The following is a 94,689-nucleotide window of genomic DNA, read 5'->3' on the forward strand; positions in this document are numbered from 1 at the left end:
GCTGATAGCTGATAGCTGATAGCTGATAGCTGATAGCTGATAGCTGATAGCTAAAACGCCTACTTTTCATTCGCTATGCTTGCTTAATCCGCTATCTGACCAAATAATTGCCCCCTAGACTCGACTATCATAAATATTAGGTTATAATGCCGCGTCTATTGTTTAACATAGTGCCCGAAGGGCAGAGCAGCATTGGTATCTTATAGTGAAGATGGGGTTGATAAGTCGCTTAAATGACTTTAAACGTGCCAAAACGCATAGTGATTACCGTGTTTGTAAGGAAGGCGAACAGTCGCCAAAATTGAAGATTGAGGTATATCATGCAAGTTTCTGTTGAGACGACTCAAGGCCTTGAGCGCCGTCTGACCATCACCGTTCCTGCAGAGAACGTTGAGACCGAAGTAAAAAAACGCTTACAACAACTGTCTAAAACCCAGCGTATTGATGGTTTCCGTCCTGGTAAAGTACCAACGTCTGTAATCAACAAACGTTACGGTGGCGCAGTTCGTCAGGAAGTTGCTGGTGAATTAATGCAACGTAATTACATCGAAGCAATCGTTTCTGAAAAAATTAACCCAGCTGGCGCACCAACATTTGCTCCTAAAGCACTTGAAGCGGGTAAAGATTTAGAGTTCTCAGCAACATTTGAAGTTTACCCTGAAGTTGAAGTTCAAGGTTTAGATAAAATTACTGTAGAAAAACCAGCTGTATCAGTTACTGATGAAGATTTAGCAAACATGCTAGAAACACTTCGTAAGCAACATGCATCATGGGCTGAAGTTGATGTGGCTGCTGGCGAAAAAGACCGTGTAACGGTTGATTTCGTAGGTACTATCGACGGTGAAGTATTCGAAGGCGGAAAAGCTGAAGACTTCCCATTAGAACTTGGTCAAGGTCGTATGATCCCAGGTTTTGAAGATAACATCGTAGGTAAAAAAGCAGGCGAGGAAGTTGTTTCTGACGTAACTTTCCCTGAAGATTACCATGCTGAAAATCTTAAAGGCAAAGCAGCTCAATTCACTATCACAGTGAAGAAAGTTGAAGCGCAAGAGCTACCTGAACTTAGCGAAGAATTCGCAACCAAGTTTGGTGTAACTGAAGGCGGTGTTGACGCTCTTAAAGAAGAAGTTAAAAAGAACATGACACGTGAACTTGACCAAGCGGTTAAAGCTAACGTGAAAGACCAAGCAATTAAAGGTCTTTTAGCTAACAACGAAATCGAAGTGCCTAAAGCCCTAGTAGATCAAGAAATTGATGCACTACGTCAACAAGCTGCACAACGTTTTGGTGGCGACGCTAAAAACATGCCTGAGCTTCCAGCAGAATTGTTCCATGAACAAGCAGTAACACGCGTTAAGACTGGCCTATTATTAGGTGAAGTAATTAAAGCGAACGAGATCAAAGTTGATGATTCAAAAGTTGAAGCATTAATTGCAACAGTGGCTTCTGCATACGAAGATCCAACTGAAGTTGTAGAATACTACAAAGCAAATGATCAACTTATGCAACAAATGCGTAATGTAGCAATGGAAGAGCAAGCTGTTGAAGCTATTTTAGCTAAAGCAAATGTGACTGACGTTGAAAAAGCATTTGATGACATCATGAATCCACAGCAAGGTGCTTAATAAGTCATTGACTTAAGCCCTCGCTAACGATTAAATGGCTCGTGTTACTCTGTATTATGCAGTGTGCCCGAGCCATTTTAGTTTGTGGCCTTCAATTTCGCCAAAAAATAACTATGCTTCCTTATAATAAGGATAAGTATAAGCGCATAAGGAATTAGATAAATATGAACACTGGTATTACAGATCCACTCAATGCATTAGTACCTATGGTTGTTGAACAAACAGCGAAAGGCGAGCGCTCGTATGATATTTATTCGAGACTATTAAAAGAGCGAATCATTTTTTTAACAGGTCAAGTTGAAGACAACATGGCTAATCTGATCTTAGCGCAAATGCTATTTTTAGAATCAGAAAACCCAGAAAAAGATATCTTTTTATATATTAATTCGCCGGGCGGTTCAGTGACTGCGGGTATGGCGATTTATGACACTATGAATTTCATTAAACCAGATGTAAGCACTATTTGTGTTGGCCAAGCGGCGAGCATGGGAGCATTTTTATTGACTGCTGGTGCAAAAGGTAAACGTTATTGTTTACCTAATTCACGCGTGATGATCCACCAACCATTAGGCGGTTTCCAAGGTCAAGCATCTGATTTTGAAATACACGCCAAAGAAATTTTGTCTATTAAAGATAAACTAAACCGTTTAATGGCAGAGCATACCGGCCAACCATTAGATGTGATTTCAAAAGATACAGACCGTGATAACTTCATGAGCGCCAGCCAAGCTGTTGATTATGGTTTAGTTGATGCGGTATTTACTAGTCGCGACAGCAAGTAACAAATACAAGCTGGTAACTAACGGTGCTAGCTTGAGCTGTTTACACTGTGAAAACCAATATTTTTTGGTATAGTTAAGCGTATTAAAATAGCTGCTAAGTAGTTTGGCAGCCAACGAATAAGATGAGGTAGCTGAATGTCTGACACTCCTACAGACGGCGACAAAAGTAATAAATTGTTATACTGCTCTTTTTGTGGCAAAAGCCAGCATGAAGTTCGTAAGTTAATTGCTGGCCCTTCAGTATACATTTGTGATGAATGTGTTGAGCTATGCAACGACATTATCAGGGAAGAGATCAAAGACATTGCGCCAAAGCACAATACCTCTGATAAACTGCCTGCACCAAAAGAAATTCGTAATCATTTAGATGATTATGTTATTGGTCAAGATCACGCCAAAAAAGTACTGTCAGTAGCGGTTTACAATCACTACAAACGTTTGCGTAATCAAACCGGTAAAACGGATATTGAGTTAGGCAAAAGTAATATCTTACTTATTGGCCCAACCGGCAGTGGTAAAACATTATTAGCTGAAACGTTAGCGCGTTTATTAGATGTGCCGTTTACAATGGCCGATGCAACCACACTAACTGAAGCTGGTTATGTGGGCGAAGATGTTGAAAACATCATTCAAAAGTTGCTACAAAAATGTGATTACGATGTAGAAAAAGCGCAACGTGGTATTGTTTATATTGATGAGATTGACAAAATTTCACGTAAATCTGATAACCCGTCGATCACTCGTGATGTATCTGGTGAGGGCGTGCAACAAGCACTGCTCAAACTAATTGAAGGTACTGTGGCATCTGTGCCACCACAAGGCGGACGTAAACACCCACAGCAAGAGTTTTTACAGGTAGACACCTCTAAAATCTTATTCATCTGTGGTGGCGCATTCTCTGGTCTTGATAAAGTGATCGAGCAGCGTAGCCATAAAAATACCGGTATCGGTTTTGGGGTTAACGTAAAAGAATCTGCGGCGAGCCGTTCTTTAAGTGAAACATTTAAAGATGTTGAGCCAGAAGATTTAGTGAAATATGGTTTGATCCCAGAATTCATCGGTCGTTTACCTGTTGTGGCAACGTTAACTGAACTCGATGAGTCGGCTTTAGTGCAAATATTAAATGAGCCTAAAAACGCCTTAACGAAACAGTACGGCGCATTATTTGGTATGGAAGACGTTGAACTTGAATTCCGTGATGACGCACTGCGTGCTATCGCTCATAAAGCGATGGAGCGTAAAACAGGTGCCCGTGGTCTTCGTTCAATCGTTGAAGCGGTGTTACTTGATACTATGTACGAACTTCCTTCAATGGAAAACGTCAGCAAAGTCGTGATTGACGAAACCGTGATCAAAGGTGAATCAGATCCTATTTTGATTTATCAAAGCGCTAGCCAAGATAAAGCAGCGTCTGAGTAAAATTTACTCATTTTGATAATAAAAAGGAGCCTAGTGCTCCTTTTTTTATAATTTATTTAATCCAGTTGCGTTAAATTGTTGAACTTTACTTAGGTTATCCCCATATACTTGAGTAATCTTTAAAATAAATGAAGAGCGAAGAGAAAAATAATGACGCTTGAGAGAACAGATCGAGTCGAAATCCCGGTGCTAGCACTGCGCGATGTCGTGGTATATCCGCACATGGTGATCCCGCTTTTTGTAGGCCGTGAAAAATCAATAAAATGCCTTGAAGCGGCAATGGATAAAGACAAACAAATTTTCCTTGTTGCGCAAAAAGACGCGACCGTGGATGAGCCTGAGCAAGATGATATTTACCGTGTTGGTACCATAGCCACGGTATTACAATTGCTTAAACTACCTGATGGCACAGTCAAAGTACTGGTTGAAGGCACACAGCGAGCAAAACTAGAAAGCTTTATTGATAATGAAGACTTTTTTGTTGCTAATGCGCAGTTTATTGGTTCAGAAGAAATCGATGAGCAAGAGCAAGATGTATTTATTCGCAGTGCCATCAGTCAGTTTGAAGGCTATGTAAAGCTAAATAAAAAAATACCACCAGAGGTGTTAACCTCGGTCAGTGGCATTGATGAAGCGCCGCGCCTTGCCGATACTATGGCAGCGCACATGCCGCTGAAAGTGCCTGAAAAGCAAAAAGTACTCGAAATCACCAATGTTACAGAACGTCTTGAATATTTAATGGCGTTGATGGAAGGTGAAATTGATTTACTGCAAGTTGAGAAAAAAATTCGTACCCGCGTTAAAAAGCAGATGGAAAAGTCGCAACGTGAGTATTATCTTAATGAGCAAATGAAAGCCATTCAAAAAGAATTAGGCGAGCTTGACGACGTACCAGATGAATTCGAAGCACTGAAAAAGCGCATTGAAGAATCAGGTATGAGCAATGACGCGCAAGAAAAAGCGAACTCTGAACTTGCTAAGCTTAAAATGATGTCGCCGATGTCGGCAGAAGCCACGGTTGTGCGTTCATACATAGACACATTAATTAATGTGCCATGGAAAAAACGTTCGAAAGTGAAAAAAGACTTAGCGGGCGCACAAAAGATTTTAGACAGCGACCATCACGGTCTTGATAAAGTCAAAGAACGAATCATTGAATATCTCGCTGTGCAACAGCGTACCAATAAACTCAAAGGGCCAATTTTGTGCCTTGTGGGTCCACCGGGTGTTGGTAAAACGTCATTAGGTCAATCGATTGCTCGCTCTACAGGGCGTAAGTATATTCGTATGGCACTAGGTGGTGTACGTGATGAAGCAGAAATTCGTGGCCACCGTCGTACTTACATAGGTTCAATGCCAGGTAAGTTGATTCAAAACATGAGTAAAGTGGGCGTTAAAAATCCATTATTCTTGTTAGATGAAATCGATAAAATGTCATCAGATATGCGTGGCGATCCTGCATCGGCACTGCTTGAAGTACTTGATCCAGAGCAAAATAGCCATTTTGCAGATCATTACTTAGAAGTTGATTATGACTTATCTGATGTAATGTTCGTGGCAACATCAAACAGCTTTAATATTCCAGGCCCGTTATTGGATCGTATGGAAGTCATCCGCCTATCGGGTTATACCGAAGACGAAAAGCTGAATATTGCCAAAGAGCATTTAATTGTTAAACAAGTTAAACGCAATGGCTTAAAAGATGGCGAATTAATCATCGAAGACAGTGCAATCATCGGCATTATTCGTTATTACACCCGTGAAGCGGGCGTACGTAACTTAGAACGCGAAATATCTAAGTTATGCCGTAAAGCGGTGAAGAATATCTTGCTTGAAAAAGGCACTAAAACAGTCACTATTAACGCTGACAACCTTGAAGATTTCTTAGGTGTGCAGCGCTATGATTATGGTAAAGCTGAAGACGGCGATCGCATTGGCCAAGTTACAGGTTTAGCGTGGACTGAAGTGGGCGGTGATTTGCTGACCATCGAATGTGCCGCAGTACCAGGCAAAGGTAAACTAAGCTACACCGGGTCACTAGGCGATGTAATGCAAGAGTCGATTCAAGCAGCTATGACAGTTGTACGTAATCGCGCTGATGCATTTCGTATTAACAGTGATTTTTACGAAAAACGTGATATTCATGTTCACGTACCTGAGGGGGCAACTCCAAAAGATGGACCAAGTGCTGGCGCCGCGATGGTAACAGGTTTGGTATCAAGTCTTACAGGTAACCCGGTACGTGCTGATGTGGCGATGACGGGTGAAATCACCTTACGTGGTGAAGTATTACCAATTGGTGGCTTAAAAGAGAAACTATTAGCCGCTCATCGCGGTGGAATTAAAACGGTCATTATTCCAAAAATTAACGAACGTGATTTAAAAGAGATCCCTGACAATGTATTGGCAGGACTTGATATTCACCCAGTTACGTGGATTGATGAGGTTTTAAAACTGGCTTTAGTACACCCAGTTGAGAGTTTTTCAGTCGAAACATCAAAAAACCAGTAAAAAAGCGAAAAAAAGTGCTTTAAAGGGCTTTTCAAATCTAGATGGTATGATAAGTTAAGCACTGGTTTTCAAGCCGAGGCCTTATGTGGCCTAGGCTGAAGAAAAATTACAATCGTATGAGCATGAAAAAGTTTGCTCTAAAATTTTCAAAATAGTGATGTTAGTTTAAAAAACAATCGCTCTTGATAATAACAATGAAAGAGGATGATATTGTGAATAAATCTCAATTAATCGATCAAATCGCAGCTGATGCTGACATTTCTAAAGCGGCTGCGGGTCGTGCACTTGATTCATTCATCGAGGCTGTTTCTGGCGCTCTTAAAGATGGCGATTCAGTAGCATTGGTTGGTTTCGGTACTTTCTCAGTACGTGAACGTGCTGCACGTTCAGGCCGTAACCCACAAACAGGCGAAACAATTCAAATCGCTGCAGCGACTATCCCTGCTTTTAAAGCAGGTAAAGCGCTTAAAGATGCATGTAACAGCTAATCACTGCTCTTTAGTGAGTTAGTTTGGTAGTGTAAGAAGTTAATCGCTTTTACAGCTTAATTAACGTTCTTTCTCGCCAACTGCTTCAAGTAAAAAAGCGTATCTGGTAAGATACGCTTTTTTTACATAAGCAAGGCGATTTCTGCCTCGAATAGAATAGAGATAAATAAATGCTTGAGAAAATCAGAGAAGGTTCACAAGGACCGGTAGCTAAAATTATTTTAGGCGCGGTGATTTTATCTTTTGCCTTAGCAGGGATCGGTGGTTACTTAGGTCAAACCACAGAGCAGCCCGTAGCTGAAGTAAATGGAGTTAAAATTAGCCAAACCGAGTTTAGCCGTGCGTTCCAAAATGAACGTGCACGTTTAGAGCAACAATTTGGCGAATACTTTGCACAAATTGCTGCTGATCCAAATTACATGGCACAAATTCGTCAAGGCGTCGTTGACCGTCTAGTACAACAAGAATTGCAAACTCAACTAGCGGCCGAACTTGGTTTACGTGTTAGTGACGACAGTGTTCGTAAAGCGATTTTAGAATTGCCATACTTCCAAATTGGTGGGCAATTTAACAACGATCGTTACTTACAAGTTATCCGTCAAATGAACTTCCAACCTGACGCATTTCGTGAATATTTACGTGAAGAAATGACCCGAAGCCAGCTAATTTCAGCGGTTGCAGGCACCGATTTCGCTCTAAATAGCGAATTGGCTAATGCCGTTGCGCTACAACAGCAAACGCGTAGTATTGACTATGTCGTGATCAGCAAAGAGTCTTTACAGCAAAACGTGACGGTAACAGAGCAAGAAATTGCCGATTACTATGACCTAAATATGTCGCAGTTTTTAGCGCCTGAGCAAGTATCAGTAAACTACATTGATTTAAATGCAGCTAACCTAACACTTGAAACTCATGTTAGCGAAGCTGACGTTAAAGCATATTATGATCAAAACAAAGCACAATACGCCGAACCTGAAAAACGCCGTGTGTCGCATATCTTAATTGATAACAGTGAAGACGATGATGCAGCAAAAGCCAAAGCAGAAGACTTGTTAGCACAATTACAACAAGGCGGTGACTTTGCAGCGTTAGCAGAATCATCATCTGATGATATCGTTAGTGCTGAAATGGGCGGTGATTTAGATTGGATCGAACGTGACATGATGGATCCTGCTTTTGAAGATGCGGCATTCGCATTGGCAAACAAAGGGGATTTTTCAGACGTTGTACAATCTGAGTTTGGTTACCATATTATTCAGTTAACTGATATTCAGAGCCAACAAGTAAAAGCGTATGACACTGTTAAAGCTGATTTACGTGCTGAGCTTGAGCGTACTGAAAAAGTAAATGCATTCTATGAAAAGCAAACAGAAATGGGCGCTATTGCATTTGAAATTTCAGATACCTTAGTTGATGCTGCAGAAGTTGCCGGTGTTGAAGTACAAACAACAGCATTAGTTGACCGTAATTCTCTACCTGCGCCGCTTAATACACCAGCGGTATTAGCTGCAATCTTCTCACCAGATGTGCTTGAAGATAAAATGAACTCTGAGGTTATCGAAGTGGGCGATGAGCATGTTGTGTTAGTGCGTGTTAAAGAGCATGTACCAGCTGCAACAAAAGCACTTGCTGATGTATCAGAGCAAATTAAAGCACGTTTAGTTAGTGAAAAAGCATCAGAGCTTGCGAAAGAAAAAGCAACAACGCTGTATGCTGAGATTGAAGCTGGCAAGAGCTTAAATGACCTAGTAACTGAGCAAAGCTTAGAACTTCGTCAAGAAGCGGCACTAACCCGTCAAGCTTACACTGTTTCGCCTGCAATCGTTCAACATGCCTTTAAAATGGCACACCCAACTGACACACCAGTAGTTGAAAAAGTTGACCTAAACAACGGTGACGCGGCAATCGTAGCACTTAAAACAGTTACTAACGCTACTGTTGAAGGCGAAATTGACGCACAGCTTAAGCAAAATATTACTATGGCCCAAGTTAACAAAAACTACATGGTATTCATTGAAGCTTTAAAAGCAAATGCAGAATTAAACTTACCTAAAGCGCAAGCCGCCACAGAGTAATGCTTAATTAAATAATGAAAAGGCGCCATTGGCGCCTTTTTTTATTTTTTAACAGGCAGATATCTGAGTTCAAGTATAAATAAATTCCCCCCCAATCTACCGAACCTATTTTGATTACTTTTTAGCAGACTTAGTATAAGCTCAATAGCATTACCTCTATATTATTAAGGGAACATCATGAAATTTGAGCAGTTATTAAATAACTTTGATATGGGTATCTGTGTTGAACAGTTACAAAAAGAATCACTGTTAGACCTTGCGTTATTATTTGTCGCTGTTGATGGCTCTATTGCACAAGAAGAGTTGAGAGTCGTCGAAACCTGGGCGCATAAAATTGAGTGGAATTCTGTCATTGCTCTTGATAACTATATAATTGATATGACAAGCAAATGTGTTTTGGCAGTGCAAAGTGGTGACATCGAGTCATTTATTCAGCATCGAATGACACATATTGTCGATCAATCCATGAGGGAGTTTGTATTAGAGCTGCTTAAACAAGTCATTGAAGCTGATGGTATTACCGATGAAAATGAAATTAAAGCGTTAAAAATTGTTGAATCATTAATTCAACCGGCTTAACGGGTATATTTCTGTTTCTGCGCGGGACATCTCGCGCTTATACCATTGAGTAACGGCATAAAAATATTTTATTGCTATATATCAAAACTTTGCATTGTCGGTTGTTTTAATTATTCACAAAGAGGTTAAGAAACGTTACGCTTAGAAGAAGATATTAAATACTCACAAAAGAGTTAGAGATTAGACATTTTTGTGCCATGAACGGGCATTAAAGTGACTTGTTATATGTTCGCTTTTAGCAGTTTGGGTTTCGTTGCTATCAAGCCAACCAACGCGATAAATTTAATGCCGAGCTACTCTGGCTTTTCCTAGAATCTAGCACCTATACAATTCTTTTCGCTAAAACTTACCGCTTAAAGTTCTACCTTCAGCAACTTAGCAACTTCTGAGTGACTTTTGATTGTGGCTTTTGGAATACATCCTCTGTTCTACCGTATTCAACAATTTCACCGTGATCGAGTACTACAAGTTGATCGCTGATGTGGCGTACTAAACTTAAGTGGTGAGTGATCAAGATATAACTGAGACCCGTGTCCTGTTGAAGCTTGAGTAGCAGGTTGACGGTTTGTGCGCGTACAGAAGGGTCCAGAGATGATAATGCTTCATCAAGTACTACAACCTTAGGGTCGAGTATTAATGCACGTGCTAGAGCGACACGTTGCAGCTGACCGCCACTAAACATATGTGGGTAGTAATACTGATGGTCGTTTAATAAACCTACTTTAGACAGTGTTGCGGTGATTTTTTCAGCGCGAGTTACTTTATCCAAAGAAGTATTATATTGCAGGCAATCGTCGAGCATATCGCCGATCGTTAAACCTGGGTTTAGCGAGGCTTCGGAGTCTTGAAAAATCATTCTAATATGGCGGCATTGCTGATCGCGAACGCCTTTGTTTTCGATGATGTTGCCATCGAGTAGGATTTGCCCAGCATCTGCGCTGTCTGCTCCAGCGAGTAATTTTGCTAGGGTACTTTTACCTGAGCCAGTTTCGCCAATAATAGCCAGTGTTTCACCTTGCTCTAAACAAAACGAGATGTTTTTTAATACCTCAAAACGCTTACGTGAAAATAACCCTGCACGCAGGTTAAAGCTTTTTGACAAGGCTTGCACTTTTAACAGAGGTTGCATTATTTCATCACCTTAATGAGAGGGAAATGACACGCATAACTATGACCATGTTGTTTAGTTAAAGGCGGTGTTACCACACAAGCTTTTTGTGCCTGCGGACAGCGAGGACCAAGGCGACAGCCTATAGGTAAATGCTGTAAGGTTGGGATTGTCCCTTTTAGTGCATAAAAAGGTTCTTTATGGGCAAGCCCTTGCTCATAATCCGGTAAGCTTTTTAATAATGCTTGTGTATAAGGGTGGCGAGGCTGGGCAAAAATACGCTGGGTTGGACCTGCTTCAACCATTTGCCCGCAGTAAAGTACATGCATGCAATGAGACCAATTAATGATTTCTTCAAGTTCATGGGAGATCATTAAAATTGACATGTTTTTAAGTTGATTTAAACTTTTTAATAACCGGAATACCTGTGCTCGTGTGGTACTTTCAAGAGCTGTAGTTGGCTCATCGGCAATCAGTAACTTAGGTGTACGAGCAATGGCCATAGCAATCATGACCTTTTGACAAACGCCTTCTGAGAGCTCGTGAGGATAGCTCGATAGTACTTTTTCGTGATCTTTAATGCCCACTTTGTGGATCAGCGCTTTTACTCGGTCCTTACGTTCACGGTTTCGCTTTAAGAAAAACCCGGAGCCTGTTATTTCTGGGAGCGTTTCGGCTATTTGCTCAAATATTTTTGCGGTAGGATCAAGACAACGACTAGGATCTTGATAAATCATTGCGATGTCACTGCCTACAATTTTACGCCGTTGTTCGCTTGATAAGCGCATTAGATCCACACCGCGCCAATGCATACGGTCGGCGGTGATGTGCCAGCGTTTATTTAATACACCCACAATGGCTTTAGCAATTAAGCTTTTACCTGAGCCAGATTCGCCCACTAATGCATGTACTTCACCTTCTTTGAGGCTCAAGTTCACTCTATCTACGGCGCGAATAACGGTATCAGAGGTGCGCAGCTCTATGGTCAGATTTCGTATATCAAGTAATTGCATTTAGTCAGCCTTACGTGCTTTGAGCACTTGGCGTAGCCCGTCGCCCACTAAGTTGGTCGACAGCACGGCTAAAAAGAGTAATACCCCAGGCAAGCCAACGGTCCAAGGTGCTAAATAAATTAAACCCAGATTTTCAGCTAAAATTGCACCCCACTCTGTGGTTGGTGGTTGTGCCCCTAGTTTTAAAAAGCCCAAAGCGGAAATATCTAAAATAGCGGTTGATAATGCCATAGTAAAAATAACCACAATATGCTCATAAATATTTGGAAAAATCCCTCTGGAGAGAATATGCCAGTTCGATGCGCCATCAAGTTTAAATGCAGTAATGTAATCTTTATTAAGCTCAGTGACGATGAGGTTGCGCACCGAGTGAATAAATTGCGGTAATAGCGCTAAAATAATTGCCCACACGGTATTCATCAGGCCTGGGCCTAATATCGCAATAATAATAATCGCTAATAATAAAGACGGTATTGATAAGGTTATATCAAGTAGATGATTTAAAAAGCTTGAGCGAATACCTCGGCTAATGCCGGCAAATGTGCCTACTAACACACCTATGATGGTGGTGATCAGCGCAGCAATGACTGATAAGCCAAAGGTATAAGTTGCGCCATTCATAAGCCGTGAGAGTACATCGCGACCTAAATCGTCAGTACCAAGTATAAAACGTACATCGCCCATTTCATGCCACGATGGAGGAATAAGTAACGCATCACTGTGTTGCTGGTTTACCCCATATGGAGCAATCAGTGGCGCAGCCGCAGCTAAAATAGCAAAGGCGATAAAAATCCATAACCCCACTAAGGCAGGATGATTGGATTTAAATTTGCGCCAAAATCGCGCTAATGGCGATTTGTTTGACTCTTCTGAAAATAAATTAAACTTTGCCATGCGCTTGATTCCGTGACAGCGGGTCGAACAAGGTATAGGTTAATTCTGCAATAATAGTCGCCAGAATTACAAACATCGATACCGCTAATAAGCCACCTTGAATAGCAGGGTAGTCTCGTTGATAAATACTATCAATTAACCAACGGCCAACACCTGGCCATGAAAAAATCACCTCGGTGATCATCGCCAGAGTGATCAAGGTACTAAACTGCAAACCAATTTGTTTTATAACCGGTAATAAGGCATTACGTAAGGCATGATGCATAATTAATTGGGCACGGTTTAAGCCTTTGGCTCGGGCGGTTTTAATAAAACTTTGCTCAAGCACATGCAACATAGACTCTCGTGTAAAGCGCACTAATACAGTGGTTGGGTACATTGCAAGTACAATGGTCGGCAGGGTTAAATGATGCAGAGCATCAAGCATTGCTAGACCAGAATAAGGAAAGTCTGCTAATACAATATCAATCAAAATAAAGCCAGTTTGGGAGGGGATCTCGTACAGTAAGCCCATTCGCCCTGACATCGGGAACCAACCTAGTTGTAATGAGAACACCATGATCAGCAGCAAAGCTAACCAAAATACCGGCATTGAGTAGCCCACTAATGTCGTGGAGTTAACTAGTTTATCTGGCCAGCGCCGATGATAGGCCGCCGCCAAGATACCTGCCGGAACGCCAACCACAACAGAAATAATCAACGCATAAATACTCAGCTCTAACGTGGCTGGGAATAGCTCGATAATATGAGTAAATACGCTGTCGCCCGAAGCGAACGACACGCCCCAGTCGCCTTGCACAATACGCGCAATAAAAGCAAAATATTGCATTAAATAATTATCGTTAAAGTGATATTTTTCTTGTAGTTCACTGGTTTGTGAAAAACTGGTATTACTGATACCACTTAAATTACTAAGCGGATCGCCGGGAAATAAATAACTGAGTGAAAATGTAAATACACTCAAGGTAAACATCATAAATAACAGTAAGCCTAAACGGCGTAAAATATAATTTAACACCATTATTTTTTCCTCGCGTTGGCTAAGGAAATTGCGCCAAATGGGCCAAGTGGAATACCTTCTACATCGGCACTACTTGCTTGAAAACGCATACCGTGGGCAAGTGGTAATAAAGGTAGTTCACGCACTATCATCGCTTGTGCTTGTTGATAATAGGCTTTTCGTTTGGCTAAATCGGTGGTATCAAGCGCTTGTGTCAAGAGTAAGTCAAACTCAGGATCACACCAATTCGCAGGGTTTTTACCACTAAATGCCGCTGTACAACTGAGTAGCGGGCTAAAAAAGTTATCTGGATCCGGTGTATCTGCAGCCCAACCTAATAACACGCTGTCATGGCGGTGTTCACCTATGCGTTGAATAAAGGTGTTCCACTCATACTCAACGATACTGACGTTTACACCAATTTTTCGTAAATCGCTTTGCATTAGCTCGGCCATTTTACGTGCGTTAGGATTATAAATTCGGCTCACTGGCATAGCCCAAATGGTCATATCAAAGCCATTAGGAAGGCCAGCCTCAATCAGCAGTTTTTTAGCTTGATCAGGGTTAAATCCGGGCAGTTTAGCTTGTGGTTGATATGCCCATGATGTTGGCGGTAATAACGATTGCGCACGAATACCGTTGCCGTAATAAACTGCTTGCATGATTTTTTCAACGTCAATGGCATGGGCCAGTGCTTGGCGTACTCTTAAATCGTCAAATGGTGGGCGCTCGGTATTAAACGCCCAATAACCTACATTAAGATTGGTTTCTTTTTGTACGTTAATGTCGTCGCGTTGGGCTAAAATACTTAACTGTGCGCTACTTGGGTGTGCGGTTACATCACACTCTTTAGTGAGCATTTTTGCAATTCGGGTGGTGCCATTTGGGGTGATGTCGTAAACCAACTGCTCCAGCACTACATGGTGTTTCCAATAGCCAGGATTACGATAATAGCGTACTAAGTGATCGCGCCGATACTCTTTATAAACATAGGGGCCAGTACCAACAGGGTATTGATCAAAAAGATTAACTTGGTCGCGCTGTTTTAATTGCATGGCATATTCGCGAGACAAAACCACTGCAAAATCAGTTGCCATATTGGCTAAAAAGCTGCTTTCGGCATTAAATAATTCAAAGCGCACTTGGTAGTCGGACACGCGAACAATTTGCCGAATTAGCTGGTCGATGCCGACACTTTGAAAATAAGGGTAATTGGCATCCCCAACAAAGTGATAAGGATTATACACATCGAATAAACGGCTAAAGGTAAAGATTACATCATCAGCGTTAAACTCTCTGCTTGGGGTAAAGTATGCAGTAGTATGAAACTTCACTCCTTTGCGCAAGGTAAAGGTAACTGACTTGCCGTCTTTACTTATTTTCCAGTCAGTGGCCAGTTCACTTTTAAATTCAGCGGTCACGGGATCGATACTGATCAAACGGTCATACAATTGATTTGCAATAATATCGATCGTCGAACCCGTGGTCGTCACTTGGGGATTGAACGACACAGGGTTAGCCTCAGCGCAATAAACTAAGCCCTGATTCTTTTCTTCTAGCGTTTTTTCTTTGGTATCTAAGCAACCTGTTAGGCATACCGTTAAGATACCAAGTAATAATTTATACACTCGTTTAGCCTCTGACTATTATTGTTGATCTAACAAGTTGTATTTTTTCAAATAGCCTCGTAGTTGATGATACGTTAAACCAAGTACTTCTGCAGTTTTCTTTTGATTAAATTGACTATATTCAAGCGCTTTTTTTATTAAATCAATTTCAAATTCATTTGAGAGGTCTTTTAAGCTACACGGAAACTGAAATTGCGGGGTGCTTGTTGCAACTATCGGTTCATTGGCGACAACTGCAACAGGAGCTGCTTCTACGGCTGTAGTGGGGAGTTTTTTAATTCGTTGCTTAGGTCTAAAGCGGCTTTCAAATGGGTCTAAAATAATCTGGTGAACGGGAATATGTTCACTGCCATGGCGATATAAGCTTCGTTCCACGACATTTTTAAGTTCACGTATATTACCTGGCCAATCATGCCCTTGCAGTATTTCCACTGCACTGCGGGTGAAACCACTGAATAGTTGCCAGTCCAAATCACGGGCCATATTCATCGCAAATTGCTCAGCGAGTAACATGATGTCTTCCTGACGTTCGCGCAGTGGCGGTAAAGTGATTACATCAAATGCGAGCCTGTCGAGTAAATCGCTTCTAAATTCACCTTGCTCGGCTAAATAAGGAAGGTCTTCATTGGTTGCGCAGACTAAGCGAGTATCGACCTTGACGGTTTGTTTACCACCGACTCGCTCAAATTCACCGTATTCAATTACCCGTAATAGTTTTTCTTGCACCATGGCAGAGGTATTTGCTAGTTCGTCTAAAAATAGCGTACCGGCATTGGCACGTTCAAAGCGTCCTTCGTGGCGTTTACTTGCGCCGGTAAAGGCACCACTTTCATGGCCAAACAATTCGCTTTCAAGCAAGTTTTCGTTAAGTGCCGCGCAGTTGAGCTTGATGTAGCTTTGCTCCCAGCGCTTTGATAAAAAGTGTAAACGGGCGGCGATCAGTTCTTTACCTGTGCCACGTTCACCAATAATCAGTACTGGTTTATCTAAACTTGCCAGCTGTGAAACTTGATCAAGTACCGCTAAAAAGCTGTCTGATTGGCCGAGTAAATTATCTTGTTGGCGAAATTGGCTCATATTCCCTAACTCTTAGTCATTTTTACTAACAGTTAGTGTATTTCATAATTAGGGAGAACTAAAGGAATTTGTATTTTTAGTTTAACATTATGAAAATATTACTGTATTTTATGTTTTATAAAGTTGGCAAGCATATTGTAACAGTAACAGCAGACCAATTAAGTTAAACACTACAGAGGTAAATGTTATGGGAATTTTTTCGCGTTTTGCAGATATTGTTAATTCTAATATCAATGCCATTTTAGATAAAGCAGAAGATCCTGAAAAAATGGTACGTCTGATCATCCAAGAGATGGAAGACACATTAGTTGAAGTACGTTCAACCTCTGCGAAAACATTAGCAGAGAAAAAAGAATTAGTACGTCGTGTCGATACATTAAAAGAGCAAGTCGCTCAATGGCAAGATAAAGCCGAGCTGGCATTGAGCAAAGACCGTGATGATCTAGCCCGTGCTGCATTGCTTGAAAAGCAAAAGTCAGCACAAGCGGTTGCTGCTGTTGAAGATGAACTCAGTCACATAGAATCTCACATTGATAAGCTGCAACAGGAAGTAAGTACGCTACAAGACAAGTTAGCGGATGCAAAAGCACGTCAAAAAGCGATTATTTTACGTCAACGCTCAGCTGAGTCACGCCTAGAGGTGAAAAAAGCATTAGACAGCTCTAAAGTTGAAGATGCATTAAATCGCTTTGAGCGCTACGAAACTAAGATTGATGGACTAGAATCACAAGTAGAATCGTACGACTTAGGCAAAAAGTCATTGGCTGATGAAATTGCTGAGTTACAGCAAAACGAAAAAATCGATGATGAATTAGCAGCACTTAAAAAGAAGCTTGCTGATAAATAAAGATAATAAATAAAGGGGGAGTCATCCCCCTATGCTTGATAAATTAATGGATGTGTAGGAGAGGGTTATGTTTGATGCAGAAGTGTTTGTTGCTCCAATTATCATTTTTATGGTTGTGGTAGCACCCCTTTGGTTAATTTTACATTACCGAAGTAAAAAGCAAGTAAGCCAAGGCTTGAGCGAACACGAACACCGCCAGTTACTTGAGCTTGCTCAAAAAGCAGATAAAATGGCTGACCGAGTAGAAACTTTAGAAGCACTACTTGATCAAGAGGCCCCACAGTGGAGGCGTAAGGTATGAGTGCTAAACGTGAACTGCTAAGAGATCCAGCACGTGGTAAAATAGCCGGTGTATGTGCAGGGCTCAGTGATTATTTCAATATGGAATTGTGGTTAGTACGTATTATCGTAGTAACGGCAGTGTTACTAGCTGGTGGCCCGTTGTTTGTTGTGGCTTACATCGCAGCGTGGTTTATTTTAGATAAAAAACCTGCCAATGCACAAAGCAAAACTGATGCGGCAAAACACGAAGATCCTCTTGAAGTAAAATTTAAAGTATGGCAAAAAGGTGAGCCACCACGTCGTGCTTTACAAGATTTAAAAGACCGTTTGGGACGTGTTGATATACGTTTACAAGATATGGAACGTTATGTTACTTCAACCGAGTTTACGGTTAGCCGTGAAATCAATAAGCTGTAAAGGACTTAATAGCACTTTAGCCACCTAATTTATAATGGCGCTGAAGTGCTAGCTCATTATGATAAACACTTCATCTGCAAAAAACGCCTTTAATAAACTCAAAGGTAAGGCTGAAAAAGCTGTTCACCGTAGTTTAGATCAACACGTAAAATTAGCGGTAACTGGCCTCAGTGGCAGTGGTAAAACCGCTTTTATTACCGCTTTAGTAAAGCATTTAACCAGCCAAGCAACAGACAAAAACTTACCGTTTTTTGATGTTATGCAGCAACAGCGCCATATCGCCACAAAAATAGTGCCACAACAAGCGCTGACCATTCCTACATTTGATTACCCTAAAGCCCTGAGTGCTTTATTGCCGCTTGAAGGGCAACCACACTGGCCTGCATCAACCGAGCGCATAAATACTTTACGTCTAGCAATTAAATACCGGAGTGACGCAGGCTTACGTGGTCACTTTGCACCGCAATCAACCTTGTATTTAGACATTATTGATTACCCCGGTGAGTGGCTGCTTGATTTACCCATGCTAGAGCAAAGCTATCAACAGTGGAGTGAGCAGCAATATGCATTACTACAACGCTCGCCTCGGGTTGAAAAGTCGCAGGCATTTTTAACTGCACTGAGCGAGCTTGATTTAACAGCACCAGTAGATGAAAGTGCGCTAAGCGCGATTGCTACGCACTATCAAACACTGTTAGTGAGTCTTAAAAAAGACACTAAATTGGCGATGCTACAACCTGGACGCATGCTGATGCCAGGTGAATTACAAGGTGCACCGTTATTACTGTTTTTCCCAGTTGCGCAGGCTAATGATGAGATGGTTGCAGGGTCTAACTTGGCGCACTTGCAAAAGCGCTTTAATGCTTATGTGAAAGAAGTGGTTAAGCCATTTTATACACAACACTTTCGCAACTTTGATCGGCAAATAGTGCTTGTTGATGTGCTCAGTGCGCTCAATGAAGGGCCTGAGACGCTGCAAGAGCAAGGAGATGTGATCAAACAATTACTTGCGCATTTTAACTATGGCGAAACTGGCTTTTTAAAACGCTTGTTTAAACCCAATATAGATAAACTATTGTTTGCTGCGAATAAGTCAGATCATATTAGTAGTGCACACCATAAAGATTTAGCGCTGTTGTTGGACTCATTAGTGCACGAGCAAAGTAATCACTTAAAATTTGATGGCGTTAAAATAGAAACTATGGCGATGTCATCTATTACGGCAACCATGCCAAAACAAGTGGTTGAGCAAGGTAAAACCCTCAATTGTATTTATGGTAAGCCGTTATCAGAGTCGCAATGGTTGACCTACTTACCACCGCAGCCACCAATACGCATGCTCAATAAAGATGAGTGGCCAAGCCATGGTTTTGAGTTTTTATCGTTTGCACCAATGCCAAGTCCAGACAAGCAACTAAAACACATTCGTTTAGATCATGTCATGCAGTACCTTTTAGGAGACAAACTAACATGAGCAAGACCGCTTCAGGCTTTCAAGCCGGCAGACGTATTGATACTAGTGAACAGCCAATAGACAATGAACTTACCTTGACCCCAGCTAAAGTGATCGATCAAGGGGATTATGAATATGAGCACGTTATCGATGAGCCCCAAGATGAAGAGATTGATTTAACCCCTGTTTATAAAAAGTCAAAATGGCAAACTCTGAAAGGGGTGTTTGCGATTAGCTTTATAACTTTAGTGTTAGCTGAATTTATATTTTCTATGGTTGTGACATTTCAGCAATCCATCATCTTAGGCAGCGTATATTTAATTGCAGTGCTCAGTGGCGTGTTGTTATTGGGGCGCTTGTTATGGCGCGAATATAGAATGTTGCGCAGCTTAAAGCGCAATCAATTACATCGTCATGAAGCGGATCGCTTGCTCAATAGCGAACAGGTTGGTGGGGCACTACCTTGGCTTGAAAAACTCAATAAACATCAGCAGTTAACCGGCTTTGATGAGTTTAAAGCAAGCATTGATAGCCATCATAGCGATAAAGAGATCATGACCTTGTACGCCGATAGTTTGTTAGTGAAACAAGATACTCAAGCTAAAAAGCTGATCAACCGTTTTGCCACTGAATCAGGCTTGTTAGTGGCATTAAGTCCATTAGCGCTGGTGGATATGATGGCAGTGCTTTGGCGGGGCACAAAACTGATTGAGCAAATAGGTAAGATTTACGGTATCGGATTTGGTTATGCTAGCCGGATCAAGCTCTATCGTATGTTGATCAAGCAAGTGATGTTTGTTGGCAGTGCTGAGTTAGTATCGGATTTAGCTGCTACAGCGCTCAGTGCTGAATTACTAGGTAAATTATCAGGACGTGCAGCACAAGGCTTAAGCGCGGGTATATTTACCGCACGCATTGGTTATAAAGCGATGGAACTAAGCCGTCCTTTACCACGACTTGAGCATAAGCGCAGCTTGCTTAAAGGTACTGCGCAATTGATTGCCAGCAAAATTATGAGCCGCAAAGCTTCGCCGTCAGGAGCTGGCACGAAAGAAACGAGCTGACAATAAATCTGTACAGTGGTGAACGGCCACTGTACTAACTACATCCAAATTTATAGCCATCTGAGCATCTGGCATGCTTGTGCTTTATCCTGCGATACGTTTTGATTATGGGATCAATAATAATCAAAAAAGATCAGACAATGAACAAACTCCACATCGACAGCCAATGTATCCATGGACCAGAAAAAGCCAATGATCCGCATGGTGCACTTACTGCTCCTTTATACCAAACTTCAACGTTTCATTTTAGCAGTGCCGCGCAAGGTGCAGCACGTTTTGCTGGTGAAGAACCGGGCTATATTTATACCCGTTTAGGTAACCCGACGACGACAGAGCTTGAACAAAAAGTCGCACAACTTGAAAGTTGCGAAGCCGCTGCAGCAACAGCCACAGGAATGGGCGCGGTTTCTGCATCGGTATTAAGTTTTTTATCGCAAGGCGATCATTTAGTCGCATCAAGCGCTTTGTATGGCTGTACGTTTGCTTTCTTCGCACATATGTTGCCGCGTTGGGGGATTGAAGTGACGTTTGTAGATATGACCGATGAGCAGCAATTACGCGATGCAATTAAACCAAATTCAAAAATGATTTTTGCCGAAACCCCAGTTAATCCAACTATGGCGGTAATTGATTTAGCGTTAATAGGACAAGTGGCAAAACAACACAATTTGATCAGTGTAATAGATAACACCTTTCTCACGCCGTTACTGCAAAAGCCAATTGATTATGGCATTGATTTAATTGTTCACAGTGCTACTAAATATTTAAATGGTCACGGTGATGTTGTGGCTGGTTTGGTGTGTGGCAGTCAAGAGCACATTACATTAATTAAAATGACCGTACTTAAAGATATTGGTGCAACAATCAGTCCACACGATGCATGGCTTATTAATCGTGGTTTAAAAACCTTAGCGATACGAATGCAGCGTCATTGTGAAAGTGCGCAAATTATTGCTGAATTTTTAGAGCAGCATCCCCAAGTTAATACCGTTTATTACCCCGGACTTGCATCTCACCCAGGGTTTAAGTTCATCGGTAAGCAAATGAAAGCGGCTGGTGGCGTTATTGCCTTTGAATTAAAAGGCAGCCTAAAAGATGGCGAGCAGTTTATTAATAATACCCAATTGTGCACACTCGCCGTGAGTTTAGGAGACGCCGAAACACTCATTCAACATCCGGCATCGATGACTCATTCACCGTATTCACCCGAAGAAAGAGCAGCTGCGGGTATTAGCGATGGTCTGATCAGACTATCTGTTGGCCTTGAAGATGTTAACGATATAATTAACGACCTTAACCGCGCTTTTACTTTTATTGTATAGGCTGTAAATTTAATCTTACAATTTACATTGCTTCTAGCCCTTTAAAAATAGCACTGTAAACTTTTTGATCTTAAAGTGTAATGTTTGGTGTACAAAAGGCGGTTTGGTGCTAATAGCTGATATTGTCTCAGCTATTAAACTTTGCCTTACATTTGCTTAGTATCTCCTTAACAGGTTGACACCGATATCGGTTTAACACTAAGAAGGTTATTATGGCTAAAGCAAGTAAATACACCTCCAAGACACCAGATGAAAATGGCGTTATCCATTGGAGCGAAGCAGAAAATAAAATATGGTCAGAACTAGTCGCACGCCAACTAAAATGTATTGCAGGCAAAGCTTGCAATGAATACATGGAAGGGCTTGAAAAAATAAACCTGCCTCATGACCGTATTCCGCAGTTAAGTGAGCTTAATGAAGTATTACTAGCGACTACCGGCTGGCAAGTTACGCCTGTGCCAGCTTTAATCGACTTTGATGAATTCTTTCGTTTATTAGCAAATAAGCAATTTCCAGTCGCAACCTTTATTCGTAGCCGTGAAGAGTTTGATTACCTGCAAGAACCTGATATTTTTCATGAAATATTTGGTCATTGTGCAATGCTTACTAATCCTGATTTTGCCAAGTTTACGCATAAATATGGCCAGTTAGGTTACGCTGCCGAGAAAAAAGATCGGGTTTACCTTGCCCGTATGTATTGGTTTACGGTTGAGTTTGGCCTAATGCAAACAGATGATGGCCTGCGTATTTATGGTGGCGGTATTTTATCAAGTCCAGGTGAAACACAATACGTGTATTCAGATAAGCCCGAGATCAACCCGATGAATGTATTGGATGTATTACGCACGCCGTACCGAATTGATATTATGCAGCCTTTGTACTACACCATTAATTCTATCCATGATTTATTTGATATTTCACAGCTGGATATTATGGCGTTAGTTGCGCAAGCAAAAGAATTAGGGTTACATGACCCAAAATTTCCTCCTAAAGAAAAATTAGCAAGTTAAGGATTTAAGATGTCATCATTAAGCGCACAAAAATGTGAAGCCTGTCACGTAGACGCTCCACAAGTATCAGATATCGAGTTAGCTGAATTAATTAAAATGATCCCAGATTGGGTGCCTGAAGTACGCGACGGTATTATGCAATTAGAGCGTGTTTATAAATTTAAAAACTTTAAACAAGCCATCGCTTTTACTAATAAAGTAGGTGATATGGCTGAAGATGAAGGCCATCACCCGGGCTTGCTAACAGAGTGGGGCAAAGTAACGGTAACGTGGTGGAGCCATTCAATTAAAGGCTTACACAAAAATGATTTTATTTGCGCTGCCAAAACAGATGAAGTTTTCGCTGCTCTATAAATAAAACACAGCAATTGTTCTGCCCAAAGAACATGAAAGGCGCTTAATTAGCGCCTTTTTTATTGTTTTAAGCTTTGGTTATTACATTTTATATCGCAGCAAAGTTAACCCCTGCGGCGAAGTTTGCTACAATCGCTCGTCTTTACTCAAATTTTATAAGGTAGTCGCGGGTGGTTAACCTAGGTCAATTGTTTGGTGAACTAAAAACGTGTTTAAGAAAAGATCAATTCATCTTTAAAAAACGCCTTCACGGCATAAAAAAAATAACCGATGAAACAAAACAAGCAGCCGTGATTGAAAAAATCACTGCAGATATAGCACGTAGCCAACAATTGCGAGAGGTGCGCTTAGCTCAGTTACCTAAAGTAACTTACCCTGAGCAGCTCCCCGTCAGTCAGAAAAAAGACGACATTAAAGAGGCTATCGCCAATAACCAAGTGGTTATTATCGCGGGTGAAACCGGCTCAGGTAAAACCACGCAAATTCCTAAAATGTGTTTAGAACTTGGCCGTGGCGTTGATGGTTATATCGGTCACACCCAACCAAGACGTTTGGCTGCGCGCAGTGTCGCGGATCGGATTGCTCATGAAATGCAATGTGAACTTGGCCAGCAAGTGGGTTTTAAAATTCGTTTTAGCGATCAAGTATCAAATAACAGCTATATAAAGTTGATGACTGACGGTATTTTACTGGCGGAAATTCAACAAGACCGATTTTTAAACCAGTATGACACCATTATTATTGATGAAGCTCATGAACGTAGTTTAAACATTGATTTTATTTTAGGTTATTTGAAAAACCTATTACCAAAGCGTCCTGATTTAAAAATAATTATTACCTCTGCGACCATTGATCCAGAGCGATTCTCAAAGCATTTTAATGATGCACCGATTATTGAAGTGTCAGGACGAACATTTCCGGTGGATGTGCGTTATCGTCCTTTGGTTGAAATTGATAAAAATGATATGGAGGCTGAAGGCGACCAGCTGCAAGGTATTTTTGATGCCGTTGATGAGCTGTGCCAAGAAGGCCCAGGCGATATTTTAATCTTCTTAAATGGTGAACGGGAAATACGCGATACTGCTGATGCCCTTAGTAAACGTAATTTAAAAGGAGCGGATGTTTTACCTTTGTATTCGCGCCTTTCTAACGCAGAACAAAACCGTATTTTTGCTCCCCATAGTCGTCGTCATATTATTTTATCGACCAACGTTGCTGAAACCTCACTTACTGTGCCGGGTATTCGATACGTTATTGATCCTGGTACCGCGCGCATTAGCCGTTATAGTTATCGTACTAAAGTGCAGCGTTTACCGATTGAGCCAATATCACAAGCCAGTGCCAATCAGCGAAAAGGCCGCTGTGGCCGTGTGGAAGCGGGTATTTGTATTCGTTTATATGCTGAAGATGATTTTAATTCGCGCCCAGAGTTTACTGATCCAGAAATACTACGTACTAACTTAGCCTCCGTTATTTTAAAAATGCTTGGCTTAGGGTTGGGCGATATGGCCGAGTTCCCATTTGTACAAGCACCAGATAGCCGTAATATCAACGATGGCTTAACGTTACTAGAGGAACTTGAAGCGGTTAAACCCACTCGTCATAATAGCAATACACAGCTTACTAAATCGGGTATTGAACTGAGCCGCTTACCGGTTGACCCGCGTTTAGCTAAAATGGTACTAACAGCACAAAAGCTGGGTGCGCTGCGTGAAGTGATTATTATTGTGGCGGCGTTATCGATTCAAGATCCACGCGAGCGCCCGCAAGAAAAACGCGCTGCTGCAAACGAAAAGCATGGCCGTTTTGACGATCCTGATTCAGATTTCATCGCCTTTTTAAATTTATGGAATTACTTAGAAGAGCAGCAAAGTGAGCTAAGTAACAGCCAATTCAGAAAGCTGTGCCAAAAGGATATGCTCGCTTATATGCGTATTCGTGAGTGGCAAGATATCGTTTATCAGCTCAGTACTGTGTGCAATGAAATGGGCATGAAAGCGACCAGCAATGTTGCCGATGGCGATAAAATCCATCAAGCGCTATTGAGTGGCATGCTCAGTCACATTGGTTTTAAAGATGAAAAGCAAGTATATAAAGGCGCTCGCAACAGTCAGTTTCATGTATTCCCAGGCTCTGGATTATTTAAGAAAAGCCCAAAATGGTTGATGTCGGCAGAGCTGGTTGAAACCAGTAAATTATATGCACGTATTAATGCCAAAATTAACATCGATTGGGTTGAACCATTAGCACAACACTTAGTAAAACGCAGTTACAGTGAGCCGCATTGGGAGAAAAAGCCCGGCGCAGTGATCGCTTTCGAACAGCAGGTATTATACGGGCTGATCATAGTGTCAAAGCGTCGCTGTGTGTACAGTAACATTGACCCGAAAGTTAGCCGCCAGTTGTTTATTCGCAGTGCCTTAGTAGAGCAAGATTTAGGTCAAAATGAAGGGTTTTTGCAGTTTAATCGCGAACTGATTGAAGATATTCAAACTCTAGAAAATAAAAGCCGCCGTCGTGATATTTTAGTTGATGAGCAAACCTTATATGAGTTTTACGATAAGAAAATTCCTGCTCAAATAAACAGTCGTGCAGCATTTAATAAATGGTATAAAACGCAAAAGCAGCAGGATAAACATTACTTGCAAATGACACGTGATGATTTAATGCAACACGGTGCTGATAGTGTTACTGAGTTTGATTACCCCGATGTATGGCAACAAGGCAATTTAATGTTGCCGTTGAGCTATCATTTTGATCCAGGCCAAGCGGTCGATGGGGTTGCAGTGCATATTCCGGTGGCCTTACTAAACCAAGTAGAAGAAGCTGGCTTTGACTGGCATATTCCGGCATTTCGTCATGAGTTGATCACCGGTTTAATTAAATCTTTACCTAAATCACTACGTCGTAATTTTGTGCCTGCGCCAAATTACGCAGATGCGGTTCTTGCAGCAATCGAGCCTATGCAAGGTAACTTCATTGAGGCACTCAGTACGCGTTTATTACGTATGACAGGTGTAAAAGTTGATCCAGAGGCCTGGGATTTAACCACCCTTGCGACTCACTTAAGACTGCAGTTTGAAGTTCGTGATGAAAAAGATAATGTACTTGCCCGAGGTATGGATTTAGCGAAACTCAAAGCGCAATTGCAGGGTAAAGTGACGCAAACGCTGTCTAAAGTGGCAGATAAAGGCATTGAAAAAGCTGACCTATTGCAATGGGATTTTGGCAAGTTACCGGTATCCTATGTGAAAAAACAAGGCCAGTATGAAATCAAAGCGTACCCTGCGCTGGTAGATAAAAAATCATCGGCGGCAGTGGAGCTATTTGATAACGAAGTTAAAGCGCAAACTGCCCATCAGCAGGGGTTACGCCGTTTGGTATTACTGAATGTACCTTCGCCGATAAAATATTTGCAACAAAACTTACCCAATAAGGCTAAATTAGGTCTATATTTTAATCCGTTTGGTAAGGTTGCTGATTTAATTGATGACTGTATTGCCGCAGGCGTTGACAGTTTATTGGTAAAATTAGGCGATGTACGCACCGAACAAGCGTTTGAGCAAGTAAAAGAGCACGTGCGCGGTGAGCTCGGCGATGCGGTTGTTGCTATTGCAACCCAAGTTGAGCAAGTGTTGAGTATTGCGCATGCGTTACATAAAAAAATGAAAGGGCGAGTTGATTTAACCATGATCACTGCACATGGAGATATAAAAAGCCAACTGGGATCTTTGGTATTCAAAGGCTTTGTTTCAAATCATGGCGCAGACAAACTTAGTGATTTAATTCGTTACTTAAAAGCAATAGAAAAACGCTTAGAAAAGTTGCCAGTTGATCCAAATCGTGACAGATTATGTGTACTTGAGTTAGAAAAGGTTGCTCAAGAGTATCAAAAACAGCTGAAAAAAGTGCCGCCTGGAATGCCTGCTCCGCAACAATTGCAGGATATTTTTTGGATGCAACAAGAGCTTAGAGTATCCTTGTTTGCGCAAACGTTAGGGACACCGTATCCGATTTCAGCTAAGCGTGTATTGAATGCTCTGAAAGAAATTGATTGAGTTTGGTATTTAGTAAACATCGAATACCTTGGAAGGAAATATTTGTTAGATGAGAAGGAACTGATATTAACCATGCGCTCATCCGCTAATACACACCCGCGTTTACTAGTTGTAGATGACGAGTACTTTAATTTTGAAATGCTCAAAGTCGCTTTATCAGCGGATTTTGAGCTCAGTTATGCTGAATCAGGTAAGAGCTGTTTATCGTCGGCTATTGCAAATCCACCGGATGCGATTTTACTCGATGTATGTATGCCCGGCCTAGATGGTTACGACACATGTCGAATGTTGAAGAACACCCCTGAAACTCGTAATATTCCTGTTGTTATGGTGTCAGGCTTAGAATCCGTACAGGAACAACAAGCTGGTTTTGATGCCGGTTGCGATGCCTATGTGGTGAAGCCTTTTTCGGTCGTGGGGTTATTAGAAAAAATCAATACGGTTGTTTAGGAGTTATTATGCTAAATGAAGATAAACGTAATTTTAGACGTATGCAATTAAATGCACAGGCAAAATTAACCACACTTGAGCCAGTCGCTGATCAACATTTTGATGCTGTATGTGTCGATTTAAGTGCAACTGGGTTGTCACTGCAGTTGGATGAATTACTTGAACTGGGCACCATTGTGAAGGTGAATATTGATTCGACCAGCCCTGCCATTGCACCACTTGATGCAACAGCAAAAGTCGTTCGTGCCAGCAAAGAAAGTGATGGCACGGTAACCGCTGGGCTAGAAATAATGCAGTTTAATTAACCTGATGAACTCAGGTTAATTAGTTGCAGTCAGTTTAGTAAACTTTACAGATCAGGCCTTTTAGGTAAAAACCTTCAGGGTAACTGCCTGCGATTGGATGATCAGCAGCTTGGTTTAAACGCTCCATGATCAACAAATCCTTACCAGCATCAAGGGCTGCATCAGCAACCACTTTTTGAAATAAATTTTGCTCCATTAAACCTGAACATGAGAACGTAAGCAACGTACCACCTGGTTTAAGAATTTGCATGGCAATCATATTGATATCTTTATAGCCACGACACGCACCCGTTAGTTGTGCTTTGTTATCAGCAAATTTAGGTGGGTCCATAACGATAGTATCGAATAACACCCCATCTTCACGGTATTGGCGTAGTAATTTAAATACATCTTGTTTTATGAAGTCAACTTTATCTAAATCAAGATTATTGTGCTCGACATTACGTTTTGCGGTATCAAGCGCGGGTTGCGATACGTCAACGTTAGTAACATGCTCGCAGCCGCCACGCAGTGCATACAATGAAAAGGTACCTGTGTAGCTAAAACAGTTAAGTACTCTTTTATCTTTTGAAAAACGCTCTAATGCAGCACGGCTATCACGTTGATCAAGGTAGAAACCGGTTTTATGACCTTCGAGAATGTCTACTTCAATTTTAAAACCATTTTCTTCAATTAATACTGGCTGCTCAGGCTTATTACCCCATAACACGCCCATAGTCGGCTCTAAGCCTTCTTTGGTGCGCACATCGACATCAGAGCGCTCATACACGTTACAGCCTGGGAAAATAGCGATTAAAGCGCCAACTATTTCACCTTTATGGCGCTCAGCACCGGCACTTAATAACTGACACACTAAAAAGTTGTCAAATTTATCAATGGTTACACCTGGTAAAAAATCAGACTCGGCGGCACATAACCGAAATCCCGTTAAGCCACCTTCAGTAATTACTTGCTCGCGTGCCGCAAAGGCACGACGTAAGCGACGTTCAAAAAAAGCTTGGTCGATGATTTCTGTTTCATCAAAGCTCCAAACACGCGCGCGGATCTGTGAGTGCGGACTGTAAGCCGCTGTAGCTAAAAATTTACCATTACTATCGTGAATGGTCACTGTGTCACCTAAACCTGGCTTACCTTTTATTTTTTTGATGGCTTTTGAAAACAACCATGGGTGTTTTCTTTTTAGTGATTTTTCACGACCAGCTTCTAGGTATACGACAGATGACATTAGGCTTCTCATTACGGATAAATTAAGAGCGTATTTTAGTGAAGCAGGCTCGAACATACAATGAATGTTTTGCACAACAGCCTATAACCGCGGTAAAGTAACAGTAATTCAATGCATTAATTTGAAATTACAGGATTTATGGAACAACGTTTGCCCGTTTTAGTATTATCTGAGCCGTTGCAACAGCTAGAAAATCATTGCCGTGCTTTTATTTTGTCGTTAGTGAGTGCTGATGTCGCCCACGATATTACCCATATTGAACGAGTCGTGCGTGTTGCAAAACAGCTCTGCTTTGCTGAAGATGCTTCGATGGACGTGGTGTTACCCGCAGCATGGTTGCATGACTGTGTTGCAGTGGCTAAAAACCACCCGGATCGCGCTAAAGCTTCAACAATGGCCGCAGATAAAGCAATTTCATTTTTAGCGTCAATAGGGTATGACGCGCAATATTTTGATGCCATTCATCATGCTATTGTAGCCCATAGTTTTAGCGCTAACATTGCAATTGAAAGTGTGGAAGCACAAATCGTTCAAGATGCTGATCGTATGGATGCCTTAGGAGCAATTGGTGTCAGCCGCTGTATGAAAGTAGGGGGCTCAATCGGACGCAATTTATATCACCCTGACGATCCATTTTGCGCCCACCGCAGCCCGGATGACAGCTTGTATACATTAGATCACTTCTTCATCAAGCTATTACATATTGCACAGAGTATGAATACACCTTCAGCAAAAGCAGAAGCGGTGCGTCGTACTGAATATATGCAGGTATTTATTGAACAACTTAAGTCGGAGATTGGCTAATGGCAATGCCTACTTTATCTGGTGTCGATCATTGCCATTTAAATGTGACTAACCTTGCGCAAGCCGTCACGTGGTACAAAACAGTCCTTGGATTTAATATTGTGCCAGAGCTTGCTTTTTGGGATGAGGGTACTGGGCCTTTAACACTAGAAGATCCTGCGGCAACTATTCGCTTAGCGTTATTTGAGCGAGAGGGCAGTAGTAAAGGGATTGCATTTGGCGCATCTGGAGAGCAGTTTATCGCTTGGCTTAAGCATTTGGCTGACTTAAATATTAAAACCGTGGTTGCTGATCACAAAGTTACATACTCTGTTTATTTTCAGGATTTAAGTGGTAATAGTCATGAAATCACCTCTCATGACTATGCATATATCTCGGCCAACATCTAGCATATGGTTAGCCTTGGTAGGCAGAGTACACTGCTAAAACAGCATCTAGCTGGCCTTCAAATAGTGCGATAAGCTGAGGATCAAAGTGTTTACCAGCTTGCTCGCGCATATGACTTATGGCTTCATCAACGCTCCAAGCTTGCTTATAGGGACGTTTAGAGGTAAGTGCATCGAATACATCGGCGATTGCCACAATACGTCCTTCAATCGAAATTTCCTCACCTTTAAGACCGTTTGGATAACCTGATCCATCCCATTTTTCATGATGCTCCATCGCAAGTATATAGGCGAGCTGCAATAACGGCGATGACGAGTTTGCTAAAATTTTAGCGCCGATTTTGGCATGCTGTTTCATGTGTTCAAATTCTTCGGCTGTTAATTTCCCTGGTTTAAGCAAGATTGCATCGGGAATGCCGATTTTACCAATGTCATGCATCGGCGCTGCTTGTTTGAGAAGCTCAGCATGTTGTTCATTCATTCCATAGGCTAGTGCTAAAATTTTACTGTATTTACTCATGCGCACAATATGCTCGCCAGTATCGGTGTCTTTATACTCGGCAGCGCACCCTAAACGATGGACTAAATCAACGTGAGCCAACTTTAGCTGCTCAGCCTGAACTAGGGATAAATGAGTTTTAACACGCGCTCTTACGATTGCAGGACTAATAGGCTTGGTTATGTAATCTACCGCGCCAATTTCAAAACCTTTAAACTCATCACTTTCATCCGCAAGTGCAGTCACAAAAATGACTGGAATATGCTCAGTAGCAGGGTTTTGTTTAAGCAGCTGACATACTTCAAAACCACTCATATTTGGCATCATAATATCGAGTAGAATGAGTTTGGGTGGCTCTTTTTCAACTAACGCGAGCGCGGCATCACCCGATTTAGCAAAAGAGAGGCGATATTGATTCCCTAATACTTCGCGCATGACTTTAAGGTTGGCGGGTTCATCATCAACAATAAGAATTCGTGGGCGTTCGGTTATTAAGTCCATCAGTGTGTTTCCAAATTTGCTGCCTGATTGAGCAGCTCTATTAATGCAATAAGAGTACTCTGGGCATTGTCAAAGTCAAACTGGTCGAAATATTCGATTAATGCATCCACATCACTTTGATAAGTAGCGGGGGCATTGTCTGCTAATGTTGCTAACAACTCATCATTGAGCTCTGCATTTTCTGCGTCTTTACGCAGTTGTTCACACAGTATTTTAAATTCGCTGAGCGATAGTACTTGGGTATTTTTTTCGCTGCTTTGCACTGCTATACAGCTGCTGGTTTTTCTAGCTAACAACTCATTGACCGCATTAAACTCTATCTGCAATTGCTGAATTATTTGCGCCTGCTGCTCAGGGGCTTGGCTGTTTTCTAAGGTTGAAAGTAGGGCCATCATAGTCGGTAAACCTAAATTACCAGATAAGCCTTTAAGGGTATGTAATGTGCCATTAATATCTTTTAAGGCATTTAGTCCATCATTAAAGATAATGTCACATGTTGCCTGCTGCTCTTTAAAAAAACGGTGTATTTCGCTCAGCTGTTTACACTTACTGCCCCAAAGTTGCTGTCCTTTTTTAAAATCAATATGCTGTGCTGCGGGATCAATGTGAGCAATTTGCGTTTCTATATTTAAACCAAAGCCAAGCACTTGCGCAATCTCTTGATTCAATTGATTGATATCAACAGGCTTATTGGCGAAGCCATTCATACCCGCTTTTTTAGCCGTTAATTTATCTTGCTGTAAGACACTGGCGGTGAGCGCAATGATCGGAGTCTTTTTTAGCTGTCGTTGTTGCTCAATTTCACGAATTTTTTCGGTCGCGGCAATACCGTCACATTCAGGCATATGGATATCCATTAAAATGACATCAAAATCTTGTTTTTCAAAAATAGCGATCGCTTCTAAGCCGTTGCTTGCAGAGCTAATCGTATGCTGATCTCGCGACAATAATAACTGTAGTAGCTCAACATTTTGTGCTATGTCATCAACGACTAAAATGCGCAGCTTAGGTAATTGCGTATGCAACTTATCAAAGTAATTGACTTGGGTTTCATCACCGACCTCTAAAGGCAATGAAAAATAAAAGCAGCTGCCTTTATCTTCTTCACTGACTACGTTGATTATGCCACCCATCAGCTCAACGAGTTGCTTACTGATAGTAGTACCAAGTCCAGTGCCACCAAAACGACGTGTAGTAGTCCCGTCAGCTTGTTCAAAAGGCTGAAATACCGCTTTAAGACGATCTTTAGCAATACCAATACCGGTATCTTGTACTTCAAAAAATAAGTAATTATTTTGTGTCGTACTGACAGTGACATTCACTGAGCCCTGAGCTGTAAACTTAACTGCATTACCAATTAAATTTGTTAAAACTTGGCGAATTCGGTCTGGATCACCGTAATAAGTAGGGTGAACAGACTCTTTGATGGTAAGTGTTAGTTCTAGATCTTTCTTTTTTGCTTCTAACCAAAATGTAGAAATAATACTATCAAGCACCGCTTGAAGATTAAAATGCACTAATTCAATGGTCAGCTTACCTTTTTCAAGTTTTGCAGAATCCAATATTTCATTTAATAGCCGTAACAGCGAGCGAGCCGCATTATTTACGATAATTAAGTGCTTTTGTTGGTCTTGATCAAGTGGGGTATCCATCAATAAATCACTAAAGCCAATAATCGAATTCATCGGTGTGCGAATTTCGTGACTCATATTCGCCATAAATGACTGTTTGGCTTGAGCTGCATCTTCGGCGGCTATTTTCGCCAACTTTAATTTATCTTCGTATTCACGACGTTCACTAATATCGATAATAACGCCGTCGATCCAAATCGCTTCACCTTGCTTGTTGAACTCAAAGCTACCTTTCTCAAGCACCCAAATTAGCTTGCCACTTCGATGACGTAGTCGGTATTCAATTGAGTATTGCGATTTAGCAGCGATCGCTTGCTCGACCGATTTATTGATGCGTTTGTTATCATCTTTAAAAATCAAATCACTAAACTGAATATGCTGATTGATAAATTCCGATGGGACATAGCCAGTTACTTCATTAATGCTAGGGCTAATAAAAATCATGCTCCAGCTTTTATCCAACTGGCAGCGAAATACCACGCCAGGCATATTATTCATCAGCGAGCGGTATTGTTGTTCTTTCGCTATGAGGTTTTGTTGTAGTTTGCGTTGCTCAGTCAAGTCAGTAATAAAGCCAACAAATATTGACTCTTGTCCTGGCTGGTTTGCTTCACCAATACCTAAGCGAATAGGAAATAGGTGACCTTGTTTATGTTTAGCAAGAACATCACGATTGACGCCAATAACTTTACCTAAATCGATGTGATGTGCCTTTAATAGATATTCATCATGCTCGGCTGCGATATCATCTGCCATCAGCATTTTTATGTTTTTACCCTTTACATCAGTGCTATGCCAGCCGAAAATATTCTCTGCAGCGTTATTAAAGCTTAAGATAATACCGCGATTGTTAATTGTTACTATGCCATCTATAGCGGTCGATAAAATAGCCTCTAAGCGAGATTCATTCCCTGTTTTTTCTTCAAGTAACATGCGATAGCGTACCATACCGTTAATGATAGCAACTATCGCGGTTAGAATAATGGTGGCGAACACTACGCTAATAGCAACAAATGTAAGTTCTGAGCTGGCGCTGTCATTACCAATTAATGGCGAGGTTGCAACAAACCGTGTTGCCGCCATTCCCATGTAATGCATACCTGCAACAGCAAAACCCAAAATGATTGCGCTGATCAACCGCGTCTGCAAAGAATTTAGTGTTGGGAGGTGCTTTTTAATATTAAAGCGAGCATATAAAGATATAAACGCCAGTACAACGGCAACGATAATTGACAACCCAAACATCAATGGATCGTAGCGTAGCAGCGGGCTCAATTCCATTGCTGCCATACCACTGTAATGCATAGTGCCGATACCTGCGCCGAGTAGTACCGAGGGCAGTATTAAACTGAAAATAGTGGCGTTATTTTTTACTAATAATGACACGCCAGTTAGGCAGGCTAAAAATGCTGGAATGAAAGATAAAAAGGTGAGTGTTGGGTCGTAGCTGATATTTGTACACAGTGAAAATGCCAACATACCAATAAAATGCATACTCCAAATACCGCCAGAAAGTACCAAGGAAGCCGTTGAGTTGGCTAATTTTTGATAACTTTTGAAGCGTGTTTCTTTGGCCAGATCGATCATGTAAGTTGCAAAAAATGCAGAGAAAATAGCCGTTAAAACAGACAGAGCGACTAAAAATGGGTCATAAACACCATTAATAAGAAGGCTCGGATCGTGATCGGTAATAAAAAAAGCGGTAAGCATAACGGCTCAATACACTGTTATTTCAGTAATAACTAATATCACCTGAAATATATGTTAAGACAATTAATTAATTTTGCGCAAATGCCTGTTATTTGTTTACATATTTAGCTGCAAAATTTAACAAAATCAAAAATTTTTTAAAATCAATTCGCTAAGTTTCATTGTGCGTAATGATAGCATCATTTATAACCAGTTTTATAGCAGGTATTTAGCTGAACTATTTATTTTCGCAGATAAAGTAATCGGTAATTATCGGGTCATACGTTTGACAAATACGACTACGAATAGTGCCAGAGAGAAACTCCCGCAAAACGCTTCAACTGCAGCAACGAATCGGGAGAAACCAACCGGAGTAATATCGCCATATCCTAAGGTTGTAAAAGTAACCACGCTAAAATAGAAGCTATTAAGTAGGGCTAATAAATTATCACTTAATGTTGCCGCCGGATTGAACTGCATAATACGACCAGCATCCATCACCCCAAAAATAAAATAACACAGGGCGCAGCAGATGATCAGTGACAAACTAAAACGGATCACATTTTCAGGCTTTTCACCATACCCGCACAACATATCAATACAGCTCGAGGCTAATCGTTTTTTTGAACCCCGTGGATATTGTGCGTGACGCATCCGCAGTTCTTTGTACGTGAAATTACCCGCCAGTTCAAATAAGCCTTGTTGTTCTGATGCTTTACGTAAATTGCGAAATATTTCTTCTGATTGTTCAAATAAGTCAAGGGCTGCGCTTTTATCTGTATGTTTAAGCGCTGCTTTAGCTTGTTTTTCCTGTAATAGTTCAGCGCCTAGCTCAATGTTATCAATACGGGTGTTGTTTAGTTTTATACCCAATAAATTTGTATCTTGTAGGTTGCAGTAATGCAGGCTTGCTTCGTGCAAGTTGGCTTTCATCAGTGAACTGTGGGCTATTTTATTATTAAACAGGTGAGCGTTGGTGAGCGTTGCACGATAAAAATTACTGTAAGATAAATCAAAACCATCCTCATCATCTTGTTTTATCAAATTAAGCCCATTGAGGTTAGCGCGTTTTAATTGCAATCCCTGTAATAATCCTCCCTTTTTTGCATAGCGCTCTAATTTTTGGGTCAGATCTAAGCCTGACTTATCAAATTTGGCATCATGCCAAAAACAAAAACCTGAGCCCATGTCTGTTTCTTGACAATGATGGCCATCGGGAGAGGTATAACGACAACAAGGCTTATCAGGCATGTTTGATATCGCTTTATTTAATTCTACTTAGTTATAGATTAGCAGTTATTTTGCAAGGTATTATAGTGACCTGTTAATTAGTTCAATGACTGTCGGTCAATTACAAGAGTTAGGTTTGTTTGAATATACATTAAAACGTAGTCGCCGCCGCAAAACTGTCGCTATCAAAGTCCAGCAACAAAGTGTCACAGTTTATGCGCCTGTTGGGGTTGCTAAAAAGGAACTTGAAAGCTGGCTGCTAAGTAAAACTGACTGGATCAATGCGCAAATTAATAAGCAAAGTCAAATGCTTGATACTCGCCAATACCCATTACAAGATAATCGCGTACTGGTTTTTTCACAACCTATGATACTGACTTATGGTGTCAGCTCGCGCAGCGCATGGCAGCTAGTAAAAAATCAGCAGGGGAATGTGTTACAGCTAAATCTTTCTGGACGGGTTAAGCATCAGCAGCCAATGTACCAAACCTTGCTCGAAAGTTTTTTACATGAGCAATTAGAAAACTATATTGAAATGCGTGTACATGCTTATTGCCTAAAAATGGCAGAGGCTTTACCTAGCAGTATTCGCATTCATACTTATAAGCGTCGTTGGGGCAGTTGTAATCGACGACGAGAATTGACCTTTAATTTGTTATTAGCCAGTGCGCCGCAGAGTATTATTGATTATGTAATTGTGCATGAACTAGCTCACTTGAAATATTTAAATCACAGTGCCGCATTTTGGCAGCGCGTCAGTGAGTTTTATCCTGATTATAAGCAAGCAACAAAATGGTTAAGGCAACACGGTGCGAGTTTACAATGGGTAGTCGAATGAGTTAGCGAGGATAAAGTTAGCGAGGATAAAGTTAGCGAGAATAAAGTTCGAAGAATGAAGTTTTGCTGATAGATAAGAAAAGTGGTGGAGGGAGCTGGATTCGAACCAGCGAAGGCTGAGCCGTCAGATTTACAGTCTGATCCCTTTGGCCGCTCGGGAACCCCTCCACACTAATTTTGTCGCATTTGGCCCCACTTAACTTAGCGGTAAGAAAAGTGGTGGAGGGAGCTGGATTCGAACCAGCGAAGGCTGAGCCGTCAGATTTACAGTCTGATCCCTTTGGCCGCTCGGGAACCCCTCCAATGCAACGGCGCTGATAATAGCAAAGTGAGCATTTAAGTAAAGAAAAAAGCTAAAGAAATATTAAATAAAGCCGATAAATATCTATTACTAACTGCAATCGGCTAAAGTCTATGCAAATCGATGATTTGTTAATCACAGAGAGTCAACTTAACAATCGTCTTGCCAAAAGTGTCTCAGAACACCGTCGTGGCGAGTTTGCATTATTATTGGCAATGCTTTCTCATGACGTGTTAGATTTTAGTCAATTTCATCTCCCTAAAACCCCATTTGATGCACATGCTTCAACACCAACTGAAGCGCAATTACGTGAACAATTAGGGGCAGGGCCTGAGCAAGCATTGGCTCCAGATGAATTTGATATGCTCATTGGCCAACATAATGCACAGCTATTACAACAAGGCAGCATGGCAGATATTCGTTTACGCTCGTGCCTTGCGCCGGAACCATTAGTGATCAGAGATGATAAAAACCATATTCCACTAATGGTGATTGATAATTGCGAACTTGTCGTGCGAAAGCGTCATTTAGATAAAGAAACACAGCTGGATCATCCGCAAATGGATGCGGCTGCATTTTACGATAGCCTTAATAATGCTGAGCTTCATCAACCCTTACACCTTGCCCAAGCGTGATATTAAGCTGTAATAATTATCGGTAAAAATATTTTATTTATTTTAGTGAAAAAAAGCATCCACAAACTAAATGCAATTGCTATAATGACCCCAAATGGCATTTCCAATTTACTTGGTATTATTGCCATCATCATTAAATCAAGGTAATTAGGAACGTAATGAAGAAAACATTCACGCTGAATCACGAGAAAATCAAATACCCTCGCATGGTAGATGCTGCAAAGCATGAAGTAAAAAAGTATTTGAAAAGAGAGCGTAACAAAACGTTGCCAATTGATGCTGATTACTGGGCATTTGATTGTAAATTTGGTAACACTGCTGAAGATGCCCAAGTGGTGCACGTTGCTGAAATTAGCAACTCAATCAGCGAAATTGAAAAACAAGGCTTAGAGTCGTTTTATGTTGAAATCATTGCTAGAGCTGCACAACGTCAAGTGCAAGACTCTGATGATGAAATTTAAAAGTAATTGATTTAATGAAAGAATGGGCTAAGTAGCCCATTTTTTGTGCTTGCAAAAAAGTAAGTCCAGCACTTTATTTTGCACCTGGTTGGTGCGAAATAGATTTTTTATTTTATTTAAATAATACAACTAATTGATTTATAAGTTTTTGTAAAGTTGGTTCTGTAATTGCTATTACTTTTAATTATGCAGTTAGGAGCAAACACATGGCAAGAATGAGTTATATCAGTAGCGTCGAACGTTACCAAGAATACCAAACCGTGATCCACGACTTACTTGACTCAGTGCTAGCAAGCTTAGAAGACGGTGTTAAAAAACAACAAGATAATCGTTACTTAATCGCTCAATACCCATTTTTAGAATTACAATACTGTTTAGATAAAAATGGCGTGCAGCTAGGTAATAATGTCTGCTTTAAACGTCAGTATATGAAAACCTTAAATAATCGTGGCGATTCACAGGATTTGAGTGAACGGCCGTATTTTCAAGGTATCCAACAGCAGCAACATACTCGTTTTACGCCGCCCTATATTTCGATCGCTACCAATCACTTATGTATTTCAGCAATAAAATCGTTACATGCTTCATATGGCGAAAATCGCTATTTAGTGATTGATGTATGTCTAACGCAATTAATCGAATTTATTATGGGGGATCGTACTCGCGCCACGATGACGCCATTTTTTAAAGCGGGTTATGGCATTATTGTCAGTTGCTTATTTATCTTAGTGTTATTTTTACTTGGTAGGGTGTTTGGTGATATTTATAGCTTACTGTTTGTCCGCTCTATAGAAAATGATCCGCTCGAACCGTTTACGATCATCATTTTTATCACCCTCGCGTTAGCAATATTTGATTTAGGTAAAACGATTCTCGAAGAAGAAATTTTAATGCATAAAGATATCTTTAGGCACAGTTCAACGCGGCGCACTATCACACGGTTTATTTCAACTATTTTAATTGCAGTGTCTATTGAAGCGTTATTAACGATGTTTAAGGCAGCGCTGGGGCAGTCGCAGTATTTATTACCGGCAATTTATATGATGTTGGCGGTTGTAGGGCTATTGATTGCGTTGGCTATTTATGTGTATTTAGGGGCAAAAGCCGAAACCTTATTATTGAGCGCACAACGCAATAAGAAAGGGCATTAATAAAAATGGGGTAGGCGATGAATGCCTACCCCAACTCAACTTAATTTATTCTGCGCGGTCTTGGGCGCGACGAGTTTTAAAATCTGAATCTGCTTGCCATTTTGGCCAATCACCGTTGTTTGCCAGTTGTGATGCGATATCAACAATTAACTCGATGTCTTGTTTTACACCACCTAATGACCACTGAGCAGAGTAATCATCAGCTTCTTTATGGTATTTATGAGCAATATAATCTGGATCTGTATCACCTAAACTCATAAACAGTAAACCAGGTACGCCTTGTTTAGCTAGTGAGAAGTGATCTGATCGGAAGAATAGGCCGTTTTGTGGCACGGGATCCATTTTTACATGACGGCCTTGTTTGCTTGCGGCTTTGCTAAGGTAGTCTTCCATTTGTGATAAACCTTTACCGTATTGCAGTATGTAATCGGTGCCATCTAGCACATTCATACCATCAATATTTAACAGAGCGACCATCTGCTTGGTAGGGATAAGTTCGCCACTGGCAAATTGCTCTGAGCCAATTAACCCTGTTTCTTCGGCGGTAAAGTTTGCAAAAATAATCGAGCGCTTAAACGGTTTTTGTTTATGCATGTTACTTAATATACGAGCGATTTCAATTGTGGCAGCACTGCCTGAGGCATTATCAACTGCACCATTATAAATTTTTGGCCCGCTATCAGTTTGCTTAGTGCCAAAATGATCCCAATGTGCGCTGACCACAATATATTCATCAGGCGCTTCACTGCCCGTTAATTGCGCAACAACATTGTGTGATTTAGCGTGTGACACTTCGTTTTTAAATGCAAGGTTTGCTGTTAAATTAAGCGCAGTAGCTTTAAAGTCGTCGTTAAGTGCTTGTTGCTTTAATTGTTGATAGCTCAAGTTTGCTGATTTAAATAGCTGCTCGGTTGCATCGAGTGTTAGCCAACCCATTACCGGTAGTTCTGATGCGTTTAGGTTGTTATCCATCAAGGTATATTTTGTGCCTGTATTTGAGCTTTCAACTACGCCCCAAGGATATGCAGCTGGCGCTGTTTCGTGCACAATAAATACTGCGGCTGCGCCTTGGCGAGCGGCTTCTTCGTATTTGTAAGTCCAGCGACCGTAGTAGGTCATGGCGTTGCCGGTAAATAGCGCATCGTTTTGCGTAGCAAACCCAGGATCATTTACTAACACAACAACCGTTTTACCCGTTACATCAATATTTTTATAATCATTCCAATTATACTCGGGCGCATTAATGCCATAACCAACAAATACTACCTCTGAATTACGAACATCAATAAGTGGCTGTAATTGTTTCGTTCGCGCCGTAAAATCTTTTCCAGCGGTAAAGCTCAAGTCGCCAATTTTTAATTGCATGTTTTGATCAGCGGTTACCATCGCCATTTTTACCGGCTGTAAAAACTTATTATTATATGCGCCAGTTAATCCAAGCGCTTGGTATTGGTCACTTAAGTAACCCACAGTTTTTACTTCACCGCGCGTTAATGGACCGCGTCCTTCAAATTCGTCTGAGGCAAGGGTTTTAATATGTTGTTTAATATTGCTTAAATTTACACTGGTTGTATTGTCAAGCGTTGCCTGTTCTTGAGTAGGCTCTGAACAGCCAGTTAAGCCCAATAATAAAGTTATACTGAGTGATTTAAAAAGAGGAGACATAATTGCAGGTTTTTAAGGATACATACTGTGACTATATGGGGTGTCGGTTTTGCTGTCTAGTTTTTTGCCATGAAGCGCAGATATTTTTATAAAATACAATTAGTTGATTTTGGGTACTATGATTTAGTGATTGAATTAAATTTCGTTGGGTGAAAGGGACTGGCGCAGAAGTTGTGTGGGGAAAAGCTAAAAGCCAGCGAAGAGTGCTGGCCTTTTGCAACAAAATAACACGTTTAAGCGTCAGCTTTCTTTACGCGGATCTTGCTTTTATCAACAGTACTTTGATTCAATGCTTTTATTGCTACAGCAGCTTCTGCATCGTTTGGCATTTCTACAAAGGCAAAGCCTTTCGATTGGCCGGTTTCTTTATCTAGTACTAAATTACAATCGGCTACTTTACCGTGTTCAGTAAAAAGTACGCGGATCTCATGTTCAGTGATAGTACGTGATAAGTTTCTAACTAATAGTTTCATAAAGAACCATGTTTTAAAAATAACAGTGTGGATTGTCTCAAGGAAAAGCCGTTTGACCTAATGATTAATTGCAAACCGCAAAAATAGTTTTAAGCTGATAGCCAAAGAATAAAAAACAATTGAGAATCGCGTAATGAGAGCAGCGACGAATAGCGAAATTAAAACGGCACTGATTGTTTTAGGTGGGCCAAATAACAACGATGGTAGTTTATCAGTAATAGCAAAAAGCCGTTGTCAGCGAGCTTATCAAATATACCAAGCAAACCCCTCTGTTAAGGTATTGTGCACCGGCGGGTTTGGCGCACATTTTAATACCACTAACCACGCCCATGGTGAATATACTAAAAGTTACTTAATTGAACTTGGCATACCCGAATCTGCTTTTTTACCGGTGGCACTAAGCCGCTTTACCTTTGAGGATGCGTTACTCACTAAGCCAATACTTATAGCGGAACATATAACCGAAGCCATTTTAGTCAGTTCAGAATTTCATATTGCGCGAGTTCATTATGTATTTAGTCATGTGCAGCCTAATTTAGAGCTAACTCTGGTAAGTGCTAAAACGCCATTGTCAGAGATTAAATTAGCGCAGTTGTATGCCCATGAACGTCAGGCAATGCAGCGTGAGGAAGCGAATGTGCTTAAGCTGCTCAGCGCTTAAATAAGTCCGTTAGTTACTTGTAATCGATTGAAGAGCCTCTTTATTTGATGTTTATTCATAATCAACTATGAATTTGTCATGCAAGTTTCATTGAAAGTTCAAGTTAGTAATTATTAGGCATTAATTGCTGTCATTTTTACTGCTTACTATGACCACTCTAATTATAAAAAGTATAAATGGAGTTGTTGTGAAAAAATTTAAACTAAACCTATCGTTCGTTTTAGTAACAGTATTACTAGGCGCATGTAGTGATGGTAAAGACGGTGCTAATGGGACAGATGGCACGAATGGTAATGGCGGTATAGACGGTGCTGTTGGATTAAACAGCTTAGTTATGCAAACAGAGTTGAATATGGGCGATAGCAACTGTTGGATGGGCGGCATAAAAATTGATTCGGGTTTGGATGCCGACCGCAATGGTGCTTTAGCCACAACAGAGGTTACAAGTACGTCCTTTCTTTGTAACCCTGATAATTTTGGGACTACCGGTGAGCGTCTATCTTATACCGTAATGCGCAACGAACTAGAAAATTATTATTACCCAGGATCTACTTTTGAGGTACGCAATGGTGGTTACGGCTCTGATATGGATGGTCACCCGATGAATACGACACAATTTTATGCTTTAACTGATCGTGGTCCTAATTCTAATTATCGAACCTCTCAAGAGGGCGCACCTCACGGTAATGGTAAGAAGTTCCCAACACCTGACTACACGCCGCGTATTGGTTTATTTGCAGTTCAGTCAACGGGTGATATCGCTAAGATTAAAGATATTTTGCTCAAAGATCGTGATGGTAACAATATTAGTGGCCTACCAAATTCAGCTGCATTAGGTGGAACAGGTGAAGTACCGTATACGACTGATGGCGAAGTTATTCGCGCAGATATGACGCAGCCGTATGACGAAGTTACTAACCCTGCAGTTTATGATGATTATGGTTTGGATGCCGAAGGTTTAGCTGCTTTAAAAGATGGTACTTTCTGGGTTAGCGATGAGTATGGTCCACACATGGTGCATTATGATGCTAACGGTAAAGAAATTGGCCGTATTAATGCATTTACCGCAGACATACGTACAGATGCTATTAATACTGATTACGGTTTGAAGATTAACTTACCAGCAGAGTTTGCTAATCGATGGGCTAACCGTGGTATGGAGGGGTTAGCGATCACACCTGATCAGAAAACATTAGTCGGCATTATGCAATCAAGCTTGGATAATCCGAGTAAAAACCGTACAGATTTAACTCGTATTGTCACTGTTGATTTAGAAACTGGCAATATTTCGCAATATTTGTATCGACAGGTTAAAGGGTCGAATTCTAACTCAGCAATTAAAGCGCTGAGCAACACGAGCTTCTTAGTACTTGAACGTGACGGTGCTTTTTATAACAAAGGTGATGAGACAGCACAAAAGCATGTTTATAAGATTGATATCAGCGGTGCGACCGATTTAGAAGCAGTTGCAGCAATGGGGGATATTGAACAAAATAGCAATTTAGGTTTAATCATTGCAGGTAAAACAATAGAGCAAGTTATAAATGATGCAGTTGATTATGATGCAGGTTGGGCTGAACTAGCTGCAAAGAATATCTTACCAGTGACAAAAAGCACATCGCCAGTTGTTGATATGGTTAACGAAGTTTCTTACCCACATGACAAGATGGAAGGTTTATGGCTTATCGATAATACGCGTTTGGGGGTGATTAATGATGATGACTTTGCTACTTGGTCTGAAGCCACTATTGGAGGGCCGTTAGGGCAAAAGTATTTAGATACTAATAATACTGTCGTTGATGGTAATACCTTGTATATAGTTGATGGTCTGGATTTATCACCTATTCAATAATCATAATGAATTCAAGCCGATTCACGTCGGCTTTTTTTATTACAATTTATAAAGGTTAGTGATGAAACATAAAAGCGAATTTGTCAGTGGTTTGTCATTATTATTAATTTGTAGCGCTGTTAGTGCCGATAATCCTGATGTGATTTCTCGATAGTATAAGGGTTTACTCGAGCCTAGCAAACTCACTTATAGTAATGAGTCGGCTAACGTAGACAGTTATTTTAGTGCATTTAAAGCCATAGTAGAGGCGGCAATCTTACGATGTAAATGGCTCATTATCACTTGATAAGAACCGTACAGTTAAGTTTTTCGATACTCTAGGTAGCTGTCAGCTGCAAAATTTAGGTTATTCGTTTCGTGAACGAATCGAAAATGGTAATTCAGAAGTGACATTGAAATTTCGCAGTCGGGATCGCTATATCGCTAATTTCGAAGATTTATCATCAGCGACTAACGGCACCAAGACTAAGCTAGAGGCTGACTGAGGAATAACCAATTCTGATTACCAAGTAGTTTATAGTCATTCAACTAAAGCACCAAATACTCGTACAATCAATGACTTTAAAGATATAAATACGCATGACTCTGGCTTTGAATCAGAGTTTAGTTTTAATGATAATTTGATGCTGGCACAAGTCGGCAACTTAACTATTTACGAGCGTGTTTATAAAGGAGCACAAATTGACTTAGGCTCAATTGATGCACAAGTCAGTGTAACACTATGGTACAGCGGTATTCCCTCGGCTGGTCAACAGCTAATCATCGCGCAGCCATCGTTTAAATATGAAGACTTCATGGCTAATTATACGCAAAAAGTAGTGCAACGAGCTTTGATTGCGTTCGATGGTATGAATAGTTTAAGTAGTTGGAACCTCACAGGGGGGCTGACTAAATCACAAGCCGTTTATCAATATAATCCTAGCTTTAGTAATTAAAGACATGCGAGATGAGTGTCGGTATCGATATAAATTGCACGTGATTAAGAAAACAAAAAGCCGTTAGTGATTTAATCCATTACTAACGGCTTTTTCAATTCTGTAAAAATGATTACTTCACTTCTTTACCCGCAGCTTGTTGATCAGCATGGTAGCTTGAACGAACAAATGGACCTGATGCGGCATGAGTAAAGCCAATTTCATCAGCGTACTCTTTAAGCGCGTCAAACTCTGCTGGTGGCACGTAGCGTTTTACAGGTAAGTGATGCTTTGATGGCTGTAGGTATTGGCCAACCGTTAGCATATCGACATTATGCGCGCGTAAATCACGCAGTACTTCTTCGATTTCGCTAATTTCTTCGCCAAGACCAACCATTAGACCTGATTTAGTTTTCACTTCAGGGTGTGCTTCTTTAAAGCGACGCAGTAATTCTAATGACCATTTGTAGTCAGCACCTGGGCGCGCAAGTTTATATAAACGCGGTGCAGTTTCAAGGTTATGATTGAATACATCTGGTGGCGTTTCTATTAAGATTTCAAGCGCTCGGTCCATGCGACCACGAAAATCAGGCACTAAAATTTCGATGGTGATTTTTGGGTTATACTTACGAATTTCACGAATACAATCAGCAAAATGTTGTGCGCCGCCATCACGTAAATCATCTCGATCCACTGAGGTGATCACTACATAGCTTAATTTCATATCGCGAATAGTAAGAGCCAACTTTTCAGGCTCTGCGGCGTCTGGTGTTAACGGACGGCCATGGGCAACATCACAAAATGGGCAACGACGAGTACAAATTGCGCCTAAAATCATAAAAGTTGCTGTACCGTGATTAAAGCATTCTGATAAGTTAGGGCAAGAGGCTTCTTCACACACTGAATGCAGTCCGTGCTTACGCATGGCTTGTTTAATGCCGTCGATCCGCTCGGTTGATTTAGGTAAGCGAATTTTTAGCCACTCTGGCTTGCGTAACATTTCGTTTTTTTCAGTGGGTAATACTTTTACTGGGATCAACGCCATTTTTTCAGCGTCGCGTAGTTTTACCCCTGGTTCCATCTTGACTGGTTTATTCATTCGTTTTCAAACCCTTCAGTATACTTAACCTGTGTCGCATTAAGTTTTTTAATCATATGTTTTACGAGACCAGCACCTGCTTGCGCAAGGTTTTCTGGGCCGTTCAAGTCGGTTGTTTGCACCATGTTCATACCGGCGTAACCACATGGGTTGATACGTAAAAACGGACTCATGTCCATGTTTACATTCAATGCTAGACCATGAAAAGAGCAGCCACGGCGAACACGAAGTCCTAATGATGCTATTTTGCTATCGTTAACATAAACCCCTGGGGCATCTGCTTTTGCGTAGGCTTTAATACCGTAATCATTGAGTGTATCGATAATACACTCTTCAAGCCATGTGACCAATTCTCGTACGCCAATTTTCAAGCGACGTAAGTTAAATAATACGTACATCATTTGCTGGCCCGGTCCGTGATAGGTTACTTGACCACCTCGGTCAACCTTGATCACTTCTATGTCGCCAGGGGCAAGTAGGTGTTCATCTTTACCTGCTTGGCCTTGCGTGAATACTGGCTCATGTTCAACGAGCCATATTTCATCCGCATCATGCTCAGTTCGAACATCAGTATAGTTTTGCATTTGTTGCCAAATTGGCATGTAACGCTGTTTACCAAGTTGACGGACGATTAAGGTATTTTCGCTCACAGCTTACTCCGCTTAGCGTTTAAAGCATGTGTCGTACGTCATCAATCGCACTTATCACGTTATAAATTTCTTCAATATGAGTGCCGCTGGTCACGGTAACGACTAAGCTAACTGACTCATAATTACCTTTGCTGCTAGGTTTAACTTTTGGCGCGTAATCGCCAGGGGCAATAGGTTGTAACTTAGTTAGAATTTGGTCAGTTAAGTTGACGTTTGCCAACCCCATTACTCTAAATGTAAAAGGGCAAGGGTATTCTAAATATTCATCAAATTTAGTATTTTTTACCGGTGTAGCCACGACGTTGACTCCTCATACTTATGTGCGTTTAGTACTATTTTACTAAACAATAAACCGATTAGATAACCTGTTCTCGACCTTTATAGCAATTGAATTAATCGCTTACGTAAGACAATTGGTATTCTGGTTATTTGCGGGTTAGATATGGGGCGCATTCTACCATCTTTAAAGCAAAAAAAAACGCCTTGCTTTGCAAGGCGCTTATATTATTTGGTAGCGTTTTACATTATTTGTAAACGTAGGTAATCATAAATTTTACTAAAGAAGCTACCTTCTTCAACTTCTTCAAGCGTTACCAGAGGATACTGAGCAATTACTTCGCCTTCAAGTTGTAAAGATAAAGTACCTACGGTAGAGCCTTTCGCTAATGGCGCCTCTAAAACTTTATCAAGTTTAAAGTCGGCTTTTAAATTTTTACGTTGGCCACGCGGAATAGTGATCGGCGTATCAACTAAAATGCCTAACGATACATTTTCTTTGTTACCCATCCAAATACGTTGCTCGGCAAAACTGTCGCCGGCTTTGTAAGGTGTGATTGTTTCAAAAAAACGAAAACCATAGTTAAGTAATTTTTTACTTTCTACTTTACGTGCACGTTCACTCGAAGTACCCATAACCACGGCGATTAAACGCATATCATCTTTAGTCGCTGAACTTACTAAGCTGTAACCGGCTTCCGATGTATGACCGGTTTTTATACCATCAACGTTTAAGCTTTCATCCCATAACAGTGAGTTACGGTTGTATTGCTTAATGCCGTTAAAAGTAAATGATTTTTGTGCGTAAACTGCATACTCGTCAGGCACATCACGAATAAGTGCTGCACCTAAGGTGGCCATATCTCGAGGGGTTGTGAAGTGTTCGTTGGTATCTAAGCCATGGCTGTTAATGAAGTGGCTGTTACTCATACCTAATTTCTCAGCATGGGCATTCATTAAGTCTGCAAATGCGCTTTCGCTACCGGCAATATGTTCTGCCATAGCCACACAGGCATCATTACCTGATTGAATAATTATACCGTGGTTTAAATCATCGACAGTGACCTGCTTACCGACTTCGATAAACATTTTTGATGATTCAGGAAAGTTTTTAGCCCACGCTTTTTCGCTCACTGTGACCATATCGGTTGGGGCAATGTTACCCGCTTTGATTTCGGTACCAATGACATAGCTGGTCATCATTTTAGTTAAACTGGCAGGTGCTAGGCGAGTATCAGGTTCACCTTCAGCTATAATTTTACCTGTAGTAAAATCAACAAGAAAATAACCTTTTGCATTAACTTGAGGTGGGGCTGGGATGATTTGGGCGGTCGCAGAAAAAACGGCAGCAGAGCAAACAACGCTACACACACCGCTAATAATTTTGGATTTAATAGATTTCATCATACTCATTAATGGTTAAAGTTAAAGATTCGCGTTTACCTCATTCTAAAGGTGTTATTCACTATAAAGCAAGAACGCGTTTTGAAATTGATCCTGTTTTAATTTTTCAAGTACTTGCTGAGCTTGCTCAGCATTTTTAATTGGCCCTAAACGCAGCCTATAAATAGCATCTTTTTCCACAATATTAGTGGGTAATTGATATTGCTGGCGTAGGGTGTACGCTAATGCTTCAATATTTTCTAAGGTACTGCCTGCAGCGACTTGAATATAACTCAAACGCGCAGTCGAATCGGGCATTGTGATAGCCTCAAGCTTAACCTTGGCTGTACCATGATGATAGTAACCAAGTTTATACGCTGCTGCATAGGATAAATCGATTAAGCGGTCATCATGAAATGGGCCACGATCATTTACACGGACAATCACAGACTTGCCATTACTGGTGTTGGTTACTTTTACAAAGCTTGGTAAGGGTAACGTTTTATGAGCGGCAGTCATCGCGAACATATCATATATTTCGCCATTTGAGGTGTGGTAACCATGAAATTTGCGCCCATACCATGAGGCGATACCTTCTTCGCTATAGCCAGTTTCATCCAGCATCGGAGTATAGTTTTTGCCATTAACGGTGTAAGCGCGGCCAGCACTGGCACTTTTGGTAACTTTAGTGACTATGGCATCTTGCATTTCTAATTCAGTTGGCGCGCGAAGTGGTGCAGAATCATGGCGCATACTATACCGGTCACTGTGATTTATGCCTGAGGAACTACAAGCGCTTAAAACAATCATTAACCATGAACAACTGAACAACTTTAGACAGTAACGCATTACTTTAATAGCATCCTTTTATCAGTTGCGATAGACATAATAATGCCAAATCCAGCCATTAAGGTAACCATCGATGTACCGCCATAACTTATTAATGGCAATGGTACACCCACTACAGGCAGTAACCCTGATACCATGCCAATATTTACAAATACATAAACAAAAAAAGTCAGGGTCAGTGCACCTGCCAGTAATTTACCAAATGCATCTTGGGCATTAACCGCGATATATAAACCGCGACCAATGATGAATAGATACATGCATAATAAAACACATACACCAAAAAGACCAAACTCCTCACTAAGTACAGAGAAGATAAAATCAGTATGGCGTTCGGGTAAAAATTCTAATTGTGATTGGGTGCCTTGCAACCAACCTTTACCTTCAATACCACCGGAGCCAATTGCTATTTTTGATTGAATAATATGGTAACCAGAGCCAAGAGGATCGCTTTCTGGATTGAACAAAGTTAGTACCCGCTGTTTTTGATAGTCATGCATACCGTAATGCCAAAAAGGCCACGCAGCTAAAGCAACCAAAGCGCTCAAAAAGCCGATTAATCGCCAGCTTAGACCAGACAAAAATAATACAAATATCCCTGAACTGGCGATTAAGATAGATGTGCCTAAGTCGGGCTGCTCTTTGATCAGGAGTGTGGGAACCATAACAATGGTAAAACCAACAACTAAGTGTAGTGCTCTAGGCGGTAAATGATTACGGCCAATATACCAAGCCACCATCATAGGCACGGCTATTTTCATTAATTCAGCAGGTTGAAAACGGGTAATACCTAAATCTAACCAGCGCTGAGCGCCTTTGGAGCTGACGCCAAATAACAGCACCGCAACTAGCATCAGTAACCCAGCACAATATAAAGGAATAACTAAACGCTTTAAGGTCGCTGGTGAAAATTGCGCCAAAATAAGCATGCCTAAAATTGCGCCGCCCATCCTGGTAATATGGCGGATCATCATTGCCGGGTCTTGACCACTGGCGCTATAAACAACGGTTACACTGCCTGCCATCATTAATAGCAATGCCAGTAGTAGCGGCAAGTCAAGATGCATACGCACCCAGATTGAACGACCATCATGTAGAGTAGTCATGGTGTGTTATTCCTGGCAAGATTAACGGGATTTGCAGCAAAGTAGTAATCCATTAGTTGGCGAGCAATTTGCACACCGCCATGATTGTTTTCTAGAACAACAGAAACAACGATTCTGGGATCCTCATAAGGTGCAAAGCCTACATAGATAGTGTTATCACGTTGACGCTCTTTGAGGGATTTTGCATCGTAGCGTTCACCTTGAGCAATACTGACTATTTGTGCGGTGCCTGTTTTACCTGCTGAATCGTAATTTGTTCCTTTAAATGCTTTGTGAGCGGTACCAGAGGCTTTTTGTACTGTGTTATGCATAGCATCTAAAGCGATTTGCCAATGGTGAGGTTCTTTTAAAAAAATCGGGGGTTTTTCTTCATTATTGATTTGTGTAACTTCATCGTCTTTTTTCACAACTTGTACTAAGTGTGGTGGGTGGTTAATTCCACGGTTCACTAATATATTCATCGCGTTTGCGATTTGTAGGGGGGTTGCGGTCCAATAACCTTGGCCAATGCCAACTGAGATTGTATCGCCACGCCACCATGATTCTTTAAAACGGCCTTCTTTCCATTCTTTTGAGGGCAAAATAGCCGTGGTTTCTTCATGAATATCAATGCCGGTTAAATCACCGTAGCCAAACTGTGCCATAAAATCACTGATTTTTGTGATCCCTAATCGATAAGAGACATCATAAAAGTAGGTATCGCACGACTCTTCAATGGCTTTGTAAACATCAACATGACCATGGCCCCAACGTTTCCAATCTCGCCATTTATGATCAACATTCGGAATTTGAAAGAAGCCAGGATCCCACATTGACGTTTGCTCGGTAACGAGACCTTCTTCAAGAGCAAGAACTGCCATGTGAGGTTTTACCGTCGATGCTGGTGCATAACGTCCTTGTGTGGTTCTATTTATAAGAGGTCGGTCAGGGTTTAATAGGGCTTTATAGTTTTTACTGCTAATACCGTGAACAAATAAGTTCGGATCATAACTGGGATTAGAATACAGTGCTAACACGCCACCGTCTTTAGCGTCCATGACGACTACAGCGCCACGCATATCTTTAAGTGCATGTTGGGCAATCTGCTGCAAGCCAACATCAAGGGTGAGCACTAAATCATTACCTGGTTGCGGAGGAGTCATGCTTAAGGTACGAATGACACGACCACGATTATTGACTTCAACCCGCTGCGAGCCTACTTGGCCATGCAGCAGTTGTTCATAATATTTCTCAATACCGAGTTTACCAATATCATGGGTTGCACGGTAATTAGTACCTTGCTCTTGTGATTCGAGCTGAGCCAGTTCTTTTTTATTGAGTTTAGCGACGTAACCTAACGCATGAGTTAGGGTGTCTGCAAACGGGTAGTAGCGTGCCAAACGTGCTTCGATACTAAACCCAGGGAATTTATACTGATTAACTGAAAAACGCGCTACTTCTTGTTCGTTTAAACGTGCTTTTAATACTTGGCTCTTAAAGCGACGGTTATGCTTTATATCATCAAGAAAATCGTTTTTTTGTTGCTCTGAGATATCAATAAATTGTGTCAGTGCTGACAGTGATGCATCAAGATCGTCAACTTCTTCAGGAATGACTTCTAAATTATAAACCGGTTTATTTTCAGCAAGCAACACACCATTGCGGTCATAAATAAGGCCTCGGTTAGGAGCAATAGGAATAACTTTAATGCGATTGTCGTTAGAACGTGTTTGATAATCTTGGTGATCGTCAACTTGAATGGTATATAAATTGGAAAGTAAAACCGCGACTAAAATAGTAACAAATACAAACCCCACAAAGGCGCGACGAGCAAATAGGTTAGCTTCTGCTGAGTGGTCTCTAATTGTGGGTCTGTGTTTGCGCATGAGTAAATGTTACTCGCGATGATACGGGTGGTTATTGTTTAAGCTCCAGCCTCTATATAGACTTTCAGCAACAATAATACGCACCAATGGATGTGGTAGGGTCAAATTTGATAATGACCATTTTTGCTCTGAGGCAGCAATACATTCTGGTGCTAAGCCTTCAGGGCCGCCAATTAGCAAACTTACATCGCGGCCATCCAGTTGCCACTTCTCCATGTCTTTTGCTAATTGGTGAGTATCAAGCGCTTTGCCTGTTACCTCAAGCGTAACAATACGATTGCCTTTAGGGATAGCGGCTAAGGTTTTTTCGCCTTCAATATGCAAAATACGTTTAATATCTGCATTTTTACCACGTTTACCTGCGGGAATTTCAATTAACTCCAGCGCCATATCTTTTGGAAAGCGGCGCTGATATTGTGCAAAACCCGTTTCTACCCACGCTGGCATTTTGGTGCCAACGGCAATCATCTGTATTTTCACGTGTTACATCCAAGCTCTAGTAAAATTAGTGAGCAATTAGCTCCATAGTTTTTCGAGGTCGTAATAGCTACGTGCTTGATCTTGCATTACGTGTACGATTACATCGCCTAAATCAACCAGTGCCCATTCACCATCGCTTTGGCCTTCATAACCTAGAGGCTCTTGACCTGCGTGACGAGCTTCTTTTGCTAAATGATCAGCAATTGACAATACATGACGTTTCGAAGTACCAGAGCACACGACCATAAAATCGGTGATGTCTGAGCTTGCGCTTACATCAATATTAACCACATCACGTGCTTTCATATCGTCAATTTTGTCTATTGCAAAGGCGAGTAGTTGTTTCGTATCCAAGGTGTTATCTCATTTAAAAGTGAATAGCTGTTATTTTATCACGCAACTGGTATTTATTCATCACTTAGATAAAGTTGCTGTGATTGAATATACTGACTCACGCCAGTAGGAAGAAGTTCATTGTAATCTATGGCATTTTTAATCGCCTTGCGAATATCGCTTGAGGCAATAGCCATTTCTTCGCCAGCTAAAAAATATAATTTTCCACCAGCTTGCGTTGTAAGCTCTGCGCTATTACTACATTCTGCGGCTTGTTGGTATGCGAGTAACTCGCCATGGGCAGTGCATTTTAGGCCCGGGCGTTGAAATACCACAATATGACAAAGCTGAGTAATTGTTTGCCACTCAAACCATTTATCTAAGTTATTAAACGAATCCATGCCAATTAAAAATAATAATGGTTGATCTGGAAATTGTGTGCGGATCTCTTGCAGGCTTAATAATGAATATGACGGGCCACTGCGATTGAGTTCGCGTAAATCGAGTTGAAAATATGGGTAAGGTGCAATCGCTGCATTGAGCATTGCGATGCGATGCTGCGTACTTATCCCAGGTGCAGTCTTATGAGCTGGAATAGCACAAGGCATAAAGTATAAAGTCGCTAAATTAAAGTGTTTTACACAGTGCTTCGCCATATTTATATGGCCTAAGTGAACGGGGTCGAAGGTGCCACCAAACAGTGCAATCATTATAAACGCCTAATAATTAGTTAAGTGGGTGCGCAGGCAGTGGGATCACCAATGGCTGACAAAACACCAAACAAATATGTGCCAAAGCTTGATAAGGCTTGATTAAGTTACCTTGTTTATAGCTGGCATCAAATTGTGCGAGCAACTGGGTGATTTGCTCTAAAGTATGTATCGACAAACGATTAAGTGCTTGTTGAATCGGCCCTTGCTGATTTTTCCAGATGGCTTTTTGTTTAAATAGCGTTGCCAGTTGTTCACCTTGTTGTAAGCCTAATTGTAGGCTTAGTAAGGTATTTGCTTCTTTAGTAATGGTCCATAAGATACTCACAGCTTCAGTGTTATCGCCAGCGAGTTTATTTAATACTTTAATTGCTTGGCGACTATTACCTTGTAGCAGTGCATCACTTAAATCAAAAATATCAAACTTGGCTTGATTAAGTAGGCCTTGTAAAACCTGCTGTTGATCGATCATAGCAGTGCCATGCAATAACGACAGTTTTTCGAGCTCTTGAAAACACGCTAACAAATTACCTTCAGTAGCATCAATTAGGGTGCGTTTGGCATCTGCTTGCATATTGATTTTTAAGCGCTGGCACTGCTCATCAAGCCAACGGCTTAAATGATTGCCGGTCAGGGGGTAGCAGGGTACAAATACGCCCAGTTTATCTAACGACTTAAACCAAGCACTGCGCTGAATATCTTGACTGGCCTTGGCCCCTTTTACAATAAGTACGGTGTCGGGGTTATTTAGTGCTACGAGCTGTTTAAACGTTTGGCTACCAACAATACCTGGCTTTTGAAAATTAAGATCTAGCTCGATTAAAGTGCGAGCACTAAATAACGACATACTTTGATATTGCGCTATTAGCTCTTGCCAATCAAAACCGGGCATTAAGGTAAATTTAACAACCTCATCAAAACCTTGCTGTTTCGCAATCTGACGAATTTGTTGAGCGCATTGTGCTACTTGAAAGGGTTCTTCACCAAATACTAAATAAAAAGGCTGTAAGCCTTTTTTTAATTCATTGGGTAATTGATTCGCATAACAGCGCATTATAGTTGCGACAGCTCTCTAACAATACGACGACTAGCTTGCATGCGAATTTCATTCAGTAGCAACTCTAACTCTTTTGCTTTTGCTAAAGCGTTATCTGGGTCGTCTTGATAATTACGATAAAGCTCAAAACGTTGTTCAATTGCTTCTTTGCCTGGGCGCTTGAGTAAGTAGCGAACACTATAAGCTAACTCGTACTCGGCAACCTGACCATTTTTAAATAATGATAAGGTTTGGCGTTCAAGACGATCTTTATATAAATACAGCTGAGCGACGTTTTTCTTAGGCGTGTCGAGTAACTCAACTTTGCTCAATGTGAGTTCTTTGCCAAGCATCGCAAATAACGCTGATTTTTCATCATCACCGTTTAAAGTTAAGGTGGCCAAGTCATCAGGCAGACTTGAGGCTTTTTTAAGGTGAAAGCCGCAGCTAGATAACAAAAAACAGACTAGCGCTAAGGCTAGTCCGTTTTTAATGGCATGAATAGCAGCCATAATTAGTTAGCAACCACGTTAAGTAGTTTACCTGGTACGTAAATAACCTTACGGATTGTTACGCCATCAGTGAACTTAGATACGTTAGGTTCAGCAAATGCTAGTGCTTCTACTTGCTCTTTAGTAGCATCAGCTGGCACCGTTAATTTTGCGCGTAGTTTACCGTTAACTTGCACGATGATCAGTTTTTCATCTTCAACAAGGGCAGACTCATCAACTACGGGCCAAGACGCATCTAAAATATCGCCTTCTTTACCCAATTCTTGCCACAATTGATGTGACAAATGCGGCGTAATTGGTGCAAGCATAATTAGCAGCGCTTCAAGCGCTTCGTTGGCAATCGCTACATCTTGTTTGTCAGCTAAAGGTGCTTTTAACAATTTGTTTGAGATTTCCATGATTGCCGCAATGGCAGTGTTGAATGTTTGACGACGTTCAACATCATCAGTCACTTTTGCAATTGCTTTGTGCAGCTCACGACGAAGCACTTTTTGCTCGTTATTTAATGCTGATTTGTCTAATGCTTGGAAACCAACAGTGTTTACATCAACCGCATATTTCCATACACGTTTAATGAAACGATGTGCCCCTTCAACACCTGAATCAGACCATTCAAGCGTTTGCTCTGGCGGTGCGGTAAACATCATAAATAAACGTACCGTATCAGCGCCGTATTGAGCGATAACTTGTTGCGGGTCGATACCGTTATTTTTTGATTTAGACATTTTGCTCATGCCTGATGAGAATACTGGCTCGCCGTCAACTTTATGCCATGCTTTAGTCACGCGGCCTTTGTCGTCTGTTTCAGTATTTACATCACTAGGGGAAATCCAAATGTCGCCACCTTTTTCATCTTTACGATAAAATGTTTCGGCAAGTACCATGCCTTGGCATAATAAGCGGTCAAATGGCTCATCTGAATTAACTAAGCCAAAATCACGTAATAATTTATGGAAAAAGCGCGAATACAATAAATGTAAAATAGCGTGCTCAATACCACCAATGTATTGGTTTACTGGTAACCAGTAGTTTGCCGCAGCTGGATCTAGCATACCTTTGTCATGGCGTGGACTACAGTAACGTGCGTAGTACCAAGATGATTCCATAAACGTATCAAAAGTGTCAGTTTCATGAAACGCAGGTGCGCCATTAACTGTGGTTTTAGCCCATTGTGGATCTGCTTTGATTGGCGATGTTACACCGTTCATTACCACGTCTTCTGGTAAGCGCACCGGCAGCATATCTTCAGTCGCAGCAAGTTCGTTACCGTTTTCATCGCTTAACATTGGGATTGGTGAACCCCAATAACGCTGACGGCTAACACCCCAATCACGTAAACGGAAGTTTACTTTACGCTCACCAACACCCAGTGCTTCAAGTTTGTCAGCAATAGCCTTAAATGCGCCATCAAAATCAAGGCCATCAAATTCAGCTGAATTTACCAGCACACCTTTTTCAGTGAATGCCGCTTCATTTAGGTTTACTTCAAGATCTGAACCTGCGACAGGTGCAATGACTTGTTTGATGTCTAAACCGTAAGCGGTAGCAAATTCAAAGTCCCGTTGGTCGTGCGCGGGTACGGCCATTACAGCACCTGAGCCATAATGCATTAATACAAAGTTGGCAACCCAAATTGGTACTTGCTCACCGGTAAGTGGGTGAGTAGCAAAAAAGCCCGTTGCGATGCCTTTTTTCTCCATCGTCGCCATATCAGCTTCAGCTACTTTGGTGTTTTTGCATTCATCAACAAAGCGTGCCACAGCGTCGCTATTTTTAGCTGCTTCTTGTGCGATAGGGTGTCCGCCTGCAACAGCAACATAAGTCACACCCATAAAGGTATCAGGGCGAGTGGTATAAACGCTGAATGTTTCGTTGTTATCGGTGCGTTTAAACTCAATATCTACCCCTTCAGAGCGACCAATCCAGTTGCGCTGCATGGTTTTAACTTGCTCTGGCCAATCTTCTAACTTGTCTAAGTCGTCAAGTAGCTCTTGCGCGTAGTCAGTGATTTTAATAAACCACTGTGGAATTTCTTTTTGTTCAACTACAGCACCTGAACGCCAACCGCGACCATCAATAACTTGCTCGTTAGCAAGTACTGTTTGGTCTACTGGATCCCAGTTTACCGTTGACATTTTTTTGTACACTAGGCCTTTTTCGTAAAGCTTAGTGAAGAACCACTGTTCCCATTTGTAATATTCTGGATGGCAAGTTGCGATCTCACGATCCCAGTCATAACCAAAACCTAATTGCTTAAGTTGGGTACGCATGTAATCGATGTTCTCGTAGGTCCATTTTGCTGGCGCAGTTTTATTTTTAATTGCCGCATTTTCAGCCGGTAGACCAAACGCGTCCCAACCCATAGGTTGCATTACGTTTTTGCCTTGCAAGCGTTGGAAACGAGAAACAACATCACCAATCGTGTAGTTACGCACATGACCCATATGGAGTCGGCCGCTTGGGTAAGGGAACATAGAAAGGCAATAATACTTTTCTTTGCTCTCGTCTTCAGTGGCTTTAAATACTTGGTTTTCTTCCCAGTAGGCTTGGACTTTTGACTCTATGTCTTGCGGGTTATATTGCTCTTGCATCTACGGTTCCAGACTTCTTGCAAACTAATAAAAAATTGCCGTTAGGATACCCCAAAAAAAGCACTAATCACAGCGTCAAATCAGTGGATTTTATATGAAATTAGTTTTCAGGGCAGGTTAACCTATACTTGTGTAAGGTATAGGTTCGCTAAACACAGTTCTGAAGGAGTAAACAATGGCTGATTATAAGACGTGGTTAACAGATTTGAGCACATGGTTAAAAGACGTAAAAGATCATGAGCTAAAAGATGCGATGGATAAGTTTATTGAATCTGAACAAGCGCTAAAAGATTTAGGACAAGAAAAATTAACTTTATACAGTGAATATTTAAAGCGCGATATTGAACACATCCAAGAGCACGATCAACACTATGGTTCCCTTGCATGGCAAGAGCTTAAAGAGTCTTTGTGGTTTGAACTTTCACATATCGAAGACAAAACTCAACTTGAGTGGCAAGCATTAAATCAAGATTTTAAGCACAATGGGGTATATCACCAAGGCGAATGGATAGCCATGGGCACATTAGTATGTAAGAATTGCCAATATAGTTATGATATTTACCACGCTACGCAAATTACAGCGTGTTCGCAATGTGATGGTATCTACTTTAGCCGCAAGGCACTACAACCTTAAATAGTTAGTGAACAGTGCCTTTTAGTGCACTGATGCCACCTTACAAAATCAACGAATATGTTGGTATAAAAAGAAGTTAGAATGACGAAGAAACTGCTGCCTTTATCTGTGTCGGCCCTTGCGCCGACAATTTCACTTAATCATGTACAAACGTGCATGAACAATCCATATCCTGAAACCTTGACTTTCATCGGTCAACAGCGGGCGCAAAGTGCGCTTGATTTCTCGTTAGGGATGGAATTACCTGGTTACAATGTGTATGTAATGGGGGAGGCCGCGCATGGTCGGTTTACCTTAGTCAAAGATAAACTTCAAGCACACAGCAAAGGCCGGCCAACACCAAATGAGTGGTTATACGTTAATAATTATGACGACCACCGCGAGCCTATCGCAATGTTTTTACAAGCAGGTCAAAGTAAACAGTTAGCTGATGATATTGACTCATTTATTGATGAAGTACTCGACACCTTTCCTGCAGCGTTTGATAACCCAGCGTACCAGCGTAAAAAGAAAAAAATCGACCGTGAATTTAACGACGCTTACGATAGCGCAATTACTGCTGTGGAAATTGCCGCGCTTGAGCAAAGTGTTGCCTTAATTGAAGAAAAAAGTGTGGTTGGATTTGCCCCGCTGATTGATGGCAAACAACTAAGCGATGCTGAATTTGCTGAGCTTGATGATGAATTGCGTGAACAATTTTATGAAGTAATTGAAAAACTCGAAGATGCACTCATTGAGGCACTGATTGAGTTGCCTCGTTGGAAACGTGAATCATCTGAAAAACTCCGTAATTTAAAAAAATCCACCGCAGAGCTGGCTACTAAGCCATTACTAAAAGATCTTGAACATAAATATGCTGCGCACATTGGAGTATTACGCTATCTAAAAGACATCCGCGTGGAAATTATTGATGCGGTACTTGAGTGGCTCGATGATGAAGATGTTAGCGACGAAAACAAAGAAGATTTTGACCGTAAAGGGATGCTTACCGACTTTTTTGCACCTAATATTTTAGTTGAATTTAAAGAAGGTGATGCTGCCCCTGTGGTGTATGAGCCAAATCCTACCTTTGGTAATATTTTTGGCAAAATTGAATATGCTACTTCACAAGGCTCATTGATCACCAGTTATCGATCGATTCAGCCGGGGGCACTGCATCGCGCTAACGGTGGTTATTTGATTATGGACGCTGAAAAAGTGATGGCTAATCCACAAGTGTGGGATGGTTTAAAGCTGTCATTAAAAACTCATCAAATCAAAAATGATTTACCGTATCAAGATAGTGCTGTTGGCAGTAGCTTTACCTTGCGTCCACAGTTGATCCCGCTTGATGTAAAAATTATTTTACTCGGCTCGCGTGAGTTGTATTACACCATCGGTGAATATGACGAAGAGTTTGCTGAGCTGTTTAGAGTGTTAGCCGATTTTGATTATTACCTGCCAAGCAGTGATAAATTACAGTATCAATTTATCACTAAAGTGATTGAGTACTGTGAGCAGACGCTAAAGTGTAGTCTAACTGAGTCAGCGATGGCACGATTACTGAAATTTAGCTACCGCCAAGCAGAACATCACAATAAGCTTTCAGCTCGTTTTGCTGATGTGTTAGAGCTAGTGGCAGAAGCCAGCTTTTATACCAAGCAAGATAACTTAACTTTAATTGATGCCCATCATATTGATGAAGCGATTGAAGGCAAGCAATATCGTACTGGGCAAATTAGCGAAAATATGCTCAGCGATATCAAAGAAGGGCATACCTTAATTGCCACCGACGGTCATGCTGTAGGTAAAGTAAACGGTTTAACAGTATTACACATTGGCGATACTTCTTTTGGTACTCCGGCACGGATCACCGCCACGGTTTACGCTGGTGCGGATGGGGTAATTGACGTTGAGCGCGAAGCTGAGCTGGGTAAAGCCATTCACTCCAAAGGTGTCATGCTACTGACTGGCTATTTAGGTAATAAATATGCGCAGCAATTTAGTTTAACGCTCAGTGCTAATATCGCCATTGAACAAAGTTATGGCTACATTGATGGCGACAGTGCGTCATTAGCTGAGTTGTGTGCGCTTATTTCTGCAATTACTAGCTTACCTATTAGCCAGTCAATTGCACTGACTGGTTCAATTAACCAGCACGGTGACGTGCAAGCCATTGGCGGTGTAAACGAAAAAATTGAAGGGTTTTTTAAGCTTTGCAAAATGCGTGGTTTAACGTCTGCGCAAGGAGTAATAATTCCTAAATCAAATCAAGTAAACTTAGTGCTTGATGACGAGATCCTCAATGCAGTAGAGCTTGGCAAGTTTCATATTTATGCAGTTGAAACGGTTGACCAAGCGCTTAATTTACTGATGGATATTGCAGCAGGCGAGTTGAGCGACGGGCAATATCCTGAAAACTCAGTTAACGGCATTGCCTTAGCCCGTTTAAGTGAAATTGCAGATATCGTTAATGGCGATAACGACGAAAAAGAACACGAGAAAGAATAATCATGATCAACATTATTTTGGCGATTATCATCGCCATTTTATGCTTTTTGATTTTTCAAAATAGCAAAAAAGTAAAGCAACAAGCGGTCGCTAATGCGCAAATCGAAGCCGACTTTTTAGTGGCAAACAGCAAGGTTGAAGGGGTTATTGAGACCGCATCTGGTCTGCAATATAAAGTTGTTAGCAGCAGTGGTAGTGAGGCAAGACCAAGCCCAACTAGCATGGTGAATGTGCATTATCACGGTACTTTGCTAGATGGCAGTGTATTTGACAGTTCTGTTGAGCGTAATAGCCCAATCAGTTTTGGTTTAAATCAGGTAATAAAAGGCTGGACTGAAGGCTTGCAACTGATGAGTGAAGGCGATAAATACACCTTTTATATCCCTCACCAATTAGCTTACGGTGAAAAACGTGTTGGCAGTATTCCTCCAGCCTCTTTACTTATATTTGAAGTTGAATTACTTAAAGTAGAGTCTTAGTTGAAAAAAATGGCGAAATAAATACATTCGCCATTTTAAACAACTTTTACATGGCTTCTAGCTTGATACCACGTGTTTCTTTTATATATTTAACAATAAAAAATACGCTAATAAAGGCCGAAATAGCATAAAACCCATAGGCACCAGCTAAACCAATACTACCGAGCATAATCGGGAAGGTCATGGTAATTGTAAAGTTGGCAAGCCATTGCGCACTTGCTGCAACAGCTAAAGCAGCCCCTCGAATACGATTATTGAACATTTCGCCTAATAGTACCCATACAACAGGTCCCCAGCTTAAGCCAAAAAATACCACAAAGAGATTAGCCATGATAAGTGCAAACGTGCCCATACTGTCAGTTAATGCAAGTTTACCTGCCGCATCGAGGCCTGCGCTACCAAAGGTATAAGTTAATGCACTTAAACTAATAAACATACCAATACTACCTACTAGTAATAATGGTTTTCTGCCTACTTTATCGATAAGCGCAATTGCTATAAAAGTAGATAAAATATTGGTAGTACCCGCTAATACATTGATGAATAAAGATTGTGATTCATCAAAACCCGCTGCTTGCCAAAGCTCAGAGCCGTAATAAAAGACCACATTAATGCCTACAAATTGCTGAAAAACAGACAAAGCGATACCAACCCATACAATTGGGTGTATTTTCTTTTTACCGTCAATAAATAAGTCACGAATACTTGGTTTTTTATCGCCATGAAGTGACTGCTTAACATCGTTTATTTGTGATTGGGCATCATCATTAGATATTTTTTTAAATACAGCTTTGGCTTTTTCTAATTGGCCTTGGGCAACTAAATAACGCGGCGACTCTGGTATAAATAATACTCCCAACAGAAATAATCCTGCAGGTACAAGTTCTGCCCAAAACATCCAGCGCCAAGCCGCCAGCTCAAGAATAAAAATACCTTCAGCGCCGTTTGCCGCCGAAGCGATCAGGTAATTACTTAAAAAAGCAGCAAATAAGCCAAGTACAATCGCTAATTGTTGCAGTGTTGCTAATCGTCCACGCAAAGCCGCAGGTGCGACTTCAGCAATGTAAGCGGGTGCCAATACAGATGCAGCGCCAATACCGAGACCACCAAATAGACGATAAAAAATAAATTCAGCGGAGCTGTCTGCAATGCCTGAACCAAACGCGCTAATGGCAAATATTACTGCAGTGATGATCATAATTGAGCGGCGGCCAAATTTATCAGCAAGCGGGCCCGCAATCAGCGCACCAAGAGCACAACCCAGTAAAACCGACGCAACATTAAACCCTGTTGCGACGCTGCTTGAGTTAAATGTTTTGCCAAGCGCCGACACAGTTCCGTTGATAACCCCGGAGTCAAAGCCAAATAAAAAGCCACCAATTGCTGCAACGCCAGATATAAATATAACGTAAAGTAGAGAATGGGTGTTTGTTGATAAAGAGTGATTCGGGCTATTAATCTTGCCCGACGATAAAGGTGTTGTCATGGTGATATACCTGGTTATTGTTGTAACGAATTATATAGTAGTGTGAGGCGACGCATATTTTAACATGATTTTATCGGGGCTGACTCTTTCATAACTAATATTAAAGTTATTATTAAGCACTTCGAGTAGACCTTTAACGTCGCCAGTTTTGAACATGCCTGCAACGTGTACTTGCTTCAAACGTTCGTCATCAGCAAGCTCAAAGTTAATATTGGTATAGCGGCTAATTTCGGTCATTGCGTCGCTAAGTGATTCGCCTCTGAAAATGATACTCCCTTGACGCCAAGATAAGTTTGCTGCCACATCAATCGCGTCAATTTTTTCAACTTTTTTGGTAATTTCACCCTTAAAGTCTAAATTGAGTTTCTCACCCTTTGATACCGGCGTGGAATGCAGCGATACATCTTTTGCAACTCTAGAAGTGCCATTATTTGAGAGGTTAGGTACAGCGGTTGTATACTGCTGAGCAACTAATACTTTTCCATCGGTAACAATAAGTTCTATTTGTTTATTGTTTACCTCTACATTAAACGCAGTTCCAACGGCTTGGATTATTTTATTACCAGTGACGACACTCAAAGGCCGTGAGGTATCATGTGCGACATCAATATGGATCTCACCACGAAGAAGATTGATTACTCGGGCTGATGGAGTGTATTTAATATGGACAAAACTATTTGTATTGAGTGTTATTTTACTTTGGTCAGGCAAAATAATATCTTTACTTTCTCCAATCGCAGTTTGAAAGTTTAATTGTTTTGCTACTACCGCAGATTTATTCGCTTGGTTAAACAGCGAAAAATTAAATGTTTCTTGAAAAAAGCTAAGCGCAACAGCCAATAAAATGGATGCTGCTATTGCGCCTAACCACACAGGGAGTTTTTGTTGTTGTTTTGATGCTTGTGGAAATAAGTCTGATAAACGACTTAACTCACTCATTTTATCCCACAATTGTGCAACTTCTAGCAGAACCTCAACATTTTTGTAAGAATCTCCAAGCCAAGCTTTAAGTGCTTCTTTTTCATCGCTGCTAAGGTTTCGGTCAAGTTTGGCTAGCCACTCACTCGCTTGATCTAAGCGTTCATCTTCAACTTGATTACTATCTTGGGAAGATTGATGGATCTGATGAATGTTACTCATATTTGCCTCCTGCACTGAGGTTTGCTGAAGGGGCTGGCTCATTATAGGTGCTTTTATTTGATTGACGCATAAACAGCGTACATCTTTTCATGCCTGTTGCAATATGCTTTTCCACGGTACTTTCACTAAGCTCCAATTGTGCAGCTATTTCACGCTGCGAATAGCCATACACTTTTTTTAATACAAATACTTTTCGACACTGTATCGGAAGCAATCTTACTGCTTCACAAAAATTCGAAAATTCATTATCGGTAAGTGTGCTCTCATACATCTCATCTTTGTATTGTTCACACAGAAGTTGCTCAAGCGCTTCCATATTATCAATACCGTCGACCAAGCGTATATTGGCCTGTTTTTGATAATCTAATGCTAAATTACGCGCAGTTTTATAGATAAATGACTTGGGAGAGTTAATATTGTCGCTGTTTTCAATTTTGCATATACGCACATACGTTTCTTGCACAATATCTTCAATTTCATGAGGTGGCACAATTTTAGCCACAACTCGCGAAATGCTTTTTCTTGAGACTAAATAAGCCTTGTGAAGTAGTGTGTCTTTCGTCATTAACGTTTTCTCATCGGATTTAGCTCTGCTGTTATTATTTTTATGCCAATACTTAGTAAGACGATTGAGATAAAAAAATCCACTAGGCAAAAACCATTTAATCGCATTTTTTTAATATAACGTTACCCATTGCCCTTTACCGGTCCATTTCTCGTTTTGCTTAAAGCTTGTAATTACAGTGTTAATTGTACTACAGTTTTTAGCAATCAAGAGTTCGGGTCTAGGCGCTAAGCTACTTAGCATCGTATGGTGCTTCTTTGGTTGTTAAAAAAACAGCGTACAAATTATCTTAATTTACATCACTAAGTACTTAGATATTTACACCCAAATAGATACTTTAAATACGATTTAAACTTTTTAATTACTTGTTCTAATTGACGATATGCAGCAATTTTAGAAATGGGTTTAGCGGATAAAAACAGCAATTACTTTGCAAGCGAAACATTATTCAAAATTGAATATTTCGCCGTTGTATTTTAGTAATAATAAAAACAAAAAGGCTTAGCAATTTTCAGTATGACTAGTCAAAAATATATATTATTTGTAAATAATCGAAAATATTTATGGGGGAAAATAAAAACTCACTCGTCTTTGTTTTGTGTATGGCGAAAAACCATGCACATGAAATATCAAACATCTCAGCTTCATTTTTGTGTACTGGTTTTGGTTTTTACTTTGTTTAATACAGAGGCTCAAGCAAATACCAAAAATGGCAAGATTATGTTTGATATTCCAAGACAAAGGGCTGATCTATCGCTGATTAATTTTGCAGAGCAAGCTGATATTACCTTGTTGTTTCCGTTGGATAAAATCCAACAGTTGCAGACTAATAATATTACTGGTGAGTATTCAATAATAACTGCATTAAATAGTTTACTTGCAGGGACAGGCTTGCAATCACATGTCAGCGAAGATGGGCAAATATCTATTTCGATAGATCCACGCTTCGAGAGAAATGACAACATGACTAATTATAAAAAAAACGGGGTGGCGAGTGCCGTACTCGCAGTGCTTAGTAGCGTTACACTACCTGCAGTAGCCGATACCGCAGAACAAGGACCTGAAATAATTGAAGTAAGAGGAATAAGAGGATCACTTGGACGCGCAATGGATGCTAAACGTGAAGCGGGTGGAGTCGTCGATTCTATTTCAGCAGAAGATATTGGTAAATTCCCAGATACTAACTTAGCTGAGTCATTGCAACGTATCACCGGTGTTTCGATTGACCGTTCCGGCGGGGAAGGGCAATTAATCACGGTACGGGGATTCGGCCCGCAATTTAATACCGTGTTAGTCAATGGCCGCCAAATGGCATCTGAAAACCAAAGCCGAGCATTTAGTTTTGATACTATCGCGTCGGAGCTGGTAAAGAGTTTAGATGTATTTAAAACATCAACCGCAACAAAGCAGTCAGGCGGTATAGGCTCAACAATCAATGTAAATACCGCTCGTCCATTTGCTATTAATGGCTTTAAAGTAGCCGGCAGCATAAAAGGTATTTATGACGACAATAGTGAAGAAACAACGCCAGAGGTATCAGGATTAATTAGTAATACATTTAATGACGATACCCTAGGTTTGTTATTCGCTGTTTCACGTCAAGAACGTAGAACCCGGTTAAATCAAGCACAAGTAGATGGCTGGTTAGAAAATGTTGGCGTGCCTAAGCCGCAAACACAAAGCGGACAAGCTTATACTGGCAATATTTTTTCTCCCCGTAATTATGATCATAAAGTAACCACAGAGACGCGCACTCGCACCAATGCTAATTTAGTTATTCAATATGCCCCGTCTGATGATGTAGTGATTACTGGCGATGCACTGTATTCTGATTTTGATGTTGAAGCCGATACAACGTCTTATGGACACTGGTTTACTGCACCCAATTTAGAAGGGTTTGGTAATGCTGATGGACCAACTGTTGACGAAAATGGCACGGTGATTGATCTTTATCAAGAAGTCGGGCTTGCAACGGATATGCACGCTAAAAAATTCGATCGTTTAACAAACTCCAGTGCGCTTGGGCTTAATTTACAATGGCACGTAAACGATAATTTAAAAATGAATTTTGATTTAAGCCATTCAAAGGCTGAGCGTGAAGCAAATAATGGCCGAGGTGATCAGTTATCTTTGATTGGTTATGCAAACCGTGTGCGCTTTCAAGTTGATCAAGGGATCTTACCTTATGCGAGTGAGTTTGCATCGGCTGATGACAGTATTTACAGTGGTCAACAGGAGCTAGATGGCAGCGCATATAACCCGGCAATTAGCCCTGATGGGGTCTCAAATCATTTAGATCCGGCAAATAGCCGAGCTCATGTTATGTTGCGTCGTGGCTGGGCGGTCGAAGATACCGTTGATCAATTTCGTTGGGATAGTACATGGTACAACGATGGTTATACGGGTCTTGTAGCCGTAAAATTTGGCGCAATGTATTCATCCGAAACTAAAAGTCTTGAACGTTGGGATAATGAAGGTGTAGGTATACATTGTACTTTCTGTGGTTACCCAGATATGCCTAGTATGGACGGACTCGCACAGTTTGTATTTGATGCCGGCGATGACTTTTTAGATAACGTCAGTGGCAGTGGTCGTATGCCAACATCTTGGCTTGCACATGATGGTGAAGCAAACTTTGCTTATCTTGAGCAATATGCCGCTGCAAATGGGCAGCCAATTAGCTTTGATGCAGTAAAGCGTAATAAGTCATTTGAAATAACAGAAGACACAATTGCTTTGTATAGCGAATTTGATTTTGAATCAGAGCTTGCGGGTATGCCCTTGTTTGCCTCAGCTGGGTTTAGGTATGAAACGACTGATGTTGAAGTGAACGGAAGCGATGAACCAGTTAACTCATTGTCAATTTTAGATAAAACAGAAATGTTAGCTAATTATGGCAATGTTCAATCTATTTCAGCTAATTCTGACTATGAAGCCATTTTACCTAATTTTAGTCTTAAGCTCGAAATCAATGATGACTTAATTGCCCGTGCTGCGGTATCACAAACAATCACTCGGCCGACGCTCGATAGTATGTCACCGGTAACAGTGATAGAAACAACGCGGCAAGGTGGCAATTTAACATCCAGCTCTGGTAATCCAGCGTTAGCTCCTTTTACTTCTGATAACTTAGATCTATCTCTTGAATGGTACTACGGCAATGCAAGTTATGTATCGGCAGGTTATTTTAGAAAAAATGTTGCTAATTTTATTATCAATACCACTGAAGACTTAACCTTTGAACTGCCCGGTGGCGGTCTACTTACTGATCCTTCCACAGGTAATGATGTTGATAGTCCAGATCCAGCAGACACCACGGCGGTGTTTACCAATACCATACCAAATAACAGTGAATCAGCAATTGTTGATGGGTGGGAGGTTGCTCTACAGCATACTTTCGACAGTGGCTTTGGTTTTATGGTTAATGCCACTATTGTAGATAGTAACAAAGAGTTAGATGCTGCAGATATTACTCAAGTGTTTGCTCTTACAGGCTTAAGTGATTCATATAATGTGGTAGGTTTTTATGAAAATGATTCTTTTCAAGCTCGCTTAGCTTACAACTGGCGAGACAGCTTTGTGCAATCGTTAAGTCAACTTAATGGTGATGGTGTAACTATTGTAGAAGACTATGCACAGCTTGATGCGAACATTAGTTATGATTTAACAGAACACGTCACAGTCTTTATTGAAGGCATTAATCTAACTCAAGAGTATGTTCACAAACGAGGTCGTTTTGCTAATCAAATGCTACAAATTGAAGACAGCGGTCGACGTTTCATGTTCGGTATTCGCGGTAATTTCTAGGTATTAATCGGGTAAATAAAGTGACTTTTATGTATTGATTAAAAGTCACTTTTAATTGTAATCCACGCGAGTATTAAAATGAAACAACAAGAAAAAAGCATAAACACAGTGATTGTCGTGGGTGGTGGTATTGCGGGTTGGTTAACTGCGGGGCGATTGGCTGCAGAGCATAAGAGTAATACGGACGTTGGCGTCAAGGTCACGTTAGTCGAATCGCCAAACGTACCAATTATTGGCGTTGGTGAAGGTACTTGGCCAACAATGCGCAGCACTTTAATCGCTTTGGGTATTAGTGAAACCGACTTTATCCGTGAGTGTGACGCTAGTTTTAAACAAGGTGCTAAGTTTGCACAATGGGTGGATGGTGGCGAAGATGATTATTATTATCACCCATTGGTTTTACCGCAAGGATTCACTAAAACAGATATGGCAGGATATTGGTTAAACGATGGCGAGCAATCATCATCGTTTTCTAATGCGGTATGTTTTCAAGAAGCACTTTGCGAGCAAGGTCTTGCGCCAAAGACGATCAGAACGCCTGAATATGGCGCTGTCGCCAATTACGCTTATCATCTAGATTCAGCTAAATTTGCAGTGTTTTTACAAAAACACTGCATCGAAAATTTAGGTGTAACCCATATTTTAGCTGATGTTACTAAAGTTAACAGCATCGAAAATGGTGATATAGGTAGTTTAACAACAAAGCAGGCCGGAAATATAAGTGGCGATTTATTTGTTGATTGCAGTGGTTTTTCATCGTTATTGCTCGGAGGTCATTATCAAGTGCCGTTCAAATCCTATCGTGATGTTTTATTCATAGATACGGCTTTAGCAGTACAGGTACCCTATGAAAATGACAGTAGCCCAATCGCTTCACATACCATCTCGACGGCGCAAGAAGCAGGTTGGATCTGGGACATAGGTTTACAACATCGCCGTGGTGTTGGTTATGTGTATTCGAGCAAACACAGTACTGAATCGCAAGCAAGGGCAAGACTTGCCGACTATATAGGCGATAAGATTGATTCACTGACAATCAGAAAAATTCCGATAGAAAGTGGCCATCGCAGTCACTTTTGGCAAAATAATTGTGTTGCTGTTGGATTGTCTGCTGGCTTTTTAGAGCCACTTGAAGCGTCTGCTCTTGTGTTAGTTGAGATGTCAGCGCAAATGATTAGCGAGCAATTGCCACCGACTCGCGAGGTAATGGACATTACAGCGAAACGCTTTAACGATACATTTCTCTACCGCTGGGGGAAAATAATCGACTTTTTAAAGCTGCACTATATTTTGAGTAAGCGCACCGATAATGCGTTTTGGATAGATAATCGCGATCCACAAACGATCCCACAAAGCTTGCAAGATTTAATGCAACTTTGGCAATATCGCGCTCCTGCTGATTATGATTTTGCGAGTAATAATGAAGTGTTTCCTGCTGCAAGCTATCAGTATGTCTTGTATGGAATGGGCTTTAAAAGTGATTACAGCAACTCACCTCACTTATTAAATGATAAAACATTTGCACAGAGTCAATTTGCTAAAAATAAACATATGATTCAGCAAGCAGTTTCAACATTACCTAGTAACAGAGAGTTACTTGATAAAATTAAGCTGCATGGGCTTAGTGCAATTTAATTGTGCTGTGAAATATAAAGAATAAAGAGAACAATATGACTAATTTAGTTGCAATTAATTACAGTGCTCACAAACATTTAAAAATTGATACCGCGAAAACTCAAGAACACAGTGCCACGCAAAATATGCTTCCCGTTGTGGTTGCTGAATTTAGCCAAGTATCTGTGCAACATCCGATCGTACTTGCTAAGAGTGGTGAAACAGGCGAATTTACCTTAACGGTATTATTAGGTTTTGAGCAACATGAAAATTTATTTTCGAAAGACGGTCAATGGCAAGGAGTTTACATACCATTACAGTTACAAAGGCAGCCATTTTTTGTCGGTGATATACAAACTGAAGTAGCGGGAGATTATGCGGTTTGTATAAACTTAGACAGCCCATCGATAGTTCGCGACTCAGCGCAAAATAACGTCAATGACATCCAGGTATTATTTACTGACAGCGGTGAAGATAGTGATTATTTTGTTAAAATGAAACAATGCTTAGGGTATTTATTGCAAGGCGAAATAGAAAATAAAGCACTGATCGACACATTGTTAGCACTTAATTTAGTGCAGCCTCTTTCCCTTGACGTTACCTTTTGCAATAAGCAAAGTTCACGTTTAAACGGTCTATATACGGTAAGTGAAGAGAAAGTAGCGGCACTAGATCCTGAACAAATAGGGCGTTTACATAAAGCACAACAGCTTAAACCAATCTACACGATGATCAATTCATTGGGTCAACTGTATCCACTTATTGAACGTAAAAATCAGCAGTTAGTTAGTGTACATGACTAGTGCTACTTTTTTAAACCCGGCAATGAAAGTTACACGCTTAGTTGTTGGTAATGAGCGCATACCTGTTTTAGTGATTGATGATTTAAGTTTAAACTATAATGAACTCATCGCCTGTGCTTGTGAAAACGTTAATCATAGCTCGGCATTTACTGCATCTAACGGAGATTTATACCCAGGGGTTCGCAAACCATCACCGGCTAACTATAGTGAGCAACTTAAAGAGTTACTCCCTATCTTAAAGTCGTCGTTCAATTTTATCGATAGCAATGACATGAAAGTGGTTTTTTCTGCGTTTTCAATTGCCACAACACCGGTAACAAAATTAAGGCCCATTCAAATGTTGCCTCACTTTGATACTCCTAGTGTTAACCAGCTTGCTGCTGTGCATTTTTTATGTGCAAAAGCATATGGTGGAACGTCCTTGTATCGGCATAAAGCATCTGGCTTTGAACGTATAACACAGCAGCGACTCGCACCGTATCGTGCAATGATCAAACAGCAAGCCATTGCTCAAAGGCTCCACGAACGTCCTAGTTATATTTCCAGTGATACAACATTGTTTGAGCAAATAGCCTCACTAGAGGCGAAACCGAATAGGCTTATTGTATATCCAAGTAATGCCTTGCATTCTGGTAATATTAATCCTGATTTAGGACTATCTAGTAATCCATCAACAGGCCGTTTAACCATTAGTAGCTTCCTAGCCTTTGGGTAATAACAAAGGCTAGGAAGCTAAAGTAACCTGAGCGCAGATTTAGTATTTTGATTGAATGGCTGAGTTTGTAGATGTTATATCTAAAGTAGAAATATAAGTTATATCGTTTGTTTATTGGTAATACTGTAAAATAAACATGTACTTAAAAAGCTTGTGTAAGATAATTCATATAATTTTCGCGCTCAATGCTTTAAGTACTGCGCGGGTTCTATCGCGGGTATTGAGCTTTGCCAGTAAGCTTGATACATGATTCTTAACGGTTCCTTCAGCTAAAAAAATGGCTTGAGCTATTTCTTTATTAGATAGTCCAGCTGCGATCAGTTTTAAAATATCAGTTTCGCGTTCACTCAGCGGTTCAATTTCATTATCCCCAAAGGTCGACAGCTGTGCTGCATTTAGCTGATTTAATAACACTGGCTCTGCTAAGGTTTGTCCGTTGTACACACGATGGACTGCATGATGAAGCTTTTCGGTGTCGACATCTTTGAGTAAGAATCCATTAGCTCCTGCTTGCATTGCATCGACAAATAACTGCGGATCATCAAAAGTTGTTAAGATAATTACCTTGCAATCAAAATGCTGTTTGCGAAGTTGGGTTAGTGCTTCGATACCATTGACGCCAGGCATCCTAATATCCATTAATAGTACATCAATGGGATCAGAGGATAGCTGCTCGCATACTTTGATGCCTGAGTCGAGTTGCCAACAGACGGTAAATTCGTCCGCTAAAGAGAGTAAATTGGCGATCCCCTCGCGGATCAGTGCTTGGTCGTCGACAATGGCTAGTCTGATCATAATGTGTCCTTAAGGGGGAGGGTGACATGTAAGCAAAAACGCTCTGGCGTTTGCTTGATTTCCATACAGCCTTGATATTCACTTACCCGCTCTTTGATTGAGTTTAAACCACAGCCGAAATTCAAATCACTTTGTTGGGATTGCTGATTAATAATATCTAAGGCTAACATTTTGTTGGTCTGTGATAGTCGCACTTCAATGTGTTTAAATTGGCTATGCTTAATCGCATTGGTAATTGCTTCTTGACACACTCTTAATATACATTCGGCTTGCTTATGGGAATGGATCTGCAGCGCATTGTCGATGTTAACAGCAAAATTGTAACCAGGTAACCGATCTGCAATTTCATTGAGTGCTGTTTTTATATCAATATCACCGTCGGTACGAATACTGCGAACCATGTTGCGGATCTCACTCAGTAATGCTTTTGCTAAGTCGCGTGATTGGATCAATGTCGCATGAGAAGAGTCATCTTTTGAGTTGGCTGTTTGCTGTGCGGCAAACTCTAAATTTAAAATTAATGCGGTAAGTTGATGGCCACAAATATCATGCAGGTCACGACTAATCTCAAGGCGCTCACCATGACGAATACTATCGGTTAGTAAACTTCGTGTAGAAGCAAGGTGTGCATTCATCAGTGTTAATGCTTTATTTGTTGCAGCTTCTTTGACGGCAACTTTACTGGCGGCAAACGAAAAAATCTCAAAAGCCAAGTAGACACTACTTAGTGTTAATTCATGCCACAGAGAAATAGCATTTTCTTTACTAAAAAAGAGCACCAGCACAAGTGAGCTATGAGCAGCAACCATCGGGACTAAAGCGTATCTCGAGCTAAAAATGAAAGGCAGTTGCCCTGCTATAATCACCAATAAAATATAAATTAATGGGGTGTGTAATATCCAGCCTAATATTAAAGTTGCCAGTATTTGTAAAAATATAAAACAGCTTAAACTGCGAGGATTTTGGTTTACACCATTTGTCAGTGTAATCACTAAAAAGCTTAGTATATACAGCATATAAGCGAGAAAACTGCTTAATAGCGATGTGGCTTGACTAGTTACTAAAGTAAGCGCCATAACTGTGGCGCAGCCTAGTAAGCCCGCTAATGTTAGTTGCCAGTTAATAGGTTTTTTTAGTGTCAATAAAGAGGGCGACTGCATTTCGCTTCCAGCAAAAAAACAAAGTGCTTTAGTTTACGTTAGCTTGTCTTTAAATAGCAATAAAACAGCAATGACTCATTAATTTAAATCAATAAAACAGTATGCGGGTTTTTAAACGCGATGTTAATAAATTTGCTTAATACTAAGACATAAACAAACTAATTTCAAAAAACATGACTTTTGGCACCTGTATTATATGTGGGACTTTTCTACAGTAGCTACATCAGCTTAGCAATAGGTGTTAAGCCACATTAGAAAGAGCTTGTTATGTTTAAAAAATTAGTTTTTACCAGTGCATTTGCAATCAGTAGCTTAGCTGCACAAGCTGCCGAATTAACGGTCGATATTGCGGGGATCACACAGCTTGAAGGTGATATATATGTGGTGCTTTATGACTCAGTCTCTGCTATGGAGTCAAATAAAGCCACGCTAGCATATAAAGGGGCCGTGACTAAGTTACAGACTACAGTAACATTTAGCGATTTAAGCGCCGGTGATTACGCCATTTTGGCTTACCAAGATTTAGATAATAATCAAAAGCTCAATCGTAATATGATTGGTATTCCTAATGAGCCATATGGTTTTAGTAATAATCCTCGTTTAATGGGGCCGCCAAGTTTTGACAAATTACGCTTTGCTGTCGGTGATGTTGATCACACTATTCAAATTTCGATTGATTAAGGATATTGCTATGTTACGTCGTGAATTTTTAAAAAAATCAACATACTTAAGCACATGCGCAATCATCGCTAGCCAATGCCCTGCGGTATTTGGAGCAAATGCAAAGCCACAGCCAAGTCATTCTTCTGCTATACAGTCTTCTTTTTTAGGTTGGCAAGGGGTAACGGATAATATTGATCCACATTTTGAACCTTGGCAAGGTGAGCTACCCGTTCAGTTACAAGGTATAACATTTTTCCGCAATGGCCCGGGTATGCAAGAGCGGGCAGGGCAGCGTTACAGCCATTGGTTTGATGGCGATGGGTTTGTTAATCAATTTAAATTTTCACAGCACGGTGTCACTCATCAAGGAAAATTTACACAAACACAGAAGTTTGTCGAAGAGAGTAAAGCAGGAAGGTTTTTATATAATGGTGCAGGCTCAATAATTACTAATGCAAAACCGGCAAAAAATACCCAAGTATTCAATACTGCAAATACGGCATTGTTACCAATGGCCGGTGAGCTTTGGGCTATGTGGGAAGCGGGTACGCCGTATCGCCTTGATCAAGAAACACTCGCAACCAAAGGACAGGTTGATTTTGGGTCTGAATTAAATGGGGTTCCTTTTTCAGCTCATCCTCATGCTGATAGCGATGGTACGATTTGGAACTTTGGTGATATTTCTTTTACAGGTAAACCTTGCATTGTAGTGTATCAACTGACGGCGCAAGGAGGCATAAAACGCTATAAACTTTTACCACTGCCACATCATAGTTATATTCATGATTTTGCAGTGACAGAGCAGTATTTAATATTTTATTTGCCACCCATGTTACAGCAACTGGGAGAAACTTATATAGAACGATTTAAATGGCAAAAACAATTAGGCAGTCGGGTATTAGTGGTTGATAAGCATAGTTTGCAAGTAGTTAACCAGATGGAGCTTGAAGCTGGATTTGTTTTTCATTTTGGAAATAGTTGGCAACAAAATAATGAACTAGTTGTTAACTTATGTCTGTATCCAGATGCAACTGTAATGACTGATGTAATGGCTAATATAGACAATAACCAAAATCGTATTGCGCATGAACCAGCTAAAGCAGCGCAGCTTAGGCTTAATCTTGTTACTAACAAGGTATCGATTAACTGGGCTGAACCATATATGGAATTTTTGCAATTTGATAAGCGTTTCGCTGCTAAGTCATCGGCTTTGCAGTATGGCGTAGGAATAAGCAAAAATAATCCACATAAAGAGTTTAATGCAATCACAAGATTGAACACGCAATCAGGCCAAAGTCAAAGTTATAGTTTTGGTGATACAGCCCATGTTGAAGAGCCTTTATTTATAGCCAAAACAAATAGTAATAGAGAAGGGCAAGGTTATATCATTAATACGTGGTTGGATTATGGATCGGCTAAAAGTGGTGTTGCTGTTTTTGATGCGGAGAAAATAGGTCAAGGGCCGTTGGCTTCAATGCAATTACCCTATCATTTACCGCTGGGTTTTCATGGAGCAATAGTATAGCAAAAGCTAATTTACAGTTTGCAAAGCAAGTGTGTTTAATTGTTGCTTGGAATCTAACGGTAAAACTCCTTTGCCAGTGAGTTTAATACCGGCGCTTAGGTGCTTAACCATTAGTAGCTTCCTAGCCTTTGGGTAATAACCAAGGGTAATGTTTTTGCAAAAGAAAGCTAAAGTCTTATTATTTTGTGCCGATATTATTACCAGGATAATTTTAAGGATGAAATATGAAGATCTTACCTGTTATTACTATTCCTGAAGCTCATGGGTTTCAAAGTAAATACGACAAACGACTTGAAGAACAAGCAGCGCAAACAGAACAGCCTGAATATATTTTGTCTGAGTTTTTAGATGCTAAAGCGCAAGAGTATAGCGAAGATGATGTGAATTTTGCTGAACAGTATAACAATTTACAAAAAGTGTATGAAGATTTCGCTCAAAAGATTATCGTGCTACAAGAACAAATTAATAAATTAAAACAAGATCCAATTCAGCGAAATCTCAAGCTTGAAAGCCACAATAGCAACTTTATACAGCTGGAAAAAAATACCGAAGCGCAAAATTTAAAAATAGATCCTGAGCATACTGGTGCGAAAAAATACCGAGATTCTCAACAGCAAGAGCAAATTGATATATTAGTTCAGCAACTTAATGAGCTAAAGTCCAACCACGCAGAAATAAAGAAACAGATGATAGAAATGGTTATCACAGAGCTTAAAAAGCGAGATAACGAAGAATATGATTTTAAAAAATAATTTTAATATTTCCAATATAGCCGCTTAATTTACGCTATTTATGCTCAAAGTTAATATGCGCTAATTCAAGTTTAAAATTACCTTGCTGCTTTTTGGCGATCATAAGGCCCAATTGTTGTACATCTTTGAACGTTAACTCTGGTTGCTGCTCTAAGGTTTTACCACGGTAAGTGAGACTAAAGTCAGTTGGTGAGAATGTAACGACTTGCCATTGATCTTTTATCGTTTCAAATGAGGTTGTATACGCTGGTCCGTCTAGGTACTGACTCGTTCTTAAGCGAAGTTGATACGTTTTACCATCTCCTTTGAACCGTAAAGATATGAGATTGGCGTTTTCTTTATTAGTGTTTATTGTTGTGCGTATTGAAGCAAAGCCTCCATTATTTTCAAGAGAAACGTTGCCTGTAAAAATTAAGCTATTGTCCTTCTCATAAGCTTGGCTGGTCGATAAACCGCCCATTACTGAGTCATTAACTATTTGCCAGTGCAGAGTTAAATCGCCGGAACCTGATAGTAAGAGCAAACTAGTTGTAGGGTTTGTTTTCATTTTTTATCGCAAAGCTTTGTGTTATAGATAAGCTCAATAATACGTATGTTCAGATAAATTGATCACTTTTTTTAAAGTAGGGAAAGCATGAATTCAGATAAATTTTTTAAATGGGTATGGAACTTAAATGGAATTATTTTATTAGTCGGGGTTTTAATTGCTACTGCGTTAATTTCAGTCAAACTTGTTACAACAGTATTTAATGATAACGACGTTGAGCCACCGGCATTAAATTTAGCCGATGACAAAAACGAAGAAGAAAAGTGGCGTTTGGGCTACCCGCGAAGAGTAGGAGAAACGGACTTTTATTATATAGAGCTAGAGTCTGAAAAGTTAACGGTTGAAGCAAGCATTCAAGCTGAATCGGAGGTCCGTGCAATGTTCTCTTCGAAATACAAGCCAACACGCTCAAAAAATGTGATGTTTATCAATGGTAAAACAAACTATGCAAATTGGCTTTTTGATACGACAGATCAGTTGATTACTGATATTTCTCCATTGTATTTATCTGAATTTGATTCGCAGTCAAAAGCGGCGGGTATTGCCTATCATGTTATTAAAAACGATACAAATAACGACGGCCTTTTAAGCAACGAAGATAAAAGCATTTTTGCGTTAAGTAAAATTGATGGCAGTGGTTATAGCGAGGTTCTCACAGGCTTCGACCGCATTCTTGAGCGCGCTGTTAATGAGCAAGGCAATTTGTTTATGTTGTTTATAGACAATGCTGAAGTGTTTTCAATGCTTGTTGATTTAACTACTTTTAAAGTGATTGATAAAAGGCAGCTACCTAAAGTCGGAGGACTATAACTATTACTCATGAGTATTATTTAACCTGACCTCTGATTAAGAGAATTACTAAGACACTGATTATAAATATTGTTCAGGTTATTTACACTCTGTTACAGTTATTCGCCGAACAAAGCTGCAATCCATTTTTATGTTGTTATGATGATATAAAATAACAACATAAGGATGGTTAAGTTGAAATTACGTACTTTTTTAACCGCAATAGCGATTGCGGTTGCGCCTACACTCTCACCCATGGCCGCGGCTTATGATACTCAAGATACGCGATTATTGCGTTTCCCTGATATTCATAAAGAGTCGGTTACTTTTGTTTATGCCGGTGATATTTATATAGCAAATATCAAAACGGGTAAAAGCACGCGCTTAACAGATCACATTGGTTTTGAAACGTTCCCTAAGTTTTCTCCAGATGGGAAAAGAATCGCTTTTTCAGCACAGTACAATGGTAGCCGCCAAATATATGTAATGAATCGCGATGGCAGTGATCTAAAGCAGCTGACTTACTATAACGATGTTGGTGTGATGCCGCCTCGTGGTGGCTATGATTATCGTGTCCTTGATTGGACGCCTGATGGTAAACATATAGTGTTTCGAGCAAACCGTACACCTTATGGTAAGCGTGTGGGACGTCCTTACATGGTCCCTGCTGATGGTGGCTTAGAGCAGCCATTGGCCATACCTGAAACGGGTGGCGGCATGTTATCGCCTGATGGTAAGCAATACGTATATACACCAATTGATCGCGAGTTTCGTACCTGGAAGCGCACGCGAGGGGGCCGCGCACAAGATATATGGATCTATGATTTAGAGCACAACAAGTCTACGCAGTTAACTACCGATAGAGCCACTGATCAGCAGCCTACTTGGGTGCATGACAATATTTATTATGTGTCAGACAGAGCATACACCTTAAACTTATATAAGCATCAAGACGGCAAAGCACCAGTGAAAGTGACCAATCACACGGATTTTGATGTGCTTTGGCCATCGGCAGGCCCAGATGCCATAGTGTATGAGAATGGTGGTTATTTATACCGTTTTGACGATGCAACGCAGCGTGAAGAAAAGCTGACTATTAACGTACAGGGAAATCGTGAATATACCATGCCTTATAGCAAAAATGTGGCTGGTTTTATTGATTCGATGGATGTATCCCATGATGGTAAGCGCGTGGTTTTTAGTGCCCGTGGAGAGCTGTTTTCAGTACCCGTTAAAAATGGCCCAACACGCAATTTAAGCTATACGCCTAAAGGGCGTGAAATTGCCGCTTCGTGGTCACCAAATGGCCGATATATTGCGTATATGAGTGATGAAAGTGGTGAGTACGAAATTTATATCCAAGACCGAGCTAATAACAACAAGGTTAAACAACTGACAACTAATGGCACTATTTGGCGTTTTGACCCTGTTTGGTCTCCGGACAATAAAAAGCTATTGTTTGCAGATCTAAATCACACCTTATGGTGGCTTGATATAAAAACCGGCAAGCAGCATAAAATTGATACCGCCAAGTATGAAGAAGACGGCTTAACTACGTATATTTGGTCACCTAATAGTGAAGATGTTGTATTTGTTAAAAATAACGAAAATCGTTATGCCTCATTATGGCATTATAATTTAAAAGATAAACAAGTTACACGTCTGACCGACGATATGAGCAGTGAACGAAATCCGGCGTTTTCTCCTGATGGTCAGCAATTGTATTTTACTTCAGAGCGCGACTTTAACTTAACTTTTAGTAGTTATGAATTTGACTACATGTTTAATAATGCCACGCGAATTTATGCTGTTGCTGTCAATAGCAAAATCAAACCGCTGAATACGCCACTGACTGATGAAATAAGTATTGTTGACTCGAAAGCGGATAAAGACGATGACAAGTCAGCTAAACCGTTAAGCACTTATATTGAAAGTGATGGTTTTATGGATCGCGTTGTCGCTCTAAATGCTCTGGCCGGAAATTACAGTGCTTTAACTGCTGTAAAAGATGGCGTATTAACACTCTCTGCGGGTGAGCTAAAATTAATACCTATTGCCGTCGATGGCGAAATTGCCACCGTAGCGAAGGGGGTTAATAGCTATAAAATATCAGCGAATGCGCAGCATATCATTGCTCGCTCAGGTGATAATTACAGTGTAATTAAGCCAGCCGCTGAGCAAGATTTAAAAGCCACCCAGTTAGACTTGCAAAATATGATACTAAAAATTGACCCGCAAATAGAGTGGGCGCAAATGTATCGTGAAGGCTGGCGGACATTACGTGATTGGTTCTACGATGAAAATCACCACGGCCAAGATTGGGATGCTATTTTAAAACGCTACCAACCAATGGCTGATGCAATCGCACATCGCGCCGACCTTGACTATGTGCTAAGCGAAATTGCCGGCGAGATTAACTCCGGGCATATTTATGTCAACTCTGGCGATATGCCAACTGCAACACGTTTACAGCATGGTTTATTAGGCGTAGAAATTAGCGCGCATAAATCCGGTTTTGTAAAAATCGAAAATATCTTTAAAGGCGAAAACTGGCACGAGAACTTCCGCTCACCACTCAACGAGCCGGGCGTTAACGCAAGCGTTGGTGACTATATTGTTGAGGTAAATGGTCGTTCAGTAAAAGATGTGGTTAACTTTTATGAATTACTTGAAAACACCCAAGGTAAATCGGTTGAGTTATTGCTTAGTAAATCCCCGAGCCTGAAAAAAAGTTGGAAGGTAACAGTTAAACCAATCGCAAGTGAAACCGGCTTACGTTATTTACAATGGACGCATAGCCGTGCTGAATATGTAAATAAACTATCCGACGGTCGTATTGGTTATGTACATTTGCCAAACACACATTACGAAGGTAATCGTTCGTTATTTAAAAACTTTTTACCGCAAACTAGCAAAGAAGCAATGATCATAGATGATCGCTACAATGGCGGTGGTTTTATCCCAGAGCATATGATCACTTGGCTGGCACGTAAACCGCTTAACTACTGGAAGCGTCGTGGCGTTGAGCCAACTAAAACACCACAGTTTGCCCATGATGGACCAAAAGCCATGCTGATCAACGGCTACTCCAGTTCAGGTGGTGACGCACTACCGTATTACTTCCGCCAAGCAGGTTTAGGTAAACTAATTGGCACTCGCACTTGGGGTGGGTTAATAGGTATCTCTGGTAACCCAGGGCTTGTGGATGGTGGTTCAGTTATTGCTGCCACCTTTAGAATACTCGACAATGACGGTAACTGGATCATCGAAAATGAAGGCGTAAGCCCAGATATCGAAGTGATTGACCGTCCAGAGCTTATTCAAGCTGGGCAAGATCCGTCGATTGAGCGTGCCGTAAAAGAGCTGTTAAAAGAGCTTAAGGCAAACCCGAAAAAACCCTTGATTGTGCCGCCAGCTCCAACAGAGTTTGGTAAGTAGTAAGGTTAATAGGTATTAAAAACTGAGCCAGCATTTGCTGGCTTTTTTATAGCTTTTTGCGCTGAAGTTCGTATTTAAATTTGTCGGTCGCCATTTATGGTGAAAAGGAACGTATAAGATACGTACTGAATTTTAACTGTTAAATAGTTCATCTAATCTAAAATATTCAACACCATCACCTGATTGTTTACTGATATTACACATTTTTATGGCAACTTGTTTGCCCGTGATAGGGCGATACTTTCTTAAACCAGGCAGCATACATAAAATTGGTAACAATACACTGCCAAGCTTTTCACCAATACGAAATTCGTTATTACGCTCGCCAAGTAATAACGATGGCTGAATAATACTAATGCGTTTAAATGGCAGTTCTTTGACAGTATTTTCAAGTTCACCTTTCATTTGTAAATATGCGTTACCACTATTGGCATTTGCACCACTGGAGGATACTAGCAAGTAATGGTGTACTTCGTGTTTTGCAGCAAGTTCAGCGACTTTTAACTGATAATAAAAATCAACCTTACGCTGAGCGGCTATAGAGCCAGCTGCTTTTTTTGTCGTGCCTAAACATGAAAATAATATATCCGCTTTAAAAAGCGCAGCGTGTTGAGCTAAATGGTTAAAGTCCACTACATGATTAACGACTTTGTCACTGTTATAACTAATAGGGCGACGCGTTAGGGTGATAACTTTACTGATATGAGTTGCCACAATTAATTCTTCAACTAAGTGACTGCCCACTAAGCCAGTTGCACCGACAACAATAGCGACTTTATTAAGCATAAGTATCCTCAAGTATTAATTTTATTTGTGAGAACTGGGGGTGATTATAATATCACTTATCAAAAGTCTAATAGTGGCTAAAGTTATAGCTTACTATTAGACTGATAACTATTAGATTTCTTTTTTTAACAAGACGATAGGGGATAAAATATGTTTTATCACTTGTTCATATTTACTGTCATCGGTTAAATCTGGGGCATGAAGATCTAGACCAATTTCAAAGTCATAATTTTTGCCATCAGGAATGTAGTACTGTACGGCAAGGCTTATTACCGGCCTAAATTCGACTGACTTTTGAGGTATTGTTACGATATGTTGCTCAACACCATTCCAATTAGCAGTGCCATCAATAACTTTTATTGAGGTTTCTTGCGGCTGAATAACTAACAGAGTATTAATATTTGGATATGCGCTTTTAACGTTATTAAACGTGTATTGCATTGCTGTTTGTATTAGTTCTAAGTTAAGTTTACCTGTTTTTGTGTTGAAAGCACCGCCTTGTTTCATAATAAAACTATCAAAAAATCTTTGTGCCTGCGGATTTAGGTTAGTTAAATTATATTTTTTTGAGAAGTTGACCACGTTATTGTCAAATGCTTCTCGGTATAATACTTTGCTACCGGTATTGGAGGTTGGCAACCATATATAGGCAAGATCGCTATGGGTAGGTGCGTTGACTAATGTGATTGCACTAATCCTCACTTCAGGATCGCTATTATATTGAATCAGTTTACACCCGACTAAATTTAGTAAAGTCATGATGATTAAAAAAAGCTTCATCATTTTTTTGTTTTCCAAGTGTCAATTGTCTTTAGTGCAAATTGTAACGCGTTGTCTAATTTTGTAGGATCTTTAAATAATTTATCAGCATCTTTAACAATAATTTCTTCATCGCTGTTAAATTGTGCAACTAATTCAATACCCCCAGAACCTGTTGTTAACAGTGTATCGTGTTCATCTCTAATACGGATATATAGTCGGCTCCCAGGAACATAACCTTCTTCGTTCTGAAATAACGATACAAATATATCTCCACCATCAGCGCCGCCTTCAAGGTAAGACTCTTCCTGACCATACCATTTTGCCACATGTCCTAATAGAATACTGTTAGTAAATTCTGCTCTAACAGTATCTACGCCCGCAAATACAAACGCACTTATACCTAATTTAGCTTTTGTTTTAGCAAGCGCTTTTTTCCAGATTTCATTACGTAGGTTTTCATTTTCCTGACCTGTAAGAGGGTCGTACAAATTATCAGCATTGTCTAATAACTGATAATAAAGATCATAAACCTCGCTGGCATCGACTACTTGAAATCCGCGATCTTCAAGTGCTTTTTTTATAGGTGTTTTATAATGATCTGCCAACTGTTGTTCAAAATAACTGAGCTCTTCTTCAACATAAAAACCACCAAGCCCAAGTATCTGATGGTTTGATTTTAGTTGTGCAGTATTCATGTAATTGGGTGAAGAGTTACACCCACTTAATGTTATAAGGATAAAAATAGTATAAATATATCTCATAATAATTCCTGAAAATGAGTGTTAAGTTAAAGTAATTTGATTCCGATTTTAGCGAACGAGGTGAGGGTCAGGTATCTATATTCGCTACCTCCAACTTGCGAACGCCAGTTGATCGTAGTTTTTTTATTATTCAAACCGCTATCAGTATAAAAAATTAGGTATTTTGCCTCGCTTGGCAGAGTAAACTGTGTTTTGTAGTACAGCTTACCGTCCAAACCTAAGATTGTTGGTAAACCATTTTGCCATGCTTCATAGGGTTTGAGGTGTTGAATAATCTGTTTTGACTTATCCAAAAGCAATAACTGAGGATAGACAAGCGTTGCATTTTGAATAAATACGCCATTAGCGTAGCTAAAAACTTGGGCAAAACGACTATCGCTAGGTTTTTCAATTGCAATAAATGGACTTTTCGCATCGCCAAAAAGTCTTACAGGCTGCTTTTTCAAATCAAAATGAATAAACTGCTTTGTTTGTTGCGCTACGAATGTAATATCGTTTAAGTTAATACAACATACCGTGTGATTCTTTAATATTGCGAGATCATTTTTAGCCGAATTCGCGCAGCCTGATAACAATAGAAGTAAGAGCAATACAATTGTTAACTTTTTCATAAGTATTTTAATTATTATTAGTATATAGATAGTATCTAATATGCAATAAGACTGAAATATATAAATTGCTAATATGTGACACAATGTAAATGAAATGAAAGGTGATGAATTTAAACTGGTTTATTACAGGCTCAATGGTTTGTAATTAAACAGATAAACTAAACATCGGTCTGCGTTTAAACGAGCAATAATCTTTTTAAAAAACTATAAAATTGAAGAGGGACTTTATGAGTATCATCTCCTTAACCACTCAACATAACGTTGCGGTGTTAACCTTAACAAACGGCGAAAACCGCCAAAATCCACATTTTGCACATCAACTAAAACAAGCGTTAGCAGAGGTTGTTGAAAACCAAAACCACAAAGCGCTAGTCATCACCTCAAATGATGATAAGTGTTGGAGTTTAGGCATTGATACTGATTGGTTGTTACCTGCTATGCAAGCAAAAAAGGCCGATGAAATACGTGGTTTTATGTACGACATGGACGATGTATTTAAAACCTTACTGCTTTTTCCTATGCCAGTGATCGCTGCCATTAATGGTCATGCTTTTGGTAACGGTGCAATTTTAGCGTGCGCGTGTGACTTTAGATTTATGCGCGGCGATCGCGGCTTTTTTTGCTTCCCTGAAGTGGATTTATCAATCCCATTTTTACCTGGCATGATCGCCTTTGTGAAAAAAGCGATCCCTTACTATCGCTTTAACGAAATGAAACTGACAGGGCGTCGCGTTTCTGGATCAGAGCTTGCAATTGATCACGTTATAGAAAAAGCCTCAACAGACCAAGATAGCCTATTAGCGGACGCAATGGCGTTTGCCGCTGCATTTGATAAAAAGCGCGCCATTTTTGCTGAGCACAAAAAACGTTTACACAAAGAAATAATTCGTGTGATAGATGAAGAAAATAAACCATTTATAGATAATCTAGCCTTGATGGTTTGAGCTATAAGCTGCTCTCAATAACAATCTAAATAAAGATGCTTATTTAATTTTAAGGATAAAGGCGTAAATGAAAGCGAAACAAATAGAACAATTAGCATTAACAGCTGCTGAAACTAAGGAAGTTATTACGCCCTATGCATTTAAAATAGATCAAGCGTTATTGGGACTACCACTTGCTTCACCGACTCGCCGCGCGCTCGCGATGGTAATCGATGTAGCGCTAATTTTTCTCGCGGCTAAGATCAGTGCTGCTGTAATCGCATTTGTAGCTGCAATGGCTTTTTATAAAGGCACAGCGCAAAAATACTTACCAACAATGTCGACTGTTTGGCGAAGAGTATTAAAAATAACAGCTACTAGTATATTATTTATAAGTTCACTCTCAGTGCTTTCAATCGCAATCGATTTTTTTGAGGATGATACTGCGATTCAAGGGATAAGAATTAAACGCGAAACACCATTAAATGCAGAGGAAAAACAACAGATAAATACTTATTTAACGCAAACAGCACCAAGTCAAAATTGCAATCAGACTTGTCAAAGCAATGCACTTGCCAATTTAGTTGCTCAAGTGCCACAACTGGCTGAAATAGATGAGTTTGATAATGCTCAGGTTGCCCGGTTGTTATTGAAAGTAATGGTTGAAGCTGATGAGCAGACGGCTGAACCTGAAGACGCACCGGTTAAAGCTGCACCTGTGAATAGTATTTTACAGTGGGGCAAAGGAATCATTCAAGATTTAGGTCTTGGCTTTGGTTGGGCCGCGGTGTACTTCACATTATTTTCGCTTTTGTGGCGTGGCCAAACACCGGGTAAAAAACTATGCAATATCCGAGTTGTCGCACTTAGTGGCGAAGATTTAAGTTTATGGGATGCGTTTGGCCGATACGGCGGCTACGGCGCAGGGTTTGCAACTGGTTTACTAGGTTTTTTACAAGTTTATTGGGATCCGAACCGCCAAGCCATTCAAGATAAAATATCAGCAACTGTGGTTATTAAAGGCAGTATAAATCAGCTAATAACTGAAGAGACAGTTAAAGCGATTGTTAAATAGATAGTTAGACTCTAAGCAAGTTTTATAGAAAGGATTAATATACAGAAAATGCCCTATTTATGAAAAATAGGGCATTTAGGGAGGTTCACAGTCCTAAAAACTCTAAATAAGGCATAATAACATCGATATTTGATTTTATTAGTGCGCTAATACCGGCAAAAAACAGCGCGAATAGTGTACACGCTGAAACATAGCTAACATGTTTATAAATCAGACGATAAAACTTGTCCAAGAAGTTCCACATCAAAAATAATGCGGCTATCCAAAACATGGTATCAAGTTTATATAACAGCGCAATTGTGACTACCGCTATTTCACTAATTAAACCGATAAGCTCAGCGCTAAAACGTAGCCAAGGTTTTTCTTTCAATAAGAAAAAGCTAAGTTGGGAGATCCCTGAAAAATAAGCAAGTGGCAGTAAGGTGAGCATACCAAGTTCAAAAGATTGCAGAGGCTGTCTTAATTCGAGTAAAGGTGCGAACCAATCGGTATAAAATACTAACCAAGCTAATAGAGTTAACGTAAAACTAAGCGCCGTTAAATAAACAGATTGTGCAACGCGTTCATCTTGGCTGCCGACGGTTACTCTACCTGGAGCAACTAATATCATAAAACCAAAAGTTGATAACAAAGCTAATACACTGCAAAACCCAAATATGCTGTTATCAAATATTAAGGTTAGCGCAGCAAATGTAATTGCTAAGGGCCATCCTACCCATTTAGCTTCTTCTTTATCGTCACTAATACGACTTAGCACTGAATAGCTAATAATGCTGCCTAAAGAGAATCCTGCAACCAGTAACCAATATTCGTAATGTAAAAAAATGAGTGAAAAAATAGACGCGCCGTAAATCAAAAGTTCGTTGAGTAATGGTGGGAAATGTGACATCACTTTGCCAATTAAGGCCAATAATAACAAAGCTGAAATAGCATATAGCGCGGTGGTGAAACTATCAATACGCTGCTCGGTGTCAGATATTGGTGAAGGTTGTTTGCTAATTTGATGGGCATTACCAATCGGTATGTCGGAGGTGTATGTTCCACTGTCTAAGTCAAAATGAAAGTTCGTTTGCGCTTGTTGATGTAAAAAAGTAGATTTTTCAGTATACACATTCTCTGAAACAGCATTTTCAGCTTTTAACTCTAGTAATAACTGATATTGAGCTTGTAACTCATTCTTTGAACTGACTTCATATTGAGCGGCTAAACCCAAGGAGGGGATAATAAGCATCAATACGAACAGAATAAAATGCCTGATTCTGACCATGTGCTGTGTAATTGATTGTTTGCATTGGGTGTTAATTAACAACATACAACTTCCTTGTTATTATGTTTACGACAATTGATGTAGATGAAATATATCAATTGTGTGATTACTTTTTAGTGAATATATTTAACGGTGATTATCTTTATATTTAAATTTTACGATTAATGCTGCGATTGTAATGCTAAAAATAAATAACCACACAGGCAAGTTACCGTATTGACTATAGATGCTGTCGCCTTGGATTAGCTTGATATTAACTTTAAGGGTGTCGGCTTTAAATTGTGGCATGCGGACTTGAATTTGAGTGATTGGGTCGTATACGCCGCTGATGCCATTGTTGGTCACACGAATAAGCGGGCGTTGTAATTCAAGGGCACGCATACGGGCTATTTGCATGTGCTGGTGGGGACCGTGGGAGGCACCAAACCAGGCATCATTACTTACAGTAAATAAAATATCCGAATCATTGTGGTAATTACCACGCACTAAATCAGCAAAAGCGATTTCGTAGCAAATGGCCGGTAATATATTTAAGCCATTAGCACGTAAGTTATTTTGAACTTGGTCGCCGCGAGTGAACGATGACATGGGTAGGTCAAATAATGGCGCGATTGGGCGCAATATACCTTCGAATGGCACAAACTCACCAATGGGTAGTAATTGATGTTTTTGATAACGATTTTTACCTAAGTATTGATAATGACCGTGCTCGTCGCTGTGCTCTTTATTGCCAAGTACAATAAGGGTGTTAAAAATAGTTTTGGTGTCGAGTTGGTAATCAACAATACCGGTGATAAGTGCGGTGTTGTTAAATGACGCTGCGCTATCGAGGCCGGCCAAAAAGCTGTCGGCAAGGGCTTCAATTTCAGGAATAGCTGCCTCGGGCCAGACGATCAAGTCTGCATCCCAGTGGGGGCGAGTCATGTCTTGATATTTACTCATAGTGGTCCAAAACTCACTAGGCTCAAAACGCAGGCTTTGTTTGATATTACCTTGCACTAATAAAGCACTAATGGTTGTTTCGCTGTATTGATTGCTGCGGCTAACAACACCCATACCGCTGATAACAGCGATGATAGCTGCGGTTGCTATCGTTAGTTTAAAGTCTTTTGCAATAATAAGCCTATAGAGTGCAAATGCGATGGCTATGCACACTAACGTTAAGCCAAATTCACCGATCAGCGGCGCTAAAAAGTTAAGTGGGCTATCGGTTTGAGTATAACCAAAGCTTAGCCAAGGGAAGCCGGTGAGTACCACACCGCGTAAGTATTCGGTGACAGCAAAGCCTGAGAGTAATAATAAACCGTAGCTACTAGGGCCGCTGGCAAAGCGTGTGGCAAACATAAAGGCTAAAGCCGGGTAGATAGCTAAATAAGCACATAACAGCACCATCAGTAACACTGAGGCTACCAGTGGCATACCGCCGAAGGTGGCAATGGAGACATGCACCCAACTGATACCTGCGCCAAACCAACCGAGGCCAAATATAAAACCATATTTGGCGGCGCGTTTACTGGCTAGTTTGCCATATTGCTGCCCAGAATTATGTGTGTGGGTACTGTATATCGCTAATGCTAAACAGGCGAACGTGAGGGGCCAAATCTCAAAAGGGGCATAACACAAGGTTAAAAAGAGGCCCGCAACCAGTGCGAGCCATGCTTTTTTATCTTTTGCTAAATGCAGGCAGTTAGTCAGAAGTGTCTTCACTGTCGTTATCATCAGCCTTTGGCACTGTAACCTGTAATTGCAATAATCGACGATTATCGGCATTGGTTACTTTAAATTGTAAGCCATCTATATCAATTATTTCACCACGGCCAGGCATATGCCCAAAGGCGTGTAAAACAGTACCACCGATGGTATCAGCGTCTTGCGTGCTGTAGCCAGTTTTAAAATATTCGTTAAAATCATCAACAGGAGTAAGTGCTTGAACAACAAACACATGCTTTGCAAGTTGACGAATATCTAGTTGCTCTTCTTCGTCGTGTTCATCTTCAATTTCACCGACGATGAGCTCAAGAATATCTTCTATGGTTACTAAACCAGATACACCGCCGTATTCATCAATTACTAACGCCATATGGTAACGCTGTTGGCGAAACTCATTAAGTAGCGTATCAACACGCTTACTTTCAGGCACAACAACGGCTGGGCGTAAATAATCACGTAATGATGGCAGTAGATCATCTTTATTGAGGATCAGTGGTAATAGATCTTTTGCTAGTAAAATGCCTTCAATGTGGTCTTTATCTTCACACACCACTGGAAAACGTGAATGCGTTGAATCGACCATCATTGGAATGAGTTCTTCTAGTGGCGCTTCCACTTCGAGCGTGATCATTTGTGAGCGCGGGATCATAATATCTCGCACTTTTAACTCTGACACACCGAGCACACCTTCGATCATCTCTTTGGTTTCAGGATCAATGACATCCCGAACTTGCGCATCGGCAATTACTTCAGCCAGCTCTTCTCTATTCTGGGGTTCCCCTTGCAACATTTGGGTAATTCTACCCAACCAGGTCTTGCCAGAAGAACCCTGGCTAGTCTGCGAGTTATCGTCGCTCATTGCGTCTACTTGCTCCGTAAATTTAAATATCGTCCCGATATGGGTCTGCTATGCCTAATTCGGCAAGCAATTGCTTTTCAATGCTTTCCATTTCTGTCGCATCTTCATCCTTTATATGGTCAAATCCAAGTAAATGCAAGCATCCGTGGATCACCATATGGGCAAAATGGTCATGAAATGACTTTTCTTGCTCTATTGATTCAGCTAACACTATGGCTGGGCAAATAACTAAATCACCCACCAAAGGTAGCTCTATACCTGCTGGCGCTTCAAATTCAAACGACAACACATTGGTTGGTTTATCTTTACCACGGTAGTCATTATTGAGTTGTTGGCTTTGCTCTTCATCAGCAATAACAATACTCAGCTCTGATTCATCACGGTATTGACTAAGCACTTTATTAGCCCACAGCGCAAACTGCTCAAGACTAGGCAAGTTATCAAACTCGCAGGCTATTTGTAAATCAAGTTCAGTGTTCACGGCATCACTCTTTAGTCGAAGGTTGCGCTTGCTCTTGGTTTGCGAGCAAGTCTTTAGCACGTTGTTTTTCGGCGCGTTTGAGTCGTTCTGCTTCATCGTTACGTTCGTAGGCTTCAACAATACGTGCCACGACAGGGTGGCGTACCACGTCCTGTGATTGGAAGAAGTTAAAGCTTATTTCGTCTACATCGCTAAGTACTTCAATGGCGTGACGAAGCCCTGAGCGCGCACCACGGGGTAAATCTACTTGGGTAATGTCGCCAGTGATCACTGCTTTTGAATTAAAACCAATTCGGGTTAAGAACATTTTCATTTGTTCAACCGTGGTATTTTGGCTTTCATCTAAAATAATAAAGGCATCGTTAAGTGTGCGACCACGCATAAAGGCAAGTGGAGCGACTTCAATGACATTTTGTTCCATCAGCTTTTCGACTTTTTCAAAGCCGAGCATTTCAAATAAGGCATCGTACAATGGGCGCAGGTATGGGTCGATTTTCTGACTTAAATCACCTGGTAAAAAACCCAGTTTTTCACCGGCTTCAACAGCAGGGCGGGTCAATAAAATACGCCGTATTTCTTGACGCTCTAAAGCATCAACTGCTGCGGCGACAGCTAGGTAGGTTTTACCTGTGCCAGCAGGCCCTATACCAAAGGTGATATCGTGACGAAATATATTCGATACATAATGACCTTGATTGTCGTTACGTGGTTTTATTACGCCACGACGAGTTTTGATCATCACCTCTTTGCCATATTCGTTTAGCTCATCTTGCTCTAATGCATTTGACTCACTAATGGCTAAATGTACGGTATTTGCTTCAATTTCAGTAATAACACCGCGTACTGGCTGAGTTTCGACATATAAGTCTTTGAGGATTTCCATCGCTGCAAACGCGCTGGTGGTTTTACCGGTGATTTTAAAATAGTTATCGCGATGAGTAATTTCAACACCTAAGCGGCGTTCAATGTGTTTGATGTTTTCGTCAAACGGGCCACATAAAGATGAAAGACGTTTGTTGTCGGAGGGTTCTAAATAAATCTCTAATTTTTTTAATTGATTACTCAAAATTGCTTCCTGTTTTGATGTGCCAGCGAGGCTGGCACAGTAAGTTTCGCCTAAGGAACGAAAGTTGCAACACCTAATTCATCAGGGGTGGCTTGCGGCTCTGGTTGTGCTGCTTTACTTAAAATATCAGCAGGAGCAACCGCACGGCGTAAGTTCATTTGGGATTCTGTACGAATTAAGTCACCGCGTAAAGAGTTTGGCAGTGCCTCAGTTATACGTACATCAACAAACTGACCGATCACTGTGTGTGGGCCAATAAAGTTTACTACGCGGTTGTTTTCAGTACGGCCACGTAGCTCCATCGGATTTTTCTTGGATGGACCTTCAACTAGGATGCGTTGTTCAGTATCAAACATTTGACGACTGATCTGTTGCGCCATTTGAGTAATACGGTTTTGTAGTAGGTATAAACGCTCTTTCTTTTCTTGCTCGCTGACATCATCAGGCAAATCAGCCGCTGGCGTACCCGGGCGTGCGCTGTAGATAAAGCTAAAGCTCATATCAAAACCAATATCATTGATAAGGTTCATCGTCGCTTCAAAGTCAGCGGCGCTTTCACCTGGGAAACCAATAATAAAATCTGACGACATACTTAAATTAGGGCGAATTTTACGTAATTTACGAATCGTTGATTTGTACTCAATAGCAGTGTGACCACGTTTCATTAAATTAAGAATACGATCCGAACCGCTTTGTACAGGTAAATGTAAGTGATCGACTAATTCAGGTACGTCGGCATAAGCGTCAATGATGTCTGGTGTAAACTCTACCGGGTGCGACGTGGTGTAGCGAATACGGTCAATCCCGTCGATAGCTGCAACATAACGAATTAAATCTGAGAAGTAACAAATTTCACCATCGTGAGTTTCGCCGCGATAAGCATTTACGTTTTGACCTAGTAGGTTTACTTCACGAACATTTTGCTCTGCAAGTTGAGCAATTTCTAATAATACATCATCAAGCGGGCGGCTGACTTCTTCACCGCGCGTGTAAGGTACTACGCAGAAGGTACAGTATTTAGAGCACCCTTCCATAATAGATACAAATGCAGAAGGACCGTCTGCTTTTGGCTCTGGTAAACGGTCAAACTTTTCAATCTCTGGGAATGAAATATCAACCACAGAGCTGCCTTTGTTACCTTGCACTTGTTTGATCATTTCAGGTAAACGGTGCAATGTTTGAGGGCCAAAAATAACGTCAACAAATGGTGCGCGTTGGCGAATTGAATCGCCCTCTTGTGACGCAACACAGCCACCAACACCGATGATCAGATCGGGTTTGTCATCTTTGAGTAATTTCCAACGGCCTAGTTGATGGAATACTTTTTCCTGCGCTTTTTCGCGAATTGAACAGGTATTGAGTAGGATAACATCTGCATCCCCAGCTTCATCAGTTAACTGGTAGCCGTTGGTTGCATCGAGAAGATCAGCCATTTTCTGAGAGTCGTATTCATTCATCTGACAACCCCAGGTTTTAATATGCAGCTTTTTACTCATTGAAATATAGCCTCGTTTTCAATTCGGTAGTGGCACGGTTGTGCGCTAAACAGGATAAGCGGCACTTTCGCTTACTTAAAGGACGCGTATTTTAGCTGGATACCCGTCTAGATCCAAGTATAGTTTTTATGTTTGTGAATTGAAGTCAAACAAAGTGCGTTTTATGGTTGATTAAGATGAAACTCACTCGCACTTGTAAACAGAAGTACGATACAATCAAGCGCACTGAAAATAACCAAATTAGTGACTAAAAATGATGAAAAACAAGGTTGTTGTTGTTGGCGGCGGCATGGTTGGTGCAGCCACAGCAGTTAAACTCGCTAAACAAGGATGCCAAGTAACAGTGATTGAGCAGCAGATAATTGATGCTGATGCTGTATTGGCAAGTGAAAAAGTTGATATTCGTGTATCTGCTATCAATCGTTTTTCAGAAAACTTATTAGATGACTTAGGCGCTATGCCTATTTTACGAGTGCATCGACATGCCCCATATCAACAGCTCGAAGCGTTTGAACGAACGGGCGATAACCTTTTGTTTGATTGTCACGATATTAATACCACTCATTTAGGCCACTTAATTGAAAATAATTTAATTCAAGCGAGTATCTGGCAACAGTTTGCACAGCACAATATCGAAGTGATTGAAACACCTCAATCATTGTCCGCAATTGAGCAAAGCGAACAGCAAGTGACATTGCATTATGGTGAGCAGCAATATACAGCTGATTTAGTTGTTGCTGCAGATGGTGGGCAATCGTTATTACGTCAACAGGCAGGTATTGGTGTTACGGGTTGGCAATATGGTCAGCATTGTATGGGAGTATTAATAAAACTAGACGCTGCGCAACAAGTAAAAACATGGCAGCAGTTTAAGCCCACAGGTCCAGTAGCTTTTTTACCTATGCAGGCGCCATACGCCAATTTAATTTGTTACCACGATGCAAAGCAGTTAAAGCAATGGCAGCAACTCTCAGCAAGCGAATTAAAACAGCAACTGCTTGCACATTTCCCGCCCTTAGCTGGGGATTTTGATATCATAGAGCATGCTGTTTTTCCGTTAGCCCGCCAACATGCCAACAGCTATTCAGATGGCCGTATCGTGCTGGTTGGTGATGCAGCGCATACGATTAATCCGCTCGCTGGGCAAGGGGTTAACTTAGGTTTTCAAGATGTCGTAGCGCTTGCTGATATATTAAAAAATGCAGACGATATAGGTGCTGCACAATATCTTAAACAATATGAGCAAACTAGACGCAAAGCAAATTTGTTAATGATGAGTATGATGGACGCTTGTTATTTTGGTTTTTCTAATCAACTAACTCCATTGCAGTGGGCACGCAGTCAGTTTTTGAAAATGGCAAATAAAACCGGACCGGTAAAGCATTGGGTATTAAAATATGCGATTAGCGGTGAAATCAGTTAAGAATTCTCATTTTATTAAAAATATGATTATCATAGCGAATTAAATAGCTAACTAATTTAATGTAATTGGTATTAATAGAATGGCTAGGGTGGGCGAAAGCTCACTCATATAATTTTTTGATAAAAGATAAAAGATAAAAGATAAAAGATAGAGAAAGGAATTGATAAATTTGGCTGGGATACCAGGATTTGAACCTGGGAATGCCAGGATCAAAACCTGGTGCCTTACCGCTTGGCGATATCCCAACTTTAAATTTTATTAGTTTTAGTTCTAGGTAAGAACATGGTGCGGAAGGAGAGACTTGAACTCTCACATCCTAAGATACTGGAACCTAAATCCAGCGCGTCTACCAATTCCGCCACTCCCGCATAGTCTATATAATTATATACGTTTTTGCTGTTTATACTCGTAGCTAGAGTTATTCTTTAACAACATTCTTTGGTAGAAGAAGTTGGCTGGGATACCAGGATTTGAACCTGGGAATGCCAGGATCAAAACCTG

The 94,689-nt window shown here is 40.6% G+C and carries 83 protein-coding genes and 4 tRNA genes; 42 read left to right on the forward strand and 45 right to left on the reverse strand.

The window, feature by feature from the left end; translation table 11 throughout:
• The first annotated feature begins 320 nt into the window (after positions 1 to 320).
• From tig to H5162_RS05695, 7 genes are all read left to right on the forward strand, one after another.
• Positions 321 to 1,625, forward strand: coding sequence for a trigger factor (tig, locus tag H5162_RS05665; RefSeq protein WP_145241468.1), 1,305 nt, complete (start codon positions 321 to 323; stop codon positions 1,623 to 1,625).
• Positions 1,626 to 1,789: 164 nt separating this feature from the next.
• Positions 1,790 to 2,407: an ATP-dependent Clp endopeptidase proteolytic subunit ClpP gene (gene clpP / locus H5162_RS05670; RefSeq protein ID WP_145241466.1), complete on the forward strand. Its 618-nt coding sequence runs from the start codon at positions 1,790 to 1,792 to the stop codon at positions 2,405 to 2,407.
• A 135-nt stretch (positions 2,408 to 2,542) separates the two neighbouring features.
• Entirely contained in the window at positions 2,543 to 3,826 is a 1,284-nt protein-coding gene (clpX, locus tag H5162_RS05675; RefSeq protein WP_145241464.1) for an ATP-dependent protease ATP-binding subunit ClpX, read from the forward strand.
• Positions 3,827 to 3,976: 150 nt separating this feature from the next.
• Entirely contained in the window at positions 3,977 to 6,337 is a 2,361-nt protein-coding gene (gene lon / locus H5162_RS05680; RefSeq protein WP_145241462.1) for an endopeptidase La, read from the forward strand.
• 185 nt (positions 6,338 to 6,522) lie between these two features.
• The gene (locus H5162_RS05685) at positions 6,523 to 6,825 is read left to right on the forward strand and encodes an HU family DNA-binding protein (RefSeq protein ID WP_301562686.1); all 303 of its coding nucleotides are present in this window, start codon (positions 6,523 to 6,525) and stop codon (positions 6,823 to 6,825) included.
• A gap of 170 nt (positions 6,826 to 6,995) precedes the next feature.
• Positions 6,996 to 8,900 (forward strand): peptidylprolyl isomerase, encoded by a 1,905-nt coding sequence (ppiD, locus tag H5162_RS05690; RefSeq protein ID WP_182732484.1) that lies wholly within the window; start codon positions 6,996 to 6,998, stop codon positions 8,898 to 8,900.
• Between the two features lie 177 nt (positions 8,901 to 9,077).
• Complete coding sequence (locus tag H5162_RS05695) at positions 9,078 to 9,479, forward strand: hypothetical protein (RefSeq protein ID WP_145241457.1); 402 nt, start codon at positions 9,078 to 9,080, stop codon at positions 9,477 to 9,479.
• Between the two features lie 367 nt (positions 9,480 to 9,846).
• Here the strand turns inward: H5162_RS05695 and H5162_RS05700 are convergent, their stop codons facing one another.
• From H5162_RS05700 to pspF, 6 genes are read right to left on the reverse strand one after another with little or no spacing between them, the layout of a single operon-like run.
• Positions 9,847 to 10,608 carry an ATP-binding cassette domain-containing protein gene (locus H5162_RS05700; protein ID WP_145241455.1) on the reverse strand — a complete coding sequence of 254 codons (762 nt, stop codon included), beginning with the start codon at positions 10,606 to 10,608 and terminating at the stop codon, positions 9,847 to 9,849.
• A complete protein-coding gene (locus H5162_RS05705) occupies positions 10,608 to 11,600 on the reverse strand; it encodes an oligopeptide/dipeptide ABC transporter ATP-binding protein (protein ID WP_145241453.1) in 993 nt (330 codons plus the stop codon). Before H5162_RS05705 ends, H5162_RS05700 begins: the two co-directional genes overlap by 1 nt.
• Positions 11,601 to 12,494 carry an ABC transporter permease subunit gene (locus H5162_RS05710; protein ID WP_145241450.1) on the reverse strand — a complete coding sequence of 298 codons (894 nt, stop codon included), beginning with the start codon at positions 12,492 to 12,494 and terminating at the stop codon, positions 11,601 to 11,603.
• The gene (locus H5162_RS05715; protein WP_145241448.1) at positions 12,481 to 13,515 is read right to left on the reverse strand and encodes an ABC transporter permease subunit; all 1,035 of its coding nucleotides are present in this window, start codon (positions 13,513 to 13,515) and stop codon (positions 12,481 to 12,483) included. Before H5162_RS05715 ends, H5162_RS05710 begins: the two co-directional genes overlap by 14 nt.
• The gene (locus H5162_RS05720) at positions 13,515 to 15,122 is read right to left on the reverse strand and encodes an ABC transporter substrate-binding protein (RefSeq protein ID WP_182777942.1); all 1,608 of its coding nucleotides are present in this window, start codon (positions 15,120 to 15,122) and stop codon (positions 13,515 to 13,517) included. The genes H5162_RS05715 and H5162_RS05720 overlap by 1 nt, the downstream gene beginning before the upstream one ends.
• An 18-nt stretch (positions 15,123 to 15,140) precedes the next feature.
• Positions 15,141 to 16,199 (reverse strand): phage shock protein operon transcriptional activator, encoded by a 1,059-nt coding sequence (gene pspF, locus H5162_RS05725; RefSeq protein ID WP_182760496.1) that lies wholly within the window; start codon positions 16,197 to 16,199, stop codon positions 15,141 to 15,143.
• A gap of 187 nt (positions 16,200 to 16,386) precedes the next feature.
• On the opposite strand from pspF, the gene pspA reads away from it, so the two are divergent.
• The 11 genes from pspA to H5162_RS05780 all read left to right on the forward strand — a co-directional run bounded on the left by pspA (position 16,387) and on the right by H5162_RS05780 (position 27,761).
• Positions 16,387 to 17,046: a phage shock protein PspA gene (pspA, locus tag H5162_RS05730; protein ID WP_145241442.1), complete on the forward strand. Its 660-nt coding sequence runs from the start codon at positions 16,387 to 16,389 to the stop codon at positions 17,044 to 17,046.
• Positions 17,047 to 17,113: 67 nt separating this feature from the next.
• Positions 17,114 to 17,347, forward strand: coding sequence for an envelope stress response membrane protein PspB (gene pspB / locus H5162_RS05735; RefSeq protein WP_145241440.1), 234 nt, complete (start codon positions 17,114 to 17,116; stop codon positions 17,345 to 17,347).
• Positions 17,344 to 17,745 carry an envelope stress response membrane protein PspC gene (gene pspC, locus H5162_RS05740; protein ID WP_145241438.1) on the forward strand — a complete coding sequence of 134 codons (402 nt, stop codon included), beginning with the start codon at positions 17,344 to 17,346 and terminating at the stop codon, positions 17,743 to 17,745. The genes pspB and pspC overlap by 4 nt, the downstream gene beginning before the upstream one ends.
• A 58-nt stretch (positions 17,746 to 17,803) precedes the next feature.
• Positions 17,804 to 19,219 (forward strand): YcjX family protein, encoded by a 1,416-nt coding sequence (locus H5162_RS05745; protein ID WP_220493530.1) that lies wholly within the window; start codon positions 17,804 to 17,806, stop codon positions 19,217 to 19,219.
• Positions 19,216 to 20,262 carry a TIGR01620 family protein gene (locus H5162_RS05750; protein WP_182777944.1) on the forward strand — a complete coding sequence of 349 codons (1,047 nt, stop codon included), beginning with the start codon at positions 19,216 to 19,218 and terminating at the stop codon, positions 20,260 to 20,262. The genes H5162_RS05745 and H5162_RS05750 overlap by 4 nt, the downstream gene beginning before the upstream one ends.
• Before the next feature lie 140 nt (positions 20,263 to 20,402).
• Positions 20,403 to 21,584 carry a methionine gamma-lyase gene (gene megL, locus H5162_RS05755; RefSeq protein ID WP_182735743.1) on the forward strand — a complete coding sequence of 394 codons (1,182 nt, stop codon included), beginning with the start codon at positions 20,403 to 20,405 and terminating at the stop codon, positions 21,582 to 21,584.
• A 212-nt stretch (positions 21,585 to 21,796) separates the two neighbouring features.
• The gene (phhA, locus tag H5162_RS05760) at positions 21,797 to 22,594 is read left to right on the forward strand and encodes a phenylalanine 4-monooxygenase (protein WP_145241432.1); all 798 of its coding nucleotides are present in this window, start codon (positions 21,797 to 21,799) and stop codon (positions 22,592 to 22,594) included.
• Positions 22,595 to 22,603: 9 nt separating this feature from the next.
• Positions 22,604 to 22,948: a 4a-hydroxytetrahydrobiopterin dehydratase gene (locus tag H5162_RS05765; protein ID WP_145241430.1), complete on the forward strand. Its 345-nt coding sequence runs from the start codon at positions 22,604 to 22,606 to the stop codon at positions 22,946 to 22,948.
• Between the two features lie 170 nt (positions 22,949 to 23,118).
• Positions 23,119 to 27,006: an ATP-dependent RNA helicase HrpA gene (hrpA, locus tag H5162_RS05770; RefSeq protein ID WP_182735742.1), complete on the forward strand. Its 3,888-nt coding sequence runs from the start codon at positions 23,119 to 23,121 to the stop codon at positions 27,004 to 27,006.
• Between the two features lie 72 nt (positions 27,007 to 27,078).
• Positions 27,079 to 27,456, forward strand: a complete 378-nt coding sequence (locus tag H5162_RS05775; RefSeq protein WP_145241521.1) for a PleD family two-component system response regulator — start codon at positions 27,079 to 27,081, stop codon at positions 27,454 to 27,456.
• Between the two features lie 8 nt (positions 27,457 to 27,464).
• The gene (locus tag H5162_RS05780) at positions 27,465 to 27,761 is read left to right on the forward strand and encodes a PilZ domain-containing protein (protein ID WP_145241426.1); all 297 of its coding nucleotides are present in this window, start codon (positions 27,465 to 27,467) and stop codon (positions 27,759 to 27,761) included.
• 34 nt (positions 27,762 to 27,795) lie between these two features.
• Here the strand turns inward: H5162_RS05780 and H5162_RS05785 are convergent, their stop codons facing one another.
• Complete coding sequence (locus H5162_RS05785; RefSeq protein ID WP_145241424.1) at positions 27,796 to 28,986, reverse strand: class I SAM-dependent methyltransferase; 1,191 nt, start codon at positions 28,984 to 28,986, stop codon at positions 27,796 to 27,798.
• A gap of 138 nt (positions 28,987 to 29,124) precedes the next feature.
• Between H5162_RS05785 and H5162_RS05790 the strand changes: the two genes are divergently transcribed.
• Together H5162_RS05790 and H5162_RS05795 are read left to right on the forward strand one after the other, a co-directional pair.
• Entirely contained in the window at positions 29,125 to 29,790 is a 666-nt protein-coding gene (locus tag H5162_RS05790; protein ID WP_145241422.1) for an HD domain-containing protein, read from the forward strand.
• Positions 29,790 to 30,179, forward strand: a complete 390-nt coding sequence (locus H5162_RS05795; protein ID WP_145241420.1) for a VOC family protein — start codon at positions 29,790 to 29,792, stop codon at positions 30,177 to 30,179. The genes H5162_RS05790 and H5162_RS05795 overlap by 1 nt, the downstream gene beginning before the upstream one ends.
• 7 nt (positions 30,180 to 30,186) lie before the next feature.
• Here the strand turns inward: H5162_RS05795 and H5162_RS05800 are convergent, their stop codons facing one another.
• The 3 genes from H5162_RS05800 to H5162_RS05810 form a co-directional block, all read right to left on the reverse strand.
• On the reverse strand, positions 30,187 to 31,176 hold the full coding sequence (locus H5162_RS05800; RefSeq protein ID WP_149980744.1) for a two-component system response regulator: 990 nt from the start codon (positions 31,174 to 31,176) through the stop codon (positions 30,187 to 30,189).
• On the reverse strand, positions 31,176 to 34,517 hold the full coding sequence (locus H5162_RS05805; protein ID WP_182735741.1) for an MHYT domain-containing protein: 3,342 nt from the start codon (positions 34,515 to 34,517) through the stop codon (positions 31,176 to 31,178). Before H5162_RS05805 ends, H5162_RS05800 begins: the two co-directional genes overlap by 1 nt.
• Before the next feature lie 249 nt (positions 34,518 to 34,766).
• Positions 34,767 to 35,747: an ion channel gene (locus H5162_RS05810; RefSeq protein ID WP_145241414.1), complete on the reverse strand. Its 981-nt coding sequence runs from the start codon at positions 35,745 to 35,747 to the stop codon at positions 34,767 to 34,769.
• An 85-nt stretch (positions 35,748 to 35,832) separates the two neighbouring features.
• Between H5162_RS05810 and H5162_RS05815 the strand changes: the two genes are divergently transcribed.
• Positions 35,833 to 36,564 (forward strand): M48 family metallopeptidase, encoded by a 732-nt coding sequence (locus H5162_RS05815; RefSeq protein ID WP_145241412.1) that lies wholly within the window; start codon positions 35,833 to 35,835, stop codon positions 36,562 to 36,564.
• Between the two features lie 82 nt (positions 36,565 to 36,646).
• Here H5162_RS05815 and H5162_RS05820 read toward each other — a convergent pair.
• Positions 36,647 to 36,731, reverse strand: a tRNA-Tyr gene (locus H5162_RS05820).
• Positions 36,732 to 36,780: 49 nt separating this feature from the next.
• Positions 36,781 to 36,865: transfer RNA gene (locus H5162_RS05825), tRNA-Tyr, on the reverse strand.
• A 112-nt stretch (positions 36,866 to 36,977) separates the two neighbouring features.
• Here H5162_RS05825 and H5162_RS05830 point away from each other — a divergent pair.
• The 3 genes from H5162_RS05830 (at position 36,978) to H5162_RS05840 (ending at position 39,111) form a co-directional block, all read left to right on the forward strand.
• Positions 36,978 to 37,499, forward strand: coding sequence for a VC2046/SO_2500 family protein (locus tag H5162_RS05830; protein WP_145241410.1), 522 nt, complete (start codon positions 36,978 to 36,980; stop codon positions 37,497 to 37,499).
• A 158-nt stretch (positions 37,500 to 37,657) separates the two neighbouring features.
• The gene (locus H5162_RS05835; RefSeq protein WP_145241408.1) at positions 37,658 to 37,960 is read left to right on the forward strand and encodes a DUF6172 family protein; all 303 of its coding nucleotides are present in this window, start codon (positions 37,658 to 37,660) and stop codon (positions 37,958 to 37,960) included.
• Between the two features lie 206 nt (positions 37,961 to 38,166).
• Positions 38,167 to 39,111: a general glycosylation pathway protein gene (locus tag H5162_RS05840; RefSeq protein WP_145241406.1), complete on the forward strand. Its 945-nt coding sequence runs from the start codon at positions 38,167 to 38,169 to the stop codon at positions 39,109 to 39,111.
• A gap of 45 nt (positions 39,112 to 39,156) precedes the next feature.
• Here H5162_RS05840 and H5162_RS05845 read toward each other — a convergent pair whose 3' ends face one another.
• Entirely contained in the window at positions 39,157 to 40,776 is a 1,620-nt protein-coding gene (locus H5162_RS05845) for a M28 family metallopeptidase (RefSeq protein WP_182735576.1), read from the reverse strand.
• Positions 40,777 to 41,009: 233 nt separating this feature from the next.
• Positions 41,010 to 41,249 (reverse strand): RNA-binding protein, encoded by a 240-nt coding sequence (locus tag H5162_RS05850; protein WP_145241401.1) that lies wholly within the window; start codon positions 41,247 to 41,249, stop codon positions 41,010 to 41,012.
• Positions 41,250 to 41,382: 133 nt separating this feature from the next.
• Here H5162_RS05850 and H5162_RS05855 point away from each other — a divergent pair, with 133 nt between their 5' ends.
• The 3 genes from H5162_RS05855 (at position 41,383) to H5162_RS21250 (ending at position 44,697) form a co-directional block, all read left to right on the forward strand.
• Entirely contained in the window at positions 41,383 to 41,910 is a 528-nt protein-coding gene (locus H5162_RS05855) for a YdcF family protein (RefSeq protein ID WP_220493068.1), read from the forward strand.
• A gap of 187 nt (positions 41,911 to 42,097) precedes the next feature.
• A complete protein-coding gene (locus H5162_RS05860) occupies positions 42,098 to 43,762 on the forward strand; it encodes an esterase-like activity of phytase family protein (protein WP_257325537.1) in 1,665 nt (554 codons plus the stop codon).
• Positions 43,763 to 44,385: 623 nt separating this feature from the next.
• The gene (locus tag H5162_RS21250) at positions 44,386 to 44,697 is read left to right on the forward strand and encodes a hypothetical protein (protein WP_220493532.1); all 312 of its coding nucleotides are present in this window, start codon (positions 44,386 to 44,388) and stop codon (positions 44,695 to 44,697) included.
• 112 nt (positions 44,698 to 44,809) lie between these two features.
• Here the strand turns inward: H5162_RS21250 and lipA are convergent, their stop codons facing one another.
• From lipA to leuS, 13 genes are all read right to left on the reverse strand, one after another.
• Positions 44,810 to 45,775: a lipoyl synthase gene (lipA, locus tag H5162_RS05870; protein WP_145240533.1), complete on the reverse strand. Its 966-nt coding sequence runs from the start codon at positions 45,773 to 45,775 to the stop codon at positions 44,810 to 44,812.
• Positions 45,772 to 46,425 (reverse strand): lipoyl(octanoyl) transferase LipB, encoded by a 654-nt coding sequence (gene lipB, locus H5162_RS05875; protein WP_145240535.1) that lies wholly within the window; start codon positions 46,423 to 46,425, stop codon positions 45,772 to 45,774. Before lipB ends, lipA begins: the two co-directional genes overlap by 4 nt.
• Before the next feature lie 19 nt (positions 46,426 to 46,444).
• Positions 46,445 to 46,723 carry a DUF493 family protein YbeD gene (gene ybeD, locus H5162_RS05880; protein ID WP_145240537.1) on the reverse strand — a complete coding sequence of 93 codons (279 nt, stop codon included), beginning with the start codon at positions 46,721 to 46,723 and terminating at the stop codon, positions 46,445 to 46,447.
• A 221-nt stretch (positions 46,724 to 46,944) separates the two neighbouring features.
• The gene (locus H5162_RS05885; RefSeq protein WP_145240539.1) at positions 46,945 to 48,105 is read right to left on the reverse strand and encodes a serine hydrolase; all 1,161 of its coding nucleotides are present in this window, start codon (positions 48,103 to 48,105) and stop codon (positions 46,945 to 46,947) included.
• A 54-nt stretch (positions 48,106 to 48,159) separates the two neighbouring features.
• Positions 48,160 to 48,933 (reverse strand): septal ring lytic transglycosylase RlpA family protein, encoded by a 774-nt coding sequence (locus H5162_RS05890; RefSeq protein ID WP_145240541.1) that lies wholly within the window; start codon positions 48,931 to 48,933, stop codon positions 48,160 to 48,162.
• Positions 48,933 to 50,039, reverse strand: a complete 1,107-nt coding sequence (gene rodA / locus H5162_RS05895) for a rod shape-determining protein RodA (RefSeq protein WP_145240543.1) — start codon at positions 50,037 to 50,039, stop codon at positions 48,933 to 48,935. The genes H5162_RS05890 and rodA overlap by 1 nt, the downstream gene beginning before the upstream one ends.
• Positions 50,036 to 51,904, reverse strand: coding sequence for a penicillin-binding protein 2 (mrdA, locus tag H5162_RS05900; RefSeq protein WP_145240545.1), 1,869 nt, complete (start codon positions 51,902 to 51,904; stop codon positions 50,036 to 50,038). Before mrdA ends, rodA begins: the two co-directional genes overlap by 4 nt.
• 9 nt (positions 51,905 to 51,913) lie before the next feature.
• A complete protein-coding gene (gene rlmH, locus H5162_RS05905) occupies positions 51,914 to 52,384 on the reverse strand; it encodes a 23S rRNA (pseudouridine(1915)-N(3))-methyltransferase RlmH (protein ID WP_145240546.1) in 471 nt (156 codons plus the stop codon).
• A gap of 36 nt (positions 52,385 to 52,420) precedes the next feature.
• On the reverse strand, positions 52,421 to 52,738 hold the full coding sequence (rsfS, locus tag H5162_RS05910) for a ribosome silencing factor (RefSeq protein WP_145240548.1): 318 nt from the start codon (positions 52,736 to 52,738) through the stop codon (positions 52,421 to 52,423).
• Positions 52,739 to 52,791: 53 nt separating this feature from the next.
• Positions 52,792 to 53,427 carry a nicotinate-nucleotide adenylyltransferase gene (gene nadD, locus H5162_RS05915; protein ID WP_149980732.1) on the reverse strand — a complete coding sequence of 212 codons (636 nt, stop codon included), beginning with the start codon at positions 53,425 to 53,427 and terminating at the stop codon, positions 52,792 to 52,794.
• Between the two features lie 16 nt (positions 53,428 to 53,443).
• Entirely contained in the window at positions 53,444 to 54,481 is a 1,038-nt protein-coding gene (holA, locus tag H5162_RS05920; protein ID WP_145240552.1) for a DNA polymerase III subunit delta, read from the reverse strand.
• Positions 54,481 to 54,975 carry an LPS assembly lipoprotein LptE gene (gene lptE / locus H5162_RS05925; protein ID WP_145240554.1) on the reverse strand — a complete coding sequence of 165 codons (495 nt, stop codon included), beginning with the start codon at positions 54,973 to 54,975 and terminating at the stop codon, positions 54,481 to 54,483. The genes holA and lptE overlap by 1 nt, the downstream gene beginning before the upstream one ends.
• A gap of 2 nt (positions 54,976 to 54,977) precedes the next feature.
• Complete coding sequence (leuS, locus tag H5162_RS05930) at positions 54,978 to 57,566, reverse strand: leucine--tRNA ligase (RefSeq protein WP_182777946.1); 2,589 nt, start codon at positions 57,564 to 57,566, stop codon at positions 54,978 to 54,980.
• Between the two features lie 175 nt (positions 57,567 to 57,741).
• Here leuS and H5162_RS05935 point away from each other — a divergent pair, with 175 nt between their 5' ends.
• The 3 genes from H5162_RS05935 to H5162_RS05945 all read left to right on the forward strand — a co-directional run bounded on the left by H5162_RS05935 (position 57,742) and on the right by H5162_RS05945 (position 61,169).
• Positions 57,742 to 58,200 carry a zinc ribbon-containing protein gene (locus H5162_RS05935; RefSeq protein WP_145240558.1) on the forward strand — a complete coding sequence of 153 codons (459 nt, stop codon included), beginning with the start codon at positions 57,742 to 57,744 and terminating at the stop codon, positions 58,198 to 58,200.
• 81 nt (positions 58,201 to 58,281) lie between these two features.
• Positions 58,282 to 60,690 carry a Lon protease family protein gene (locus H5162_RS05940; protein WP_145240561.1) on the forward strand — a complete coding sequence of 803 codons (2,409 nt, stop codon included), beginning with the start codon at positions 58,282 to 58,284 and terminating at the stop codon, positions 60,688 to 60,690.
• A gap of 2 nt (positions 60,691 to 60,692) precedes the next feature.
• Positions 60,693 to 61,169: an FKBP-type peptidyl-prolyl cis-trans isomerase gene (locus H5162_RS05945; RefSeq protein ID WP_149980730.1), complete on the forward strand. Its 477-nt coding sequence runs from the start codon at positions 60,693 to 60,695 to the stop codon at positions 61,167 to 61,169.
• Positions 61,170 to 61,215: 46 nt separating this feature from the next.
• Here the strand turns inward: H5162_RS05945 and H5162_RS05950 are convergent, their stop codons facing one another.
• From H5162_RS05950 to H5162_RS05960, 3 genes are read right to left on the reverse strand one after another with little or no spacing between them, the layout of a single operon-like run.
• Positions 61,216 to 62,655 carry a sugar porter family MFS transporter gene (locus tag H5162_RS05950; protein ID WP_220493069.1) on the reverse strand — a complete coding sequence of 480 codons (1,440 nt, stop codon included), beginning with the start codon at positions 62,653 to 62,655 and terminating at the stop codon, positions 61,216 to 61,218.
• 30 nt (positions 62,656 to 62,685) lie between these two features.
• The gene (locus H5162_RS05955; RefSeq protein ID WP_145240565.1) at positions 62,686 to 63,795 is read right to left on the reverse strand and encodes a FecR family protein; all 1,110 of its coding nucleotides are present in this window, start codon (positions 63,793 to 63,795) and stop codon (positions 62,686 to 62,688) included.
• Entirely contained in the window at positions 63,788 to 64,360 is a 573-nt protein-coding gene (locus H5162_RS05960; RefSeq protein ID WP_145240567.1) for an RNA polymerase sigma factor, read from the reverse strand. The genes H5162_RS05955 and H5162_RS05960 overlap by 8 nt, the downstream gene beginning before the upstream one ends.
• Before the next feature lie 516 nt (positions 64,361 to 64,876).
• On the opposite strand from H5162_RS05960, the gene H5162_RS05965 reads away from it, so the two are divergent.
• The 4 genes from H5162_RS05965 to H5162_RS05980 all read left to right on the forward strand — a co-directional run bounded on the left by H5162_RS05965 (position 64,877) and on the right by H5162_RS05980 (position 71,299).
• Positions 64,877 to 68,167 carry a TonB-dependent receptor gene (locus H5162_RS05965; protein WP_182758048.1) on the forward strand — a complete coding sequence of 1,097 codons (3,291 nt, stop codon included), beginning with the start codon at positions 64,877 to 64,879 and terminating at the stop codon, positions 68,165 to 68,167.
• A gap of 78 nt (positions 68,168 to 68,245) precedes the next feature.
• Positions 68,246 to 69,802 carry a tryptophan halogenase family protein gene (locus H5162_RS05970; RefSeq protein WP_145240572.1) on the forward strand — a complete coding sequence of 519 codons (1,557 nt, stop codon included), beginning with the start codon at positions 68,246 to 68,248 and terminating at the stop codon, positions 69,800 to 69,802.
• 35 nt (positions 69,803 to 69,837) lie between these two features.
• Entirely contained in the window at positions 69,838 to 70,584 is a 747-nt protein-coding gene (locus H5162_RS05975) for a SapC family protein (RefSeq protein ID WP_182777948.1), read from the forward strand.
• The gene (locus H5162_RS05980; RefSeq protein WP_246175493.1) at positions 70,577 to 71,299 is read left to right on the forward strand and encodes a DUF6445 family protein; all 723 of its coding nucleotides are present in this window, start codon (positions 70,577 to 70,579) and stop codon (positions 71,297 to 71,299) included. The genes H5162_RS05975 and H5162_RS05980 overlap by 8 nt, the downstream gene beginning before the upstream one ends.
• Positions 71,300 to 71,464: 165 nt before the next feature.
• Here H5162_RS05980 and H5162_RS05985 read toward each other — a convergent pair whose 3' ends face one another.
• Entirely contained in the window at positions 71,465 to 72,094 is a 630-nt protein-coding gene (locus H5162_RS05985) for a response regulator transcription factor (protein WP_145240576.1), read from the reverse strand.
• Complete coding sequence (locus H5162_RS05990) at positions 72,091 to 73,254, reverse strand: sensor histidine kinase (protein WP_182777950.1); 1,164 nt, start codon at positions 73,252 to 73,254, stop codon at positions 72,091 to 72,093. The genes H5162_RS05985 and H5162_RS05990 overlap by 4 nt, the downstream gene beginning before the upstream one ends.
• A gap of 267 nt (positions 73,255 to 73,521) precedes the next feature.
• On the opposite strand from H5162_RS05990, the gene H5162_RS05995 reads away from it, so the two are divergent.
• The 3 genes from H5162_RS05995 to H5162_RS06005 all read left to right on the forward strand — a co-directional run bounded on the left by H5162_RS05995 (position 73,522) and on the right by H5162_RS06005 (position 76,194).
• Entirely contained in the window at positions 73,522 to 73,935 is a 414-nt protein-coding gene (locus H5162_RS05995; protein ID WP_145240580.1) for a DUF2141 domain-containing protein, read from the forward strand.
• A 10-nt stretch (positions 73,936 to 73,945) separates the two neighbouring features.
• Complete coding sequence (locus tag H5162_RS06000) at positions 73,946 to 75,442, forward strand: carotenoid oxygenase family protein (RefSeq protein WP_182732185.1); 1,497 nt, start codon at positions 73,946 to 73,948, stop codon at positions 75,440 to 75,442.
• Positions 75,443 to 75,666: 224 nt separating this feature from the next.
• Positions 75,667 to 76,194, forward strand: a complete 528-nt coding sequence (locus H5162_RS06005) for a hypothetical protein (protein WP_182732186.1) — start codon at positions 75,667 to 75,669, stop codon at positions 76,192 to 76,194.
• Between the two features lie 34 nt (positions 76,195 to 76,228).
• On the opposite strand, the gene H5162_RS06010 is transcribed toward H5162_RS06005, so the two are convergent.
• Entirely contained in the window at positions 76,229 to 76,741 is a 513-nt protein-coding gene (locus tag H5162_RS06010; RefSeq protein ID WP_182735567.1) for a CIA30 family protein, read from the reverse strand.
• Between the two features lie 87 nt (positions 76,742 to 76,828).
• Between H5162_RS06010 and H5162_RS06015 the strand changes: the two genes are divergently transcribed.
• Complete coding sequence (locus H5162_RS06015) at positions 76,829 to 77,551, forward strand: hypothetical protein (protein ID WP_182735566.1); 723 nt, start codon at positions 76,829 to 76,831, stop codon at positions 77,549 to 77,551.
• Between the two features lie 165 nt (positions 77,552 to 77,716).
• A complete protein-coding gene (locus H5162_RS06020) occupies positions 77,717 to 80,968 on the forward strand; it encodes a S41 family peptidase (protein WP_182777952.1) in 3,252 nt (1,083 codons plus the stop codon).
• A gap of 132 nt (positions 80,969 to 81,100) precedes the next feature.
• Here H5162_RS06020 and H5162_RS06025 read toward each other — a convergent pair whose 3' ends face one another.
• From H5162_RS06025 to H5162_RS06040, 4 genes are all read right to left on the reverse strand, one after another.
• Entirely contained in the window at positions 81,101 to 81,754 is a 654-nt protein-coding gene (locus H5162_RS06025; RefSeq protein ID WP_145240592.1) for an NAD-dependent epimerase/dehydratase family protein, read from the reverse strand.
• A 111-nt stretch (positions 81,755 to 81,865) separates the two neighbouring features.
• On the reverse strand, positions 81,866 to 82,537 hold the full coding sequence (locus H5162_RS06030; protein WP_145240594.1) for a hypothetical protein: 672 nt from the start codon (positions 82,535 to 82,537) through the stop codon (positions 81,866 to 81,868).
• Positions 82,534 to 83,277 carry a hypothetical protein gene (locus H5162_RS06035; protein WP_259397362.1) on the reverse strand — a complete coding sequence of 248 codons (744 nt, stop codon included), beginning with the start codon at positions 83,275 to 83,277 and terminating at the stop codon, positions 82,534 to 82,536. Before H5162_RS06035 ends, H5162_RS06030 begins: the two co-directional genes overlap by 4 nt.
• Positions 83,278 to 83,303: 26 nt before the next feature.
• Positions 83,304 to 83,888 carry a hypothetical protein gene (locus H5162_RS06040; protein WP_145240596.1) on the reverse strand — a complete coding sequence of 195 codons (585 nt, stop codon included), beginning with the start codon at positions 83,886 to 83,888 and terminating at the stop codon, positions 83,304 to 83,306.
• 227 nt (positions 83,889 to 84,115) lie between these two features.
• On the opposite strand from H5162_RS06040, the gene H5162_RS06045 reads away from it, so the two are divergent.
• Both H5162_RS06045 and H5162_RS06050 read left to right on the forward strand, forming a co-directional pair.
• On the forward strand, positions 84,116 to 84,832 hold the full coding sequence (locus H5162_RS06045; RefSeq protein WP_145240598.1) for an enoyl-CoA hydratase/isomerase family protein: 717 nt from the start codon (positions 84,116 to 84,118) through the stop codon (positions 84,830 to 84,832).
• Between the two features lie 67 nt (positions 84,833 to 84,899).
• Positions 84,900 to 85,886, forward strand: coding sequence for an RDD family protein (locus H5162_RS06050; protein ID WP_182732193.1), 987 nt, complete (start codon positions 84,900 to 84,902; stop codon positions 85,884 to 85,886).
• Positions 85,887 to 85,971: 85 nt separating this feature from the next.
• On the opposite strand, the gene H5162_RS06055 is transcribed toward H5162_RS06050, so the two are convergent.
• From H5162_RS06055 to miaB, 6 genes are all read right to left on the reverse strand, one after another.
• Entirely contained in the window at positions 85,972 to 87,198 is a 1,227-nt protein-coding gene (locus H5162_RS06055) for a hypothetical protein (protein WP_182777954.1), read from the reverse strand.
• Positions 87,199 to 87,279: 81 nt separating this feature from the next.
• Positions 87,280 to 88,860 (reverse strand): apolipoprotein N-acyltransferase, encoded by a 1,581-nt coding sequence (gene lnt / locus H5162_RS06060; protein WP_182777955.1) that lies wholly within the window; start codon positions 88,858 to 88,860, stop codon positions 87,280 to 87,282.
• Entirely contained in the window at positions 88,841 to 89,722 is an 882-nt protein-coding gene (corC, locus tag H5162_RS06065; RefSeq protein ID WP_149980717.1) for a CNNM family magnesium/cobalt transport protein CorC, read from the reverse strand. The genes lnt and corC overlap by 20 nt, the downstream gene beginning before the upstream one ends.
• A 22-nt stretch (positions 89,723 to 89,744) precedes the next feature.
• A complete protein-coding gene (gene ybeY, locus H5162_RS06070) occupies positions 89,745 to 90,203 on the reverse strand; it encodes an rRNA maturation RNase YbeY (RefSeq protein WP_145240621.1) in 459 nt (152 codons plus the stop codon).
• A gap of 4 nt (positions 90,204 to 90,207) precedes the next feature.
• Complete coding sequence (locus H5162_RS06075; RefSeq protein WP_145240623.1) at positions 90,208 to 91,269, reverse strand: PhoH family protein; 1,062 nt, start codon at positions 91,267 to 91,269, stop codon at positions 90,208 to 90,210.
• A gap of 50 nt (positions 91,270 to 91,319) precedes the next feature.
• Positions 91,320 to 92,765, reverse strand: coding sequence for a tRNA (N6-isopentenyl adenosine(37)-C2)-methylthiotransferase MiaB (gene miaB / locus H5162_RS06080; protein WP_145240625.1), 1,446 nt, complete (start codon positions 92,763 to 92,765; stop codon positions 91,320 to 91,322).
• A gap of 253 nt (positions 92,766 to 93,018) precedes the next feature.
• On the opposite strand from miaB, the gene H5162_RS06085 reads away from it, so the two are divergent.
• Positions 93,019 to 94,188, forward strand: coding sequence for an FAD-dependent oxidoreductase (locus H5162_RS06085; RefSeq protein WP_149980716.1), 1,170 nt, complete (start codon positions 93,019 to 93,021; stop codon positions 94,186 to 94,188).
• Positions 94,189 to 94,358: 170 nt separating this feature from the next.
• Here the strand turns inward: H5162_RS06085 and H5162_RS06090 are convergent.
• Together H5162_RS06090 and H5162_RS06095 are read right to left on the reverse strand one after the other, a co-directional pair.
• A tRNA-Gln gene (locus tag H5162_RS06090) sits at positions 94,359 to 94,433 on the reverse strand.
• Positions 94,434 to 94,471: 38 nt separating this feature from the next.
• Positions 94,472 to 94,556: transfer RNA gene (locus H5162_RS06095), tRNA-Leu, on the reverse strand.
• Positions 94,557 to 94,689 lie beyond the last annotated feature (133 nt).

It is taken from the genome of Pseudoalteromonas sp. SR41-8, assembly GCF_014163915.1.
Taxonomy (GTDB): domain Bacteria; phylum Pseudomonadota; class Gammaproteobacteria; order Enterobacterales; family Alteromonadaceae; genus Pseudoalteromonas; species Pseudoalteromonas rhizosphaerae.

What these genes read in the sequence shown, in the direction of transcription:
- tig (WP_145241468.1), top strand. Translation starts at nt 321, where the DNA reads ATGCAAGTTTCTGTTGAGACGACTCAAGGCCTTGAGCGCCGTCTGACC.
- clpP (WP_145241466.1), top strand. Translation starts at nt 1,790, where the DNA reads ATGAACACTGGTATTACAGATCCACTCAATGCATTAGTACCTATGGTT.
- clpX (WP_145241464.1), top strand. Translation starts at nt 2,543, where the DNA reads ATGTCTGACACTCCTACAGACGGCGACAAAAGTAATAAATTGTTATAC.
- lon (WP_145241462.1), top strand. Translation starts at nt 3,977, where the DNA reads ATGACGCTTGAGAGAACAGATCGAGTCGAAATCCCGGTGCTAGCACTG.
- ppiD (WP_182732484.1), top strand. Translation starts at nt 6,996, where the DNA reads ATGCTTGAGAAAATCAGAGAAGGTTCACAAGGACCGGTAGCTAAAATT.
- H5162_RS05695 (WP_145241457.1), top strand. Translation starts at nt 9,078, where the DNA reads ATGAAATTTGAGCAGTTATTAAATAACTTTGATATGGGTATCTGTGTT.
- H5162_RS05700 (WP_145241455.1), bottom strand. Translation starts at nt 10,608, where the DNA reads ATGCAACCTCTGTTAAAAGTGCAAGCCTTGTCAAAAAGCTTTAACCTG.
- H5162_RS05705 (WP_145241453.1), bottom strand. Translation starts at nt 11,600, where the DNA reads ATGCAATTACTTGATATACGAAATCTGACCATAGAGCTGCGCACCTCT.
- H5162_RS05710 (WP_145241450.1), bottom strand. Translation starts at nt 12,494, where the DNA reads ATGGCAAAGTTTAATTTATTTTCAGAAGAGTCAAACAAATCGCCATTA.
- H5162_RS05715 (WP_145241448.1), bottom strand. Translation starts at nt 13,515, where the DNA reads ATGGTGTTAAATTATATTTTACGCCGTTTAGGCTTACTGTTATTTATG.
- pspF (WP_182760496.1), bottom strand. Translation starts at nt 16,199, where the DNA reads ATGAGCCAATTTCGCCAACAAGATAATTTACTCGGCCAATCAGACAGC.
- pspA (WP_145241442.1), top strand. Translation starts at nt 16,387, where the DNA reads ATGGGAATTTTTTCGCGTTTTGCAGATATTGTTAATTCTAATATCAAT.
- pspB (WP_145241440.1), top strand. Translation starts at nt 17,114, where the DNA reads ATGTTTGATGCAGAAGTGTTTGTTGCTCCAATTATCATTTTTATGGTT.
- pspC (WP_145241438.1), top strand. Translation starts at nt 17,344, where the DNA reads ATGAGTGCTAAACGTGAACTGCTAAGAGATCCAGCACGTGGTAAAATA.
- H5162_RS05745 (WP_220493530.1), top strand. Translation starts at nt 17,804, where the DNA reads ATGATAAACACTTCATCTGCAAAAAACGCCTTTAATAAACTCAAAGGT.
- H5162_RS05750 (WP_182777944.1), top strand. Translation starts at nt 19,216, where the DNA reads ATGAGCAAGACCGCTTCAGGCTTTCAAGCCGGCAGACGTATTGATACT.
- megL (WP_182735743.1), top strand. Translation starts at nt 20,403, where the DNA reads ATGAACAAACTCCACATCGACAGCCAATGTATCCATGGACCAGAAAAA.
- phhA (WP_145241432.1), top strand. Translation starts at nt 21,797, where the DNA reads ATGGCTAAAGCAAGTAAATACACCTCCAAGACACCAGATGAAAATGGC.
- H5162_RS05765 (WP_145241430.1), top strand. Translation starts at nt 22,604, where the DNA reads ATGTCATCATTAAGCGCACAAAAATGTGAAGCCTGTCACGTAGACGCT.
- H5162_RS05775 (WP_145241521.1), top strand. Translation starts at nt 27,079, where the DNA reads ATGCGCTCATCCGCTAATACACACCCGCGTTTACTAGTTGTAGATGAC.
- H5162_RS05780 (WP_145241426.1), top strand. Translation starts at nt 27,465, where the DNA reads ATGCTAAATGAAGATAAACGTAATTTTAGACGTATGCAATTAAATGCA.
- H5162_RS05785 (WP_145241424.1), bottom strand. Translation starts at nt 28,986, where the DNA reads ATGTCATCTGTCGTATACCTAGAAGCTGGTCGTGAAAAATCACTAAAA.
- H5162_RS05790 (WP_145241422.1), top strand. Translation starts at nt 29,125, where the DNA reads ATGGAACAACGTTTGCCCGTTTTAGTATTATCTGAGCCGTTGCAACAG.
- H5162_RS05795 (WP_145241420.1), top strand. Translation starts at nt 29,790, where the DNA reads ATGGCAATGCCTACTTTATCTGGTGTCGATCATTGCCATTTAAATGTG.
- H5162_RS05800 (WP_149980744.1), bottom strand. Translation starts at nt 31,176, where the DNA reads ATGGACTTAATAACCGAACGCCCACGAATTCTTATTGTTGATGATGAA.
- H5162_RS05805 (WP_182735741.1), bottom strand. Translation starts at nt 34,517, where the DNA reads ATGCTTACCGCTTTTTTTATTACCGATCACGATCCGAGCCTTCTTATT.
- H5162_RS05810 (WP_145241414.1), bottom strand. Translation starts at nt 35,747, where the DNA reads ATGCCTGATAAGCCTTGTTGTCGTTATACCTCTCCCGATGGCCATCAT.
- H5162_RS05815 (WP_145241412.1), top strand. Translation starts at nt 35,833, where the DNA reads ATGACTGTCGGTCAATTACAAGAGTTAGGTTTGTTTGAATATACATTA.
- H5162_RS05830 (WP_145241410.1), top strand. Translation starts at nt 36,978, where the DNA reads ATGCAAATCGATGATTTGTTAATCACAGAGAGTCAACTTAACAATCGT.
- H5162_RS05835 (WP_145241408.1), top strand. Translation starts at nt 37,658, where the DNA reads ATGAAGAAAACATTCACGCTGAATCACGAGAAAATCAAATACCCTCGC.
- H5162_RS05840 (WP_145241406.1), top strand. Translation starts at nt 38,167, where the DNA reads ATGGCAAGAATGAGTTATATCAGTAGCGTCGAACGTTACCAAGAATAC.
- H5162_RS05845 (WP_182735576.1), bottom strand. Translation starts at nt 40,776, where the DNA reads ATGTCTCCTCTTTTTAAATCACTCAGTATAACTTTATTATTGGGCTTA.
- H5162_RS05850 (WP_145241401.1), bottom strand. Translation starts at nt 41,249, where the DNA reads ATGAAACTATTAGTTAGAAACTTATCACGTACTATCACTGAACATGAG.
- H5162_RS05855 (WP_220493068.1), top strand. Translation starts at nt 41,383, where the DNA reads ATGAGAGCAGCGACGAATAGCGAAATTAAAACGGCACTGATTGTTTTA.
- H5162_RS21250 (WP_220493532.1), top strand. Translation starts at nt 44,386, where the DNA reads ATGCTGGCACAAGTCGGCAACTTAACTATTTACGAGCGTGTTTATAAA.
- lipA (WP_145240533.1), bottom strand. Translation starts at nt 45,775, where the DNA reads ATGAATAAACCAGTCAAGATGGAACCAGGGGTAAAACTACGCGACGCT.
- H5162_RS05885 (WP_145240539.1), bottom strand. Translation starts at nt 48,105, where the DNA reads ATGAAATCTATTAAATCCAAAATTATTAGCGGTGTGTGTAGCGTTGTT.
- H5162_RS05890 (WP_145240541.1), bottom strand. Translation starts at nt 48,933, where the DNA reads ATGCGTTACTGTCTAAAGTTGTTCAGTTGTTCATGGTTAATGATTGTT.
- rodA (WP_145240543.1), bottom strand. Translation starts at nt 50,039, where the DNA reads ATGACTACTCTACATGATGGTCGTTCAATCTGGGTGCGTATGCATCTT.
- mrdA (WP_145240545.1), bottom strand. Translation starts at nt 51,904, where the DNA reads ATGCGCAAACACAGACCCACAATTAGAGACCACTCAGCAGAAGCTAAC.
- nadD (WP_149980732.1), bottom strand. Translation starts at nt 53,427, where the DNA reads ATGATTGCACTGTTTGGTGGCACCTTCGACCCCGTTCACTTAGGCCAT.
- holA (WP_145240552.1), bottom strand. Translation starts at nt 54,481, where the DNA reads ATGCGCTGTTATGCGAATCAATTACCCAATGAATTAAAAAAAGGCTTA.
- lptE (WP_145240554.1), bottom strand. Translation starts at nt 54,975, where the DNA reads ATGGCTGCTATTCATGCCATTAAAAACGGACTAGCCTTAGCGCTAGTC.
- leuS (WP_182777946.1), bottom strand. Translation starts at nt 57,566, where the DNA reads ATGCAAGAGCAATATAACCCGCAAGACATAGAGTCAAAAGTCCAAGCC.
- H5162_RS05935 (WP_145240558.1), top strand. Translation starts at nt 57,742, where the DNA reads ATGGCTGATTATAAGACGTGGTTAACAGATTTGAGCACATGGTTAAAA.
- H5162_RS05940 (WP_145240561.1), top strand. Translation starts at nt 58,282, where the DNA reads ATGACGAAGAAACTGCTGCCTTTATCTGTGTCGGCCCTTGCGCCGACA.
- H5162_RS05945 (WP_149980730.1), top strand. Translation starts at nt 60,693, where the DNA reads ATGATCAACATTATTTTGGCGATTATCATCGCCATTTTATGCTTTTTG.
- H5162_RS05950 (WP_220493069.1), bottom strand. Translation starts at nt 62,655, where the DNA reads ATGACAACACCTTTATCGTCGGGCAAGATTAATAGCCCGAATCACTCT.
- H5162_RS05955 (WP_145240565.1), bottom strand. Translation starts at nt 63,795, where the DNA reads ATGAGTAACATTCATCAGATCCATCAATCTTCCCAAGATAGTAATCAA.
- H5162_RS05960 (WP_145240567.1), bottom strand. Translation starts at nt 64,360, where the DNA reads ATGACGAAAGACACACTACTTCACAAGGCTTATTTAGTCTCAAGAAAA.
- H5162_RS05965 (WP_182758048.1), top strand. Translation starts at nt 64,877, where the DNA reads ATGACTAGTCAAAAATATATATTATTTGTAAATAATCGAAAATATTTA.
- H5162_RS05970 (WP_145240572.1), top strand. Translation starts at nt 68,246, where the DNA reads ATGAAACAACAAGAAAAAAGCATAAACACAGTGATTGTCGTGGGTGGT.
- H5162_RS05975 (WP_182777948.1), top strand. Translation starts at nt 69,838, where the DNA reads ATGACTAATTTAGTTGCAATTAATTACAGTGCTCACAAACATTTAAAA.
- H5162_RS05980 (WP_246175493.1), top strand. Translation starts at nt 70,577, where the DNA reads ATGACTAGTGCTACTTTTTTAAACCCGGCAATGAAAGTTACACGCTTA.
- H5162_RS05985 (WP_145240576.1), bottom strand. Translation starts at nt 72,094, where the DNA reads ATGATCAGACTAGCCATTGTCGACGACCAAGCACTGATCCGCGAGGGG.
- H5162_RS05990 (WP_182777950.1), bottom strand. Translation starts at nt 73,254, where the DNA reads ATGCAGTCGCCCTCTTTATTGACACTAAAAAAACCTATTAACTGGCAA.
- H5162_RS05995 (WP_145240580.1), top strand. Translation starts at nt 73,522, where the DNA reads ATGTTTAAAAAATTAGTTTTTACCAGTGCATTTGCAATCAGTAGCTTA.
- H5162_RS06000 (WP_182732185.1), top strand. Translation starts at nt 73,946, where the DNA reads ATGTTACGTCGTGAATTTTTAAAAAAATCAACATACTTAAGCACATGC.
- H5162_RS06005 (WP_182732186.1), top strand. Translation starts at nt 75,667, where the DNA reads ATGAAGATCTTACCTGTTATTACTATTCCTGAAGCTCATGGGTTTCAA.
- H5162_RS06010 (WP_182735567.1), bottom strand. Translation starts at nt 76,741, where the DNA reads ATGAAAACAAACCCTACAACTAGTTTGCTCTTACTATCAGGTTCCGGC.
- H5162_RS06015 (WP_182735566.1), top strand. Translation starts at nt 76,829, where the DNA reads ATGAATTCAGATAAATTTTTTAAATGGGTATGGAACTTAAATGGAATT.
- H5162_RS06020 (WP_182777952.1), top strand. Translation starts at nt 77,717, where the DNA reads ATGGTTAAGTTGAAATTACGTACTTTTTTAACCGCAATAGCGATTGCG.
- H5162_RS06025 (WP_145240592.1), bottom strand. Translation starts at nt 81,754, where the DNA reads ATGCTTAATAAAGTCGCTATTGTTGTCGGTGCAACTGGCTTAGTGGGC.
- H5162_RS06030 (WP_145240594.1), bottom strand. Translation starts at nt 82,537, where the DNA reads ATGATGAAGCTTTTTTTAATCATCATGACTTTACTAAATTTAGTCGGG.
- H5162_RS06035 (WP_259397362.1), bottom strand. Translation starts at nt 83,277, where the DNA reads ATGAGATATATTTATACTATTTTTATCCTTATAACATTAAGTGGGTGT.
- H5162_RS06040 (WP_145240596.1), bottom strand. Translation starts at nt 83,888, where the DNA reads ATGAAAAAGTTAACAATTGTATTGCTCTTACTTCTATTGTTATCAGGC.
- H5162_RS06045 (WP_145240598.1), top strand. Translation starts at nt 84,116, where the DNA reads ATGAGTATCATCTCCTTAACCACTCAACATAACGTTGCGGTGTTAACC.
- H5162_RS06050 (WP_182732193.1), top strand. Translation starts at nt 84,900, where the DNA reads ATGAAAGCGAAACAAATAGAACAATTAGCATTAACAGCTGCTGAAACT.
- H5162_RS06055 (WP_182777954.1), bottom strand. Translation starts at nt 87,198, where the DNA reads ATGTTGTTAATTAACACCCAATGCAAACAATCAATTACACAGCACATG.
- corC (WP_149980717.1), bottom strand. Translation starts at nt 89,722, where the DNA reads ATGAGCGACGATAACTCGCAGACTAGCCAGGGTTCTTCTGGCAAGACC.
- miaB (WP_145240625.1), bottom strand. Translation starts at nt 92,765, where the DNA reads ATGAGTAAAAAGCTGCATATTAAAACCTGGGGTTGTCAGATGAATGAA.
- H5162_RS06085 (WP_149980716.1), top strand. Translation starts at nt 93,019, where the DNA reads ATGATGAAAAACAAGGTTGTTGTTGTTGGCGGCGGCATGGTTGGTGCA.